A 115343-nucleotide genomic window follows, 5' to 3' on the forward strand; every position below is an offset into this window, starting at 1 on the left:
ATCAAACTCTTCAGTTCAATACTGATCGGGTTTTGTGAAAACCCTAAACTTGGCTCAGCAATCGCAATAAACTCTCGAATTCACGAGTGTTTGCTTGTGTTGCTGATAATCTTGCGACCACCAGTCTTACCCCACAAGCACCCACACGAATTGCTTGATTCACTTGTTAAAGAACAGTCGGGTGAGCCTTTCGCCTCAACCAAGGCCGCGCATTCTACAGCAGCCTTACTTCCCGTCAAGCGTTATTTTCGAAAATTTCTTTTCTACTTCAACCGCTTGCACCACCGAACCCTTACACCCTGCTCGGTAGCGGGAGGCGAATCTTACAGCATCCCAAGACGCTGTCAACCTCCCCGAAACGCCCTTCCAACACCGGTCAATCCGACCTAAAACCCACTCGATCCATTCGATAACCTTTTGATTATCAAGAACTTTTCGAGCAGTTCCGCACTGGAAGTGGTGCGCATTATAGGGGCGTCAGAAACCGCGTCAAGCACTTATTGAAGTTTCTTTGTCATAACCACTATCGAACGGGAAAACAGGCGAGCGGGCAGCCATGGCACTCGCAGCAGCAACAGCCCACCGCCAATAAGCGCATAGATGAGCCACTCGCCGAGATCGGAGCGCACCACCCACAACATATGCAGCAGGACCAGGCACAGGGTGACGTAGACCAGTCGATGCAGCATCTTCCAGCGCCTGCCCAGACGCCGCATGCTGAAACGGTTGGAGGTCAGCGCCAGCGTCAGCAGGCCGAGAAAGGCCAGCGCCCCGACGAAGATGTAAGGCCGTTTCGCGAAGTCGATGAGCAGTTGCTGGATATCCAGCCCCAGCAGGAATACCGCATAGCCGGTGATATGCAGGCAGGCATAGGTGAAGCACCACAGGCCAAGCTGGCGACGAACCGCGACCCAGCCACCCCACCCGGTCAGCCGCTGCAGCGGCGTCATCGCCAGGGTGATGAGCAGGAAGCTGAGTGCCGCCAGGCCGAAGCGATCGACCAGCGTCTTCCCCGGGTCAGCGCCCAGAGCCAGTATCCAGGCCTGGTAGCTCCAAAGCGACAGCGGCACCAGGGCCAGAAGGAAAACGATGACTCGCCACGCCCGGTAACGCATCAGTAGTACTTCCGCAGGTCCAGGTCACTGTACAGCCCCGCCACTTCGTCGTAGCCATTGAACATGCGGGTCGGAATGATGTTCGGCGAGAACAGGCTTCCCGGCAGCCGGCGCTCACGGACCTGGCTCCAACGCGGATGGTCGACCTGTGGATTGACGTTGGCGTAGAAGCCGTACTCATGCGGCGCCGAGGTCTCCCAGGTAGTTCGGGGCCGTTCCTCGACCAGGCTGATGCGCACGATCGACTTGATGCTCTTGAAACCGTACTTCCACGGCACCACCAGGCGCAACGGCGCGCCGTTCTGATTCGGCAGGATGCGCCCGTACATGCCCACGGCGAGGATAGCCAGCGGGTGCATGGCCTCGTCCATGCGCAAACCTTCGACATAGGGCCAATCGAGCAGGGAAAAACCGGAGCGCTGCCCAGGCATCCGCTCGGGGTCGACCAGGGTCTCGAAACGTACGAATTTCGCCTGCCCGGTCGGCTCGGCGCGCTTGAGCACGTCCGCCAACGAAAAGCCCAACCAGGGAATGACCATCGACCAGCCTTCGACGCAGCGCAGCCGGTAGATGCGCTCCTCCAACTGCTGCGGCTTGACCAGGTCCTCCAGCGCATAGCGCCCGGGCCTGGCCACCGCCCCATCGATGGTCACCGTCCAGGGCTCGGTCACCAGCGAGCCAGCCCTGGCGGCCGGGTCGGTCTTGTCGGGGCCGAACTCGTAGAAGTTGTTGTAGCGGGTGGCCGTCTTGAAAGGTGCCACGGCTTCGTCTCCCGGCACCACCGCCCGCCATTGCGTGGCGCTCAGCTTGTCGACGAACCAGTCGGGTGCCCTGGCAGGCTCCACGTCGGCATAGGGAGAGGCTTCCGTCGCAGCCCTCGCAGCCGGCAGCATCGCCAGCGCAGCGAGTCCGCCAGCCGCCGCCAGCAGGCTTCGGCGGGACAGATAGACGGACTCCGGAGTGACCTCCGACTCGCGGGAGGCAGATGGCGGGGGGATCTGGATCAGCATGACGGCTCCGCAGCGTACGCAAGGGCTATTGCTACATGGACTGCGGAGCCGGCAGAAAATTACATCACTCGGCCTGTTTGCGGCGGCGCAGTTGCAACAAATATTGCACCGGTCCGGAGGCCGCGTAGGCCAGGAAGATCAGCAGCAGAATGCGCGGCGGATCGCTGAACACCACGGCGAAGGCCAGTACCACGATGAGGATCGCCACGAAGGGTACGCGCCCTTTCAGGTCGAGGTCCTTGAAGCTGTAGTACTTGATGTTGCTGACCATCAGCGCGCCGGCGGCAGCCACCAGCAGGGCGACGATGAACGACATGTTCGAGCCCTTGATGCCGAAGTCGCTGAAAGCCCAGACGATACCGGCCACGACACCGGCTGCCGCCGGGCTCGCCAGGCCGATGAACCACTTCTTGTCGACCTTGCCGATCTGCGTATTGAAACGCGCCAGGCGCAGCGCCGCGCCGGCCACATAGATGAAGGCGACCGCCAGACCGACGCTGCGCAGATCGCTCAACGCCCACTCGTAGGCCAGCAGGGCCGGGGCCAGGCCGAAGGCGACCATGTCCGACAGCGAGTCGTACTCGGCACCGAAGGCGCTCTGCGTGTTGGTCAGGCGCGCGACGCGGCCGTCCAGGCTGTCGAGCACCATGGCGACGAAGATAGTCGCCGCCGCCACGGAAAAGTGGCCGCTCATGGCACTGATGATGGAGTAGAAGCCGGCGAACAGGTTGGCCGTGGTGAACAGGTTCGGCAGCAGATAGATGCCGCGATGACGGACCTTGCGACCGTCGGCATCGTGGCCCTCCTCGATGTGTTCATCGATGGGCAACAGGCTTTCTGCTTCTGGAGTCGGGTTCGGCTCCTCGGGGCGTTCGCTCATGTACAACACCTTGCAACGGTTTGAATGGTTCGACCGAGATGCTGCCACCCCGGCGCACTGGCTTTATACCAGAAGCCCGGGCACAGAATGAAAAAACGCGGCCGAAGCCGCGTCTTTTCCCATCGCCAGTCCTCAGTTCTTGGACTTGTCGACGATCTTGTTGGCCGAGATCCACGGCATCATCGCGCGCAGCTTCTCGCCGACCTGCTCGATCGGGTGAGCGGCGTTGTTGCGGCGGTAGGCGGTCATCGACGGGTAGTTGGCGGCGCCTTCGGCAATGAACATCTTCGCGTATTCGCCGTCCTGGATGCGCTTCAGGGCGTTGCGCATGGCGGCACGGGATTCGGCGTTGATCACCTCAGGGCCGGTCACGTACTCGCCGTACTCGGCGTTGTTGGAGATCGAGTAGTTCATGTTGGCGATGCCGCCTTCGTACATCAGGTCGACGATCAGCTTCAGCTCGTGCAGGCACTCGAAGTAGGCCATTTCCGGCGCGTAACCGGCTTCAACCAGGGTCTCGAAGCCGGCCTTGACCAGCTCCACGCAACCGCCGCAGAGAACGGCCTGCTCGCCGAACAGGTCGGTTTCGGTCTCGTCCTTGAAGGTGGTCTCGATGATGCCGGTGCGGCCGCCGCCGACGCCGCAGGCGTAGGACAGGGCGACGTTCTTGGCGTTGCCGGAAGCGTCCTGGTAGACGGCGATCAGGTCAGGGATGCCGCCGCCCTTGACGAACTCGGAACGCACGGTGTGGCCCGGGGCCTTCGGCGCGATCATGATCACGTCCAGGTCGGCGCGCGGCACTACCTGGTTGTAGTGGATGGCGAAGCCGTGGGAGAAGGCCAGGGTGGCGCCCTGCTTCAGGTTCGGCTCGACTTCGTCCTTGTACAGACGGCCTTGGAATTCGTCGGGGGTGAGGATCATCACCAGGTCGGCGGAAGCGACGGCGTCCTTCACGCTCTTGACGGTCAGACCGTGGGCCTCGGCCTTGGCCACGGTGGCCGAGCCGCTGCGCAGACCGACGACCACGTCGACGCCGGAATCCTTCAGGTTGCAGGCCTGGGCGTGCCCCTGGGAACCGTAGCCGATGATGGCAACTTTCTTGCCCTGGATGATCGAGAGGTCACAGTCTTTGTCGTAATACACTTTCATGGGAGTTCCCCTATCTATGGCCGCTGTGGCCGCTCACTAATCAGATGCTAAGCACTTTGTCGCCACGGGCGATGCCGGTGACGCCGCTGCGTACGGTTTCCAGGATCGAGGCGGTGCCGATGGCCTGGATGAAGCTGTCCAGTTTCTCGCTGGTGCCGGCCAGTTGGATCGTATAGACGCTGCTGGTCACGTCGACGATCTGCCCGCGGAAGATATCGGTGGTGCGTTTGATCTCGGCGCGCTGGGCGCCGGTGGCCTTGACCTTGACCAGCATCAGTTCGCGCTCGATATGGGCGCTTTCCGACAGGTTCACCAGCTTGACCACTTCGATCAGCTTGTTGAGGTTCTTGGTGATCTGCTCGATCACTTCGTCATGGCCGACGGTGGTCAGGGTCAGACGCGACAGGGTCGGGTCCTCGGTCGGCGCCACGGTCAGGCTTTCGATGTTGTAGTTGCGCTGGGAGAACAGGCCCACCACGCGCGACAGGGCGCCCGGTTCGTTTTCCAGCAGCAGGGAGATGATGTGTCGCATGATCAGGTCCGCTCCGTCTTGCTCAGCCACATATCGCGCATGGAGCCGTCCCGGATCTGCATCGGGTAGACGTGCTCGCTGGTGTCGACCTGGATGTCCAGGAAGACCAGGCGATTCTTCAGGGCGAAGGCTTCTTCCATCTTCGGCTTGAGGTCCTTCAGGTCGGTGATGCGAATGCCCACGTGACCATAGGCCTCGACCAGCTTGACGAAGTCAGGCAGCGATTCCATGTAGGAGTGCGAGTAACGGCTGTTGTACTGCATGTCCTGCCACTGGCGGACCATGCCCAGCGCGCCGTTGTTGAGGTTGACGATCTTCACCGGCAGGTCGTACTGCAGGCAGGTCGACAGCTCCTGGATGTTCATCTGGATGCTGCCCTCGCCGGTGACGCAGGCCACCTCTTCCTCGGGGAAGCTCAGCTTGATGCCCATCGCCGCCGGGAAACCGAAGCCCATGGTGCCCAGGCCACCGGAGTTGATCCAGCGATTGGGCTTGTCGAACTTGTAGTACTGGGCGGCGAACATCTGGTGCTGGCCGACGTCGGAGGTGATGTAGGCATCGCCTCTGGTCACTTCCCACAGCGTCTCGATCACGTGCTGCGGCTTGATGATGCTGCCGTCGCCCTTGTCGTAGGGGAAGGTGCCTCGGGTGCCGCGCCACTCGTCGATCTGCTTCCACCAACTGGCCATGCTGTCCTTGCTCGGGGTCTCGCCGATTTCGGCGAGGATCGCGAGCATCTCGCTCAGCACGCTGTCGACCGGACCGACGATCGGGATGTCGGCCTTGATGGTCTTGGAGATAGAAGCCGGGTCGATGTCGATGTGGATGATCTTGGCGTTCGGGCAGAACTTGCTGGCGCCGTTGATCACCCGGTCATCGAAACGCGCGCCGACGGCGAGGATCACGTCGGCATGGTGCATGGCCAGGTTGGCGGTGTAGCTGCCGTGCATGCCAAGCATGCCGAGGAACTGGCGGTCGGTGCCCGGGTAGCCGCCAAGGCCCATCAGGGTGTTGGTCACCGGCAGGTTGAGCAGGCGCGCCAGCGCGGTGAGCTGCTCGGCCGCGCCGCCCATGATCACGCCGCCGCCGGAATAGAGGATCGGCCGCTTGGCGGCGAGGAGCATCTCGGCGGCCTTGCGGATCTGCCCGGAGTGGCCGCGTACGGCTGGGCTGTAGGAGCGCAGCTTGACCTTCTTCGGGTAGCTGTACTCGTATTTCTGGGTCGGGTCGCCCATGTCCTTCGGGATATCGACGACCACCGGGCCGGGACGGCCGGACTGGGCGATGTAGAAGGCCTTCTTGATCACCTCGGGGATTTCCGAGGGATTCTTGACGATGAAGCTGTGTTTCACGATCGGCCGGGAAATACCGACCATGTCGGTTTCCTGGAAGGCATCGGTGCCAACCATGTTGCTCGGCACCTGGCCGGAGATCACCACCATCGGGATGGAATCCATGTAGGCGGTGGCGATGCCGGTGATGGCGTTGGTCGCGCCGGGACCGGAGGTCACCAGCACCACGCCCGGCTTGCCGGTGGCGCGGGCGTAGCCGTCGGCCATGTGGGTGGCAGCCTGTTCGTGCCGGACCAGGATGTGGGTGACATCATTCTGCCTGAACAGCGCGTCGTAGATATGCAGCAGGGCACCGCCCGGGTACCCGTAGATGTACTTAACGCCTTCGTCACGCAATGAGCGGACGACCATTTCAGCGCCGGATAAAAGCTCCACGTTTTTCACCTCTGGAACGCTAGAAGACCGTCAAAACCAGACGGCAATCGAAGTAGGTTTACTGCCAAGCAGAGAGCATGAGCGACGTGTGGTCGCCGACTACGTCAGCTACTGACTGAGCAAGTATTGGGATCGTCCCGGATGTTGGGGGATTCTCCCACCCAGCGCGAGGTAACGCGGTACGGGTAAAGCAGGTCGGCGCGGGTGTGCACCTCATGGTCTGCCGAGCGAGTTAGCCCACGGCTGGCCCACTACAGCGAACCTCGAATTGTTCGGATTCGACCGGGGCAAGTCAAGCCATGGCGTGGGCTAATTAACATCTACGCTGTGATCTGACGCAGGATGACGATCCACGGCTTTTGGTTATAGTAGCCAGCACGTTACGCCGCCCTCAGAAGGAAACAGCAATGGGACGCATGATTCTCACCGGCAGCTTGCTGCTCGCCCTCAGCGCCTCCGCCATGGCCAGCCAGGTGTACAAGTGGGTCGACGAGAAAGGCGTCACCCATTTCGGCGCCCAGCCGCCGGAGGGACAGGCCGCCACCCAGATCAACACCACCGTCCCGCAGATCAGGTCGGTAGCACCGACGCTGCCGCCGGCCGACGCCAGCGCCGACGACCAGCAGAAGGCCCTCGACGAGAAGATCAAGAAAGAAGTCGCCAGCCAGGAGCTCGAGCGCAAGAAATACTGCGAGAACACCCGCAACAACCTGGCGCAACTGCGCAACAACCCGCGCGTGCGGGTGACCGACGACAACGGCGAAGTGCGCCGCATCGACGAAGAAGAACGCCAGCAACGGATTCGCGAGACGGAAAAGGCGATCCAGGAAAACTGCCAGTAAGGGAGCGGGGCCTGGCGCCCTAGACCTTGCGATTGATCAGACGATCGAACTCGCCCAGCAACTCCAGCAGCCTGCGGGTCTCCACGGGCTGCTCACGGTAGGCGACCTCCGCCATCGGGCGGATGCCGGAAGTCTCCGGCAGGACCTTCTCCTGCTCGATCAGCACCTTCATCCGGGGCAGGAAGATCCACTGGAGCCACTCCTCGAAACTCAGGGTGTCGACGCAGAACGGCTCCAGACTGGCCAACGCCTCGTCGGCCGGCGACTCGGCCGACCAGAACCCCAGCAGGCGCAGCTCCCGCTCGATCAGTAGCAACTGCTCGGCCAGCTTCGGCACGCGAGCGTCCATCAGAGGTTGACCCGCGCTCGCTCACGGGCCTGCGCAGCACCGGCGGCATTGCCCTGCTGCTCGCGCGCCTTGGCGATCAGCTCCCAGAGACTGGCCTGCAAGGCGGGACGCCCGCCGGCATAGGTCAGCGCGCGCTGGGCAACCTGCTCGGCCTGCGCGGCATCGCCCTGAGCCAGGCGCACCTCGGCCAGGCGGTAGAGCACCTGGGGTTCGCGCGGCGCGATGCGCTGGGCGCGTTCGAGACTGGAAGCGGCACCATTCAGGTCGCCGCCGCCCTGCTGTTGCTGCGCGGTGGTCAACAGTGCCAGCACCGGGCCGTCCAACTGCTCATCGGCGGCCAGGCCACCACCACCATTCGACGGAATCCCGCTCGGCGCACTCGGGATCGGCGCGTTGTAGCTCGGCGTCTGGCCAGGCGTGCTGCCGGTGACGGGGCCCGGGGTTATGGGCTCGCCATCGATCGAGCCGGAGATCGGCGCGCTGGAAGCCGGGAATGCCTGGCTGGAAGACTGCGGCGGCACCATCACCACCACCCCGGAATCCTCGGGCAGTGCCTGCGGCGCGCCAGGCGCCTGCTGGGCCTGGTACGCCTGGCCGCCTTCCTGCTCTTCGGAAATCGGTGCGCCGGAGTCCACAACAGGAATCGAGCCGCGCGGGTTCGTCGCACAGCCAGTCAACAGGACGCCGGAGACCAGCGCGGGGATCAACCACTTGTTCACAACACTTCCTCGTCAGTTGGCGGCCAGGGCCGCGAACGGGCTCAATTCATCCAGCCGCGCACCCAGTCCATCACCGAATCCACCGGTGCCTGGAGGCCGCAGCCCGGGCCGGGGGCCGGCTCACTACCGCGAATATAAGGCATCTGGACCGCGTTCGGACAACCGGAGGCCGAGCCCTGCCCGGTGCCGGCGTCGACCCAGGCCATCACCACGTTGTCCGGCAGCGGCATGTTCAGCGGCAAGGGATCGGCGCGGCGCATGAAGCCGGCCCACACCTGCAGCGCGCCGGTGGCGCCGGTCAACGGAGTCGATCCATTGTCGTCGCGGCCCATCCACACCACCGCCAGCAGGTCCTGGCTGAAACCGGCGAACCAACTGTCGCGCGAGTCGTTGCTGGTACCGGTCTTGCCGGCCAGGGTCAGCGAGCCGGGCAACTGGTTGTACACCGAGCGCCCGGTGCCTTCGCGCATCACCTGCTGCATGGCCTTCTGCACCAGGTAGATGGCCCCCGGATCGAAACGCTGCTGGACCTGGAACGGATAACGCTTGAGCGGCTGGCCGTCGGCGGTCAGCACACTGCGAATACCGCGCAACGGGGTGTTGAAGCCGCCGTTGGCGAGGGTCTGGTACATGGTCGCCACTTCGATCGGGGTGAGCGAACCGGCGCCGAGCAGCATCGACGGGTAGGCCGGCCAACTGCGCGACACCCCCAGCCGTTCGAGCGTCCTGAGTACCGTCGGCACGCCCACTTCCAGGCCCAGCTTGGCTGTGGACAGGTTGTAGGAGTTGGCCAGCCCCTGGTACAGGTAGATAGTGCCATGGGCCTTGCGGTCGTAGTTCTGCGGACGCCAGATCTGGCCGTCCTGGCCTTTCACCGAGAACGGTTCGTCGACCAGCCAACTGGTCAGGGTGTACTGGCTGGGCCGCTCCAGGGCTGCCAGGTAGACCGCCGGCTTGACCAGCGAGCCGATCGGCCGCACGGCATCCAGCGCGCGGTTGAAGCCGGCGAAGCGCGGCTGACGGCTGCCGATCATGGCCTGGATCTCACCGGTTTCCGGGTTGGTCACCACCATGGCCGCCTCGACCTGATCGATGCCCTTGCGGCCGGCCAGGCCTTTCAGCGTGGTACCCAGGGCGGTCTCGGCCTTGGACTGGAGGATCGGGTCGAAGCTGGTGAAGATGCGCAGCCCTTCCTCGGTCAAGTCCTCGTCGCGGTAGTCCTGGCGCAGTTGGCGCTTGACCAGGTCGAGGAACGCCGGATAGGTGCTGTCCGCCATGCTGCCGCGCTTGGTCACGCCGAGCGGCTTCTGCTTGGCCGCGGCGGCCTCTTCGGCAGTCACCACGCCCTGCTCGGCCAGCAGGTCGAGCACCAGGTTGCGTCGCGCCAGGGCGCGCTCGGGATTGCGGCGCGGGTTGTAGGAGGTCGGCCCTTTGACCATGCCGACCAGCAACGCCACCTGGTGTAGCTTCAGCTCGGCCAGCGGCTGGCTGAAGAAGTACTGGCTGGCCAGGCCGAAGCCGTGCACCGCGCGCTGGCCGTCCTGGCCGAGGAACACCTCGTTGAGGTAGGCCTCGAGGATTTCCTGCTTGTCGTAGTGCAGCTCCAGCAGCACGGCCATCATCGCCTCGTTGATCTTGCGCACGAGGCTGCGTTCGTTGGTCAGGTAGAAGTTCTTCACCAACTGCTGGGTCAGCGTGCTGCCACCCTGGCGCACCTGGCCACTGGTCGTGTTGACCCATACGGCACGGGCGATGGACTTGGGCGAAACGCCGTGGTGCTCGTAGAAGTCCCGGTCTTCCACCGCCAGCAGCGTTTCGACCAGATAGGGCGGCACCTGGTCCAACTGGATCAGGATGCGGTCTTCGTTGTGCGCCGGGTACAGGCCGCCGATCAGCAGCGGCTCCAGGCGCGCGACCGCCAGTTCGGCACCGTTGGCCTGGGTGAGGCCGGCGACGTAATCGCCGGAGAACCGCACCCGCACACGCTGGGCGGGCTCGGCGCCCTCATAGAACTGGAAGCCACGGGTGTGCAGCTCGACGTTGTTGCCCGCCACGGAGGCCGCGCCAGGGCCGTTGGCCGCCGACTCGCGACGGTAGCCGAGGGCATCCAGCTCGGTGAGGAAATCGTCCTTGGCCAGCTTCTGGCCGACGAACAGCTCCAGCGGCCGGGCGTAGACCTTGGCCGGGATGGTCCAGCGCTTGCCGGAAAACTTCTCCTGCACCACGGCATCGAGGTAGATGGCGAAGCCGGCCAGCAACACCAGGCCGACCAGGCTCAGCTTGAGTGCCCAGCCCAGCCAGGGGCGCATGCCAGAGGAACCGCGGCGCGAGCGCGAACGGGAATTGCGGGGGGATCGAGTACGTGTCATGGCGGCGCATTATACGCACTTTGCCTGGCCCGCAATGTGCACTCCGGCGGTTTGCACACACTGCCCCGACGGCCATAATGCGCGCTCGTCAAACCGTCGCCGCAAGGACCCACCGTGAGCCAGACCCTGATCACCGCCCTGCAGAATCCCGCTCTGTATCCCCATCCGGTGGAGAGCTTCCAGGTCATCGAGACGCACATCTCCTGGGTCCTGCTTACCGGCCCCTATGCCTACAAGATCAAGAAACCGGTGAACTTCGGCTTCCTCGACTTCACCGACCTCGATGCCCGCCGGCACTTCTGCGGCGAGGAGCTGCGCCTCAACCAGCGCCTGACCGAAGGCCTCTACTTGGAAGTTCTGCCGATCACCGGCAGCGCGGAGTCCCCCCAGTTGGGCGACGACGGCCCGGCCATCGAATACGCGCTGAAGATGCGCCAGTTCCCGCAGAGCCAGTTGCTCAGCGAAGTTCAGGCCCGTGGCGAGCTGACCTGTGCGCATATCGATGCGCTGGCCCGGCAGATCGCCGATTTCCACGCCCAGACGCCGGCCGTGCCAACCGATCATCCGCTGTGCTCGCCCGCCGCGAGCGTTGCGCCGATGCGGCAGAACTTCGAACAGATCCGCCCGCTGCTCAGCGACAAGGCCGACCTGCTGCGCCTGGACGCCCTCGAAGCGTGGACCGAAGACAACTTCAAGCGCCTCGAGCCGCTGCTCGCGAAGCGCGCCACTGACGGCTCGATCCGCGAATGTCACGGCGACATCCACCTCGGCAACGCCACCCTGCTGGATGGCAAGGTGGTGCTGTTCGACTGCATCGAGTTCAACGAGCCGTTCCGCCTGATCGACATCGTCTCGGACGCCGCCTTCCTCGCCATGGATCTGGAGGACCGCGGCCTCAAGTCGCTGTCGCGGCGCTTCATCAACGCCTGGCTGGAGCACACCGGCGACTACGCGGCGCTGGAACTGATCAACTTCTACAAGGCGCATCGCGCCCTGGTGCGCGCCAAGGTCAGCCTGTTCCGGCTCACCCAGGAGCAGGACGCAGTGCAGCGTGCGGCGATCCTCCGCCAATACCGCAACTACGCCGCCCTGGCGGAAAGCTACAGCGCCATCCCCTCGCGCCTGCTGGCCATCACCCATGGCGTCTCCGCGGTGGGCAAGAGCCACGTGGCTATGCAACTGGTCGAAGCGCTGGGCGCCATCCGCCTGCGTTCGGATGTCGAGCGCAAACGCTTGTTCGGCGAGCAGCCCAGCGCCGCACGGGGCCAATTGCATGGCGGCATCTATAACCAGGAGGCCAGCGTCGCCACCTACCAGCGCCTGCACGAACTGGCCGAACGCGCGCTGCAGGCCGGCTTCCCGGTGGTGATCGACGCCGCCTACCTACAACGGGAACACCGCCAGGCTGCCTGGCAGATCGCCGAGAACACCGGCGTGCCGTTCCTGATCCTCGACTGCCAGGCGCCACAGGCGGTGATCGCCTCCTGGCTGGAGCAGCGCCAGCAGGCCGGCACCGACCCGTCCGACGCCACCCTCGAAGTCATCGCCGCGCAGCAGGCCAGCCGGGAACCACTGAGCGCCGAGGAGCAGAGCCACAGCAAGCGCATCGATACCCACGAAAGCGCCAGCCTGGACAACCTGATCGCCGCCATTCGTCAGCGCCTGCCGGGACTCTAGGGTCCCGGCATCCTCCTGATGCCGCGCTTTTCCCGATGGCCGCTACACTTTCCTCCAGGCCGCCCGGGGCCAGCGCGCAGCCCTAAGGAAAGGAGGCGTCATGAACGACGAATTGCAAAGCCTGAAGAACCTCGGCAAAACCTCGGCACAATGGCTGCACGCAGTGGGCATCCACAGCGCCACCGACCTGCGCCGCCTGGGCGCGGTCGATGCCTACCGGGCAGTACAGGCCCGAGGTTTCCGCGCCTCGAAGGTGCTGCTCTACGCCATCGAGGGTGCCCTGCTCGACGTGCACTGGAACGAACTGCCGGCATCCCGCAAAGAAGCCTTGAACGGCCAACTCGATGCCCTCACGCTACGTAACAAGAGCTAGCTCACAACCTCTGCCAAGGATGATTTACGCAAAGTGTGACGCAGCATATTGTTTCCGCGGGCGAAGGCCCCTTAAGTCAGTTCAGCCAGGTCAAGGAATTACTGTATGTATCTACTCGGGGAGCAACCGGCCTACGCCGATCAGCTTATCAATCGTCTCCAGAGCATCCCCAGTCAGTTGCTGGAAGGGCTGACACCCGCCGGGGCGCCCATCCGCGTGGAACGCAGCGACGACCTGGCCCAGGTCCTGCCCGGCAACCAGTTGTTCCTGATCGAGAACGGACTGCTCCATGCGCTGGTCGACGAACGCCCGCTGTTCTACCTGCAGGAAGGCGATCTGGTCGGCCTGCGCCAGGGCATCGACCTGCCGAGCTGCCGCTACGCCAGCGAAGAGCCGCTGAGCCTGATCCCCTACCAACGCAGCGACGTGTTCCAGCACATCTATGCCAGCGAGCAGCGCCAGGAGCTGTTCATCCAGTACCTGGTCGGCCACACCGCCCTGCTCTCCGATGCGCTGGCTCGCCTCAAGCAGCCGGAAATCCGCCCGGCCACCGGCTTCCAGCACTTCGCCGCCGGCGAGGAGCTGATCCACCAGGGCGACGAAGCCGACCACGTGTTCATCATCATCGAAGGGCATGCCGAGGCCTATGTCGACGGCCACAAGGTCGGCGACGTGCAGAAGGACGAGATCTTCGGCGCCATGGCCGTGTTCACCCGCGAGAAGCGCAGCGCCACCGTACTGGCCAGCGAGCCGTGCACCGTGATGGTGATTCCCAAGGAACAGTTCCTCAGCCTGATGCAGAGCAACCCGCGCATCGCCCACAGCCTGGTCGAGAGCATGGCGCGGCGCATCGACCTGCTGAACAAGGAAGTCACCCAGTTGCGCCTGCCGCGCGAAGCCTGAACGGCGAACGGAAGTCACGAAAACCCGGCCCGAGCGCCGGGTTTTCTGCTTCTGCGGCAGGGAGAGAAAAAAGATGGGAAAAAGCCGTTGACAATGAAATGAGAATTGTTATTATTATCACAACTGGTCGCGAGATCAGTTCGATAAGCTGAGAGACCATTCAGTCGGACTTTTCAGATTATCTCCTCATCAGGCTAATCACGGTTATTGACCCGGCTCTGCCGGGTCTTTTTTTGCCTGCGATTCATGCCCAACGCAGAACGCCCACTCATGACGCTCTTGTAGGGTGCGCCGCGCGCACCGTTTACCTGGGAGCTGCTTGCGTCGCTCCCAGGAACATCGGGTTGTCGTCCTATCGGTGCGCGCGGCGCACCCTCCAAAAGCGAAGGCCCTCCTCCTTCCTTCGATCAGCGTCTCAGCTTCGCGCAGTGGTCCTGTTCCGGCAGCGCGGCGGTGTACCAGACGAAATCGGCGGTCCCGGCAGCGACCGGCTTGCCGACCTCGGCGAAGATCAGCACGCGCTCGCCACTGCTGCCCAGGTCGGCCAGATGCAACGGCACGCCGAGATCGCGACGGGTATGGAAGGCTCCGGCGAACAGCAGGGCCGGCGTCGGTGCCGCCAGCAGGCGCTCGGCCATGCGCCGGTCACGCTGCTGCTGCACGGCCAGCATGGCCGGTAGCTGGCTCTCCGGCAGCAGGCCGCAATGCGACTCGCGGATCTGCGTGAACAGCGCTTCGCGCACGGCTTCGGTGGTGGAGGCCGTGCCGCTCAGCGGCGGGATCGAACGATAGACCTGCATGATCTCGCTGCGGTCCAGGTTCGCCGCCAGCAGTGGGTACGGCTGGACCAAGGCGTAGGAAACGATCGGCCCGTACAGCGACCAGTCCCAGTTCTTCTGCCAGGCCAGCGCACCCGGCAGGTTCTCTGGCCGATGGCCGGCGGCCAGTTCGTCGCGCACCTGGTCGACCTGGTCCTGCTGGTCGGGGTTGATCATCTCCATCAGCAGGCTGCCCTGCTCGCGGCGCTCGGCCAGGGCACGCAGCAGCCAGAGTTGCAGCGCGTGGTGATCGGGGTTGTCGTGCTGCTCACCGACCAGCACTCGCGGCGCATCGGCCAGGCGCGCGACCAGTTGCTCCGGCGTGATCGACTCGCCGCTGCGCAGATCGCGGATCACGCCCAGATCGGGATCGTCCCGGCCTTCCGGGCTCTGCCAGGCGGGTAGCGGTGGAACGGATTGGCAGGCGGCCAGCAAGGCCAGGCACAGCAACATGACAAGACGCATAGACACCTCGGAAAGAATTGACCTGCAAGAGCGAGGGAACGCCCAGCCCTCCATTCGCGAGAGCCTGAACCGCAACAGCCCTCGCGCCTACAGAAACGTGAAACCGCTTTCAGCGGGCAACGATCAAGGGATGACCACGTTCTGGATGCTGCTGCACCAGCACCTCCAGGCCGAACACCTCCTGCAGCGGTTCGGCGCGCAGTACTTCGACCGGGGTTCCCAGCGCATGCGGGCGTCCCTGGTCGAGCAGCAGGATGCGGTCGCAATAACGCGCCGCCAGGTTGAGGTCGTGGAGGATGACCAGCACGGCCACGCCACGGCCGGCGAAATCGCGCGCCGCCTGCAGAGTGGTGTGCTGGTGCAGCGGGTCGAGCATTGAGGTCGGCTCGTCGAGCAGCAGACTCTGCCCCTCCGCCCCCGGCCATAGTTGCGCCAGCACCCGGGCCAGGTGGACACGCTGGCGCTCGCCGCCGGACAGCTCGAGGTAGCTGCGCCCAGCCAGATGCCCGGCATCCGCGGCAGCCAGCGCCTCACCGATGATCTCCCGATCACGCTGACGGCCGCTGGCATGCGGCAAGCGGCCCATCCCCACCACTTCCTCTACGCGGAAGCCGAAATTCAGCGTCGAGCTCTGCGGCAGCACCGCCAGCCGCTGGGCCCGTTCCGGCCCGTTCCAGTCGGACAGCGGCCGCTCCTCCAGATACACCGCCCCCGCGGACGGGCTCAGCTCTCCGCACAAGGCACTGAGCAGAGTGCTCTTGCCCGCGCCGTTGGGGCCGAGCACGCCAAGCACCTCGCCGGGCAGCAGGTCCAACTGGACATCGCTCAGCACCGGTTTCGCGCCACGACGGACGCACAGATTTTCCGCCCGCACCATCAGGCTCGCCCTCGCACCAGCAGATAAAGGAAGAAAGGCGCGCCCAGCAACGCGGTCACGATACCGATCGGCAGCTCGGCCGGAGCCAGCACGAGGCGCGCGGCGAGATCGGCAAACAGCAGCAGGCTGGCCCCGGCCAGGGCCGAGGCCGGAAGCAGCACGCGATGATCCGGCCCAGCCAGCAGGCGTACCAGATGCGGCACCACCAGGCCGATGAAACCGATCAGCCCGGCCGCCGCCACTGCAGCGCCGACGCCGAGAGCGGTGCAGAGCACCAGTTCGCGCTTCAACCGCTCGACCTCGAAGCCCAGGTGGCGCGCCTCCGACTCGCCCAGCAACAAGGCGTTCAAGGCCTTGGCCCGGCGCGGCAACCACAACGCCACACCGGCGGTGACGATCAGCAACGGCCACAACCGGGTGTAGCTGGCGCCATTGAGGCTGCCCAGGTTCCAGAAGGTCAGGGTGCGCAACGTGGCATCGTCCGCCAGGTAGGTGAACAGGCCGATGGCCGCGCCGGCCAGCGCGGTCAGGGCGATGCCGGCGAGCAACATGGTCGCCACGTTGGTCTGCCCGTCGCGCCGGCCCAGGCGATAGACCATCGCGGTCACCCCCAGGCCGCCGCCGAAGGCGCACAGCGACAACAGATAGGGGCTCAGCGCATCGGGCAAGCCACCCAGCGAGGCGCCGATGACGATGGCGAACGCCGCGCCGAGCGCGGCGCCGCTGGACACCCCGACCAGGCCGGGATCGGCCAGCGGGTTGCGGAACAGCCCCTGCATGGCGACGCCGGACAACGCCAGCACCGCCCCCACCGCCAGGCCGAGCAGGGTACGCGGCATGCGGATCTGGCCGAGGATGAGCTCCGCCTGAGCCTGTCCGTCGCCCGCCAGCGGCAGGCCAAGCAGGCGCAGGGAAGCACGCAGCGTCTCGCCCAGCGGCAGGCTGACCGGCCCCAGGGCCAGGGACAGCCAGAGCGCCAGCAGCAGGGCCAGGGAAAGAATGACGAACAGTGCGCGCGGGGTCAGCACCGGCCTCATGGTTGGATCTTGGCGGTGTGCGCTGTCGGGTAGAAGGTCGCCGACAACTCCGTCAGGCCCTCCGGCAGGCGCGGTCCCAGGCCACCGACCAGCAGGGTCGGATCCAGCGCCACCAGGCGGCCGTCACGCGCGGCGCGGGTCGCCGCCAGCGCCGGATTCTCCTTGAGCAGCGCCTGCTTAGCCGCTTCGCCCTCCAGGCTGCGGTCGGCGAAGATCACCACCTCGGGGTCCAGGGCCATCAGCGCCTCGGTGGAGATCGCCTTGTAGCCGTTGTGCGGGGTCACGTTTTGACCGCCGGCACGCTCGATCAGCCAAGCCGCCGCGGTATCCCGACCGGCAGCCATCGGCCGGCTGCCGGCATGGCCGAGCAGCAACATGACCCGAGGCGCGGCCTGGCTGCGCTGGGCATTGGCCACCCACGCGGCCTGCGTTTCCAGCCGCTGGCGATAGTCCGCCAATACCTGGGCGGCACGCGGCGCATCGCCGAGCAGCTCACCGAGACGGGTCAGGTTGCTCTCCAGGGTCGTCAGGTCGGCCTTGGCCGACAGCGTTTCGATGCGCACGCCGGCCGCCTTCAACTGCTCGAGTACCGGCGGCGGGCCCATTTCCTCGGTGCCGACCAGCAGGTCCGGCTTGAGCGAGAGGATGCCCTCGGCGGCCAGTTGGCGCTGGTAGCCGATGCTCGCCAGTTCCTTGAGCTCGGCGGGGTGCTGGCTGGTGGTATCGACGCCGACCAGCCGGTCCTGGCCGCCGAGCTCGACGATCCATTCGCTGAGCGAACCGCCAGCACTGACCCAGCGTTGCGGCAACGGCTCGGCGGCAACCGCCTGGCCGAGCAGGAAGGCGGCACAAAGGCCGGCAATATGAACTTTGAGACGCATGGTCAATCGACTCCATCAGGAACGCGGCAGGCATCGCGCCGGGCGACCGGGGCCCGCGCACGGTGAAACGCTCAGCGGCTGGTTATAACGCAACGCCGAGCATAAATCTCGGCGCTGGGCGATAGCGGGATGCGCCGCCCCTTCGGGTTCGGCGCGAATCGTCAGGCGGGCAACGCCGGCGCGGTCTCCGCCAACTGGCGCCAATCCTCGCGCTCGGGGATACCCGGCTTGCGGGCGCCGAACAACTGGATCACCAGTTCGCCATCGGCGTCGAAGGCTTCCCAACTGGTGATCACCCCGTCGCTGCTCGGCTTGCGCACGCGCCACAGTTCGGTGACACCCGGGGTCTTCAGGTGCAGGTTGAACTCCGGGTCGAGCACGTTGAACCAGGTGTCCAGCCAACGCAGGTTGCTCACCGGGCCGGAGTGGATCTGGATGCAGTGCTGGTTGCCGACGAAGACCATGATCGGCACCTCGCGACGCCCCGCTTCCTCCATCAGTTTCGGCAGTTCGCTCACGTCCAGCGGCTCGGCCCATTCGCGACCGGCCAGGCGCAGCGCCTGGGTACGGGCGGTGCCGTGCTTCTTCAGCAGGGCGAAGAAGTGGTGGGTGTCCTTCAGATTCGCCCAGCCCTCGCGCAGGGAGGCAACGTCGATCTCGGCGTCGGCCTTCTGTGCCGGACGCTCGGGCAGCGGCTGCAGGTCCAGCTCGGCGCTCTGTTCTTCGGCACGGAAACGCGCCACCAGCGGCGCCCAGGCCGCCTCTTCGCTGCGATCGGTGAGGAATACCTTGTGCACCGCCACGCCCTGGCGGTCGAACACCTGGATGCTGCGCTGCACGCCGCGGTCGGTGCGTTCCTCGATGGCGAACACGCTGGCCCAGCCGCCGAGGAACAGGCGCAGGTCGATATCCGCGGAAACCACCAGCCCCATCTGTCCGTTGCCGCTGACCGTGACGTCGCGATAGAAGCCCTTGCGCTCGTGCACGCAATGCTCGTTGCGGGTCAGCGCCATGATGTAGCCCAGCTCGCCGAGTGCCGGCAGCAGCTCGGACCATTCCGGGCGCAGGCGCACGGCATCGACGCCCAGGCGGCTGGCGGTCAGCTCGGCTTCGCTCACCTCCAGATGGGCGGCGGCATCGCGCGCGCGCAGTTTCGGTTGTTCGCCGCGCAGGGTCTGCCAGGCCTGGTACAGCGGACTGCCCTGGGCTGCCTGTGGTTGGGCTAGGGTGGTCATCTTGAACTCCTTCACGATTATCGGCTCGCCGTCAGGGCGAACTGGATGGGAATGTGCACGCGGCTGGGCACCGCTTTTCCGTTTTGTGTTTCCGGGCGGAAACGCCAGCCGGAGACGGCGTCCAGTGCCGCCCGGTCCAGGCTGTCGACCCCCGATGAGCGCAGCACCTTGATCTCGCGCTGCCCGCCCGAGCTGTCGAGGCGAACCTCTACCAGCACCATGCCCTGCTGATTGCGCCGGCGAGCCTGGCTCGGATAGGCAGGCTGCCTCGGCGGCTCCAGGAAGGACGGCTCGCGGCTGAACACTTCCTGCACCGCAACCGGTTGTGGCGCGCGCGATGCGGCGGACACGACCTTTCGTTCACTCACCTGGCCAGCCGGCCGCGATACGGGCTCGGCAACCGGCCGTGACGGACGGACCAGCTCGGCAGCCTTGGACCGGACCACCGGCTGCACCGCCTTGGCGACCACTTTCGGCTGCTCGACCGGCCTGACCGCCGGCCGATCCGGCTCGGTGCGCGGACGACTGGGGGCGGGCCTGGTAACCACTGCGGGCGCGGGAGGCGCGGCCACCGGCGGTGCTTCCAGAGGCGCCAGCATCACCAGCATGGCTTCGGGCACCGGCTGCCGGACCTGCGAATGCGCATGCGCCATCCACTGCCCCTGCACCAGCCAGATCAGGGCCAGGTGCAAGGTCAGCGATAGCAGCGCATAGAGCGGTATCCGCACCATCATGAAACCAACCAGACAAACGATAATCTATTTGATATTTATTTGCATTTACCAGTCAAGCTGATTTAAGGTTTTTGCCCGCTGCCACAGCAGCGCCGCACGCTCGTACCAAGTACCCATGGATGACCGGGGCCGGAAAGCACTCGAGAGAGAGCCTGCGCCTCGGAAAACCGACTTGAAGCCGCCGTTGAGAGCGAGCAATTCCGGCGTGCAGGAAAAACACTCAAGACCAGGAGTCGTCCATGCTGATCCGCCCGCCTTTCGCCCGCCGTCCGTTGCTGGCCTTGCTACTGCTCTCGCCTTCCCTTGCGCTGGCCGCCGAAGCCGCCAGGACGCCAACCCAGTTCGACACGGTGACAGTCACCGCCACCCGGGCCGAGGCGACCCTGGACAAGGTGCCCAGCACCGTCTCGGTACAGACCGAGCGGGACATCGACCAGAAGAACGTGAACGACATCCAGGACCTGATCCGCTACGAGTCGGGCGTTTCGGTGGGCGGAACCGGTAGCCGCTTCGGCCTGTCCGGCTTCACCATCCGAGGCATCGGCGGCAACCGCGTGCTGACCCAGGTGGATGGCGTCGGAGTGCCAGACGCCTTCGCCTTCGGCCCGTTCATGAATGCCCGCCGCGACTATGTCGACCTGGACACCATCAAGCAGGTGGAAATCATCCGCGGCCCGGCGTCCTCGCTGTACGGCAGCGATGCCATCGGCGGCGCGGTGAGCTTCCTGACCAAGGACGCCGCCGACTATCTGGACGAAGGCGACGACGTCTACGCCCGCCTGAAGGCCGGCTATGACGGCGCCGACGACAGTTGGCTGCGCAGCGCCACCCTCGCCGGCCGCCAGGGGCAGGTCGACGGCCTGCTGCACATCGGCCGCCGCGACGGCCAGGCCATCGACACCTACGGCGGCCGCGGCGGCATCGGCAACACCCGCGAAGAGGCCAACTCGCAAGACTTCGAAGCCCAGAACCTGCTGGTCAAGGGCGGCTGGAACTACAACGGCAGCGACCGTCTGCAACTGACCTACGAGCGCTACCAGGACGACGTCGACACCCGCGTGCTCAGCGAATACAGCACCACCGCGGCCGTCCGTACCTCGGACGCCAAGGACAGCACCGACCGCGAGCGCGTCAGCCTGCAGCACCAGTTCGCCGTGAACAGCGTCATCGCCGACAACATCGACTGGCAACTGAGCTACCAGGACAGCGAAATCCGTCAGCAGACCTTCCAGCAGCGCTTCGCCAGCGGCAGGTTCCGCGATCGCAGCCGCGACTCCAACTACCAGGAAGAGCTGTGGGCGCTCAACGTCAAGCTGGACAAGCAGTTCCAGACCGGCGCGGCCAACCACCACCTGATCTACGGCCTGGACACCAAGCGCCTGGACAGCAGCGACCTGCGCAAAGGCAACGAAGTGTTCTCCGACACCGGCCTGCCGACCCCGCCGGCGTTCGGTGCGGAAGTCTTCCCGCTCAGCGACTTCCCGGACCCGACCACCACCGAATACGCGCTGTTCGTGCAGGACAGCATCGAGATCGGTCGCTGGACCCTGCTGCCCGGCCTGCGCTACGACCACTACAAGCTCGAACCGGACGTCACCCCGGAATACCTCAACGGCCACCCGCTGGACACCAACCCGTCCAACTACAGCGACCATGCCCTGTCGCCCAAGCTCGGCGTGACCTACCGACTGGACGACGCGCACAGCCTCTACGGCCAGTACGCGGCCGGCTTCAAGGCTCCCCAGGCGGTGGACATCTTCGGCGAGTTCGTCAACGCCGCGATGGGCTACCAGACCATCGCCAACACCAACCTGGAAGCGGAAACCAGCGACAGCTACGAAATCGGCCTGCGCGGCAAGTACGACGCAGGCAGCTTCGGGATCGCGCTGTTCTACAACCGCTACAAGGACTTCATCGAGCAGGTCACCACCACCGACCCGACCGGCTCCGGCCTGATGACCTTCCAGTCGCAGAACCTCGACAGGGTCACCATCCGCGGCGCGGAAGCCAAGGGTGAACTGTTCCTCGACCAGTTCGGCCTGCCGGCCGGCGTCCGCGCCCTGGGCTCGATCGCCTATGCACGCGGCAAGAACGAGGAAACCGGCGAGCCGATCAACAGCGTCGACCCGCTCAAGGCCGTGCTCGGCCTGGACTACACCGCACCGAACGGCCAGTTCGGCGGTGGCCTCACCTGGACCCTGGTAGCCGCCAAGGAGCGCATCGACGACACCCAGGCCGCCGCGGTGCGGATCAGCGAGCAGTTCGCCACTCCGGGCTACGGCACCCTCGACGTCAACGGCTGGTGGCAGATCACCGAGCAGTTCTCGGTCAATGCCGGGCTGTTCAACCTGACCGACAAGCAGTACTGGCACTGGGGCGACGTGCAAGGCCTGGACGCCGCCTCGCCGTCCCTCGGCCGCTACACCCAGCCGGGCCGCCACGCGGCGGTCAACCTGATCTGGGAAATCTGAGTTCCACGTCTTCGCGCAAGGATGCGCGCCCTATCCCTCTCGCCACGGCTTGCCGGATAATCCGCCGGTCTGCCGTGGAGAGTCGCGATGATCCGGCTATGCGCCCCGGACGAACTAGCTGAAGGCCAGAGCCGGGGCTTTCTCGTTGATGGTTTGCAACTGCTCGCCGTGCGGCGCCACGGGCAGGTGCACGCCTATCGCAATCGCTGCCCGCATCGAGGCACCCCGCTCGACTGGGCGCCAGACCAGTTCCTCGACCCCAGCGGCAGCCTGATCCAGTGCGCCCAGCATGGTGCGCTGTTCCTGATCGACAGCGGCGAATGCGTGGCCGGGCCTTGCGCCGGCGAATCACTGACGGCCCTGGCGTGCAGAGAGGACGGCGAAGGTATCTGGCTGTTGTAGGGCCGCCGAGGCGGATGCCGCGGAAGCCTCGTCGACACATCCGGTTACATGCAGGGCCGCATGCTGGCAAACTATTAGCCTGCTAAGCACCAGGCGTCCCCATGTCCACCCACCAGAAACTCCTGCTCCGCCACCACCGCCCCTTCCTCGCCTTCTGGTTCGCCCGCGTATTCACCGCCAGCGGTTTCCAGATGCTCACCGTGGCAATCGGCTGGCAGATGTACAGCCTGACCGGCAACGTGCTCGACCTCGGCCTGGTCGGCCTCATCGAGTTCCTGCCCAAGATCCTGTTCATCCTGCTCACCGGCCACGTGGCCGATCGCTTCGACCGGCGCAAGGTGGCCGCCATCTGCCAGACCGGCCAGGGCCTGATCGCCCTGGCCCTGCTGATCCTCGCCGGCGCTGGCGGCCTCAGCCGCGAGCTGATCTTCCTCATCGCCTTCCTGCTCGGTAGCGCGCGGGCCTTCGAGATGCCGACCACCCAGGCGCTGCTGCCGAACATCGTGCCGGCGGGACTGTTTCCCGCAGCGGTGGGGGCGTCCGCCTCGGCCATGCAGATGGCTACCATCGTCGCCCCGGCACTCGGTGGCCTGCTCTACGCGGTGGATGCCGCCTGGGTCTACGGGCCCAGCGCCGCGCTCTACCTGATCGCCCTGAACCTGATGCTGCGCCTGCCGAAGCACCAGCAGCCGAGCAAACAGAAGGTCTCCGTGGAATCGCTGCTGGCCGGCTTCCGCTTCCTGCGCAGCCGGGCGGACGTGTTCGGCGCGGTATCCATGGACATGGTTGCGGTGCTGCTCAGCGGCGCCACCGCCCTGCTGCCGGTATTCGCCAAGGACATCCTGCTTACCGGCCCCTGGGGCCTCGGCCTGCTGCGCTCGGCGCCGGCGGTGGGTGCGCTACTGATGTCGCTGTGGCTGGCGCGCTTCCCCATCGAGCGCAAGGTCGGCCCGGTGATGTTCACCTCGGTGGCGGTGTTCGGCGTGGCGACCATCGGCTTCGGCCTGTCCACTTCGCTGTGGTTCAGCCTGGCGACCCTGGTGCTGCTGGGCGCGGCGGACATGATCAGCATGGTGATCCGTGGCGCCTTCGTGCAGTTGCAGACCCCGGACGAGATGCGTGGACGCGTCGGCGCGGTGAACTCGCTGTTCATCGGCGCCTCCAATCAGCTCGGCGATTTCCGCGCCGGCCTCACCGCGTCCTGGTTCGGCACGGTGCCGGCGGTGCTGATCGGTGGCATAGGTGCGCTGGTGGTCACCGGCCTGTGGATGAAACTGTTCCCAACCCTCGCCCGGCGCGACCGCATGCACGAGCCGGCCCAGGGTGCGTAACGCGCCGCGACGCCGGCTTTTTCAGACAGGGGCCCCTGGGCTCACTGCCCCGGCCAGGGCAGGATCGGAATGGCGGTCACCGCATTCTGCGGGCTACCTTCGATGACCCGGTCGCTGTAGACCAGATAGACCAGCGCGTTGCGCTTGCGGTCGAAGAAGCGCACCACCTGCATGGTCTTGAAGACCAGCGAAGTGCGCTCCTTGAACACTTCCTCGCCATTCTTCAGCTCTTCGCGGAAGCGGATCGGTCCGACCTGCCGGCAGGCGATGGACGCTTCGGCGCGGTCCTCGGCCAGGCCGAGGCCGCCCTTCACCCCACCGGTCCTGGCCCGCGACAGGTAGCAGGTCACGCCCTCGACCTTGGGATCGTCGAATGCCTCGACGACGATCTTGTCATTCGGGCCGACCCACTTGAACACCGTGGACACCTCGCCGATCTGCTCGGCCGCAGCCACCGCCGGCAGCAGCGCCAGCCACGCCAACCACTTGCCCATTTCCCCTCCCTGGCGAATGCCGTCAGATCAGAATCAGGTTGTCGCGATGCACCAGCTCGGGCTCATCGACATAGCCGAGCAGCCGCTCGATCAGGTCGGATGGCTGGCCGAGGATCTTCTGCGCCTCGGCCGCGCTGTAGTTGACCAGGCCGCGCGCCACCTCGCGGCCGTCCGGCGCCACGCAGAGCACCATCTCGCCACGCCGGAAGTTACCCTCGACCGCCTTGACGCCAACCGGCAGCAGGCTCTTGTTGCCGCGCACCAGGGCATCGACCGCGCCAGCATCCAGGGTCAGCACGCCGCGCGTCTGCAGGTGGCCGGCCAGCCACTGCTTGCGCGCCGCCAGCAGGCCGCGCTCGGGCGCCAGCAGGGTACCCAGGCGCTCGCCGGACTTGAGGCGGTCCAGCACTCGTTCGATACGCCCGCCGACGATCACCGTATGCGCGCCGGAACGCGCCGCCAATCGTGCCGCACGCAGTTTGGTCTGCATGCCACCGCGACCGAGCGCACCACCAGTGCTGCCAGCCACCGCGTCCAGGGCCGCATCGTCGGCACGCGCCTCGGAGATCAGTTGGGCATCGGGGTTGTAGCGCGGATCGGCATCGAACATGCCATCACGGTCGGTGAGGATCACCAGCAGGTCGGCCTCCACCAGGTTGGCCACCAGCGCCGCCAGGGTGTCGTTGTCGCCGAAGCGGATCTCGTCGGTGACCACCGTGTCGTTCTCGTTGATCACCGGGATCACGCCGAGATTGACCAGGGTGCGAAGGGTGCTGCGCGCATTCAGGTAGCGCTTGCGGTCGGACAGGTCGTCATGGGTCAGCAGGATCTGCGCGGTATGCCGGCCATGCTGGGCGAAGCTGGACTCCCAGGCTTGCACCAGGCCCATCTGCCCGACAGCAGCCGCCGCCTGCAACTCGTGCATGGCGCTTGGCCGGGCCACCCAGCCCAGGCGACTCATGCCCGCGGCCACCGCACCGGAAGAAACCAGTACCAGCTCAACGCCCGCCTCGCGCAGGGCGACCATCTGCTCGACCCATACCGCCATGGCGGAGCGGTCGAGCCCGCGCCCATCGGCGGTCAGCAGCGCACTGCCGATCTTCACCACCCAGCGCTGCGCGCCGGTCACCTTGTCCCGCATCTTCTTCAACCCCTGCCTGAAGACCCGCAATCAGCACGACGCCGCTATAAAGCGGCGCCGTAAGATACCTCATTCGCGGACATAGATGATCTCGGGACCATCATCGTCATCCTCGAAATCGTCATCCCAATCGTCGTCACCCACGTCATCGACACTCCGCAGGCCGGCGCGTTTCAAGGCACGGCGATCATCCAGCGCCTGCAACCTGGCGCGTGCCTCGTCCTCGATGCGTTGATCCAGTTCGGCCAGCGCCTCGGCGTAGGCCGGCTCCTCGGCGATGCGCAGGTCGCGCTCGTCGAGGTAGCGCATGATCGCCTGTCCCAGCGCTTCGGTGCCCTCGCGCTCCAGCGCGGAGATGACGAATACCGGTCCCTTCCAGTCGAGACGCTCGACGACGGCGCGCACCCGCTCCTCGCGCTCCTCCTCAAGCAACTGGTCGGACTTGTTCAGCACCAGCCAGCGGTCCCGCTCGGCCAGCGCCGGGCTGAACTTCTTCAGTTCCTCGACGATGACCTCGGCCGCGTCGGCCGGATCGCTCTCATCCAGCGGCGCCATGTCCACCAGGTGCAGGAGCAGACGGGTCCGCGCCAGGTGCTTGAGGAAGCGGATGCCCAGGCCGGCGCCTTCCGAAGCGCCCTCGATCAGGCCGGGAATATCGGCGATCACGAAACTCTTGTAGCGGCTGACGCTGACCACACCGAGGTTCGGCACCAGGGTGGTGAACGGGTAGTCCGCCACCTTCGGCTTGGCCGCCGACACGGAACGAATGAAGGTGCTCTTGCCGGCGTTGGGCAGGCCGAGCAGGCCGACGTCCGCCAGGACCTTCAGCTCCAGCTTGAGGTCGCGCGCCTCGCCCGGCTTGCCCGGCGTGGTCTGCCGCGGAGCGCGGTTGGTACTGGACTTGAAGCGGGTGTTGCCCAGGCCGTGCCAGCCGCCCTGGGCCACCAGCAGGCGCTGCCCCGGCTTGGTCAGGTCGCCGATGACTTCCTGGGTGCCGGCGTCGATCACCGTGGTGCCGACCGGCACCGGCAGGATCAGGTCCTCGCCCTTGGCGCCGGTGCAATCGGTGCTGCCGCCCTTCTCGCCGTTCTGTGCATTGAAGCGACGGGTATAGCGGTAGTCGACCAGGGTATTGAGGTTTTCGTCGGCCTCCATATAGACCGAACCACCGTCGCCACCGTCGCCGCCGTTGGGGCCGCCCTTCTCGATGAACTTCTCGCGGCGGAAGCTCATCATGCCGTTGCCGCCGTCACCGGCTTTCACAAATATCGATACTTCATCGACGAATTTCATCGTTTTGCCTCCCGCCGCATAGCGGGCCAGATAACCCAATCAACATAAGGCCTTTGCAAAATCTCGCGAAGTCATTTTGCAAAAGCCTCACGACTTTCAGAAACAAAAAAGCCCCGTCGCGAGACAGGGCTTTTCCAGCAGAGCCGCGATCAGGCCGCGACGATGCTCACGTAGCGACGGTTCTGGGCGCCCTTCACTTCGAACTTGAGCACACCCTCGACTTTCGCGAACAGGGTGTGATCCTTGCCCATGCCGACGCCGTAACCGGCGTGGAACTGGGTGCCGCGCTGACGCACGATGATGTTGCCGGCCTTGACGACCTGGCCACCGTACACTTTCACGCCAAGGCGTTTACTTTCGGAATCGCGGCCGTTACGGGTAGAACCGCCAGCTTTTTTGTGTGCCATGAGTCAATACTCCAAATAAGGGATCGGGCCGAACGGATCAGGCCTGGATACCGGTAATTTTGATCTCAGTGAACCACTGACGGTGGCCCTGACGCTTCATGTGGTGCTTACGACGGCGGAACTTGATGATGCGCACTTTGTCGTGACGGCCTTGGGAGACCACTTCAGCGACCACTTTGGCGCCATCGACCACCGGAGCGCCGATCTTCACGTCGTCGCCATTGCCGACCAGCAGAACGCGGTCGAAGGTCACAGCTTCGCCGGTACCGACTTCGAGCTTTTCGACCTTGAGGAATTCGCCTTCGGTGACTTTGTACTGTTTGCCACCGGTAACAATTACTGCGTACATGGTATATCTCCGTTAATCCTGCTCACCCAGCGCTTTAGAAGAAGAGGTATCGGCTGGCATGGCTGCACGAGGCCGGAAGGACTCCCGTGCATTTGCGTAAGGCAGGTGCTGCCCAGGGAAGTTCAGGGGCCGCGATTGTACGCAAGCCGCGCGACGTCCGCAAGCACCGTCGGCGCTTGCCTTGACAGCCCCTACCCCGGCACCTAGCATGCCGCGCAACCTATGAGGAGCACGAGTCACTGATGCAACCCCAGGCATTCTATCGGGTAGTGGCGGACGATTTCACCGCCGTCGACGGCATTATCAGAAAGCAGCTCACTTCCCGCGTGCCTCTGGTGGAAAAGATCGGCGACTACATCATCTCCGCCGGTGGCAAGCGCCTTCGCCCACTGCTGGTGCTGCTCTGCGGCAAGGCGCTGGGACGCGAGGGCGACGACCTGCGCCTCCTCGCCGCCACCATCGAGTTCCTGCACACCGCCACCCTGCTCCATGACGACGTGGTCGACATGTCCGGCATGCGCCGTGGCCGCTCCACCGCCAATGCGCTGTGGGGCAACGCGCCGAGCGTGCTGGTCGGCGACTTCCTTTATTCCCGCTCCTTCGAAATGATGGTCGAGCTGGGCTCGCTGCCGGTCATGCGCATCCTCTCCCGGGCCACCCGGGTGATCGCCGAGGGCGAAGTGCTGCAGTTGTCCAAGGTGCGCGACGCCAGCACCACGGAAGAAGTCTACATGGAGGTCATCCGCGGCAAGACGGCGATGCTGTTCGAGGCCTCGACCCATAGCGCCGCCGCCCTGGCCGACGCTTCGCCGGAGCAGGCCGAGGCGCTGCGCCGCTTCGGCGACCACCTGGGCGTCGCCTTCCAACTCGTCGACGACCTGCTCGACTATCGCGGCGACAGCGAGACCCTGGGCAAGAACGTCGGTGACGACCTCGCCGAGGGCAAGCCGACCCTGCCGCTGATCTACACCATGCGCGAAGGCAGCGCCGAGCAGGCGGCCCTGGTGCGCAAGGCCATCCAGCAAGGCGGCAGCGAAGACCTGGAAAGCATCCGCGCCGCCGTCGAAGCCTCCGGCTCGCTCGACTACACCGCGAACCTCGCCCGCGACTATGCCGCCCAGGCAATCGCCTGCCTGGACAGCCTGCCCGCCGGCCCCTATCGCGACGCACTGGTCGAGCTCAGCCAGTTCGCGGTGGCCCGCACACACTGAGATCACGCGCTCTGCACCAAGCCCGCCTTTCGGCGGGCTTTTTCATGTCCGTGGAAAAAATTCCAATTGGTACTTGCTATTTCGATAATAAGAATTATTCTCATCAACAGACGCGACACACGGAGATGAGCCATGACCTACTTGATCGATGCCTGGCTGGAGCGTCCGCACCCCTACCTGCGGATACTCCATCGCGAGACCGGCGAAGTCTGTGCCGTGCTTGAAGAAGAAGCCCTCGACGAACTGCGCGACCAAGGGGACCTGGACCTGAACGGGCTGAACTCCAACGAGCCCCTGGTCCTCAAGGAACTGGTCCGCAATCTGTTCCTGTTCTGCTACGCCCGCGCCCTGCGCCCGGGCAACGAGCTGCACTAGGATCTTGTGAACACTGCGGTTGAGGCTGCCGGGACGCAGCACTCGCGCCCGCCTGCCGGGCGCTCATTCAAGGGCAACGGCGCTCTTGAGGATTCTCCGGACGGGACAGGGAAGCTCCGCCCGGGAATCATTTATCCACAATGAAAAAGGCCGGGAGCCTGTTCGGGCTCCCGGCCTTTTCATCGACGCGACCGAAAGATCAGAGAATTTCCAGCAACTCGACGTCGAAGATCAGCACGCTGTGCGGCGGGATGCTGCCGACGGCCTGGCCACCGTAGGCCAGCTCGCTCGGCACGTACAGGCGCCATTTGCTGCCGGTGTTCATCAGTTGCAGCGCCTCGACCCAACCGGCGATCACGCCACCGACCGGAAACTCGGCGGGTTGGCCGCGCTGGTAGGAGCTGTCGAACACGGTGCCGTCGATCAGGGTGCCGTGGTAGTGAGTGCGCACGGTATCCTCGCGGGACGGCTTGGCGCCTTCGCCAGCGGTCAGCACTTCGTACTGCAGGCCCGAAGCCAGTTCGACGATACCTTCGCGCTTGGCGTTCTCGACCAGGAAGGCGACGCCAGCAGCCGAGGCGGCCTCGGCCTTGGCCTGGGCTTCCACCTGCATGCGCTCGCGGATCACCTGGAAGCTGGCCGACAGCTCGTCCCGGCCAACCCGGCTCGGCTGGTTGGCGAAGGCATCGCGCAGGCCGGCGACCACCGCCTCCAGGCTGACGCCCGGCGGCGGGTTGTCGCGCAACTGGTCGCCGAGCTGGCGGCCGATGCCGTAGCTGACACGGGTTTCGTCGGTGGAAAGATCGAGTTCGGACATGGCGGGATCCCGCTTGGGAAAAAAGGGCGGCCAGACTAGCACAAGTGGAGGCTGGAGGCTGGAGGCTGGAGGCTGGAGGCTGGAGGCTGGAGGCTGGACAGGGTTCTGGGCACGCACCTCTACGTCAAACCTTTTTCGCGGCCATGGAACTGGGCGTCCCCGCCGATCCTACAGGTCAACATCGATGCTGACCTGTAGGAGCGCGCCATGCGCGCGATCACCGGCAACGTCCAAGGCATCGCCAGCAAGCTGGCTCCTACAACAGCGGACGAGGGGGACGCCCCTACAAGACCACCACCAACCCCAGGCTGCTTTTTCGTCCAGCCTTCCAGCCTCCAGCCCCCTTATCGACCATCAATGCTTCGTCAGCTTGTCCAGGTAGCCCATGGCAAAGGCCGAGACCACGAAGGTCATGTGGATGATCACGTACCACAGCAGCTTGTCGTTGGTGATCTGCTGGGCGTCCATGAACATGCGCAGCAGGTGGATGGAGGAGATCGCCACGATGGACGCGGCCACCTTCATCTTCAGCGAACCGGAGTCCATCTTGCCCAGCCAGTCGAGCTTTTCCTTGCTCTCGTCGATGTCCAGTTGCGAGACGAAGTTCTCGTAGCCGGAAATCATCACCATCACCAGCAGGCCGCCGACCAGCGCCATGTCGATCATCGACAGCAGGACCAGGATCAGCTCCGCCTCGGTCTTCTCGAACACGTGCGGCAGCAGGTGGTAGACCTCCTGGAAGAACTTCAGGGTCAATGCCAGCAGCGCCAGGGAAAGGCCGAAATAGATCGGCGCCAGTAGCCAGCGCGAGGCATACATCGTGTTTTCGATAAAGCGTTCCATGGACTCTCACCGTGTGCGCGAAAAATGGCGGCGAGTATACCCAGACGCCATTGCCAGACAACACTGGCCACTGCGCAGCAGCACTTGTGGATAACTCTGTGGACGCAATTTCCGCCGCACCGCAGCCACGGGCCCGCCGCCATTCGCGGGCGGAACGCCGGCTTCAGCTCTCGGGGTGGAATTGGCAGTCGCTCAGGCAACGGCCACGGGTGGCATTCACCCGGCGCAGCTCGGCCTGGATATGCAGGCACCAGATGGAGGGCTCGACGGACTCCTCGTAGCCCATCACGACGAGGTTCTCGGCAATCGCGTCGAGTACCGACTCGGCCACGAAAGGCCCATGGAACGGGCCTTGCGCCTTGACGGCGGTGGGTTGGCTGCCGGCGATGCCGGCTGCACAGATCAACGTCCAGAGACCGCTTTCGCCTGACAGCGGCCGGACCGCGCATTCGATACGCGTGACCAGCCCAAGACACCGGCGGGTGAGGCAGAGGCTACGCGACATGATGGCGCTCCTCGCAGGGTCCGGACTCCAGCCTACACCCCCAACGGCGCCCCAGGGAAGCCTCGCGGTTATCCCCACGAACTGTGGATAACTCTGTGGAGGACACGTGGGAAAGGCGGCCGGGCCAGCCAGGCTCGGGGCCGACCAGGCATCGCTCAAGGACTGACCAGTTCTCGCCCGGTGCAATCCGGGAAACCGGTGACCTCGCAACCCGGATCGCATCCGGGCTGCAAGGCAGGGTCTGTCAGGACTCCTTGGCCTTCTCCGCGGCGACCGCCGCGCCCTTGATCTGCACTTCCTTGGCCGAGGTCTTGTCTTCCTCTTCCATGTCCAGTTCGGCGATCTCGCGCAGGCGCTCGACCACCTGGGCGTTGACGCTGCCCTCCGGGAAGTTCCCCTGGTCATCCGCCACGCCGACCTCGCGTCCCACCAGCAGGCTCAGCGCCTCGTCGACGTAACGCACCGCGTAGACATGGAACTGGCCGTTGCGCACCGCCTGCAGCACGCGGTCGTCGAGCATCAGGTTCGTGACGTTGGCATGGGGAATGATCACCCCCTGCTCACCGCTCAGGCCACGCGCCTCGCAGAGGCGGAAGAACCCTTCGATCTTCTCGTTGACCCCACCGACCGCCTGCACCTCGCCGAACTGGTTGATCGAGCCGGTGATGGCGAAGCACTGCTTGAGCGGCGTGCGCGACAATGCCGAGATCAGCGTGCAGACCTCGCCGAGCGAGGCGCTGTCACCGTCGACGTAGCCGTAGGACTGCTCCAGTGCGATGCTCGCCGAGATCGCCAGGGGGAACTCCTGTGCATAACGGCTGCCCAGGTAGCCGGTGAGGATCATCACCCCCTTGGAGTGGATCGGCTGGCCGAGGCTGACCTCGCGCTCGATATCGACGATGCCACTGCCGCCCGGATAGACGGTGGCGGAAATCCGCGCCGGCACGCCGAACGCCGAATCGCCGACCTCCAGCACGGTCAACCCGTTGCACTTGCCCACCGCAGCGCCGGCGGTGTCGATCAGGATGATGCCGGCCAGCATGTCGTCGAGGATGCGCGCCGAGACGCGCCCGGTGCGGGTCGCCTTGGCCTTCAGGGCACGCTCGATATGACCGGCGTCGGTGACCTGGTCGTTGGCCAGTTGGCGAATGAAGTCGGCCTCGCTGACCAGTTGGAACAGGTCGCCGATGCGCGCCGACAGGCGCTGCTGGTGTTCGGCCAGGCGCGAACTGTAGGTGGCCAGGCGCGCCACCGCGTCGGAGGTCAACGGCGCCAGGCCCTCCTCGCTGGTGCGGGTCTTGAGCAGTTGGGCGAACTGTTCGAGGTTGTCCTCGGAGAGGGAGATTTCCTCGTCGAAGTCCACCAGCACGCGGAACATCTCCTGGAAGTCCGGGTCGTGGTCCTGCAGCGCGTAGTAGAGCTGCCGCGAGCCGATGATGATGACCTTGACCTGCAACGGGATGACCTGCGGGGTGAGGGTCACGGTGGCCAGCCGGCCGAACTCGCCGATCGGCGACTCCATCTTCAGCTTGCGGGCGTGCAGGGCGCGCTTCAGGGCGTCCCAGACGAAGGGCTCGCCGAGCAGCTTCTCCGCCTCCAGCACCAGGAAGCCGCCATTGGCGCGATGCAGGGCGCCCGGGCGCAGTTGCCGGTAGCTGGTGTAGAGCGCGCCCTGGTCGGTGCTGTATTCGATGCGGCCGAACAGGTTGTCGTAGGTCGGGTGCGACTCGAACACCACCGGCGCGCCGCCATCGGCATGATGGCCGACCACCAGGCAGGGGCTGTACTGCTCTTCGAGCAGCTTGCGGGTCTGCACGTCGACCTTCTCCACCTCGACCAGTTGATCGACCACGGTCTTCAGCAGATTGACCTGCAAAGCCTGGAGATAGGCGCAGACACCGGCATTTTCCGCGTACTTTTCCGACAACGGGGCAAGCAGCGGCTGCAACGCCAGGGTGATGGTTTCCTCATTGAGGTGGCGCAGTTGGTTGCTCGACTCGCGCTTCCACTGCGGCAGGCTGGCCAGTTCCTCGTTGAGACGATCCTCCAGCTCGGCGATATCGGTATGGAAACGCTCGCGCTCGGCCTCCGGCAACTGGGCGAACTCGGCCTCGTCCAGGGCCTTGCCTTCGCGCATCGGCGTGAAGGCGACGTTGCTGCTGTCGCGGTAGAGCGCCACGTTGCGCTCCAGGGCCAATCGCTCGATCAGTTCCAGGGCGCGGTCGTAGCGCTGGTTGAAGGCGCGGTCGATGGCGCTCTTCTTCTGCTGGTAGGCCGGGTGCTCGAAGGCCGCCGGGAAGGTGGCCATCAGGTTGTCGATCAGCACGCCGATGTCGGCGACGAAATCACTGGCGGTGCCTGGCGGCAGTTCCAGCGCCTTGGGCTCGCGCGGCTCGTCGAAGTTGTTGACGTAGACCCAGTCGGCCGGCGTGTGCAGACGCTTGGCCTCGGCCTTGAGGTAGCGTTTGACGAAGGTGAAGCGGCCGGTGCCCGGCTCGCCCATCACATAGACGTTGTAGCCGGGGCGCGGCATCGCCACGCCGAATTGCAGGGCCTCGACGGCTCGCTCCTGGCCGAGCACGCCGCGGAACGGCTCGAGCTCTTCGGTGATGGCGAAGTCGAACTGGTCGGGGGAGAAGGGTCGGGTCAGCGCTTCGGGCGCCAGGCGCAGGCCAGCGGCGAGGGGATCGGGCATCGGGAGTCCTTAGGAAACCGCAGGAGAGATGACCGCATTCTGGCGCTGGCCAAGCGCCGCTGGCAAGGCGCAACACAGGCACAACCGTAGGGTGGGCTGCAGCCCACCCTACGGGCACGGGTTCAGTGCTCCAGGTCGGCGCAGGCCAGGCAGTACTCGGCCGCCGGCAACACGCGCAGCCTCCCGGCTTCGATCGGTTCTCCGCAGCGCAGGCATTCGCCATAGCTGCCATCGGCGAGGCGCAACTTGGCCTTGCCAACCTGCAGCAATGCCGCCTCGGCTTCGGCCAGAAGCGCCTCCAGGACTTCATCGTTCTGCCGCTGCACGGCCTGCTCGGCGAAGTCCGGCGAATGGCTGCGCGCCAGGTCACGGCGGATGGCGGCGGCCCGCGCGCTGTACTCAGCCGCCAGGGCATCGAGCGCGGCACGGGGATCGAAAGCGGTCATGGCAGGACTCCTGAAGGAAAAAGTACGAGGGGGATTTTCATTAGTGTGGACAGGGAACGGCGTTCCGGTATTGAGCTGCGACAAAAACTTGCACAGTTGCCGCTCGGCGGCTTGCTTGACACCCACCCGCCCATCCCCAAAGCTCCGTGCACGTCTCCGGAATAAGAACGACGCCCCTTGAAACGGATTTTTCCCGCCCTGGCCCTGGCGCTCGCCGGCGCCCTGTCCGCCCAGGCCGCGCCCCAGCGGGACGCGGCGCAACTCGACGCCCTCGCCGGGGATCCCTACTGGATCGCCCTCGGCCACTACGAAACCGGCAAGCTCGGCGGCTGGCGCAGTTATGTCGACGATGACGATTTCTTCCTCGCCGAGGGCGGCGACAGCAACCCGCGCGCCGAGCTGGCCGCCACCCTGGACGCCCTCTACGCCCCGGCCGAACTCGGCGACCGCCATCCGCAATGCGTCTATCCGGCGCGCACCCGCTGGCTGCGCGAGCAACTGCGGCTGGACGACCTGCCGAGCCCGGATTGCGCGGAGTTCGACGCCTGGTTCAAGGACATCGCCCCGCACAGCACCGTGCTGGTGTTCCCCGCCGCCTACCTGAACAGCCCGTCGTCGATGTTCGGCCACACCCTGCTGCGCATCGACCAGGCCGACATCGACGAGAACAACACCGCGCTGCTCAGCTACGCACTGAACTTCGGCGCCTTCATCGAAGGCATGGACAACAGCATCCTGTATGCCTGGAAGGGCCTGATGGGCGGTTATCCCGGCCTGTTCGCCCTGGTGCCCTACCGCGAGAAGCTCGCCGAGTACCGCAGCCTGGAGAACCGCGACCTGTGGGAATACCGGCTGAACCTGACGCCCGAGGAAACCGGACGCATGGTCGAGCATGTCTGGGAACTCAAGCAGATCCGCTTCGACTACTACTTCTTCGACGAGAACTGCTCCTACCGCCTGCTCGAACTGCTGGAGATCGCCCGCCCCGGCGTCGAGCTGACCGACGACTTCCCTATCACCGCCATCCCCACCGACACCGTGCGCGCGGTGGAAAACGCCGGCCTGGTGGAACGCATCGACTACCGCCCGTCGCGCGAACGCGAACTGCTGGCCCGGTCGGAACCGCTCGACCGCGCGGAGAAGGAACAGGTCCTGCGCATCGCCGACGATCCAACCGCGCTCGCCGATGCCGCGTTCACCGCGCTGCCGCGCGACCGCCAGGCGCTGGTCCAGGACTCGGCCTTCCGCCTCGGCCGCTACCGCGCCGTTGGCGAGGCCCGCGACGCGGTCGCCGCCCAGCGCAGCTATGCCCTGCTCCAGGCGATCAACCGCAATCCGCCGCCACCGCTGGAGGTCGGGCGCCCCGGCCAGCCGGAGGATGGCCACCAGTCGCGCACCTGGCAGCTCGGCATCGGCAGCCGCGACGACCGCGCCTTCGCCGAGTACGGCCTGCGCATGGCCTATCACGACCTCAACGACAACGCCTACGGCTTCCCTCTCGGCGCGCAGATCGAAATCCTCCAGCTCAAGCTACGCCAGTACGAAGGCAACCACTGGCAACTGCAACGCCTGGACTTCGCCAATATCCGCTCGCTGACGCCACGCAACACGCTGCTCAAGCCGTGGTCCTGGCAGGTTGGCGGCGGCCTGGAGCGGGTGCTCGGCGAGGACGGCGACGAGCGGCTGGTCAGCCACCTGAGCGGTGGCGCCGGCGGTAGCTGGCAACTGGGCGGCGACCTGCTCGGTTTCGCCCTCGGCACCCTGCGCATCGAGCACAACGAAGACTTCGCCGCCTTCATCGCCCCGGCCGCCGGGTTCAATACCGGCCTGCTGTGGCGCAATGGCCTCGGCAACCTGAGCCTCGAGGCGCGCGGAGACTACTTCCACAATGGCGAGGTACGCCGCGCGCTATCGCTCAACCAGCAGTGGGAGCTGGCCCGCAACCTCGGCCTGCGCCTGTCCGCGCAGCGCGAGTTCAGCCAGATGGCCGCGCCGGTCAACGAAGTCTCCCTGGAGCTGAAGTGGTATCACTACTGAAGGCCATGTAGCCCGGATGAAATCCGGGAAATTGGGCTGCCTGCTTGCCCCGGATTGCATCCGGGCTACGGACGGGGGCATGGGCATAGAATGGTGTTCCACTCTCCCGGAAACCCGTCCATGGCCGGTAAACCGATCAAGTTCTGGACCGACGGCGTGCCAGTCGAGCCGGAGGCCCGCCAGCAACTGCTGAACACCGCGCAACTGCCGTTCATCTTCAAGCACATCGCGGTGATGCCCGACGTGCACCTGGGCAAGGGCTCGACCATCGGTAGCGTGATCCCCACCGTCGGCGCGATCATCCCCGCCGCGGTCGGCGTGGACATCGGCTGCGGGATGATCGCCGCGCGCACCTCGCTGGTCGCCGCCGACCTGCCGGACAACCTGCACGGCCTGCGCCGCGCCATCGAGCAGGCGGTACCCCACGGCAAGACCTTCGGCAGGCACGACCAGGGTGCCTGGAGCGACGTGCCGGCCGCCGCCGACCAGGCCTGGCGCGCCCTGTCCGGTCGCTTCAAGCGCATCACCGACAAGTACCCACGCCTGGCAAAGACCAACAACCGCCAGCACCTCGGCACCCTGGGCACCGGCAACCATTTCATCGAGGTCTGCCTGGACGAGACCGAGCAGGTCTGGTTCATGCTGCACAGCGGCTCGCGTGGGGTCGGCAATGCCATCGGCACGCTGTTCATCGAGCTGGCACAGGCCGACATGCGCCAGCATATCGCCAACCTGCCGGACCGCGACCTGGCCTACTTCGAGGAAGGCAGCCGGCACTTCGCCGACTACATGGAGGCGGTGGAATGGGCCCAGGACTTCGCCCGCCAGAACCGCGCGCTGATGATGCACGCGGTGATCGACGCCGCGCGCCGGGTGATCCGCAAGCCGTTCGAGGCCGAACTGGAGGCGGTCAACTGCCACCATAACTACGTGCAGCGCGAACGGCATTTCAGCCGTGAGGTGCTGGTCACCCGCAAGGGCGCGGTGTCGGCGCAGAAGGGCCAACTGGGCATCATCCCCGGCAGCATGGGTGCGAAGAGCTACATCGTCCGCGGTCTGGGCCACGAGGAGTCATTCTGCTCCTGCAGCCACGGCGCCGGCCGGGTGATGAGCCGCACCCAGGCGAAGAAGCGCTTCTCGGTGGAAGACCAGGTCCGCGCCACCGCCCATGTCGAATGCCGCAAGGACAAGGAAGTGATCGACGAGATCCCCATGGCCTACAAGGACATCGACGCGGTGATGGCGGCGCAGCGTGACCTGGTGGAAGTGGTGCATACGCTGCGACAGGTGGTGTGTGTGAAGGGGTGAGTTTTTGTAGGGTGAGTAAACAGGGAAAGCTCGGGGCAGGAGATACGGCTCAGCCCCTCACCCGGAGGGAGAGGGGACAAGGAATGCGCCGACCTGACCGGGAGTGCACGTAAAGATCCCTCTCCCTCCGGGAGAGGGCTGGGGTGAGGGACAGGACCGTCCCCCGGCACCTACGTCAAACCACCCCCTGCGCCAGCATCGCATCAGCCACCTTCACGAAGCCGGCGATATTGGCGCCCTTCACGTAGTTGATCCGACCGCCCTCCTCGCCGTGATGCACGCAGGCATGGTGGATGTTCTGCATGATGCCGTGCAGGCGCTGGTCCACCTCGCCGGCGGTCCAGTGCAGGCGCATGGCGTTCTGGCTCATCTCCAGGCCGCTGGTGGCCACGCCGCCAGCGTTGGAGGCCTTGCCCGGTGCGTAGAGGATGCCGGCCTCGAGGAACAGGTCCACCGCTTCCAGGGTCGAGGGCATGTTGGCGCCCTCGGCCACGCAGATACAGCCATTCTTCAGCAGGGTGCGGGCATCTTCGCCGTTCAGCTCGTTCTGGGTGGCGCACGGCAGGGCGATGTCGCACGCCAGCCCCCAGGGTCGCTGGCCGCCGAGGAACTGCAGGTCGAAACGCTCGGCCATCTCGCGGATGCGGCCGCGGCGGACGTTCTTCAGGTCCATCAGGTAGTTCCACTGTTCCGCGTCGAGGCCGGCCTCGGCGAACAGGGTGCCTTCGGAGTCGGACAACGAGATCACCTTGCCGCCCAGGTCCATGACCTTCTGCGCGGCATACTGGGCCACGTTGCCGGAGCCGGAAATGGCCACGCGGCGGCCGTCGAAGCCTTGGCCGGTACGCTTGAGCATTTCCTCGGCGAAGTACACGCAGCCGTAGCCGGTGGCTTCCGGGCGGATCAGGCTGCCGCCGTAGGCCAGGCCCTTGCCGGTGAGCACCGAGGTGAATTCGTTGGACAGCCGCTTGTACTGGCCGAACAGGTAGCCGATCTCACGCGCGCCGACGCCGATGTCACCGGCCGGCACGTCGAGATCGGCGCCGATGTGGCGGTACAGCTCGCTCATGAACGACTGGCAGAAGCGCATCACCTCGCCCTCGCTCTTGCCCTTCGGGTCGAAGTCCGAGCCGCCCTTGCCGCCGCCCATGGGCAGCGAGGTCAGGGAGTTCTTGAACACCTGCTCGAAGGCCAGGAACTTGAGCACGCCCAGGTTCACCGAGGGATGGAAGCGCAGGCCGCCCTTGTAGGGGCCGATGGCGCTGCTCATCTGCACGCGGAAACCACGGTTGACCCGCACCCGCCCCTGGTCGTCGACCCAGGGTACGCGGAACAGGACGGCACGTTCGGGCTCGACGATGCGCTCGACGATACCGGCTTCGAGGTAATGCGGATGGGCCTCCAGGAAAGGCCACAGGCTGCGCAGCACCTCTTCCACCGCCTGGTGGAACTCGGGCTGATCGGGATCGCGGCGCTTGAGGCGCTCGAGGAAGGAGTCGACGGATTGGGTCATGTCTGCACCGGCACATCTGAGTGATTCGTTGGCGCGCGAGACTCTAGCAATCCGGACGGGCACCTAGATAGTGCGAAATGACGCTTTTATGAATCTTTTTGGTGCACTTATGTAAATCGCCGACGACCGGCCATGAAAAACGGGGCCATCAGGCCCCGTTTTTCGTGGGATCCGCCCCGTACACCGGAAGGACCGCCAGGCGTCCTGTTGGTGCACGTGGCGCACCCTGCGAGAGCACTACTACGCCAGCTTCTTGTAGCGCACGCGGTGCGGCTGGGAAGCGGCCTCGCCGAGACGTTTCTTGCGATCGGCCTCGAACTCGGTGTAGTTGCCCTCGAAGAAGGTCACCTGGCCGTCGTCCTCGTAGGAGAGGATGTGGGTGGCGATGCGGTCGAGGAACCAGCGATCGTGGGAGATCACGATGGCCGCGCCGGGGAAGTCCAGCAACGCGTCTTCCAGGGCGCGCAGGGTTTCCACGTCGAGGTCGTTGGACGGTTCGTCGAGCAGCAGCACGTTACCGCCCTGCTTCAGGGTCAGCGCCAGGTGCAGGCGGCCGCGCTCACCGCCGGAGAGGTCCTTGACGAACTTCTGCTGGTCGGCGCCCTTGAAGTTGAAGCGGCCGACATAGCCACGGGAAGGCACCTCGTAGCTGCCCACCTTGATCATGTCCAGCCCGTCGGAAACCTGCTCCCAGACGGTCTTGCTGCCGTCCAGGCTGTCGCGGCTCTGGTCGACGCTGGCCAGTTGCACGGTGTCGCCGATCTCGATGGTGCCGGAATCCGGCTGCTCCTTGCCCATGATCATGCGGAACAGGGTCGACTTGCCCGCGCCGTTGCCGCCGATCACGCCGACGATGGCGCCCTTCGGCACGCTGAAGCTGAGGTTCTCGATCAGCACGCGGTCGCCGTAGCCCTTGCTGACGTTGTGGAACTCGATGACCTTGTCGCCCAGGCGAGGACCGGCCGGGATGTAGATCTCGTTGGTCTCGCTGCGCTTCTGGAATTCCTGCGACTGCATTTCCTCGAAGCGCTGCAAACGCGCCTTGGACTTGGCCTGGCGGGCCTTGGCACCCTGGCGCACCCACTCCAGCTCGGCCTTCATGGCCTTGGCGTGGGCGGCTTCCTGCTTGGCCTCCTGGGCCAGACGGGTGGACTTGGCCTCCAGCCAGCCGGAGTAGTTGCCCTCGTAGGGAATGCCGTGGCCACGGTCCAGTTCGAGGATCCAGCCGGCGACATTGTCGAGGAAGTAGCGGTCGTGGGTGATCGCCACCACGGTGCCGGGGAAGTCGTGGAGGAAGTGCTCCAGCCAGGCGACGGAGTCGGCGTCCAGGTGGTTGGTCGGTTCGTCGAGCAGCAGCATGTCGGGAGCCGACAGCAGCAGGCGGCACAGCGCCACGCGGCGTTTCTCGCCACCGGACAGGTGCTCGACCCTGGCGTCCCACGGCGGCAGGCGCAGGGCGTCGGCGGCAACCTCGAGCTGACGCTCCAGGTTGTGGCCGTCGGCGGCCTGCAGGATGGCTTCCAGGCGTGCCTGCTCGGCGGCCAGGGCGTCGAAGTCGGCATCCGGCTCGGCGTAGGCGGCGTACACCTCGTCGAGACGCGCCTGGGCCTGCTTGATCTCGCCCACGGCCTCCTCGACCACCTCGCGCACGGTCTTCTGCGGATCGAGTTGCGGCTCCTGCGGCAGGTAGCCGACCTTGATCCCCGGCATCGGCCGGGCCTCGCCGTCGATCTCGTTGTCGACGCCGGCCATGATGCGCAGCAGGGTGGACTTGCCCGCGCCGTTCAGGCCAAGCACGCCGATCTTGGCGCCGGGGAAGAAGGATAGAGAGATGTCCTTGAGGATTTCACGCTTCGGGGGAACGACCTTGCTCACCCGGTGCATGGTGTAGACGTATTGAGCCAAGACGAAAACCTCGCAGAAAGTAAAAATGGTGCAAACCGCGAACTATACGCCAGAGTGGGGCCTGCCCACCATTCGCCCGGCATGCGTCACGCCGCGCCACGGACCACCACCCGACCGAAGGCATGGCCGCGCCCTCGCACGGAGCGCGAGAACGGGCTTTGCAGCCCTTGTAGGGCGCACCGTTTACCGGAGGAAGGCTCGCGTCACGCCAGGAGAACACCGTGGTCATCCGCCCTATCGGTGCGCACGGCGCATCCTACGAGAGCGGGGCGCGTTGCCGGCTACGCCACCGCCTTGCGGGAGTCCGCGGCGGCAGAAGGCTGCTGGCCGGCGGCATCCTGGAGAATCATTTCCGCGCCCTTCTCCGCCACCATCATCACCGCCGCGTTGGTGTTGCCGGAGGTGACGTTGGGGAAGATGGACGCATCGACGATCCGCAAACCTTCCAGGCCATGCACCCGCAGGCGGCTGTCCACCACCGAGTCCTGCGGGTCGGCGCCCATGGCGCAACTGCCGCACAGGTGGTAGATCGAACCGCAGTTCTCGCGGAAGTACTGGAGCATCCCTTCGTCGTCGTTCACCGACGGCCCGGGCAGGACTTCTTCCACGGTCACCGCTTTCAGCGCCGGCGCGTTCATGATCTTGCGGATCAACCGGCTGCCCTGGATGGCTTCGTCGATGTCCTTCTGCGTACTCAGGTAGTTGGGGTCGATCAGCGCCGCGTCGGCCGGGTTCTTCGAGGCGATGCGCACCTCGCCGCGACTGGTCGGCCGGCACGGGTTGAAGCACAGCAGGAAGCCCGAGTACGGCTCCGGCTTGAGGCTGGCCTTGCTGCTCTTGGGAATCTGGTAGGACAGCGGGTTGAAATACAGTTGCAGGTTCGGGTGTTCCTGGCTGTCGTCGCCCCGGAAGAAGCCGCCGCTCTGGTTCACGCTCATCGACAGCGGTCCCTTGCGGGTCAGCAGGTACTCCAGGCCGAGCTTCACCTGGCCCAGCAGCGAGCCGAACTCGTCGTTCAGGGTCGGGATGTCGGCCTTGTAGTAGTAGCTGACGCAGAGGTGGTCCTGGAGGTTCTTGCCCACCGCCGGCAGGTGGTGCACGGTTGAGATGGCGTGCTCTTCGAGCAGGGCGCGGTCGCCCACGCCGGACAGTTGGAGGATCTTCGGCGTATCGACGGCGCCGGCGGCGAGGATCACTTCCCGAGCGGCATGGAATTCCCGGCGCACGCCGTGCTGGGTGACGCTCACGCCCACCGCACGCTTGTCGGCATCGAACAGCACGCGTTCCACCTGTGCGTGGCGCTCGACGCTCAGGTTCGGCCGGCCCAGCGCCGGGTGCAGGTAGGCGAAGCTGCTGGAGCAGCGCTGGCCGTCGCGGGTGTTGACGTCGTAGATGCCGGCGCCTTCGAAATTCTCGCCGTTGAAGTCCTCGCTGCGCGGGTAGCCCAGCTCTTCGCAGCCCTTGAGAAAGGCGTCGCAGATCGGGTGGGTCTGGCCCTTCATCGGGCTGATGCGGATCGGTCCGCTGGCGCCGTGGTACTCGCTGTCGCCCAGCGGGTGCGATTCCAGCTTGCGGAAGTACGGCAGCACGTCCTTGAACGACCAGCCATCGTTGCCATTGGCCGCCCAGTCGTCGAAGTCGTGGGCCTGGCCGCGCACGTAGATCATCGCGTTGATCGAGCCGGAGCCGCCCTGCACCTTCCCGCGCGGCGCGTACAACTGGCGGCCGGCGAGCTGTGCCTGCGGCTGGCTGTAGTACATCCAGTTGAAGGTCGGGTTGTAGTAGAGCTTGGCGAAGCCCACGGGGATCTTGAACCAGGGCGAGGAATCCTTGCCGCCGGCTTCCAGCAGCAGGACGCTGTGCTCGCCGGATTCGCTCAGGCGGCTGGCCAGGATGCAACCGGCGGAGCCGGCGCCGACGATGATGTAGTCGTATTTCATGAATATCGTTACCGCGAAGATGAATCGGGTCGCCCGCCCCTCACGGGGCGGGCCTGGCGTCAGCCTTTGGCCGGGGCGGTGTCCTTGACGTCCACCGGGTCGGGGCCCATCTGCAGGTGCAGGCGCTCGCCGGTGTAGGGCGAATGGCGGCGCACCACGTTCATGTCCAGCTCGACGCCCAGGCCGGGCTCGCTGGAGGGGATGATGTAGCCGTCTTCCCAGTGCAGCGGCTTCTTGAGGATCTGCGCGTGGAAGCCGTCCCAGGTGCCGATGCTTTCCTGGATCAGGAAGTTCGGCGTGCAGGCCGCCAACTGGAAGCTGGCCGCCGCGCCGATGGGGCCGTTGTAGAGGTGCGGGGCGATCTGCGCGTAGAAGGCTTCGGCCATGGAAGCGATCTTCTTGCCTTCGAGCAGGCCGCCGCAGCGTCCGACGTTCATTTGCAGGATCGACGCGCCGCCGGCCTGCAACAGGCGGAAGAACTCGTACTTGGTGGTCAGCCGCTCGCCGGTGGCGATGGGGATGCTGGTCTTCGCCGCGACCTGGCCCATGGCCTCTTCCTGGCCCGGCGGGATGGGTTCCTCGAACCACAGCGGGTCGTACTTCTCCAGGCGCCTGGCCAGGCGGATGGCCGAGGACGGCACCATCTGCCCGTGGGTGCCGAACAGCAGGTCGCACTGGTTGCCCACCGCCTCGCGGACCTTGCGGCAGAAGGTCTCGCAGCGCTCCAGCACCTCCAGCGACAACTGATGGCCGGAGAACGCGGTGTAGGGGCCGGCCGGGTCGAACTTCAGCGCGGTGAAGCCGAGGTTCATGTTCTGCACCGCGCACTCGGCGGCCAGGTCCGGGTCGGAGTAGTCGTACTCGCCCCGGGCGTTCTTCGGGTACAGGTAGGTGTAGGAACGCAGGCGCTCGTGGACCTTGCCGCCGAGCAGTTCGTACACCGGCTTGTTGGCCGCCTTGCCGATGATGTCCCAGCAGGCCATTTCCAGGCCGCTGACCACGCCCATCATGGTCAGGTCCGAGCGCTGGGTGAAGCCGCTGGAATAGGCGCGGCGGAAGAAGCGCTCGATGTGGTGCGGGTCCTGGTCGAGCAGGTAGCGCTCGAACACGTCCTCGATCGCCGGCACCATGACCTTCGGGTGGAAGGTCGCCGCGTAGATCTCGCCGACGCCCTCGATGCCGCAGTCGGTCTTGAGGGTCACGAACAGCCAGTACATGCCACCGATGTGCGGCGGCGGGACGGCGACCACGTGGGTCTGCAGGGAAACGATTTTCATGCTTGGCCCGCTCTCTTCTGGATGCGTTTCTTCAGGGTGAGGGTGGCGACCACGCCCAGCAGGCCCACCACCACGACATAGGAGAAATAGATCTGGTAACCGACGAAGCCGGGGAAACGGTCGATGATCCAGCCGTTGATCAGCGGCAGGAAAACGTCCGGCGAGTAGCCGACCAGGGAGATGATGCCGATGGCCAGGCCGGTGACCCGCAGCGGTATCCGGCAATCGTCGAGGATCGCCCAGTACAGCCCGCGGATGGCGTAGGTCATCAGGCCGATGAAGATCACCAGGAACACCAGCACGCCGACCATGCGCAGGCTGGGCAGCAGGATCAGGCCGATCATGCCCAGCGCCGAGAGCAGCATGGCCCAGGTCAGCACGCCGATCTTGGAATAGCGGTCGCCCAGCCAGCCGCCGCCGATGCCGCCCACCGGGCGCATCCACAGCTTGATGGTGGTGATCAGCCCGGCCATGGTGGCGGTCAGCCCGAAGCCGCCCTCTTCCAGGTAGGCGGAGAAGCTGTAGGTGGCCCAGAAGAAGTGGTAGCCGCAGAAGACGATGGCGGCGACCAGCCACAGCTCGGGAATCCTCGCCAGGATGCGCAGGTCCTCCCAGAGGTTGCCCTTGCCCGAAGTGGCATTGTCGGCGCTCACGCCCTGGGGATCGCGCAGCAGCATCAGCACGGCGCCGAGTACGATGCAGCAGGCGGCGTAGAAGTGGATCACCAGTTGCAGGCCCTCGGCATTGCGCTCGCCACGGGTCTCGGCGACGTAGGCGAACAGCGCGATGGCCACGGTGGCCAGCAGCGCCTCCACCAGCCCGCGGCCGCCGTCGAGCACGCCGAAGAAGCGGCCCTGCTCGGCCTCGCCGGCGAGCATGTTCACTCGCTTGATCAGCGAGGCCCAGAAGGTCAGCCCGGTGGTGATGCCGAAGCCGCAGAAGATCACCAGCAAGGTGCTGAACCCCGGCAGTTGCGCGTACCACAGCCCCAGTGCGCCGGTGCCCAGCAGCGAGAAGCTGATCAGGAAGCGCGGCGGCAGGCGGTCGGCCAGCCAGCCGCTGGGCAGGTAGCTGAGCAGGAAGGCGGTGCCGAGGATCGAGTACAGGTAGCCCAGCTCGCTGTTGCTGATTGCCAGGGCCTCGAGCATGGTGCTCTGGTACACCTGGCGCAGGTAGAGCATGGGGTAGATGGCGCCGGCGGCGAGCACCAGCAGCGCCAGTTGCAGGTAGCGGGACAGGTTGGCGTTGGACGGAACGGCCATGGGCATGGCCTCTGCACTTATTGTTTTTTTCATCATGCGTCTCGTGGCCGGCATCGTCGCCGGCGGGTTGTCGGAAAGCCAGGCCGGACGCGGGGCGCAGGCAACGCCCCGCGACGGCGGATCAGTACTTCAGGACCACCAGGCGGGTCTGGGTGAACTCCAGCATCCCGTGCTTGCCGTCGTCGCCGCCCAGGCCCGAGCGCTTCCAGCCGGCATGGAAGCCCTGGTAGGGATCGGCGGGGGTGCGATTGACGTACAGCTCGCCGGCCTCGATGGCGTTGGCCACCTTCATCGCCGTGCGGTAGCTCTCGCTGTAGAGCACCGAGGACAGGCCGAACTGGTGGTCGTTGGCCATGGCCAGGGCTTCGTCCAGGGTCTCGTAGCGCAGCACCGGCAGCACCGGGCCGAAGATTTCCTCCTGGACGATCTCCATGTCCTGGCGGCAATTGCTCAGCAGGGTCGCCGGGTAGAAGTGGCCAGGGCCTTCCGGCAGCACGCCGCCACACTCCAGTTGCGCGCCCTCGGCCAGGGCGCGCTGTACCTTGGCGTGGATCTCCTGGCGCGAACGGGCGTTGACCAGCGGGCCCATGCGCGCCGGGTCCTCGGCGCGGTCGCCGATGCGCACGGCGGCAAGCTTCTCGCGCAGCAGGGCGAGGAAGCGGTCGTGCACGCTAGCCTGCACGTAGACCCGCTCGATGGCGGTGCACAACTGGCCGCAGTGGGTGGTCTTGGACGCGGCGATGGCGCTGGCGGCCTGCTCCAGGTCGGCGTCGGCCTCGATGATCGCCGGGGTCTTGCCGCCCAGTTCCAGGGACGGCTTGGCGATGTTCGCCTTGCAGTAGTCGAGCACCGTGCGCCCGGCGCCGACGCTGCCGGTCAGAGTGATCATGCCCACCGCCGGGTGCTGGCAGAGCGTGGCGGCCACCTCGTGGTGCATGGTCAGCACGTTGAACACACCGGCCGGCAGTTCGGCCTCGGCGGCGGCGCGGGCGATCTCGAAGGCCGAGGTCGGGGTGTTGTTGCTCGGCCGCACCACCACGGCGTTGCCGGTGATCAGCGCCGGGGCGACCTTGCGCAGCAGGGTATAGACCGGATAGTTGAACGGGATCAGGCAGGCCACCACGCCGATCGGCTCGCGCTGTAGCAGGATGGTCTCGTCGCGGGAGTCGCTGGGGATCACCTCGCCCTCGATGCGCCGCGCCCACTCAGCGTGGTAGCGGGTGATCTGCGCGGCGTAGAACGCTTCGCTGGTGGCGTCCTGCACGCTCTTGCCCGACTCGCGGGCCAGCGCCTCGCCGATGCGCGCGGCATTGCGTTCGATGGCCTCGGCGAAGCGCCGCAGGTGCTCGCCGCGCTCGATGGCCGGCAGCCTGGCCCACTCGCGCTGGGCACGCTGCGCAGCCTCGACCGCGACCAGCACGTCAGCCTCGCTGGCGGAGGGCACTTCGGCGATACGGGCTTCGCTGGCCGGATCGAAGACGTCGATATGGGCTGCGGAAGGTTCGACGAAGCGGCCGTCGATGAAGTTTCGATCAGTACGCATGGGCATTCCTGTGGTTCAAGCGCAAACGTGGACGACGCGGGAACGGGAACACGACAGGAGGGCGATGGGGCAGGCGCGAAGCCGCGCCGGATGACCGGGGCAGGCAGGCATGAGGCTCACTCTTGTCGTTGTTTGATGAGCCCCAGTTTCGGCATGGGGCGCAGCGGGGACAAACGATTAATAGAGCGAAGTAACATGCGAAAAACGCAGGTTACCAGGCGCGACTATCCAGGGGCCGCCGTCGCTTCGGGCGAGGCGCCGGCGGCCGACCTTCATTGCAGGCTGACGATGTGCGGCGAGCTGCCGAGGCTGCGTTCGGCCTGGCGCACTTCTTCCATCAGCCAGTCGCGGAAGCGCTCGACGTGCTCGGGCAGCTCCTGCCCCGGACGGTTGACCCACCAGTAGGACTGGTGCCCTTCGACCTCCACGTCGAGCAGTTGCACCAACTGCCCGGCGATCAGTTCGCGGGCCACCATCTGACGGTCGGCCATGGTCACGCCGAGGCCGTCGATGGCGGCGCGGATAGCCATGTCCAGCAGGTCGAACTCGTAGCCGCCCTGCAAGTCGACGCCCTGGATCTTCGCCGCGTCCAGCCAGTGGCGCCAGGTCAGGTAGCGCTGGTCGTCGCGGGCCAGCACATGCAGCAGGGTCATGTTGCGCAGCTCCACGCCCTGCTCCTCATGTTGCGCCAGCAGGCCGGGCGCGCACACGGCGATGTGCCGCTCGTGCATCAGCAGCGAGCTGTCCAGGCCCTCCCACTCGCCGTTGCCGAAACGGATGGCGCAGTCCAGGGTGCCGGTTTCGGCCAGGCTGTCCTGCAAGTGCGTGGTGAGGGTCACTTCCAGTCCCGGATGGGCTTCGCGCAGGCGCCCGAGGCGCGGCAGCAGCCAGCGGCTGGCGAAGGTCGGCGGCGCGTTCAGGCGCAGGCGATTGAGGTGCTGGCGCTGCTGGATGCCGCGCACCGTCAGCTCGATACGGTCGAACGACTGCTGCAAGGCGCGCAGCAGCATGCGCCCGGCATCGGTGAGTTGCAGGTGATGGTGGCGGCGTTGCAGCAAGGGCTCGCCAAGCTGCTCCTCGAGCTGGCGCACCTGCCGGCTGACCGCGCTCTGGGTCACGTTGAGCAGTTCCGCCGCGCGGGTGAAGCTGCCGGTGCTTCCCGCCACTTCGAACGCCTTCAGTGCATTGAGGGCAGGAATCTTGCGCTTCACGACTCACCTCTCCTTTCCGTCCGCCTCGACGACACGATTCCACTGCCTTGAGTATTGCAGCAGCTCCAGGCGACGGAGTTGACTCTGCGCCAGTCTAGTGGCGCAAGCCTCCCCCGCCCTGGACGGGAGTCTTAGAAGTAGTAGCCGACGTTCGCGTACAACTGGTTTTCCCAGTGGTCCGTGCCGCCCTGGGCCAAGCTGTCGGTATAGCTGCTGCCGCCGATGTAGGGATCGTTGCGGCCGTTCAGCCATTCCACGGCGATGTAGAAGGACCTCACCGAGAAGGAGGTGCCGAGGATGAAGCGCTCGGAGGTATCGAAACCGCTGGCCGACTTGTCGAAGCGGCTGTAGTTGCCGTAGACCTTCACACCGCTGATCCAGCCGTCGGCGAAGGTGCCGGGAAAACTGTAGCTGAGGTCGCCGACGTAGAGATTGCCTCGGCTGGCGACGTTGAAGGTGCCGTCGTAGCCGCCGAAGGTCACCACCTCGTCGCTACCCGGATTGCGCGGCGACATCTGCTGGCGGCCACCCTGCAACTGCACGCCCCAGGGGCCGTTCTGCCCCAGGTAGTGCAGCGCGTAGGCGTTGCGCCGGCCGTCGTTGCCAGTGTCCTTGTTCTCCAGGCGCGAGGTCAGCGCCGACACGCCCACCTCGGATTTCCAGTCGCCCAGTTGCAGCGAGCGCGCTAGGCGCCCGACGACGATCTGCCGCTCCCGGTTGCGGGTGCCCTCGGGCACGTAGTCGTCGGCGGAGGTCACTACCGTGGAATAGGTGCTGCCGTTGCTGGTGCCGCGTCCCGGCCAGGCGGGGCGGCCGTAGACGCCCAGTTGCAGGTTCCAGTCGTCCTGCTGGTGGATGTACTTGGCGCCCACCGCGGAGACGTCCTCCAGGCCGACCACGTTGCCCAGGGTCTCGAAGAAGGTGCTGCCGAAGAACGGTTGCAGGCCGAAGGGAATCTGGTTGAGGCCGACCTGCACCTGGCGGTCCGCGTCGAAGCGATAGCCGACCCAGGCGTATTCCGCGAAGGCGACGTCGCCGATGCGGTCGGTGTACTGGTAGGGATAGTGCTTGCCGTAGAAGCGGTAGCGCGCCGCGCCGATCCAGGTGTCGGAGGTGTAGGTGGCGCGCAGCATCAGGGTGTCGAAGCCGGCCTTGTCGATATCTCGGTCCGGGTCGTGGTCGAAGCGCGCGCGGATGGCGCCACCGACGTCCAGGTTGTCCGTGACCGGCACGGCCAGGGCGGTGGAACTGAGGGCGAGCAGAGCGGGAAACAGGATGTGCTCGGGACGGATCAGCAGGTGAAGTCTGGCCACGTTGGGAAGCCTCGGTATCTGTTTTTGTCGTTATGGGTGCCGCACGCCCAGGCCATCCGGGCCTGCGTGTGTGCGGCGGAAACTAACCGTTGGTCCAGCCCGCGCACAAACGACTAAATCGCAGGCAGAACCCGAGAAAAACGCATGCTCGGAGGGCACATCGGACGGTCGCGACGGCGCTAGAATCGGCGCACAACGACAAGATCCGCGTGCCCCGCACGCCCCATCCGGAGACCGTCCCCCATGCGCTCTCTTCCCCCGCTGAACATGCTCAGGGTCTTCGAGGAAGTCGCCCGGCACCGCAGCTTCAGCCGCGCCGCGAAGGCCCTGAGCGTCACCCAGGGCGCGGTCAGCCGGCAGATCAAGCAACTGGAGGACTACCTGGGCGTCAGCCTGTTCGTGCGTACCTCGCGCGGCCTGACCCTGACCGAGTCCGGCAGCAGCCTGTCGCCGCACATGAGCGAGGCCTTCGACCAGATCGAACGCGCCCTGCAGTCGGTACGCATCCCCAACCTGCGCCAGCGCCTGCGCATCCTCGCGCCGCCGACCTGGGCCACCCGCTGGCTGTCGCCGCGCCTGCGCAGCTTCCTGCAGCGCTACCCGGACATCAGCCTGAGCGTCACCAACCAGCTCGACAACGACAGCCCCGCCGAGCTGGACTGCCGAATCCGCTTCGGCCTGGAGGCGGCGCCCCATTGCCACAGCCAGTTGCTGGTGATGGAACGGCACATCGCCGTGGCCAGCCCGGAGCTGTTCGACGACGAGCGACCGCCCGAACTGGACGCCCATCCGTTGTTGCACATCCTTCATGAGAGCAAGCGCCTGAAGGTCTGGGAAAACTGGCTGGAGGCCATGGGCCGCGCGGACGTGGACGCCAGCCAGGGCATCGAGTTCAGCACCCTCGACCAGGTGATCCACACCGCCTTGGCCGGCGGCGGCATCGCGGTGATCGACCGGCAGATGATCGAGCGCGAACTGGCCGATGGCAGCCTGTTGCCGATCACTCCGGCGGAGGTGGTCGGCCCCTATGGCTACTGGCTGGACATCCCCACGGACAAGCGCGGCCTGTCCAAGGTGCAGCGCTTCCAGGATTGGCTGGAGCTGGTGAGCAATCCCTAGGAGCCCCGCCTCGACGGGGCTCCCGGGCATGCCTCCGGCTAGAGCGCGGTGGCGACCTTGCGCGAGGCCTGCGGCAAGTCCTCCTCGCCCTCGGCCCGACCGGCGTCGGCCAGCGTCAGGTACTTGGTCTCCGGTGCCCAGGCCATGGAGATCAGCGCGCCGAACAGCAGGATGCCGGCGAGGATGGCCATGGTCGGGTTGAGGCCGATGCCGGCCACGCTGACCGGCAGCAGGAAGGTGCTCAGCGCCGAGCCCAGGCGGCTGGCGGCGGTGGCCAGGCCGATGCCGCCGGCGCGCACTTCGGTGGGGAAGCTTTCCGCCGGGTAGACGCCGACCAGGTTGCTCACCGCCGAGAGCACCAGAGTGAACAGGCCGAACAGCGCGACCATCAGCCAAACCAGGTTGCCGGGCAGCAGCGCCAGCAGGAACAGCGCGGCGGCGAGGATCAGGAAGGCGCTGATGAGGAAGCCGCGACGGCTGAACTTCAGCGTGCACCAGATGCCCAGCAGGGCACCCACCACCAGCAAGGCATTGAGCAACATCTCGGTGCCGAAGCCTTCGGACAGTCCCATCGTCTGCAGGATCGACGGCAGGAAGGTGTAGATGGCGAAGTACGGCATGACGATGCAGATGAAGAACAGGCAGTTGAAGGCGGTGCGCTTGCGGTACTGCGCGCTGAACAACTGCCGGAAGCCGCCGCTGTGCGGCTGGGCGATCTCGTCATCCAGTTCGACATGCGCGCCCAGGTGCTTGTGGACGATGGCCCGCGCCTCTGCGATGCGGCCCTTGTGCACCAGCCAGCGCGGCGATTCCGGGGTGCCGATGCGGGCGATCAGGATCATGGCGGCGGGGATCGCCGAGGATGCCAGCATCCAGCGCCAGGCGTCGTCGCCCAGGCCGAGCATGGCGGTGCCGACGAAGGTGGCGGCGACGTAGCCGAAGGTCCAGACCACGCTGAAGGAGCCGAGCAGCACGCCACGGTGCTTCCTCGGCGCGAACTCGGCGAGCATGGCGTGGCCGACGCTGAAGTCGCCGCCCAGGCCGATGCCGATCAGCACCCGGCAGAGGAACAACTGGAACGCGGTTTCGGCATGGAACTGCAGCACCGACGCCAGGGTGATCAGCACGAAGCTGATGAGGAATATCTTCTGCCGCCCCAGGTGGTCGGAAATCCAGCCGAAGAACAGGCTGCCGAAGAACAGGCCGAGCAGCGCCGAGCTGCCGATCAGGCCCTGCCAGAAGGGGTCGAGGTTCATCTGCGGGCTGATCAGGGTGAAGGCGATGCCGATCAGCCCGAGGATGTAGCCGTCGGTGAAGTGGGCGCCGAAGGTGAGGCCGGCGATCTTGATGTGGAACCTGCCGATGGGCAGGTCATCGATTCTGACTGTGTTACCCGACATGATCGTCTCCGAGTCTTTTTCTTGTTGTCTGAACGGAAGGGTGGCCGCCGCACCGGTCGGGGCGGCGGCGGTTGGCGGAACTCCTTAGCGGCGTGGCCGCGGCTGCATGCGGGGCGGCGTCAGTCGGACAGGCCGCCGAGCAGCAGGTACTTGATCTCCAGGTAGTCGTCGAGGCCGTACTTGGAGCCCTCGCGGCCCAGGCCGGATTCCTTGATGCCGCCGAAGGGCGCCACCTCGGTGGAGATGATCCCTTCGTTGATGCCGACCATGCCCGCCTCCAGGCCCTCGGCCATGCGCCAGACGCGGCCGATGTCGCGGCTGTAGAAGTAGGCGGACAGGCCGTAGGGCGTGTCGTTGGCCAGGCGCAGCGCCTCGGCCTCGTCGCGGAAGCGGAAGCAGGCGGCCACCGGGCCGAAGGTTTCCTCGCCGGCGATCAGCATCCCGGCGTTCGCCTCGGCCAGCACCGTGGGCTCGTAGAAGGTGCCGCCCAGGGCATGGCGCTGGCCGCCGCAGAGCAGCCGGGCGCCCTTCTCCAGAGCATCGCCGACGTGCTGCTCGACCTTGGCCAGGGCCGCTTCGTTGATCAGCGGGCCCTGCTCGGTGTCGCCTTCCAGGGCGTTGCCCACGCGCAGCGCGCGCACCGCTTCGGCGAGCTTGGCGGTGAAGGCTTCGTACACCTCGTCCTGCACGTAGAAGCGGTTGACGCACACGCAGGTCTGCCCGGTGTTGCGGAACTTCGAGGCCATGGCGCCGCGCACCGCGGCGTCCAGGTCGGCATCGGCGAAGACGATGAAGGGCGCGTTGCCGCCCAGTTCCAGGGAGACCTTCTTCAGGGTGTCCGCGGCCTGGCGCATCAGCAGCTTGCCGGTGCGGGTGGAGCCGGTGAACGACAGCTTGCGCACCACGCCGGAGGCCTGCAGCGCGCCGCCGATGGCCGGGGCGTCGCCGGAGACGATGTTGAACACGCCGGCCGGGATGCCCGCCTGCTCGGCCAGCACGGCCAGGGCGAAGGCCGACAGCGGCGTTTCTTCCGAGGGCTTGAGGATCAGCGTGCAGCCCGCCGCCAGGGCCGGGCCGACCTTGCGGGTGACCATGGCCAGGGGGAAGTTCCACGGGGTGATGGCGGCCACCACGCCGATCGGCTGCTTGGTGACGACGATGCGCGCGTCGGCCTTGTGCGAGGGGATCACGTCGCCGTACACGCGCTTGGCTTCCTCGGCGAACCATTCGAGGAAGCTGGCGGCGTAGGCCACCTCGCCTTTCGCCTCGGCCAGCGGCTTGCCCTGTTCGCGGCTGAGCAGGCGCGCCAGTTCGTCCTGGCTGGCCAGCATCAGTTCGGCCCAGCGGCGCAGGCGCGCCGCACGTTCCTTGGCCAGCAGCCCGCGCCAGGCCGGCAGGGCGCGCTCGGCGGCGGCGATGGCGGCGTTGGTTTCCTCGGCGCCGCCGCGCGGCACTTCGACGACCACCTCGCCGGTGGCCGGGTTGCGGACCGCGTAGGTCGGGCCGCCGCTGTGCCACTGTCCGTCGATGTAGTGGCCGGCTTTCAGCAGTGCGCTCATGCCACGGCCTCCGTCAGCGAAAAGGTCTCGCGCATCGGCCGGGCCACGCGGAGGATGCGCTTGCCGGCGGTGTAGTCGTTGATGACGTCGCAGGGCGTGTAGTTGCGCTCCAGCTCGTACAGTTCTTCCTCGTCCAGGCGCGTCTCCAGGGCGGCCAGGGCGCTGTCAAACTGCGCGGTGGTGTCGGCGCCCACCAGCATGCAGTCCACGCCTGGGTGGCCCAGCACCCAGGCCTGGGCGATCTGCGCGTTGCTCACGCCGCGGCGCTGGGCCACGCGCTGCACCGAGCGGGCGATCTCGAAGGAGGCCTCGTCGGCGTACATCTGCTGGGTGAAGAAATCGGTCTGGTTGCGCGTGGATTGCGCATCGCCGGTCAGCAGGCCGCGGGCCAGCGGGCTGAACACTGAGACGCCGAGGCCCTGGTCGCGGCAGAACGGGATCATCTCGCGCTCTTCCTCGCGGTAGGCGCAGTTCAATTGCAGTTGCATGTTGATCGGCCTGGCCCAGCCGTTGCGCTCGCAGGCCATGAGGATCTTCGCCAACTGACCGGTGAGCATGGTGGACACGCCGATGTAGCGGGCCTTGCCGGCGCGGACGATGTCGTTCAGCGCGCCCATCGCCTCTTCCACCGGGGTGTTCACGTCATAGAAATGCAGCATGTAGATGTCGACGTAGTCCATGCCCAGGCGGGCCAGGGAGGCGTCGATGCTGTCCATGATGTGCTTGCGCGAATGGCCGCTGGCGTTGATGCCCTGGCGGGTGCCGTAGCCGACCTTGGTGGTGACCACGATGTCCTCGCGGCGCACCAGGCGCTTGAGGATGCGCCCCACCACTTCCTCGCCGACGCCGGCGGAGTAGAAGTCGGCCAGGTCGATGAAATTCACCCCGGCGTCCAGCGCGTGCTTCACGATCGGTTCGCTGCGCTGCTCGTCGAAGATCCATGGCTTCCAGTCCGGGGTGCCCATGTTCATGGTGCCCAGGCACAGCTTGGAGACCTGCAGGCCGGAGTTGCCGAGACGGATGTATTGCATGGCGGCGACCTCAGGCTTTGGGGGTGTAGAAGGGGTTGGCGATCTGCCCGACCACGTCGGCCAACTGCGCGCGCTCGGGCTTGCAGGCCAGCGCCGCGCGGATGGCGGTGCGGCAGGCGTTGTAGTTGTTCAGGTAGACGGCATCCAGGTCGTCGCAGGCCGGGTTGACCCAGTTGGCGGTGACGACGGCCCACTCGTCCTCGGCTTCAGCCGGCAGGGTGCCGTCCAGCAGGGCCTCGGTGACGGCCTTGGCGATGCCGGCCTGGGATGCGCCCCAGGTGGCGTTGGCGTGCAGGTCGCCGCCGATCGGGGCCTTGTTCACGTAGAGGGTCATCGGCTTGACCGGGATGTTCGGCTGGGCGATCACCATGAACGGGCAGTGGCCCTGGCTGGGCGAGGCCAGGCTGCTGGCGAAGGCCTGGCCGGCGGGGCCGTTGCGCGGGCCGAGCAGGATGTTGATGTGCGCGGCGTTGACGCCGGGACCTTCGAAGCCTTCACCGATGTAGAGAGCGAGCTGTTTCATGGATACCTCGTACCAAGTGGCTGGACATGCGTATGCCTGAGCGGCCAGAAACCGCCCACGGCATGGCCCGGCGCGGATACGCCAGGCGAAGTCAGGAGTTCAGTGGAAGTCGAGCGCTACGGGCTGGCTCGGCGATGCTCCTGCGGCGCAGGAACGGGAACGAAAGGAGCGAAGGGCAGGATAGGAAATGTGGGCATGTCGCGTTCGCTCTTTAGTTGTCGTTGGATGAGCCAGTCGCGAGGATTTTTATCACCCGCTTCCCAGCGGCCGGTAACCATAAAAACTCAAGGCGCCATGAGCTGAAGTCATAGCCTTCGGCAATGAATATCCGGGCTGCCGTATACAGGAAGCACCAGGCCGGACACTGCGGAAGTACATACGTCGGCTGGGCTGGCACCTGGCCACATTTAAGGGCATGCTAGCCCGCTGCACCCGACCGGTAGCACGTCGGCGGCCTTCATATTCTCGAGAGGATGCCGATACCCACCGTATCGCGTGCACTTGATCGAGGGCGGGCCTCGCGCCGCCGCAGTCCCGGTCATGCCGACCAGCAGGAAATCCAGCCGTGCCCACAGCCCCTCGCCCAGCGCAGTCGCGCACCTCCGCTGCCAGCCCCCTGGCGGGCCGCCTGCGCGGTCCGGCACAGGTCGTGCTGCTGGTCCTCGCGCTGGTGCTGCCTGGGCTGCTCGGCTGGCACCTGCATGCGCAATACGCGCCACAACTGGCCGACGACAGCCCGTGGCTATCGTCGGGTGCCACGCCGTGGCTGGTCGTCCTCGGCGCGCTCTTCAGCCTGTCCATCCTCTACCATCTGCTGCGCGACATCACCGACAAGCGCCGCTCGCTACAGGCGATGCAGGAGGCCCAGCGACGCTACCAGGACATCTTCGAGGGCAGCGGCAGCGGCCTGTGCGTCCTCGACCTGAGCGGGCTGCACGACCAGCTCTCCCGGCTGGGGCTGAGCGATGGCCAATCCCTGAAGCGCTGGCTCGACGCCCACCCCGGGCGGCACCTCGAACTGCTGGACCAGTTGCGTCTCAGCGAAGCCAACCAGATGGCCCTGCGCCTGCTCGGCCTGGATTCGCCCGACATGGTCCGGCAACACCTGATCGTCCGGGTACCGCTGCGCCCGGACGGCTTCCGTTTCCACCTGCTGACCGCCCTGCTCGGTGGCCAGCGGCTGATCGAGATGGAGCGCCGCATCGTCACGCCGCAGGGCCACGAGCGGCATCTGTGGATACAGGTACACCTGCCGGAGCAGGCCAGCGGCTACCGGTCCGTGCCGCTCAGCATCCACGACGTCACCGCCCGCAAGCGCATCGAACTGTCGCTGATCGAGCGCGAGCGCTTCTGGTCGCAGGTGATCGACAGCCTGCCCGACACCCTGTACGTGCATGACGTCCAGAACCGCCGCGTGCTGTTCCACAACCACCGCCTCGGCCCCGAGCTCGGCTACAGCAAGGACGAACTGCGCGCCCTCGGCGAGCGGATGTGGGAAAAGATCCTCCACCCCGACGATGACGAGCTGTACCGGCGCATGCGCAACCTGCAGCAGGTGGTCGGCGACGGCCAACTGCTCACCTGCCAGTTGCGCTGGCGGCATCGCGACGGCACCTGGCACTGGTTCGACATCCGCGAGCAGGCGCTGAGCCGCTCCCCGCAGGGCCGCGTCAGCCGGCTGATCGGCGTGGCCAAGGACGTCACCGAGCAGATCGAGGCCAGCCATTCGCTACAGGCCAGCGAGCAGCGCTACCGGCTGCTGGCGAACAGCATCAGCGACATCATCTATTCCACCGACAGCAACCTCGAACTCAACTACATCAGCCCGTCGGCGCAGACCGTCCTCGGCTACGACAACGACTGGCTGATCCGCAACGGCTTGCACGGCGTGCTGGCCAACCCGCGCCAGCTCGACGGCGCCTATGCCATGCGCGACCGCCTGCTCGCCGCGCTGTGCGACCCGCAGCACCTGGCCGAATTACGCGAGCAGTTGCGTCCGCAGATGTTCGTCTTCGACGCGCTGCATGCCGACGGCCGCAAGATTCCCATGGAGCTGCGCCTGAGCCCGATGTGGGACGACATCGGCGCCTTCGAGGGCCTGCTCGGCGTGGCCCGCGACATCAGCCAGCAGCGCCGCGCGGAGAAGGAACTGCGCATGGCCGCCACGGTGTTCGCCCACTCCACCTCGGCGATCCTGGTCACCGACCCGGCCGGCTACATCGTGCAGGTCAACGAAGCCTTCACCCGGGTCAGCGGCTACCGCCCGGCGGAAGTCCTCGACCAGATGCCGGGCATGCTCACCGCCGACCACCAGCAGGCCCAGCAACTGCAATACGTGCTCGCCCAGCTCAACATGCGCGGCAGTTGGGAAGGCGAGCTGTGGCTCAAGCGCCGCGACGGCGAGCCGTTCCCGGCCTGGGTGGGGATCACCGCGGTGCAGGACGAGGAAGGCGACCTGGTCAGCTACGTGTGCTTCTTCAGCGACATCAGCGAGCGCAAGGCCAGCGAGCAGCGCATCCACCGCCTGGCCTACTACGACGCCCTCACCCACCTGCCCAACCGCACGCTGTTCCAGGATCGCCTGCACACCGCCCTGCTGCACGCCGAGCGGCACCAGGAATGGGTGGTGCTGATGTTCCTCGACCTCGACCGCTTCAAGCCGATCAACGACTCGCTCGGCCACGCCGCCGGCGACCGCATGCTCAAGGACGTGGCGATCCGCCTGGCCGCCTGCGTCGCCGAGGACGACACCGTGGCGCGCATGGGCGGCGACGAGTTCACCCTGCTGCTGCAATCGCGCTCCACCCGCGAGAACGCGCTGAACCGCGCCATCCACGTCGCCGAACAGATCCTCGCCAGCCTGGCCCGGCCGTTCATCCTCGAAGGCCGCGAGTTCTTCGTCACCGCCAGCATCGGCATCGCCCTCAGCCCGCAGGACGGCCGCGAGCTGAGCCAGTTGATGAAGAACGCCGACACCGCCATGTACCACGCCAAGGAGCGCGGCAAGAACAACTTCCAGTTCTACCAGGCGGAGATGAACGCCACCGCGCTGGAACGCCTGGAACTGGAGAGCGACCTGCGCCACGCCCTGGAGCAGAACGAGTTCGTCGTCCACTACCAGCCGCAGTTCAGCGGTAACGGCCAGCGCCTGACCGGGGCCGAGGCGCTGCTGCGCTGGCACCATCCGAGGCGCGGGCAGGTATCGCCCGACCAGTTCATCCCGGTGCTGGAAGAACTCGGCCTGGTGGTACAGGTCGGTGACTGGGTGCTCAGGGAAGTCTGCCGGCAACTCAAGCTCTGGCAGGCCAAGGGCATCCAGTTGCCGAAGATCGCCGTCAACCTGTCCGCCCGCCAGTTCGCCGAAGGCGGGCTCACCGAGCGTATCGCCACGATTCTCGCAGACAGCGGCGTGGCGCCGGGCTGCCTGGAACTGGAAATCACCGAAAGCATCCTGATGCGCGATGTCGACGCCGCCATGCAGACCCTCGCCGACCTCAAGCGCCTGGGCCTGTCCGTGGCGGTGGACGACTTCGGCACCGGCTACTCCTCGCTCAACTACCTCAAGCGCTTCCCCATCGACGTGCTGAAGATCGACCGCAGCTTCGTCGACGGCCTGCCCTGCGGCGAGCAGGACGCCCAGATCGCCCGCGCCATCATCGCCATGGCCCACAGCCTCAACCTGACGGTGATCGCCGAAGGCGTGGAAAGCCACGCGCAACTGGAGTTCCTGCGCGAACACCACTGCGACGAGGTACAGGGCTTCCTGTTCGGCAAACCGATGCCCTCCCAGCAGCTCGCCGCACAGTTCGGCGGCGCGGCGCTGTTCATGCTCGACTAAACGGCACCCAGGAGCCGATCGCGGCCATGGAACTGGGCGTCCCCGCCGCTCCTACAAACACGGCCTCGATGCCGACCTGTAGGAGCGCGCCATGCGCGCGATCACCAGCAACACCAAAGCATCGCCAGCAAGCTGGCTCCTACAACAGCGGCCTCAATAAACACGCAGGAGCAAGCCCTCAACCCCCGGACCGCTTTTTCGTCCAGCCTTCCAGCCTCCAGCGCTCTCCCGCCTCCTCCATGAACCCCGCTTGTCCGTGACGTGACCGGCTTTCATACCCCTGCACTCCACGGATGGGTTAAAATGCGCGCCTTTTCCCCGCACCGATCCTTAGAGGACCGCCATGTTCAGCCGTGATTTGACCCTCGCCCGCTACGATGCCGAACTCTTTGCCGCGATGGAGCAGGAAGCCCAGCGCCAGGAAGAGCACATCGAGCTGATCGCCTCCGAGAACTACACCAGCCCGGCGGTGATGGAAGCCCAGGGCAGCGTGCTGACCAACAAGTACGCCGAAGGTTATCCGGGCAAGCGCTACTACGGTGGCTGCGAATACGTCGACATCGTCGAGCAACTGGCCATCGACCGCGCCAAGGAGCTGTTCGGCGCCGACTACGCCAACGTCCAGCCGCACGCCGGCTCGCAGGCCAACAGCGCGGTCTACCTGGCCCTGCTCAACGCCGGTGACACCATCCTCGGCATGAGCCTGGCCCACGGCGGCCACCTGACCCACGGCGCCAGCGTGTCCTCCTCCGGCAAGCTGTACCACGCCGTGCAGTACGGCATCGACGGCAATGGCCTGATCGACTACGACGAAGTCGAGCGCCTGGCCGTCGAGCACAAGCCGAAGATGATCGTCGCCGGCTTCTCCGCCTATTCGCAGGTGCTGGACTTCGCCCGCTTCCGCGCCATCGCCGACAAGGTCGGTGCCTACCTGTTCGTCGACATGGCCCACGTGGCCGGCCTGGTCGCCGCCGGCGTCTACCCGAACCCGGTGCCGTTCGCCGACGTGGTCACCACCACCACCCACAAGACCCTGCGCGGCCCGCGCGGCGGCCTGATCCTGGCCCGCAAGAACGAGGAGATCGAGAAGAAGCTCAACTCCGCCGTCTTCCCGGGCGCCCAGGGCGGCCCGCTGGAGCACGTGATCGCCGCCAAGGCCGTGTGCTTCAAGGAAGCCCTGCAGCCCGAGTTCAAGGCCTACCAACAGCAGGTGGTGAAGAACGCCCAGACCATGGCCCAGGTGTTCATCGAGCGGGGCTTCGACGTGGTGTCCGGTGGCACCCAGAACCACCTGTTCCTGCTCAGCCTGATCAAGCAGGACATCACCGGCAAGGATGCGGACGCCGCCCTGGGCCGCGCCTACATCACCGTCAACAAGAACAGCGTGCCCAACGACCCGCGCTCGCCGTTCGTCACCTCCGGCCTGCGCATCGGTACCCCGGCGGTCACCACCCGTGGCTTCAAGGAAGCCGAGTGCCGCGAACTGGCCGGCTGGATCTGCGACATCCTCGAGAACATGGGCGACGAGTCGGTCGTCGACCGCGTCCGCGAGCAGGTCAAGGCGGTGTGCGCCAAGTTCCCGGTGTACGGCAACTAAGCCCGCGCCCGTAACGAAAAAAGCCCGGCCATCGCGCCGGGCTTTTTTGTCCCTTCCGTAGGCTGGGCTTCAGCCCACCCTACGGCGGAAAGAAAAAGGGCCCCGAAGGGCCCTTTTTCAATCGGCGAAGCCGACTCAGACGCCGGAGGCTTCGGCAGCCGCCACGTCCTTGATGGACAGCTTGATGCGGCCGCGGTTGTCCACGTCCAGCACCACCACCTTCACTTCCTGGCCTTCCTTCAGAACGTCGGTGACCTTCTCGACGCGCTGATCGCTCAGCATCGAGATGTGCACCAGGCCATCCTTGCCGGGCAGGATGTTGACGAAGGCGCCGAAGTCGACGATGCGCTCAACGCGGCCGATGTAGATCTTGCCGATCTCGGCCTCGGCGGTGATCGCCAGGATGCGCTGCTTGGCCGCTTCGGCCGCTTCCTTGGTCTCGCCGAAGATCTTCACCGAACCGTCGTCCTCGATGTCGATCGAGGCCTTGGTCTCTTCGCAGATGGAGCGGATGGTCGCGCCACCCTTGCCGATCACGTCGCGGATCTTGTCCGAGTCGATCTTCATCGCCAGCATCGCCGGGGCATTCTCCGACAGCTCGCTGCGCGACTCGGCGATCACCTGGTTCATCTGGCCGAGGATGTTCAGGCGTGCTTCCAGGGCCTGCTGCAGGGCGATCTCCATGATCTCTTCGGTGATGCCCTGGATCTTGATGTCCATCTGCAGCGCGGTGACGCCCTTGGCGGTACCGGCTACCTTGAAGTCCATGTCGCCCAGATGGTCTTCGTCACCGAGGATGTCGGTCAGGACGGCGAACTTCTCGCCTTCCAGCACCAGGCCCATGGCGATACCGGCCACCGGCGCCTTCATCGGCACGCCGGCGTCCATCAGCGCCAGGGAGGCGCCGCACACGGAGGCCATCGAGCTGGAACCGTTGGATTCGGTGATCTCGGAAACCACGCGGATGGTGTAGGGGAACTCGTCGCCTTTCGGCAGCATGGCCTGCACGCCACGGCGGGCGAGACGGCCGTGGCCGATTTCGCGGCGACCGGCGCTGCCCATGCGGCCGCACTCGCCGACCGAGTAGGGCGGGAAGTTGTAGTGCAGCATGAAGCTGTCGCGGCGCTCGCCTTCCAGGGTGTCGAGCAGTTGCGCGTCGCGGGCGGTGCCGAGGGTAGCGACGACCAGGGCCTGGGTCTCGCCGCGGGTGAACAGCGCCGAGCCGTGGGTCTTGTCGAGCACGCCGACTTCGATCTTCAGCGGACGCACGGTGCGGGTGTCGCGACCGTCGATGCGCGGCTTGCCGTTGACGATGTTCTCGCGCACGGTGCGGTATTCGATCAGGCCGAAGGCATCCTTCACCTCACCGACGGAAGGCTTGCCTTCCTCGTCACCGGCGAAGGTCGCCACCACCTGGTCGCGCAGCTCGTCGAGACGGTTGTAGCGGTCCTGCTTGATGGTGATGGTGTAGGCCTCGGAGATGGCTGCGCCGAACTCGTACTTGATGGCGTTCAGCAGCTCGGTGTTCTCGGCCGGGGCGGTCCAGTTCCAGGTCGGCTTGCCGGCTTCGGCGGCGAACTCCTTGACGGCCTGGATAACGGCCTGGAATTCCTGGTGGGCGAACAGCACGGCGCCGAGCATCTGGTCTTCGGTCAGCTCCTCAGCCTCGGACTCCACCATCAGTACGGCGGTTTCGGTGCCGGCCACGACCATGTCCAGGCTGGAGGCCTTGAGCTGCTCGTAGTTCGGGTTCAGCAGGTAGCCGGTGTCGGCGTGATAGGCCACGCGGGCGGCGCCGATCGGGCCGCTGAACGGAATGCCGGAGATGGCCAGGGCGGCGGAGGTGCCGATCATCGCGGCGATGTCCGGATCGGTCTTCTTGCTGGTGGAGACCACGGTGCAGACGACCTGCACTTCGTTCATGAAGCCTTCCGGGAACAGCGGGCGGATCGGACGGTCGATCAGGCGCGAGGTCAGGGTTTCCTTCTCGGAAGGACGGCCCTCACGCTTGAAGAAACCGCCGGGGATCTTGCCGGCGGCGTAGGTTTTTTCCTGGTAGTGCACAGACAGCGGGAAGAAGCCCTTGCCCGGGTCGGCTTGCTTGGCGCCAACCACGGTGACCAGCACGGAGACGTCGTTGTCGACGGTCACCAGCACGGCGCCAGAAGCCTGGCGGGCGATGCGGCCGGTCTCGAGGGTTACGGTCGACTGACCGAACTGGAATTTCTTGGTTACCGGATTCACGGTGTTTTCCTTCTCTTTGTTGCCTTGGGGAAATCGGTGGAAATGCCGGGAGTCGGACCCGATGCAGTCCCTAGAAAAGCTTGAAGCTGAAAGCCAAAAGCTGGAAGCAAGAACGATGTCTCACTTCCAGCTTCCGACTTCCAGCTTCCAGCTCGCTTGCGTCTTAGCGACGCAGGCCCAGACGACCGATCAGGGCGCTGTAACGAGAGGTGTCCTTACCCTTCAGGTAGTCCAGCAGCTTGCGGCGCTGGTTAACCATGCGGATCAGACCACGACGGGAGTGGTGGTCCTTGCCGTTGGCCTTGAAGTGATCCTGCAGCTTGTTGATGTTGGCGGTCAGCAGGGCAACCTGCACTTCCGGAGAACCGGTATCGCCTTCAGCTTGCTTGTACTCGTTAACGATCTGGGCTTTTTCTTCGACGCTCAGTGCCATGTTGGGCTCCTCGAGTGAACAGGCCGGGAACGATTCCCGTGTTTAGAAAAGAGGTATGACCGTGCCTGTTGACAGCCACCCTCGCATCGGTCACGCGGACCGAATCAGTCGACGCGGCGCAACGCGCCCGTCTTCGCCAACCTCACCGATACCGATGAAGCGGCCAGTGTGATCCTGCACCCGGACCATGCCGAACTTCGGCGCTTCCGGGGCTCGTACCGGCTGACCGTGCAGCCAGTAGTACGCGCTGTGTTCCGAGAATTGCAGCAACGGCCAATGGGTCAACCCGCTGTCGGACGGCAGCAGGTAACGGTCCAGCGCGGCGCTACCCTCCGCCTCGTGCACCTGGATCAGTTCGTCCAGGGTGACGGTCTGGTCCAGGCTGAACGGCCCGGCCAGGGTACGACGCAGTTCCGCGACATGGGCGCCGCAACCGAGCAACTGGCCGATGTCCTCGACCAGGGTACGGATATAGGTACCCTTGCTGCACGCCACGGCCAGTCGTACCTGCGACTGTTCGAAGGCCAGCAATTCCAGGCGCGCAATAGTAACAGAACGCGCCTCGCGCTCCACTACTTCACCAGCTCGCGCCAGTTTGTAGAGCGGCTGGCCATCGCGCTTGAGAGCCGAGTACATCGGAGGTATCTGCTTGATTTCCCCACGGAAACGCGGCAGCAGCGCCTCCAGCTCGGCGCGACCAACGGTCACCTCGCGACGCTCGAGGACTTCGCCCTCGGCGTCACCGGTGCTGGTGATCACGCCCAGTTGGGCCACGGTTTCGTAGCCCTTGTCGGCATCCAGCAGGTATTGGGAGAACTTGGTCGCCTCGCCGAAGCACAGCGGCAGCACGCCGGTGGCCAGGGGATCGAGGCTGCCGGTGTGCCCGGCCTTCTCGGCGTTGAGCAGCCAGCGGACCTTCTGCAACGCGGCGTTGGAAGTCAGCCCGCGCGGCTTGTCGAGCAGGATGATGCCGCTGACATCGCGGCGGATACGTTTGACCTGGGCCACGCTCACTCGTCCCGATGCTTGTTGTCTTCGGCCACCGCGCGCTCGATCAGCGCCGACAGGTGGACGCCACGGGCGATGCTCTCGTCGAAGTGGAAATGCAACTGCGGCACGCTGCGCAGCTTCATCACCCTGCCCAGTTGCATGCGCAGGAAGCCGGCGGCGTCATTGAGGATTTCCAGGTTCTGGGCGACCGCCTCACCTTCGTCGACTCCCATCACGGTGGTGTAGACCTTGGCGTGGCCGAGATCGCGGCTCACCTCGACGGCGGTGATGGTGACCATGCCCAGGCGCGGGTCCTTGATCTCGCGGCGGATGAGCTGCGACAGCTCGCGCTGCATCTGGTCACCGATGCGCTGGGTACGACTGTATTCTTTAGCCATCAATCATTACTCACTAAAAGCCAAAAGCTGGAAGCTCGAAACGGAAAGCGGCATCAGCCGATTCCCCGCCCCTGGCTTCCAGCTTCTGGCAGGCGTTCGCTTACAGCGAACGAGCCACCTGGACCTTCTCGAATACTTCGATCTTGTCGCCGACCTTGACGTCGTTGTAGCTCTTCACGCCGATACCGCATTCCATGCCGGCACGCACTTCGGACATGTCGTCCTTGAAGCGACGCAGCGATTCCAGCTCGCCCTCGAAGATCACCACATCCTCGCGCAGGACGCGGATCGGGCGGTTGCGGTAGACGATACCCTCGACCACCATGCAGCCGGCGATCGCGCCGAACTTCGGCGAACGGAACACGTCACGCACTTCGGCGATGCCGAGGATGTTCTCGCGCACGTCGCTGCCGAGCATGCCGGTCAACGCTTTCTTGACATCCTCGATGATGTCGTAGATCACGTTGTAGTAGCGCATGTCCAGGCCTTCCTGCTCGACGATCTTGCGCGCGCCGGCATCGGCCCGCACGTTGAAGCCGAACAGCACGGCATTGGAGGCCAGCGCCAGGTTGGCGTCGCTCTCGGTGATGCCGCCGACGCCACCGCCGACCACGCGGACCTGCACTTCCTCGTTGCCGAGGGTGGCCAGGGAGCCCTGCAGGGCCTCGAGGGAACCGCGCACATCGGCCTTGAGGACGATGTTGAGGGTTTTCTTCTCGTCCTGCCCCATGCTCTCGAAGATGTTCTCCAGCTTGGCGGACTGCTGGCGGGCCAGCTTGACCTCGCGGAACTTGCCCTGACGGAACAGAGCCACTTCGCGCGCCTTCTTCTCGTCGGCGACCACGGTCAGTTCGTCACCGGCGTCCGGCGTACCATCCAGGCCGAGGATCTCGACCGGAATCGACGGACCGGCTTCCTTGATCGGCTTGCCGTTCTCGTCGAGCATGGCGCGCACGCGGCCATAATTGGAGCCGACCAGGGCCATGTCGCCCTGGCGCAGGGTACCGTCCTGGACCAGCACGGTGGCCACCGGGCCACGGCCCTTGTCCAGGCGCGACTCGACCACCACGCCACGACCGGGTGCGGTCGGGGTGGCCTTGAGTTCCAGTACCTCGGCCTGCAGCAGCACGGCTTCGAGCAGTTCGTCGATACCGGTACCGACCTTGGCCGAGACGGGCACGAACTGGGTGTCGCCGCCCCACTCTTCCGGGATCACATCCAGCGCGGCCAGGCCGTTCTTGATGTTGTCCGGGTTGGCGTCCGGCTTGTCCATCTTGTTCACCGCGACCACGATCGGAACGCCAGCCGCCTTGGCGTGCTGCACGGCTTCCTCGGTCTGCGGCATCACGCCGTCGTCGGCCGCCACCACTAGGATGACGATGTCGGTGGCCTGGGCACCACGGGCACGCATCGCGGTGAACGCGGCGTGGCCGGGGGTGTCGAGGAAGGTGACCATGCCGCGGTCGGTTTCCACGTGGTAGGCACCGATGTGCTGGGTAATGCCACCGGCCTCGCCCGCGGCGACCTTGGCGCGACGGATGTAGTCGAGCAGCGAGGTCTTGCCGTGGTCGACGTGGCCCATCACGGTCACCACCGGAGCACGCGGCACTGCCTCGCCCTCGAACTTGAGGGACTCGGCCAGTTGCTCTTCCAGGGCGTTGTCGCTGACCAGCTTGACCTTGTGGCCCAGCTCTTCAGCCACCAGTTGAGCGGTTTCCCGGTCGAGCACCTGGTTGATGGTCACCGGAGTGCCCAGCTTGAACATGAACTTGACCACCTCGGCGCCTTTCACCGACATCTGCTGAGCCAGCTCGCTGACGGTGATGGTCTCGCCGATACTCACTTCGCGCACTACCGGGCCGGTCGGGCTCTGGAAGCCATGCTGGTTACGCTTCTTCAGCTTGGACTTGCCACGACCGCCGCGACGGAAGCCGTCGGAATCGTCATCCACGCTACGGGTGGAAACTCGCGGTGCGGGCGCCTTTTCCTTGAGGCTGGTGCGGTGCGCGGAATTCTTGCGCTCGCCACGGCGATCGTCGTCGGCGGTACGGGCACGCTCGGGACGACGCGGCTCTTCCTTCTTGCGGGCATCCGCGGCGGCATCCGCAGCCGGAGCAACAGGCTCGACGACCGGGACTGCGACCTCTTCGACCTTGGCAGCCGGAGCACTTTCCTCCGCCACGGACGGAGCCACAGCCGCCGCTTCGGCGGCAGCTTTCTGCCGGGCCTGCTCTTCAGCGGCCTGGCGCTTGGCTTCTTCCTCGGCGGCCTTCTGGCGCGCAGCTTCTTCGGCAGCACGCTGCTCCTCCAGCTCGCGCTTCTTCTCCGCCTCGATCTCTTCGGCGCTGCGCTTGACGAAGGTCTTCTTCTTGCGCACTTCAACGCTGATGGTCTTGCTCCCCGCGACACGCAGGGTGCTGGTGGTCTTGCGCTGCAGGGTAATCTTGCGCGGCTCTTCGACCTTGTCGCCGTGACTACGCTTGAGATAAGCCAACAGGGCCTGCTTCTCGGTATCGGTCACAACCTGTTCGGCGCCGGTGTGCGGCAGACCCGCCTCGCGCATCTGCAGCAGCAGGCGTTCCACTGGTGTATCGACCACTTGGGCCAGTTCTTTCACCGTGACTTGCGTCATGCACTTCTCTCCTCGGACCGCTACTTACTCGAACCAATGGGCTCGGGCGGCCATGATCAACTTGCCGGCTCGCTCCGCGTCGATGCCGTCGATGTCCAGCAGATCGTCGATCGACTGCTCGGCCAGGTCTTCGCGGTTCAGCACGCCACGCACAGCCAGTTCATGCGCGAGTGCCTTGTCCATGCCCTCGAGAGAGAGCAGGTCTTCGGCCGGTTGGGCGTCAGCCAATTTTTCTTCGGTGGCGATCGCCTTGGTCAGCAGGCGGTCCTTGGCCCGCATGCGCAGCTCGCTGACGATATCCTCGTCGAAGCCGTCGATGCTGAGCATTTCTTCCATCGGTACGTAGGCGATCTCTTCCAGGCTGGTGAAGCCTTCCTCGACCAGCACCTGGGCCAGTTCCTCGTCGACACCCAGCTCGTCGATGAACGACTGCATGATGTCGCCGGTTTCGGCCTGTTGCTTGGCCTGGATGTCGGCCTCGGTCATCACGTTCAGCACCCAGCCGGTCAGTTGACTGGCCAGACGCACGTTCTGGCCACCACGGCCGATGGCCTGGGCCAGGTTGTCCTCGGCGACAGCGATGTCCATGGCATGGGCGTCCTCATCGACGATGATCGCCGCGACTTCCGCCGGCGACATCGCGTTGATCACGAACTGCGCCGGGTTGTCGTCCCACAGCACGATATCCACCCGCTCGCCGCCCAGCTCGCCGGAAACGGCCTGGACACGCGAACCACGCATGCCGATGCAGGCGCCCTGCGGGTCGATGCGCTTGTCCTTGGAACGCACGGCGATCTTGGCGCGCGAACCCGGGTCGCGGGAGGCGCCCATCACTTCGATGAGCTCCTCGGCGATTTCCGGCACCTCGATGCGGAACAGCTCGATCAGCATCTCCGGCGCGGTACGCGACAGGATCAGTTGCGGACCGCGGTTCTCGGTGCGGATTTCCTTGAGCAGCGCACGCACGCGGGCACCGACGCGGAAAGTCTCGCGGGGGATGATGTCTTCGCGGGCCAGCAGCGCTTCGGCGTTGTTGCCGAGGTCGACGATGACATTGTCGCGGGTGACCTTCTTCACGGTGCCGGAGATGATGTCGCCCAGGCGCTCGCGGTAAGCCTCGACCACCTGGGCACGCTCGGCTTCGCGAACCTTCTGCACGATGACCTGCTTGGCGGTTTGTGCGGCGATGCGGCCGAACTCGATCGACTCGACCGCCTCTTCGAGCACGTCGCCCACCTTGGCGCCCGGCTGGCGCTCCTGCGCCTGCTCGACGGTCAGCTCGGCAGCCGGGTTCTCCAGCAGTTCTTCCTCGACCACGGTCCAGCGACGGAAGGTGTCGTAGTTACCGGACTGGCGATTGATCGCCACCCGCAGATCGACCTCGTCGTCAAAACGCTTCTTGGTCGCCGTGGCCAGAGCCAGCTCCAGCGCCTCGAAAATTACGCCGGCCGGTACACCCTTCTCGTTGGATACCGACTCAACAACCAGCAGTACTTCTTTGCTCATCGTACGCCTCGCCTTTCGCAATCCATTGGATCCGCGCAATCCGCGTACCCATGCGGGATCCGCGTCTCAGTCAAACCTGGGGACAATGTTGGCCTTGTCGATCGAGTCGATCGGCAGCAGGTACTCGTGGTCGTCCACCTGAACCACCACGTCCTGCTCCTCCACGCCACGGAGGAGGCCCTGGAAGTTGCGCCGCCCTTCGAAAGGCGTGCGCAACTTGATCTTCACCTGCTCGCCGACATGGCTGGCGAACTGTTCGAGCGTGAACAGCGGCCTATCCATGCCGGGTGAGGAAACCTCGAGGGTGTATTCGCTGCTGATCGGGTCCTCGACATCAAGGACACCGCTGATCTGACGGCTGACGATTTCGCAATCATCGACCAGGATACCGTCAGGCTTGTCGATATAGACGCGCAGCAGCGAATGCCGCCCCTGGGAGAGGAACTCGATGCCCCAGCATTGATAGCCAAGCGCCTCGACCACCGGGGCCAACAAGCCCTGCAAATCTTCTAGCTTGCTCGACACCTGAGCCTCACTTGCGTGCAATACAAATAAAAAATGGGCGAAACGCCCATCCCTTCAAACCGCCGCGGAACGCGCGGCTACTGAGTGTCCAGCTAGCAAAAAGCCCCTGAAAAGGGGCTCTGCTACTACTGGTTGCGGGGGCTGGATTTGAACCAACGACCTTCGGGTTATGAGCCCGACGAGCTACCAGACTGCTCCACCCCGCGTCAAAGCTGGGGGCGAAGTATACGACCGCCCCGCCCGGGGGTCAATCGAAGCTCCGCCAACAAGAAAGCCCGCTATTGCGGGCCTGCTTGTAATTGGTACCGAGGAGGGGACTCGAACCCCTACAGCCTATGGCCACTACCACCTCAAGGTAGCGTGTCTACCAATTCCACCACCTCGGCAAAACTGTTTACTTCTGTTCCGGAGCCGCGGGTACGTCACTCGCACTATCGGCTGCCGGCTTTTCCTCCAGCACCGGGACATCATCTGTCGCCGGACGCTGCTGAGGAATCTCGAGCACTGCCGGGTCAGGCAGTCCAACTCGGGTCAGCGCATCAGCCTTTTCCTTAGCAAAGTAGGCTAAGCCCAAGCTGCTAATGAAAAAAGCGGCGGCAAGTATAGCAGTAACTCGACTCAAAAAGGTAGCGGAACCTTGGCTACCGAAAACAGTAGCGGAAGCACCCGCACCAAAAGAGGCGCCCGCATCCGCACCCTTGCCCTGCTGCAGCAGAACCAGAACGACGACGCACAGCGCCGCCAGCAGATGCAATACAACAACGACAGTTTCCAGCATTTCTCAGCTTCCCGCGGCACGACAGATCGCACCGAACTCGTCCGCATTCAGGGAGGCCCCACCAATGAGCCCTCCATCGATATCCGGCATGCGGAACAGTTCGACCGCATTGGCCGCTTTCACGCTGCCGCCGTACAGAATCCTTACCCCTCGCGCGACTTCGCCATTCTCGGCCGCCAGTTGCGCGCGGATCGCCGCATGCACTTCCTGGGCCTGCTCCGGCGAGGCTGTCAGCCCCGTACCGATGGCCCAGACCGGCTCGTATGCCACTACCGCCTGGACAAACGCGCCGACACCCAACTCCTCGATGATGCTGCCGAGCTGTCGCCCGACCACCTCGATCGTCTTGCCCGCCTCGCGCTGCTCGAGCGTCTCGCCGACGCAAAGCACCGGGACCAGACCGCAGGACTGCGCGGCGGCGAACTTGCGGCTGACCATCTCGTCACGCTCACCCAGAATCAGGCGACGCTCCGAATGCCCGACCAGCACCAGGCTGCATCCCGCATCGGCCAACTGGCTGGAGGCAATCTCTCCAGTCAAGGCGCCCTGTACCGGCTCGACCGCGCAATTCTGCGCTCCGACGGCAATCGACTTGCCTTCAAGCCCGGTCATGACCTGGGTGATATGCAGGCAGGGCGGGAAAACCGCAACCTCGACACCACTCGGCAAAGCCAGGTGGCGAAGACCTTTGATCAGCTCAGCGACGCTGGCTCGGGTACCGTGCATTTTCCAATTTCCGGCAACCAGGGGGCGACGCATGCTTTACCTCGTCGATCAAAGTGGGCGCAGATCTTACCCAAGAGCCTGCAGAGTCGCAAGCGAATCAAATACATAAGTGGGCTTCAAGCTTCAAGCTTCAAGCTTCAAGCTTCAACAGGATCACGATTGCCGATCTCCCCGCCAAGGTTCGCTTGCGGCTTGTGGCTTGTGGCTTACCGCCGCTTCATGCGCAAACCTCAGCTACTACTTTAGCCAATTCATCGGCATAACCGCGGACTTGCGTCTCATCGTCGCCTTCGACCATCACCCGCACCAGCGGCTCGGTCCCGGATTTGCGCAGCAGCACCCGCCCACGCCCCTGCATTTTCTCGGTGACCCGGGCGCAGGCATCCTGCACGGCCGGATGCGACACCGGGTCGACATCCCCGGAGAAACGCACGTTGACCAGCACCTGCGGGCACTTGCGCACGCCTTGCCGTGCTTCCGCGAGGGTCTGGCCACGGTGCTTCATCGCCAGCAGCACCTGTAGCGCGGCGATGATCGCATCGCCCGTGGTGGTGTGCTGGAGGCAGACGATGTGCCCGGAGTTTTCCCCACCCAGTTGCCAGCCACGCTCCAGCAGTTCGGCAATCACATAGCGGTCGCCCACCTTGGCGCGCACGAAGGGAATACCGAGGTCGGACAGGGCCAGTTCCAGCCCCAGGTTGCTCATCAGGGTGCCGACCACTCCGCCGACCAGCTTGCCGCGTTCCTGCAGATCGCGGGCGATGATGAACATCAGCTCGTCGCCATCCACCAGCGCGCCGGTATGATCGACCATCAGCACACGGTCGGCGTCGCCATCGAAGGCGATGCCGAGATCCGCATGCTGCTCGACCACCGCGGCCTGCAAAGCAGCGATATGCGTGGAACCGCAGTTGTGGTTGATGTTCAGCCCATTGGGCTCGGCCGCCAGCACCGACACCTGGGCGCCCAGCTCGCGGAACACGCTCGGCGCCACCTTGTAGGCCGCGCCATGCGCGCAGTCGACCACCAGCTTCAGCCCGGCAAAACTCGTGTTGCTCGGCACGCTGCCCTTGCAGAACTCGATGTAACGTCCCGCCGCGTCGTTGATGCGTGAGACCTTGCCCAGCCGCGCCGACTCCACCACGGTCATCGGCGCATCGAGCAGTTCCTCGATCATCAGCTCGATCTCGTCGGGCAGCTTGGTGCCCTTGCCGGAGAAGAACTTGATGCCGTTGTCGTCGTGCGGATTGTGCGAAGCGCTGATGACGATGCCCGCCTGCGCCTGGAAGGTACGGGTCAGGTAGGCGATGGCCGGCGTCGGCATCGGCCCGAGCAACTGCACGTCAGCCCCTGCAGCGGACAGGCCCGCCTCCAGGGCGGACTCGAACATGTAGCCGGAGATCCGCGTATCCTTGCCGATCAGTATCCGGCAGGCACCCTGGCGGCGAAACGCCATGCCGGCCGCCCAGCCCAGCTTGAGCACGAAATCGGGGGTGATCGGGTATTCGCCGACCCGGCCACGGATACCGTCGGTGCCGAAATATTTTCTGCTCATATGATTCTTATCCTTTCTCAGTCCGCCGCCTGCACGGCAGCGATCATCCTCACCACATCCACGGTCTCGGCCACATCGTGAACCCGCAGGATACGCGCGCCCTTGGCCACCGCCAGGGCGGCCAGGGCCAGGCTGCCATACAGCCGCTCGCCCACTTCGCGCCCCAGGGTCTGGCCGATCATGCTCTTGCGCGACACGCCGACCAGCAAGGGACAGCCCAACCCATGCAGGACATCCATATGTTTGAACAGGCTCAGGTTGTGCGCCAGCGTCTTGGCGAAACCGAACCCCGGGTCGAGCACCAGGCGATCACGGGAAATGCCGGCCTCGACGCAGGCCTGCACACGCTCCTCCAGGAAGCCCTGCACCTCGCCGAGCAGGTCGTCGTACCGGGGGCTCTGCTGCATGGTGGCAGGCTCGCCACGCATGTGCATCAGGCATACCGGCAAACCGGTGGCCGCCGCCGCGTCCAGTGCGCCATCACGCTGCAGCGAACGCACGTCGTTGATCAGCCCGGCGCCCAGGCGCGCCACTTCGCGCATCACTGCGGGCGTCGAGGTGTCCACCGAAATGATCACGTCCAGCTCGGCGGCGATCGCCTCGACCACCGGCGCCACCCGCTCCAGCTCCTCGAGCGGAGGAACGGCCCGCGCACCGGGGCGGGTCGACTCGCCACCGACATCGATCAGCGTGGCGCCGGCCGCGACCATCGCCTCGGCATGACGCAGCGCCTGGTCGAGCCGGTTGAAGCGACCACCATCGGAAAAGGAATCGGGCGTGACGTTGAGGATGCCCATCACCTGCGGATGGCTCAAATCAAGAAACCGGCTGCCACAGGACAGCCGGTTCGAGTGTTGCATTGAAGTCATGTACAGCCTTAGTGCTCGGCGGCCGGGCCACCAATGGGCTTTTCGGGAAGATCTCCGCCCTCGCTGCTGGCGACCGGCTTGCCGGCGTCGTCACCGCCCCAGTCACGCGGTTCGCGCGGCGGCCGACCGGCCATGATGTCGTCGATCTGGTCGGAGTCGATGGTCTCGTACTTCATCAGCGCATCGGCCATCGCGTCGAGCTTGTCGCGATTCTCCTCCAGCAGCCGCTTGGCCGTGGCGTAGCAGTGGTCGATGATGCTGCGTACCTCCTGGTCGATCATCTTGGCGGTTTCGCCGGAGACGTTGGTGTGCTGGCTGCCCATGCTGCGGCCGAGGAACACTTCGCCCTCTTCTTCCGCATACATCAGCGGACCGAGCTTCTCCGACAGACCCCACTTGGTCACCATGTTCCGCGCGATCTGCGTGGCACGCATGATGTCGTTGGAGGCGCCGGTGGTCACACCGTCGAAGCCCAGGGTCATTTCCTCGGCGATACGACCGCCGAACAGCGAGCAGATCTGGCTGGTCAGCGCCCGCTTGGACAGGCTGTAGCGATCCTCCTCGGGGAGGAACATGGTCACGCCCAGCGCACGTCCGCGCGGGATGATCGACACCTTGTAGACCGGGTCGTGCTCGGGCACCAGGCGGCCGACGATGGCGTGGCCCGCCTCGTGGAACGCGGTATTGAGCTTCTCCTTCTCGGACATGACCATGGATTTGCGCTCGGCGCCCATCATGATCTTGTCCTTGGCCAGCTCGAATTCCTTCATTTCGACGATGCGCTTGCCGGCACGGGCGGCGAACAGCGACGCCTCGTTGACCAGGTTGGCCAGGTCGGCGCCGGAAAAGCCCGGCGTACCGCGGGCGATCACCGCCGGCTTGACGTCGTCGCTGACCGGCACCTTGCGCATGTGCACCTTGAGGATCTGCTCGCGACCACGGATGTCCGGCAGGCCGACCACCACCTGGCGGTCGAAACGGCCGGGACGCAGCAGCGCCGGGTCGAGCACGTCGGGACGGTTGGTCGCGGCGATGACGATGATGCCGTCGTTCATCTCGAAGCCGTCCATCTCCACCAGCAACTGGTTGAGGGTCTGCTCGCGCTCGTCGTGACCGCCGCCCATGCCGGCGCCACGATGGCGACCGACGGCGTCGATCTCGTCGATGAAGATGATGCACGGCGCGTGCTTCTTGGCCTGGTCGAACATGTCGCGCACACGGGAGGCGCCGACACCGACGAACATTTCCACGAAGTCCGAACCGGAGATGGTGAAGAACGGCACCTTGGCTTCGCCGGCGATGGCCTTGGCCAGCAGGGTCTTACCGGTACCGGGCGGGCCGACCATCAGCACGCCGCGCGGGATACGCCCGCCCAGGCGCTGGAACTTGCCCGGATCGCGCAGGAACTCGACCAGTTCGCCGACTTCTTCCTTGGCCTCGTCGCAACCGGCGACGTCGGCCAGGGTGGTTTTCACCTGGTCTTCGGAGAGCAGGCGCGCCTTGGACTTGCCGAAGCTCATCGGGCCGCCCTTGCCGCCCGCGCCGCCCTGCATCTGGCGCATGAAGAACATGAATACGGCGATGATCACCAGGATCGGGAAGCTGGCGACCAGCAACTGGGTCCAGATGCTCTGCTGCTCGGGCTTCTTGCCTTCGACCACCACGTTGTTGTTGATCAGGTCGCCGATCAGGCCCGGGTCCTCGATCATCGGGCGCACCGTGGTGAACGGCTTGCCGTCGGTGCCGACGCCGCTGATGGTGTAGCCCTCGATGCTCACCCGCTGCACGCCGCCATCCTTGACCTGCTCGATGAACTGCGAATAGTTCAGCGTCTGCGGCTCGTTGGGGCTGGAGAAGTTGTTCATCACCGTCACCAGCACGGCTGCGATGATCAGCCACAGGATCAGGTTCTTTGCCATGTCGTTCAATTAGCTACCCTCTGAAGCAAGCCGTCCGGGAACGCGCCTCGCATGATGGCTGGTGGATCACCCGCCTAACTTACTACACAACGCCCAGCCCAGGCAGGCGCCGTCTGTAACCCTTTATGAGGTTTGGACCTTCGTCCAGCCCCATGCGTTTCACTCTAGTCCAGGCCGCGGAAGCCTCGCGCGAGCAGATACTGCTCGCGGGAGCGGTCGCGCGACGACAGGGGCTTGCGCATCTGCACCTTGTCGAACATCTCGCGGACCTGCTTGTGGTACTGGTCGAAGCCTTCGCCCTGGAAGATCTTGATCAGGAAGTCACCGCCGGGCCGCAATACGCGCGAAGCGAGGTCCAGCGCCAGTTCGCACAGGTACATCGCGCGCGGCTGGTCGGCCGCTCTCACTCCACTCATATTGGGGGCCATGTCGGAAATCACAAGGTCCACCGGGCGATCGCCGACCGCGTCGAGGATCCGCGCGAACACCGCATCCTCGGTGAAGTCGCCCTGGATGAAGGTGACGTCGGGGATGCTGTCCATCTCCAGGATATCGGACGCGATCAGCGTGCCCTTGTCACCGATCAAGCGACTGGTCACCTGCGACCAGCCGCCCGGCGCCGCACCGAGGTCGATCACCGTCATGCCGGGCCGCAGGATGCGGTCCTTTTCCTGGAGCTCCAGCAGCTTATAACTGGCACGCGAACGGTAGCCGTCCTTTTGCGCCATTTTGACGTAAGGGTCGTCGAAGTGCTCTTTCAGCCAGCGCGAGCTGGTTTTCGAACGGGCCAAGGGGTTACCTCGTCATTAATTGGGCGGCGCCCGGGTCACTCGGGTAAAATGGCCGCCGTTTTTTACAAGACCAGACGCAGGGGTCGGATTATGCCGCTCACTCAAGAGCAGAAGAAGCAATACAAATCTATCGGCCACCACCTGAAACCGGTATTGATCGTCGCCGAGAACGGCCTGACCGAAGGTGTGCTGGCCGAACTGGAGCGGGCCCTCAACGACCACGAGTTGATCAAGGTGCAACTGCGCCTGGCCGAGCGCGAGGATCGCCAGAACGCGATCGCCGAGCTGTGCCGGGCCAGCAAGGCGGAACTGGTACAAACCATCGGCAAGATGGCCCTGCTCTACCGCAAGAACCCCAAGCCGAACCGCAACCTGTCCAACGTCAGCCGCTACCAGGGCTGAATGGCGCCGGCTTTCCACAGGAGCGGGCCCTGCTCACGAAGCGGATGTTCGCAAGCAAGCTCGCCCCTACGGAAGCTTACCTGCCTTGCCCCGGCGGCGGCTGCAGCACCAGCAGGATGCCGCACAACGCCAGCACCAGGTAGTTGAACAGCAGCCAGCGCAAGGCTTCCGGCGCCACCGCACGCACCGCGAAATAGACCGCCGCCATCGCCAGTACGGCCAGCAGTAGCTGGCCGCGCGTATCCCGCCATATCCCCACTGGCCGTTCGGCCTGCCAGAGCACCAGCAACTGAAGCAGCGCGCAGAATGCCGTGAAGCCGACCAGCAGCGGGCGCAACAGGTTGGCGATCTCTTCGATCAGCAACGGCGCCAGACCGATCTTGTCCAGCGCCGGCAGCATCACGAAATGCAGCAACCAGAGGCCGCCGACCCAGAAAGTCTGGGCCAGTTGCCAACTGATGGCGCCCGCCTTGAGCGGCTGATGCTTAAAGGTGGCGGACTTCGACAATCTCGTACTCGATCAGGCCACTGGGCGTCTTCACCGCCACCACGTCGCCCTCTTCCTTGCCAACCAGGGCGCGGGCGATGGGCGAACTGACCGACAGCTTGCCTTTCTTGATGTCGGCTTCGTCGTCGCCAACGATCTGGTAGGTCACGGTCTCGTCGGTTTCCACGTTGGCGATGTCCACCGTGGTGCCGAAGATCACCTTGCCGCTGTGCGGGATGTTGGCGATGTCGATGATCTGCGCGTTCTGCAGGCGCCCTTCGATATCGCGGATGCGCGCCTCGACCATGCCCTGCTGCTCGCGGGCGGCATGGTACTCGGCGTTTTCCTTGAGGTCGCCCAGCTCCCGCGCCTCGGCGATGGCCTGGGTGATCTGCGGACGCAGTACGGTCTTCAGGTGTTTCAGTTCCTCTTCCAGGGCACGGGCGCCCTGGACGGTCATGGGGAATTTACTCATGCCTTGATTCCTGCATGGAGATCCTGCAGCCGGCGCACGGTCTTCTCGGGACCGAACTTGAGCGCCTCACAGATCGCCTGCCCACCAGCCAGGGTGGTGGTACAGCAGATCTTGTGCTGCAGGGCGTTACGACGAATGGAATAGGAGTCAGCGATGGACTGACGCCCTTCCGTGGTGTTGATGATCAGGGAAACCTCATCATTCTTGATCATGTCGACCACGTGCGGACGACCTTCGGTCACCTTGTTCACCCGGCGCACCGGCAGCCCGGCGGCCTCGATCATTTTCGCCGTGCCGGCGGTGGCGACGACCTCGAAGCCCAGCTCGACCAGGTCGCGAGCAACCTGGGCGACCATCGGCTTGTCGTCCTCGCGCACGCTGATGAACGCGCAGCCGGAGGTCGGCAGGATCTCGCTGGCGCCGAACTGGGCCTTGGCGAAGGCTTCGGCGAAGCTGTCGCCGACACCCATCACCTCGCCGGTGGACTTCATTTCCGGGCCGAGGATGGGGTCGACGCCGGGGAACTTGGCGAACGGGAACACCGCTTCCTTGACGCTGAAGTACGGCGGGATGATTTCCTCGGTGTAGCCGGCTTCAGCCAGGGTCTTGCCGGCCATCACGCGGGCGGCCACCTTGGCCAGCGACTCGCCGACGCACTTGGAGACGAACGGCACGGTACGCGAGGCGCGCGGGTTCACTTCGATGACGTAGATGTCTTCGCCCTGCACCGCCATCTGCACGTTCATCAGGCCGACGACGCCCAGCTCCAGGGCCATCTTCTTGACCTGCTCGCGGATCTCGTCCTGGATGTGCTGCGGCAGCGAGTACGGCGGCAGCGAGCAGGCGGAGTCACCAGAGTGCACGCCGGCCTGTTCGATGTGCTGCATGATCGCGCCGATCACCACGGTCTCGCCGTCGCACACCGCGTCGATGTCGACTTCGATGGCGCAGTTCAGGAAGCGGTCGAGCAGCACCGGGCTGTCGTTGGAGACCTTCACCGCCTCGCGCATGTAGCGCTTGAGCTCTTCTTCCTGGTAGACGATTTCCATCGCGCGGCCGCCCAGCACGTAGGACGGGCGCACCACCATCGGGTAGCCAATGCTCTTCGACAGGGCCAGGGCCTCGTCTTCGCTGCGCGCGGTGGCGTTGGCCGGCTGGCGCAGGTTGAGGCGCTGGACCATCTGCTGGAAGCGCTCGCGGTCTTCGGCGCGGTCGATGGCGTCCGGCGAGGTGCCGATGATCGGCACTCCGGCTTCCTCCAGGGCGCGGCAGAGTTTCAGCGGGGTCTGGCCGCCGTACTGGACGATCACGCCCTTCGGCTGCTCGACGCGGACGATCTCCAGCACGTCCTCCAGGGTCACCGGCTCGAAGTACAGGCGGTCGGAGGTGTCGTAGTCGGTGGAGACGGTTTCCGGGTTGCAGTTGACCATGATGGTCTCGTAGCCGTCTTCACGCATCGCCAGCGCGGCGTGCACGCAGCAGTAGTCGAACTCGATGCCCTGGCCGATGCGGTTGGGGCCGCCGCCGAGGATCATGATCTTCTCGCGGCCGGACGGGTTGGCCTCGCACTCCTCCTCGTAGGTGGAGTACATGTAGGCGGTGTCGGTGGCGAACTCGGCGGCGCAGGTGTCGACGCGCTTGTAGACCGGCAGCACCTTCAGCTTGTGGCGGTGGCTGCGCAGGTTCTTCTCGGTGACACCGAGCAGCTTGGCCAGGCGCGCATCGGAGAAGCCCTTGCGCTTGAGCTTGCGCATCAGCTCGGCGTCGATCTTCGACAGGGCCAGGGTCTTGACCTGCTCCTCGTCCTTGACCAGGTCCTCGATCTGCACCAGGAACCAGGGGTCGATCTTGGTCAGGGCGAATACGTCCTCGATGCTCTTGCCAGCGCGGAAGGCGTCAGCCACGTACCAGATGCGCTCGGCGCCCGGCACGGTCAGCTCGCGCTTGAGGGTGCTCTCGGACTCCGAATCGTTGAGGTCGAGCTTGGGATCGAAGCCGGTGGCGCCCACTTCCAGGCCGCGCAGGGCCTTCTGCACCGACTCCTGGAAGGTACGGCCGATGGCCATCACCTCGCCCACGGACTTCATCTGGGTGGTCAGGCGGGCATCGGCTTTCGGGAACTTCTCGAAGGCGAAACGCGGCACCTTGGTGACCACGTAGTCAATGGACGGCTCGAAGGACGCCGGGGTGCGGCCGCCGGTGATGTCGTTCTGCAGTTCGTCGAGGGTGTAGCCGACCGCCAGCTTGGCGGCGATCTTGGCGATCGGGAAGCCGGTGGCCTTGGAGGCCAGCGCCGAGGAACGCGACACGCGCGGGTTCATCTCGATCACCACCATGCGGCCGGTATCCGGGCAGATACCGAACTGCACGTTGGAGCCGCCGGTCTCCACGCCGATCTCGCGCAGCACCGCCAGGGAGGCGTTGCGCATGATCTGGTATTCCTTGTCGGTCAGGGTCTGCGCCGGGGCCACGGTGATCGAGTCGCCGGTGTGCACGCCCATCGGGTCGAAGTTCTCGATGGAGCAGACGATGATGCAGTTGTCCTTCTTATCGCGGACCACTTCCATCTCGTACTCTTTCCAGCCGATCAGCGATTCGTCGATCAGCAGTTCCTTGGTCGGCGACAGGTCCAGGCCACGGGCGCAGATTTCCTCGAACTCTTCGCGGTTGTAGGCAATGCCGCCGCCGGTGCCGCCCATGGTGAAGGACGGCCGGATGATGCACGGGAAGCCGACCTGGTCGAGCACGCCGTAGGCTTCTTCCATACTGTGGGCGATACCGGAGCGCGGGCACTCCAGGCCGATGGCCTTCATCGCCTTGTCGAAGCGCGAGCGGTCCTCGGCCTTGTCGATGGTGTCCGCGTTGGCGCCGATCATTTCCACACCGAACTTCTCCAGCACGCCGTGGTGCTCGAGGTCCAGGGCGCAGTTCAGCGCGGTCTGCCCGCCCATGGTCGGCAGCAGGGCGTCCGGGCGCTCCTTCTCGATGATCTTGGCGACGGTCTGCCACTTGATCGGCTCGATGTAGGTGGCGTCGGCCATGGCCGGGTCGGTCATGATGGTGGCCGGGTTGGAGTTCACCAGGATGACGCGGAAGCCTTCTTCCTTCAGGGCCTTGCAGGCCTGGGCGCCGGAGTAGTCGAACTCGCAGGCCTGGCCGATGACGATCGGGCCGGCGCCGAGGATCAGGATGCTTTTGATGTCTGTACGTTTAGGCATTTTTACTCACTCGAATCCGTAGGTCAGTCGACAGGCGTGCTTAGCGGCGCTTGGCCATGGCTTCGATGAAGCGGTCGAACAAGGGGGCGACATCGTGCGGGCCGGGGCTGGCCTCGGGGTGACCCTGGAAGCTGAAGGCGACCTTGTCGGTGCGCTCGATGCCTTGCAGGGTGCCGTCGAACAGCGACTTGTGGGTGGCGCGCAGGTTGCCCGGCAGGCTCGTCTCGTCCACGGCGAAACCGTGGTTCTGGCTGGTGATCATCACCACGCCACTGTCGAGGTCCTGCACCGGGTGGTTGGCACCGTGGTGGCCGTGGCCCATCTTCACGGTCCGGGCGCCGGAGGCCAGGGCCAGCAACTGGTGGCCGAGGCAGATGCCGAACACCGGGATGTCGGTTTCGAGGATGTCCTGGATGGCCTTGATCGCGTAGTCGCACGGCTCGGGGTCGCCAGGGCCGTTGGACAGGAACACGCCATCGGGGTTGAGCGCCAGCACTTCGCTGGCCGGGGTCTGCGCCGGCACCACGGTCAGGCGGCAGCCGCGCGCCACCAGCATGCGCAGGATGTTCAGCTTGACGCCGTAGTCGTAGGCGACCACGTGGTACTTCAGTTCCTCGGCGGGAATCTCCGGATGACTGTCGCTTTCCAGGTTCCACACGCTGGAGCGCCACTCGTAGCGCTCGGTGGCACTGACCACCCTGGCCAGGTCCATGCCTTTCAGGCCGGGGAAGCTGCGCGCCAGTTCCAGGGCTTTCTCGGGAGTGGCGTCATCGCCGGCGAGGATGCAGCCGTTCTGCGAGCCCTTCTCACGCAGGATGCGGGTCAGCCGGCGGGTATCGATGCCGGCGATGGCCACGGTACCGTTTTCCTTCAGGTAGTCCGGCAGCGACTGCTTGTTGCGCCAGTTGCTGGCCAGCAGCGGCAGGTCGCGGATGATCAGGCCGGCGGCCCAGACCTGGTTGGCTTCGGCATCCTCGGGCGTGGTGCCGGTGTTGCCGATATGCGGGTAAGTCAGGGTGACGATTTGCTGGGCATAGGAAGGGTCGGTGAGGATTTCCTGATAGCCGGTCATGGCGGTGTTGAACACCACCTCGCCGATTGTCTGGCCATCGGCACCGATGGCCTCGCCGCGAAAGATGCTGCCGTCAGCAAGGGCGAGAATGGCTGGCTTAGTCAAGAAGACCTCCCGTAATCAAGGCTTGAGGCAAACGCAGGTTGTAAAAAAGCGGGATGACGTAAGAAACCGTCACCCCGCTTTTTATCTGAATCATTCTGCGTAACTTTTAGTGGACACACTAAAGCGGGAATCATACAGGAAATGCGCTTTTTGGTCCAGTGGAAAGGGAGGCTGGACAGCATCACCCAACTGGACATCCCACTTCGTCATTCCCGCGCATGCGGGAATCCAGAGAAATGGCCATGCGTTCAACCGGGCCGCCTTTTCGTCCAGCCCTCCAGCCTCCAGCGCTCTTATCGGCTTTCCGTCAATTCAACCCAAGCACATCCTGCATGTCGTACAGCCCTGCCTCACGGCCATCCAGCCACAGCGCGGCGCGCACCGCGCCCTTGGCGAAGGTCATGCGGCTGGACGCCTTGTGGGTGATCTCCACGCGCTCGCCATCGGCGGCGAACAGCACAGTATGGTCGCCGACCACGTCGCCGGCGCGTACGGTGGCGAAGCCGATGGTCTCGCGAGCACGGGCGCCGGTCTGGCCTTCACGCCCATACACCGCGACCTTCTGCAAGTCGCGGCCCAGCGCGCTGGCCACCACCTCGCCCATGCGCAGCGCGGTGCCGGACGGTGCATCGACCTTGTGGCGGTGATGGGCCTCGATGATCTCGATATCGACGTCGTCCCCCAGCACCCGCGCCGCGGTATCCAGCAACTTGAGGCAGAGGTTGACGCCAACGCTGAAGTTGGCGGCGAAGACGATCGGGATTTCCCGGGCCGCCTCGGCGAGCCTCTGCTTTTCCTCGGCCGAAAAGCCGGTGGTGCCGATCACCATGGCCTTGCCGGTCTGGCGGCAGATTTCCAGGTTCTTCAGGGTCACCGACGGATGGGTGAAGTCGATCAGCACGTCGAACTCGTCAGCCACCTTGGCCAGGTCCGCCGACAGCGGCACGCCAATCCGTCCGATGGCCGCCAACTCGCCGGCGTCGGCGCCGACAAGAGTACTGTCCGGGCGATCCACCGCCGCGGTCAGCCCCGCGCCATCGGCATGCTGGATCGCCTCGATCAGGGTCTTGCCCATGCGCCCGGCGGCGCCCATCACTGCAATACGTCGCATAAAGTCAGCTCCAAGCTGCGAGCCTCAAGCTGCAAGTCAAACGCAACACCCTCTTGCGGCTTGAAGCTTGCAGCTTGAGGCCTCGTTCAAACATCACCGAAAAAGCGCTTCACGCCCTCGAACCAGCCACTGGCCTTGGGCGAGTGGGAAGTGTCGCCCTGCAGCGAGCCACGGAATTCCTCGAGCAGCTCGCGCTGACGCTTGGTCAGGTGCACCGGGGTCTCCACCGCGACCCGGCACATCAGGTCGCCGGGCGCGCCGCCGCGAACCGGGGCGACGCCCTTGCCGCGCAGGCGGAACAGCTTGCCGGTCTGGGTGCCCTCGGGGATTTTCAGCTTGACCCGCCCGTCCAGGGTCGGCACTTCCAGCTCGCCGCCCAGCGCTGCGTCGGCGAAGCTGATCGGCACTTCGCAATAAAGGTGCTTGCCATCGCGCTGGAAGATCGGGTGCTCACGCACGTTGACCACCACGTAGAGATCGCCGGGCGGCCCACCGTGGGTGCCGGCCTCGCCCTCGCCGGACAGGCGGATGCGGTCGCCGGTATCGACGCCCGCCGGCACCTTGACCGACAGGGTCTTGTGTTCTTCCACCCGGCCATGGCCGTGGCAGCTTCCGCAGGGGTCGGTGATCATCTTGCCGCTGCCGTGGCAGCGCGGGCAGGTCTGTTGCACCGAGAAGAAGCCCTGCTGCATGCGCACCTGGCCGATACCGCCGCAGGTGGTACAGGTGACCGGGCTGGTGCCCTTCTTGGCACCGGAACCATCGCAGGTCTTGCAGGAAACCAGGGTCGGCACGCGAATGGTCACCGAAGTGCCGCGCACCGCCTCTTCCAGATCCAGTTCCAGGGTGTAGCGCAGGTCGCTGCCGCGTTGCGCGCCACCGCGCGAGCCACCACGGCCGCCGCCGAAGAAGTCGCTGAACACATCGCCGAAGATATCGGAGAAATTCGCGCCGCCGAAACCGCCGGCGCCGCCCCCCATGTTCGGATCGACACCAGCATGGCCGTACTGATCATAGGCCGCGCGCTTGCTGGCATCGGACAGCACTTCGTAGGCTTCGTTGGCCTCCTTGAAATGGTCTTCCGAGGCCTTGTCGCCGGGATTTCGGTCAGGATGGTACTTCATCGCCAGGCGCCGGTAAGCCTTCTTCAGCTCCGCCTCGCTGGCGCCGCGCTCGACCCCGAGCACCTCGTAATAGTCACGTTTAGCCATAGCTCTGCTGCACTCTCGAATTTCGCATCATCCAGATACGCCGACGCGGGAGAAGACTCCCGCGCGGCGAATCATGCCCGCCGCGTGGCGACGGGTTGGGCGGAAGCGTGACCCTTACTTGTTGTCCTTGACCTCTTCGAACTCGGCATCGACCACGTCGTCGGCAGCACCCTTCGGCTCTTCCGCGCCCTGGGCGGCAGCGCCCGGTTGCGGCTGCTCGGCGTACATCTTCTGGGCCAGCGGAGTGGTGGCTTCGGACAGCGCGGCCATCTTGGCTTCGATGGCGGCCTTGTCGTCGCCCTTCACCGCGACTTCCAGTTCGCCCAGCACCTTCTCGATGGCGGCCTTCTCGTCGGCGGTCGCCTTGTCGCCGGCCTCGGTGAGCATCTTGCGGGTCGCGTGGACCAGCGCATCACCCTGGTTGCGGGCAGCCGCCAGCTCCTCGAACTTGCGGTCTTCCTCGGCGTTGGCCTCGGCATCGCGCACCATCTGGGCAATCTCCTCCTCGGACAGGCCGGAGTTGGCCTTGATCACGATGGACTGCTGCTTGCCGGTGGCCTTGTCCTTCGCGGACACGTGCAGGATGCCGTTGGCGTCGATGTCGAAGGTGACTTCGATCTGCGGCACACCGCGCGGCGCCGGCGGAATCTCGGCCAGGTCGAACTTGCCCAGCGACTTGTTCTGCGCGGCCTGCTTGCGCTCGCCCTGCAGCACGTGGATGGTCACGGCCGACTGGTTGTCGTCGGCGGTGGAGAACACCTGCGACTTCTTGGTCGGGATGGTGGTGTTCTTCTCGATCAGCGCGGTCATCACGCCACCCATGGTTTCGATACCCAGGGTCAGCGGGGTCACGTCGAGCAGCAGCACGTCCTTGACGTCGCCAGCCAGCACGGCGCCCTGGATGGCGGCGCCCATGGCCACGGCTTCGTCCGGGTTGACGTCCTTGCGCGGCTCCTTGCCGAAGAACTCGGCGACCTTCTGCTGCACCAGCGGCATGCGGGTCTGGCCACCGACCAGGATCACGTCATGAATGCTGCCCACGTCCAGGCCGGCGTCCTTCAGGGCGATGCGGCACGGCTCGATGGTGCGGGCGACCAGGTCCTCGACCAGGGCTTCCAGCTTGGCGCGGGAAATCTTCACGTTGAGGTGCTTCGGACCGGACGCATCGGCAGTGATGTACGGCAGGTTGACGTCGGTCTGCTGGCTGGAGGACAGCTCGATCTTGGCCTTCTCGGCGGCTTCCTTCAGGCGCTGCATGGCCAGCGGATCGCCTTTCAGGTCGATGCCGGACTCTTTCTTGAATTCGTCGACGAGGTAGTCGATCAGGCGCAGGTCGAAGTCCTCGCCACCCAGGAAGGTGTCGCCGTTGGTGGCCAGCACTTCGAACTGGTGCTCGCCGTCGACCTCGGCGATCTCGATCACCGACACGTCGAAGGTACCGCCGCCCAGGTCATAGACGATCACGGTGTGGTCGCCCTTGGCCTTGTCCATGCCATAGGCGAGCGCCGCCGCGGTCGGCTCGTTGATGATGCGCTTGACGTCCAGACCGGCGATGCGGCCGGCGTCCTTGGTGGCCTGGCGTTGGCTGTCGTTGAAGTAGGCCGGCACGGTGATGACCGCTTCGGTGACCGGCTCGCCGAGGTAGTCTTCGGCGGTCTTCTTCATCTTCTTCAGCACTTCCGCGGAAATCTGCGGAGGCGCCATCTTCTGGCCCTTCACTTCCACCCAGGCGTCACCGTTATCGGCCTTGGCGATCTTGTAGGGAACCATCTTGATGTCTTTCTGCACGACGTCTTCGTCGAAGCGGCGGCCGATCAGGCGCTTCACCGCGTACAGGGTGTTGTGCGGGTTGGTCACGGCCTGGCGCTTGGCCGACTGGCCGACCAGGATCTCGCCGTCATTGGTGTAGGCGATGATCGACGGCGTGGTGCGAGCGCCTTCGGCGTTCTCGATCACCTTGACGTTGCCGTTTTCCAGAATGGCGACACAGGAGTTGGTGGTCCCCAGGTCGATACCGATGATTTTGCCCATATTCTCTCTCCCGAAACTTGGATTTGACCGTGGCCCTGTCATCGGCCACGGCAGCAGTAATTCGCTTGGTTAAACAGATGGGGTTGACCGCGCCGTTTTCAAGCCTGCTCGTCGATCGACGGCGGCACCTGAGCCGGCGCCTTGCTGACCACGACCATGGCCGGGCGCATCAGCCTGCCGCTGAGCAGGTAGCCCTTCTGGAACACCTTGAGCACGGTATTCGGCTCGACATGGGTGCTTTCCTCCATGGCCATCGCCTGGTGGAGTTCAGGATCGAACGGCACGCCGTGCGGGTCGATGGGTTCGATCTGGTGGCGCTTGAGGGTATCGAGGAGCAGCTTGAGGGTCAGCTCCATGCCCTCGCGCACCGCCTTGACCGAGTCGTCGCTGCTGCTGGACAGCTCCAGGCCGCGCTCTAGGCTATCGACCACCGGCAGCAGGTCGCTGGCGAACTTCTCCAGGGCGAACTTGTGCGCCTTCTCGACGTCCTGCTCGGCGCGGCGGCGCACGTTCTGCATCTCGGCGGCGACGCGCAGCGATTGATCCTGGGCGGCTGCCAATTGCTCCTCAAGGGCTTGCACGCGCGCGGCCAGATCGACATCGGCGGCCGCTTCGGGCGCTTGGTTCTCTTCGATTTCCGGCGTATCCAGGTTCTGTTCGTCAGCCATCGGGTCCTCCTGTGGAATGCGGTGGCGGGCCGTGCCCGCGCTTCTGCCGGCCTATATGGGGACGATAAATCCGGGTTCAAGGGGCTGGAGGCTGGAGGCTGGAGGCTGGAGGCTGGAGGCTGGAGGCTGGACAGGGTTCTGGCCACTTCCCTGTCCGTCAAACCTTTTTCGCGGCCATGGAACTGGGCGTCCCCGCCGATCCTACGAACGCAGCCTCGATGCCGACCTGTAGGAGCGCGCCATGCGCGCGATCACCGGCAACGCCAAAGCATCGCCAGCAAGCTGGCTCCTACAACAGCGGACGAGTAGCCCGGATGAAATCCGGGAGGCTGTTTACTGGGTCCCCGCGTGCGCGAGGATGACGGTCGAGGACGAGGCTTCCACGTAGGGTGCGCCGCGCGCACCGATCCGAGTCCAACACCTACGTTTCCGGTGAACCACCCTGCCCGCGCCAGGGTAAACGGTGCACACGGCACACCCTACAAGAGCCGGGCCGCCTTTTCGTCCAGCTCTCCAGCCTCCAGCGCTCTTCCCGGCTTTTTCAAAGCTTGTGCTCCAGCGCGTAGCGGACCAGGTCGGCCACCGAGTTGGCGCCGAGCTTCTGCATCAGGCGCGCCTTGTGGGTGCTGATGGTCTTGCTGCTGAGCGCCAGCTCCTGGGCGATGTCGTTGACGCTGTCGCCTTTCACCAGGCGCTCGAACACCGAGAACTCGCGCTCGGACAACAGCGCATGGGGAGGACGCTCGTCGGTCAGGCCGACCTCGAAGACCATCCGGTCGGCCAGTTCCGGGTCAATGTAGCGGCCACCGCCAGCGACCTTGCGGATCGCCGTGAGCAGCAGCGCCGGATCGCTGTCCTTGGTGGCGTAGCCGGCCGCACCAATCTTCAGCGCGCGCGCCGCCATCTGCGTCTCGTCGTGCATCGACAGCACCAGGACCGCCGGCGGATCGTTCAGCGCGCGAATCCGTGGAATCACCTCCAGGCCGTTGACCCCGGGCATCGAGATGTCCAGCAGCACCACCTCGCAGGGTGTCTGCCGCAGGGTCTCCATCAATTGCTCGCCATTGCCGGCCTCGCCGGCCACCACCAGATCCTTGGCTAGGCCGATCAACTGCTTGATGCCCTCGCGGACGATTGTGTGGTCTTCGGCGACCAGTACACGAATCACTGGCGTGTCTCCCCTTGTCGATGCTGCGTTTCTTTTATTGGGTCCCCGCGTTCGCGGCGGCCCGCGTAGGGGGGATGACGGTGGAGCCCCGTGCAAGCGGGGCCCCAGAGAACCATTGGCGGCCCACCCTACTCCAACGGCACCCGTACCGTCAGGGTGGTGCCCTCTTCCGGCCGGCTGACGATATCCAGATGGCCGCCGAGCATCAGCACCCGCTCGCGCATGCCGACCAGGCCGAACGAGCCGCCGCCCACCGTCGCCGGATCGAAACCACGACCATCGTCGGCGATCTCCAGGACCAGGGTATCGCCATCCGGCCAGAGGCGCAGTGCGACGGTGTGTGCCTCGGCATGCCGCAACACGTTGGTCAGCGCTTCCTGAAGGATACGGAACAGGCCGATGGCCTTGGCGTCGGCCAGCACCGGCAATTGCTCGGGCACCTCCACCAGGCAGGGAATCTGCGTGCGCGCCTCGAAGCGCCGCGCCTGCCACTCGATGGCCGAAGCGATGCCGGCATCGAGGATCGGCGGGCGCAGTGCGGTAGCCACGTCGCGGACCAGTTGGAACAACTGGGCGATCAACCGCTTCATGCTGTCCAGGCGCTCCTGCAGGCCGGAGTCGAGGCTGGCATAGGCCAGCTCGCACATCGAGGTTTCCAGCTTGAGCACGGTGAGCACCTGGCCCAGTTCGTCGTGTACTTCGCGGGCGATGCGCGCCTTCTCCTCCTCGCGCACGCTCTCCAGGTGCGCCGACAACTCTCTCAGGCGCTCGCGGGAGTCGGCCAGTTCCAGTTCGATGCGCTTGTTGTCGCTGATGTCCCAGACCACGCCGTCCCACACCGTGCGCCCTTCGCCGAGGCTGCGCGCGCTGGCCTTGATGTCGGCCCAACGCTGCTCGCCGTCGCGGGTGAGGATGCGACCCTGCCAGTGCCAGTCGCGGTCGGCATCCAGCGCCGCCTGCTGGCTTGACCAGTAGCCGTCCTGGTCGTCCGGATGCACCAGGCCGCGAATGCCGCGACCGCTGTCGAGCAGTTCGGCGGCGCTGTAGCCGACCAGCGCGCCGCTGCCTTCACCGATGAAGGCGAAATCCACCGGCGCATCGGCGTACGGGCGCTCCAGGCGGAACACCAGCCCCGGCACGTTGGCGGCGATGCCCTTGAGCCGCGCCTCGCTCTCCTCCAGCGCCGCGCGGGCCCGGCGCCGCTCGGTGACGTCGGTGAGATAGACCACCAGATACTCGGCCTGGCGGAAGCGCAGGAAGCTCAAGGTCACATCCACCGGCAGACGGCTGCCGTCGGCGCGCCGGCATTCGCTCTCGAAATGCAGCGCCTCACCCTCGTTGCCACGCGCACGGCGCCACAGATTGAGCCAGCGGTCCATGTTCAGGCCGGGCTCGAATTCGCTCAGCGGCCGCTCGACCACGCCGCCGGTCTCGTAGCCCAGCATCTGTTCGGCGGTGCGGTTGGCGTAGCGCACGTGACTGTCCCAATTGACCCAGAGGATGCCGACGGTGCTCTGGTCGCTGGAGAACTGGGTCAAGCGCAACGCCTCCTCGGCCAGTTCGCGCTGCTCCAGGGTGCTGCGCACGTCCCGCAGGCGACGCTCGAGCCCCTGCAACTGGCGCCGCTGCCAGGCGATCAACAGCATGCAGACCAGCAGCAGCGTGACGAGCACCAGACTGAGGTTCTGCCACACCCCCGGCGCCTCGCTCAGGCGCGGTTGCGGCGTCGCCAGCCAGCGGTTGCGCAACTGCTCCAGCTCCTTGGCCGGCAGGGCGCGCAGGGCGCTGTCGAGGATCGGGGCCAGTTGTGGCCAGTCGCGCCGCGACGCCACCCGCAGCAGTTGCGGCAGACCGACGTCGGCGACCACCGCTAGGTCGGCGAACTCCGCCTCGCGCGATAAACGGCTGAACTGCGCCTCGTCGACCACCGCGTAGCGCGCCTGGCGGTCGAGCACCTGGCGCAGGGCCTCGCGCTCGCTCCGCACCGGTCGCAGGCGCAGGTTGCTGTAGGTGCCGCGCAGGAAATCCGCCACGCCGCTGGGGATGCGCACGGCGACCGGCTCATCGCCGCCGAGCCGCTCCAGATCGACCGCCGCGCCGACGCTGCGCTCGCCCACCAGCAGATGCGGCACACGCAAATAGGGATCGGAGAACAGCCACAGGCGCAGACCCGCCGGCGTCTGGCTGAGCCCCGGCGCGACATCCACCTGGCCTGCACGCCGCGCCGCCTCCAGCTCGGCCGTGTCGGCATAGCCATGCCATTGCAACTCCACCTGCAGTGCCCCGGCCAGCCACTCCATCAGCTCGACGTTGGCCCCGGAGAGCTTGCGCAGGCGGCGGTCTTGCTGTGCATAGGGGGCCTGCAACACCACACCGACCCGCCATTGCCGGTGCTCGGCGAGCCAGGTGCGCTGCTCGGCGCTCAGGCCGATCTCGACCGGCTCCGGCGACGCGACGGCAGCGAGCGACAGGCAGCAGCAGACGAGCAGGCACAGCCAACGGATCATGCAAGGAACCCCGGAAGACAAGGACGCTACCTTACCCCAGGGGACGCGCTCCACGCGAAGCCCCGCCTGACAAACGCCCGGCGACGCAGTAGGCTGCCCGCACCTCCACCGCTCCGGAATGCCACGATGCGCCACTGCTTCCGCTCGCGACTCCCCGCCCTGTGCCTGCTGCTCCTGCTGCCCGGCATCCAGCCCGTACTGGCCGAGGAGCCTCCGACGGACGAAGCCCCGCCGGCCGCGCCCGAACGTCCGGCCAGCGAGCGCAGCGCGGATGTCGCCGCCGTGCTGGAGCAGCGTCTGCCCGCGGATGAACAGCAGCGTCTGCAAGCCGGTGAGGAAGACTTCCTGGCGTTGTGGCGCCCGGCGAATGTCGGCGAGCCCAGCGGCGTGGTGATCCTGCTGCCCGGCGACGACGAAAGCGCCGACTGGCCGCAGGCGATCGGCCCGCTACGGCGCAAACTGCCGGACAGCGGCTGGCACACCCTGAGCCTGACCCTGCCCGATCCCCAAGACACGCTGCCGCCGCGTCCGGCCGGCAACCCGGCAACGGCGGAGGAAGCGCCCGCCGAGGCGGCGGACAGCGAAGAGCCAGCGCAAGACGGCGACACGCCAGCCGCCGACGACAACCAGCGCGAGGCCCACGCCGCCCGTGTGCTGGCGCGCATCCAGGCCGGGATCGAATTCGCCGAGAAACGACAGCCGACCAGCATCGTCCTGCTCGGCCACGGTAGCGGCACCTACTGGGCCGCCCGCTACCTGACGGACCAGCCCTCGCCGCGCATCCACAACCTGCTGCTGGTCGCCGCCCGGATGCCGGACGGCTTCGGCCCGCCGCTGGAACAGTTGATCCCCGAGCTGAAACTGGCCACCGGCGATTTCTACTACAAGGACAACCCGGCCGCCCGCGACACCGCGATCAAGCGCATGCAGGAGGCCAGGCGGCAGCGCTTGCCGGCCTACATCCAGGTGGCGATGAAAGCCCTGCCGGGCAACCCGGCGGTCGAGCAGGAACAGTTGTACCGGCGCATCAAGGGTTGGCTCACCCTGCACCTGCGGGCCAAGGCGCAGACGGCCGGAGAACCTTAGTCTTAGATCGTGGCCCCTGGAGCCACCATCAATTCCACCCCTTACCCCAGTCGGTGCCGGGATTACGCACGATGCCTGCCAGCCGCTCGGACTAACTCCCTCTCCCTCCGGGAGGGCTGGGGTGAGAGGCGAAGTGTCGCCTCGACACATACCCTGGCCGTACCCCGGACTACTCGCGCCCTAGCGGAAGCCGTGCCGCTCGCGGATCAAGCGATAGGCGTTGTGCAGTTCGCGGGTCTTTTCCGTGGCCTCGCGCACCCGCGCCGGGCTGGCACCGCTCCCGGCCAGCTTGTCCGGGTGATGCAGGCTGAGCTGACGGCGGTACGCGCGCTTGATCACCGCCGGCTCGCTGTCGGCCTGCACGCCGAGCAGGCGCAGCGCCTCCTGGTAGGCGCCTCCGCGCGCCAGCGGTTGGCCGGCTGGCTGGTAGTCGCGCCCCAGCCGCATCACCGCCTCGGCCTTCCAGCCCAGCCATTGGCCCCATTGCAGCAGCAGCTCCTGCTCACGCGGGCCGAGCCGGTTGTCCGCCCAGGCCATCCGCCAGCAGGCGCGCAGCAGTGCCTCGCCGCGCTCGCGACGGTGGCGCAGGTGGGTAAGCGGCCTGCGCAGATCGTCCTGCCCGGTCTTGCCGCGACTGAACGCCTCGATGGCCTCGCGCTGTGCCACGGCATCCAGTTGCAAGCGCTGCATCTCGCCACGCGCCAACTGGATGTGGGCCTCCTGCACCGCGCCATCGCTCTTGGCCAGGCGGCCGAGGAGGATGAACAGCAACTCGCGCTCATCGATTTCCGCCGCCGGAGCCTCCAGGGCCGAGCCACGAAGATGGGCGAGCAGGTCGCGCCAGCCACGCAGGCGCAGGCGGCGGTCCACCACCTGGCCGAGCAACGCGCCGAGCAAAGCACCGGGAATGCTCGCCAGCGCCAGCCCCGCGACGCCGCCGATCAAGGTGGCCGGCCAGAGCATCTCAGGCGCCCTCCGCCAGCAGGCGCTCGACGTCCGCCAGGCGCTCGTGGGTGCCGACGTCCACCCAGCGCCCGGAGAAGCGTTCGCCGCTCACCTGCCCGGCCGCCATGGCCCGGCGCAGCAGCGGCGCCAGCTTGAAGGCGCCGGGCTGGCAGCCGTCGAACAACGCCGGTTCGAGCACGGCGATGCCGCTGTAGGTCAGGCTCGGCTGGCCGTCGACGGCATCCGTGACGCGGCCTGCGTCCAGGCGGAAATCCCCGCGCGGGTGATGCGCCGGGTTGTCCACCAGCACCAGATGCGCCTGCTCCTCCAGCGGACGACGCAGGGCGGCGAAGTCGTAGTCGGTCCAGATATCGCCGTTGACCACCAGGAACGGCGCCTCGCCGAGCAGCGGCAGGGCGCGGAAGATGCCGCCGCCGGTCTCCAGCGGCTCGCCCTCGGGCGAATAGTCGATGCGCACACCGAAACGCGCGCCGTCGCCCAGGTAGTCCTCGATCTGCTGGCCGAGCCAGGCATGGTTGATCACCAGTTCGTCGAACCCGGCCGCGGCCAGGGCTCGCACGTGGTATTCGATCAGCGGCTGGCCGCCGGCCTGCACCAGCGGCTTGGGCGTGTGCAGGGTCAACGGGCGCAGGCGCTCGCCCTTGCCCGCGGCGAGGATCATCGCCTTCATGCCGACACCACCTCGGGACGCGGCAGGCCGGCGAGCAGAGCTCCCAGCTCGGCCAGCTCGGGACGTCGCGCCAGCACCGTCTCGATGTAGCGAAAGAAACGCGGCACGTCCTGCAGGTAGCGGGGCTTGCCGTCACGATGGCAGATGCGCGCGAAGATGCCGATCACCTTGAGATGACGCTGTACCCCCATCAGGTCGCTGGCACGCAGGAAGTCCTCGAATCCATCCTGCACCGGGATGCCGGCATCGCGAGCCATCGTCCAGTAGCGCTTCAGCCAGGCACCTACGCGCTCTTCCGGCCAACTGAGGAAGGCGTCCTTGAACAGGCAGGTGACGTCGTAGGTGACCGGCCCGTAGACCGCGTCCTGGAAATCCAGCACGCCGGGATTGGGCGAACTCTCCATCAGGTTGCGCGGCATATAGTCGCGGTGCACCAGCACCTTGGGCTGCGCCAGGGCGCTGTCGATCAGCAGCGTGCAGCAGCGCTCCCAGGCAGCCAGTTGCTCCGCCTGCCATTCGATGCCGAGGTGACGCTGCACGTACCAATCGGGGAACAGTTGCAGCTCGCGGCGCAGCAACGCCTCGTCGTAATGCGGCAGGCCGGCGTCCAGGGGCAGGCGCTGGAACGCCAGCAGGGCTTGCAGGGCATCTTCGAACAGGGCGTCGGCGTTGTCCGTGTCGATCACTTCCAGATAAGTCTGCCGGCCGAGATCGTCGAGCAGCAGGAAGCCGCGCTCCAGGTCGGCTGCAAGGACACGCGGCACGTGGACAGCGGCCGATGCCAGCAGTCCGGCCACCTTGACGAAGGGCCGGCAATCCTCCTGCGGGGGCGGCGCATCCATCACGATCAGGCTGCGCTCGCCGGCCTGCCAGCGGAAATAACGACGGAAACTGGCATCGCTGCTGGCCGGCGTCAGGCTCGCGACCGGAACCGCTCCCCAACCCTCTGCGCTGAACAATTGCGGCAAACACTGATCCAACCAGGCATTCAATTGGCCCAGGCGTACATCTTCATGAGGCATTCTCAGGGGTCTCCGGCGGCGCTAGCCGTTGTGCGGGTCATGCTTTATTATCCAGCATCTTTTTCAGCCCATCGAGTGGCGTGCGGCCCCCAGCGGCCGAAGGCGCGCAGGAAGCCCGGACTTATAAGATGGCAGTAAACAGCCCCTCGTTTCGTAGAAAGTTCCCCCTCATGCTCACCGGCGGTCTGCTGGCCATGCACGGCGTCGCCGCCCAGCAGGTAACCGCCGCCGAGCAGTTCGACTGCCAGGTCTCCCCCAGCGGAGGCTGGGCCTGCGCGCCGAAGACGCCCGCCGCGGCCCTGCCCCCGCGCCCGGAACACAGCGCCACGACCGTCAGCAGCAGCGCCGAGAAAGGCGCTGCCGGCCGCGACGTGGAGAAAGCGGTGCCCGCCACCGCCCTGGTCACTGAGAGCAAGGGCAAGGGCCTGAAGTCGCGCAGCGCCGACTACAGCCATCTCGACTGGGTACCGCGCGACCAGCTCACTCCGGCCCAGTTGGCGGAAACCGGCCCCTACTGCGCCGGCTCCTACATCGAGCCGATCCGCCCGGGCATGGACGACACGACGCCCCTGAACGAGGCGCCCATGTTCATCTCCGCCAAGGCCTCGCGCTACGAGCAGGAGAAGCAGATCGCCACCCTGGCCGGCGACGTGGTGCTGCGCCAGGGCAGCATGCAGGCCGAGGCCGACGAGGCCAACCTCCACCAGGCGGAAAACCGTGGCGAACTGGTCGGCAACGTCCGGCTGCGCGACAACGGCTCCCTGGTGGTCGGTGACCGCGCAGAGCTGCAACTGGACAACGGCGAAGCGAAGATCGACAACGCCGAGTACGTCCTCCACAGCGCCCATGCCCGTGGCAACGCGCTGTACGCCAAGCGCGAGGAAACCGCGATCATCCGTCTCAAGGACGGTACCTATACCCGTTGCGAACCGGGCGAGAATACCTGGCACCTGAAGGGCAACAACGTCACCCTCAACCCGGCCACCGGTTTCGGTACCGCCACCAACGTGACCCTGCGGGTGAAGGACATTCCGGTGTTCTACACCCCGTACATCTACTTCCCGATCGACGACCGCCGCCAGTCCGGCTTCCTGCCGCCGAGCCTCGGCAGCTCCAGCGATACCGGCTTCTTCGTCAAGACGCCCTACTATTTCAACCTGGCGCCCAACTACGACGCCACCCTGTACCCGACCTACATGACCGAGCGCGGTCTGCTGCTGGAAGGCGAAGGGCGCTACCTGACCAGAAGCAGCGAGGGCCAGATCGGCGCCGCCTACCTGGACGACCAGGAAGACGAGCGCAAGCTGCAGTCCGACTACGAAGACAAGCGCTGGATGTATAGCTGGCAGCATACCGGCGGCCTGAATTCGCGACTGCTCGCCGAGGTCGACTACACCGACATCAGCGATCCCTACTACTTCCAGGACCTGAGCACCGACCTGGGCATTGACCAGCCGAACTTCCTCGACCAGCGCGGCACCCTGACCTGGCGCGGCGACAGCTACACCGCCAGGCTCAACCTGCACTCCTACGAGGCGACCAACGTCATTGACGTCACGCCTTACGAGCGCCTGCCGCAAGTCACGTTCGACGGCCGCCTGCCGTTCAACCCGGGCGGTCTGCAGTTCACCTACGGCACCGAGTTCGTCAGCTTCCAGCGCGATCTGCGCAGCGGCAACTTCATCAACGAAGATGGCGTGGAACAGTCCTGGTACGACAACAACCTGCGCGGCCTGAACCGCGCGGAAGGCGAGCGTATCCACCTGGAACCGGGCATCAGCCTGCCGATGAACTGGACCTGGGGCTTCCTCACGCCGTCGGTCAAGTACGCCCATACCCAGTACGATCTGACGCTCGACTCCCGCGGCGAGGCCACCCTGCCGGCCGGCAGCCAGTTCGAGGACTCCCCCAACCGGGACGTGGCCATTGCCAGCCTCGACGGCGGACTCTACTTCGACCGCGACACCCAGTGGTTCGGCAAGCAGTATCGCCAGACCCTGGAGCCGCGCATGCGCTACCTCTATGTCCCGTACGAAGAGCAGGACGACATCCCGATCTTCGACAGCGGCGAGAGCACCTTCAGCTATGCCTCGCTGTGGCGTGACAACCGCTTCTCCGGCCGCGACCGCATCGGCGACGCCAACCAGCTTTCGCTCGGCGCGACCACCCGCTGGATCCAGCCCGACGGCTTCGAGCGCCAGCGCCTGAGCTTCGGCCAGATCCTCTACTTCCGGGACCGCAAGGTGCAGTTGCCGGGCATAAACTACCGAGACCGCGACGACTCGCTGGCCGACGTTTCGCCCTACGCCCTGGAATACCTGTACCGCTTCAACCGCGACTGGAACTTCCGCTCGGACTTCAACTGGGACCCGGACAGCCACAGCACCCGCTCGGGCAGTGCGATGTTCCACTACCAGCCCGAAGACAACCCCAACAAGGTGCTCAACCTCGGCTACCGCTACCGCAACGATGTGGTGCGCTTCGACCAGGCCAGCGGCACCTGGGGCTTCAACAACGACTTCGGCACCCCGGGCAGTCCCAACTACATCAAGGACTACTACAAGATCGACCAGCACGACTTCTCCATCATCTGGCCCATCGTGCCGCAATGGAGCGTCCTGTCGCGCTGGCAGTATGACTACGGCCGCAACCGCACCCTGGAAGCCTTCGGTGGCTTCGAGTACGACAGTTGCTGCTGGAAACTGCGCCTGGTCAGCCGCTACTGGATCGACTATGACGAGACCGACCTCAACCCGGCTCTGAACGACCAGGCAGATCGTGGCATTTTCCTGCAGATCGTCCTCAAGGGCCTCGGCGGAGTCGTTGGCAACCAGGTCGAGAGTTTCCTCGACCAAGGCATTCAAGGTTATCGTAAACGTGAAGACCAAGCTTTCTGATTGCATGCGCCCGCTGCTGGGCGCGCTGTTGCTGGGCACCACCCTGCTGGGCACCGCGCACGCCGAAGTCCGACCGCTGGACCGCGTGGTGGCGATCGTCGACAACGACGTGGTCATGCAGAGCCAGCTCAACCACCGCCTGCAAGAGGTGCAGCAGACCATCGCCAAGCGCGGTGCCGCGTTGCCGCCCGAACACGTGCTGAGCCAGCAGGTCCTCGAGCGCCTGATCATCGAGAACATCCAGTTGCAGATCGGCGACCGCTCGGGCATCCGCATCACCGACGAGGAACTGAACCAGGCGCTCGCCACCATCGCCCAGCGCAATGGCATGAGCCTCGAACAGTTCCGCGCCGCGCTGGCCCGCGACGGCCTGTCCTTCGCCGATGCCCGCGAGCAGGTGCGCCGCGAGATGGTCATCAGCCGCGTACGCCAGCGCCGGGTCGCCGAGCGCATCCAGGTCACCGAGCAGGAAGTGCAGAACTTCCTCGCCTCCGACCTCGGCCGGATGCAGTTGTCCGAGGAATTCCGCCTCGCCAACATCCTCATCCCGGTCCCGGAAAGCGCTTCCCCGGAAAACCTGCAGGCCGCCGCCCGCCAGGCCGACGAACTGTACCAGCAACTGCGCCAGGGCGCCGATTTCGCCCAGTTGGCGATCGCCCGCTCGGCCAGCGAGACCGCCCTGGAAGGCGGCGACATGGGCTGGCGCAAGGCCGCCCAGTTGCCTCCGCCATTCGACGCGATGGTCGGCGCGCTGCAACCCGGCGAAGTCACCGAGCCGATGCGCACCCCGGGCGGCTTCATCATCCTCAAGCTGCTGGACAAGCGCGGCGGCGGCACCCAGGTGCGTGACGAAGTGCATGTCCGCCACATCCTCATCAAGCCCAGCGAGATCCGCAGCGAAGCCGAGGCCCAGCGCCTGGCCGAGCGCCTGTACGAGCGCATCCAGTCCGGCGAGGACTTCGGCGAACTGGCGAAAAGCTTCTCGGAGGACCCGGGTTCCGCGCTGAACGGCGGCGATCTCAACTGGATCGACCCCAACGCGCTGGTGCCGGAGTTCCGCGAGGTGATGTCCCGTACCGCCAGCGGCGAACTGTCCCGGCCGTTCAAGAGCCCCTATGGCTGGCACGTGCTGCAGGTCCTCGGCCGCCGCGCCACCGATAGCAGCGCGCAGTTCCGCGAGCAGCAGGCGCTGAACATCCTGCGCAACCGCAAGTACGACGAAGAGCTGCAAGCCTGGCTGCGCCAGATCCGCGACGAGGCCTACGTCGAGATCAAGCTCTGACGGGCTTGTCGCGCAACACCCGAGCCCGGCACCTGCCGGGCTTTTTCATGGCATATCCTGTGAGGACGGCCTTGACCGCGAAGCTCCGGCTCAGTCCGTTCCCACTTCTCGCACACCATCGCGCCGAGCACACGAGAGCCCATCGATGACCGCTTCCCCCGTCTTCGCCCTGACCCCCGGCGAGCCCGCCGGCATCGGTCCCGACCTGTGCCTGCTGCTCGCCCGCCAGGCGCAGCCTCACGCCCTGGTCGCCATCGCCAGTCGCGAACTGCTCGCCGACCGGGCCGCGCAACTGGCACTGGAGATCGCGCTGATCGACGTCGGTCCCGGCCACTGGCCCCGGCAGCCGGCGCCGGCCGGCAGCCTGTACGTCTGGGATACCCCGCTGCGCGCGCCGGCCGTGCCTGGCCAGCTCGATCCGGCCAATGCCGTCTATGTGCTGGAAACCCTGACTCGCGCTGGCCAGGGCTGCCTCGACGGCGATTTCGCCGGGATGATCACCGCGCCGGTCCACAAGGGAGTGATCAACGAGGCTGGCATCCCGTTCTCCGGGCATACCGAATTCCTCGCCGAACTGACCCACACCGCGCAGGTGGTGATGATGCTCGCCACCCGTGGCCTGCGCGTGGCCCTGGTCACCACCCACCTGCCGCTCAAGGACGTCGCCACGGCGATCACCGCCGAGCGCCTGCAACGGGTCACCCGCATCCTGTACGCCGACCTGCACGACAAGTTCGGCATCGCCCGCCCGCGCATCCTGGTCTGCGGCCTCAACCCGCACGCCGGCGAAGGCGGCCACCTGGGTCGCGAAGAGATCGAAGTGATCGAACCAGCCCTGGGAGCGCTGCGCGCCGAAGGCATCGAACTGATCGGCCCGCTGCCGGCCGACACTCTGTTCACCCCCAAGCACCTCGACCACTGCGACGCGGTGCTCGCCATGTACCACGACCAGGGCCTGCCGGTGCTCAAGTACAAGGGCTTCGGCGCTGCGGTGAACATCACCCTCGGCCTGCCGATCATCCGCACCTCGGTCGACCACGGCACCGCCCTGGACCTGGCCGGCACCGGCAAGGTGGATACCGGCAGCCTGCAAGTCGCCCTGGAGACGGCCTATCAGATGGCGGCCAGCCGGCGATAGCTGGAGGCTGGAGGCTGGAGGCTGGAGGCTGGAGGCTGGAGGCTGGAGGCTGGAGGCTGGAGGCTGGAGGCTGGAGGCTGGAGGCTGGAGGCTGGAGGCTGGACAGCGTTCTGGCCATGCACCGTCTACGTCAACCTTTTTTTCGCGGCCATGGGACTGGGCGTCCCCGCCGATCCTACAGACACGGCCTCGATGCCGACCTGTAGGAGCGCGCCATGCGCGCGATCACCGGCAACGTCCAAGGCATCGCCAGCAAGCTGGCTCCTACAACAGCGGACGAGTAGCCCGCTCCCGGATTGCATCCGGGCTACGTGGCTGTTCATTGGATCCCCGCGAACGCGGGGATCCAATGAACACGGCCTCAATAAACACGCAGGAGTGAGGGAGACGCCCAGTTCTCTGCTCGCGAAGCTTTTTGCGTTGCCGGTGATCGCGAGCAAGCTCGCTCCTACAAGAAGGTCACCACCGACCCCGGACCGCCTTCTCGTCCAGCCCTCCAGCCTCCAGCGCTTTTATCGCCCTCCCAAGCCTTCGTCCGCCTTCACCTGTTAAACTGCGCCCCTTTTCCGTTTCCAGCTTCGAGCTGCTCCCCTGGGGCCGTCCATGTCCGAGCTTTACCAACACCGCGCCCGCAAGCGCTTCGGCCAGAATTTCCTGCACGACGCCGGCGTCATCCATCGCATCCTGCGCGCCATCCATCCACGCGAAGGCGAACGCCTGGTGGAGATCGGCCCGGGTCAGGGCGCGCTCACCGCGGGCCTGCTGGGCAGCGGCGCGCAGCTCGACGTGATCGAACTGGACCAGGACCTGATCCCGCTGCTCAAGCTCAAGTTCGGCCTCGAGCCGCGCTTCAGCCTGCACCAGGGCGACGCGCTGAAATTCGATTTCGCCCAACTGAGCAGCGAGCCCCACAGCCTGCGGGTGGTCGGCAACCTGCCGTACAACATCTCCACCCCGCTGATCTTCCACCTGCTCGATCACGCCCACCTGATCCGCGACATGCATTTCATGCTGCAGAAGGAAGTGGTCGAACGCCTGGCCGCCGGGCCGGGCAGCGGCGATTGGGGGCGGCTGTCGATCATGGTCCAGTACCATTGCCGGGTCGAACACCTGTTCAACGTCGGCCCCGGCGCCTTCAACCCGCCGCCCAAGGTCGATTCGGCGATCGTCCGCCTGGTGCCGCACGACGTGCTGCCGCACCCGGCCAAGGACCACCGCCTGCTCGAACGGGTGGTGCGCGAAGCCTTCAACCAGCGCCGCAAGACCTTGCGCAACACCCTCAAGCAACTGCTGGACGCCGGCGCCATCGAGGCCGCTGGCGTGGACGGCAGCCTGCGCCCCGAGCAACTCGACCTGGCCGCCTTCGTCCGCCTGGCCGATCAGCTCGCCGGGCAGACAAGCGCGGACTGAGGTCCTAGACTCGCAAACCTGTACACCGAGCTTCTCCCCATGAGCGATCCCCGCTACCAGATCGACGTCAGCGTCGTCACCCGCTTCCTGCCGGACCAGTCGCAGCCGGACCAGCAGCGCTTCGCCTTCGCCTACACGGTGACCATCCACAACAACGGCACGCTGCCGGCCCGCCTGCTCAGCCGCCACTGGATCATCACCGATGGCGACGGCAAGGTGCAGGAAGTCCGTGGCGCCGGCGTGATCGGCCAGCAGCCGCTGATCGAGCCGGGTGCCAGCCATACCTACAGCAGCGGCACGGTGCTCTCCACGCGGGTCGGCAGCATGCAGGGCAGCTACCAGATGCTCGCCGCCGACGGCACGCACTTCGACGCCCCCATCGCGCCGTTCCGCCTGGCCGTGCCGGGGGCACTGCACTGATGGCCACCTATGCCGTCGGCGACCTGCAGGGTTGCCTGCAACCGCTGCAATGCCTGCTGCGGCAAGTGAACTTCGACCCGACCAGGGACCGCCTGTGGCTGGTCGGCGACCTGGTCAACCGCGGCCCGCAATCGCTGGAAACCCTGCGCTTCCTGTTCGGCATGCGCGATTCGGTGATCAGCGTGCTGGGCAACCACGACCTGCACCTGCTGGCCGTGGCGCACAACATCGAACGCCTGAAGAAGTCCGATACCCTGAGCGAGATCCTCGAAGCGCCGGACCGCGACGACCTGCTCGACTGGCTGCGTCGGCAGAAGCTGCTGCACTACGACGCCGAGCGCGATACGGTGCTGGTACACGCCGGCATCCCGCCGCAGTGGTCGCTGAAGAAGGCGCAGAAATGCGCCGCCGAGGTGGAAGAAGCCCTGCTCGACGACGCCCGCCTGCCCCTGTACCTGGACGGCATGTACGGCAACGAGCCGGCCAAGTGGGACAAGGACCTCAAGGGCGTCACCCGCCTGCGGGTGATCACCAACTACTTCACCCGCATGCGCTTCTGCAAGGCAGACGGCACCCTGGACCTGAAGAGCAAGGAAGGCCTGGGCACCGCACCGGCCGGCTACGCCCCCTGGTTCAGCCACCCGGAACGCAAGACCCGTGGGCAGAAGATCATCTTCGGCCACTGGGCCGCGCTGGAGGGCCGCTGCAACGAGCCCGGCCTGTTCGCCCTGGACACCGGCTGCGTATGGGGCGGCGCCATGACCCTGCTGAACGTGGATACCGGCGAGCGTATCCGCTGCGAGTGCAAGGGGACGTAGCAGCTGCAAGCTGCAAGCTGCAAGCTGCAAGCTGCAAGCTGCAAGCTGCAAGCCAGGCAGGATGCCGCCCCCGGCTACAACTGGTAAGCTGACGGCCCTTCGCAGTCAGCGCCTTTGGCTCTTGCTTGCCGCTTGCAGCTTATGGCTTGGAGCTTCCTCGATGACCGACTTCAAACGCATCTCCCCGGACCAGGCCCAGGCCCTGCGCCAGAACGGCGCGGTGGTAGTGGACATCCGCGATCCGCAGAGCTTCGCCATGGGCCACATCGCCGGCTCGCGGCACCTGGACAACTATTCGCTGGCCGACTTCATCGCCCACGCCGACTTCGACAAACCGCTGATCGTCGCCTGCTACCACGGCAACTCCAGCCAGGGCGCCGCCGCCTATCTGGTCGGCCAGGGCTTCGCCGAGGTCTACAGCCTCGATGGCGGTTTCGAGTTGTGGCGCAGCGTCTATCCCGACGAAATCGGCCAGAACAGCCCCGAGTAGGGCTCCGCTTCAGCCACCCTACGATCCGGCACGTCGAAACGGGGCGCCATTCGACCTTCGGACAAAAAATTTTTACAGAGCCCCACAACCCCCGCCGCCCGTGCTCCCTGACGAACGGTAACCTCTTGTTATCGTTCCGTGACGCTTGACCTTGCCGATTCCGAACTACTCTTAAGCCAGGCCATCCTAAAGGAGAGCCGGCACACCGGTTCCGGGCCATCGGCAGTGACCATTCAGGTGTACTGGGGGATTTTTCCAGCGGCCGACTCCTCGGCCGACGCCAGCACCCGCACGACCGATCCGACGCCGACTTTCCGCATCGAGCGAGGTGACGACATGAGCATTTTCAGCCACTTCCAACAACGCTTCGAGGCGACGCGCCAGGAGGAGTATTCCCTCCAGGAATACCTCGACCTGTGCAAACAGGACCCAAGCGCCTACGCCACGGCCGCCGAACGCATGCTGATGGCCATCGGCGAACCGGAGCTGCTGGACACCTCCGTCGATCCCCGTCTGTCGCGGATCTTCTCCAACAAGGTGATCCGCCGCTACCCGGCCTTTGCCGATTTCCACGGCATGGAAGACTGCATCGACCAGATCGTCTCCTTCTTCCGCCACGCCGCCCAGGGCCTGGAAGAGAAGAAACAGATCCTCTACCTGCTCGGCCCGGTCGGCGGCGGCAAGTCTTCGCTGGCGGAGAAGCTCAAGCAACTGATGGAACGAGTGCCCTTCTACGCCATCAAGGGCTCGCCGGTGTTCGAGTCGCCGCTGGGGCTGTTCAACCCCGATGAGGACGGCGCCATCCTCGAAGAGGAATACGGCATCCCGCAGCGCTACCTGCGCACCGTGGTATCGCCCTGGGCGAGCAAGCGGCTCAACGAATTCGGCGGCGACATCAGCAAGTTCCGCGTGGTCAAGCTGTACCCGTCGATCCTCAACCAGATCGCCATCGCCAAGACCGAGCCGGGCGACGAGAACAACCAGGACATCTCCTCGCTGGTCGGCAAGGTGGATATCCGCAAGCTCGAGGAATTCCCGCAGAACGACGCCGACGCCTACAGCTACTCCGGTGCCCTGTGCCGCGCCAACCAGGGCCTGATGGAGTTCGTCGAGATGTTCAAGGCGCCGATCAAGGTGCTGCACCCGCTGCTGACCGCCACCCAGGAAGGCAACTACAACAGTACCGAGGGCCTCGGCGGCCTGCCGTTCAGCGGCATCATCCTCGCCCACTCCAACGAGTCGGAATGGCACAGCTTCCGCAACAACAAGAACAACGAGGCGTTCATCGACCGTATCTACATCGTCAAGGTACCCTACTGCCTGCGCGTCACCGACGAGATCAAGATCTACGACAAGCTGCTGCTCAACAGCTCGCTGGCCCACGCCCACTGCGCGCCGGACACCCTGAAGATGCTCGCCCAGTTCTCCGTGCTCTCGCGCCTGAAGGAGCCGGAAAACTCCAACGTCTACTCGAAGATGCGCGTCTACGACGGCGAGAACCTCAAGGACACCGATCCCAAGGCCAAGTCGATCCAGGAATACCGCGACTCAGCGGGCGTCGACGAGGGGATGAACGGTCTGTCGACCCGCTTCGCCTTCAAGATCCTCTCCAAGGTGTTCAACTTCGACCCCCACGAGATCGCCGCCAACCCGGTGCACCTGCTCTACGTGCTGGAACAGCAGATCGAGCAGGAACAGTTCCCGGCCGAGGTGCGCGAGCGCTACCTGCGCTACATCAAGGAATACCTGGCGCCGCGCTACATCGAGTTCATCGGCAAGGAAATCCAGACCGCCTACCTGGAGTCCTACAGCGAGTACGGCCAGAACATCTTCGACCGCTACGTGCTGTACGCCGACTTCTGGATCCAGGACCAGGAATACCGCGACCCGGAAACCGGCGAAATCCTCAACCGCGTGGCCCTCAACGAGGAACTGGAGAAGATCGAGAAACCGGCCGGGATCAGCAATCCGAAGGACTTCCGCAACGAGATCGTCAACTTCGTGCTCCGCGCCCGCGCCAACAACAACGGCAAGAACCCGACCTGGCTCAGCTACGAGAAGCTGCGCGTGGTCATCGAGAAGAAAATGTTCTCCAACACCGAGGACCTGCTGCCCGTCATCAGCTTCAACGCCAAGGCGAGCAAGGAGGATCAACAGAAGCACAACGACTTCGTCAAACGCATGGTCGAGCGCGGCTACACGGAGAAACAGGTACGCCTGCTTTCCGAGTGGTACTTGCGGGTACGTAAATCGCAGTAACAGCAGCCACAAGCGGCAAGCTTCAAGCTGCAAGAAGAGCACGACTCAGGCGCCGTCTACTTGCAGCTTGTGGCTTGCGGCTTGAAGCTGGCCCGGAGGGCCTATGAGCTACGTGATCGACCGCCGTCTGAACGGCAAGAACAAGAGCACGGTGAACCGCCAGCGTTTCCTGCGCCGTTACCGTGACCACATCAAGAAGGCCGTGGAGGAGGCCGTCAGCCGGCGTTCCATCACCGATATGGAGCACGGCGAACAGATCAGCATCCCCGGCCGCGACATCGACGAACCCGTGCTGCACCACGGGCGCGGCGGCCGGCAGACCATCGTCCACCCCGGCAACAAGGAGTTCACCGCCGGCGACCGCGTTCCCCGGCCTTCCGGCGGCGGAGGCGGCGGCGCGGGGGGCAAGGCGAGCAATACCGGCGAGGGCATGGACGACTTCGTCTTCCAGATCACCCAGGAAGAGTTCCTCGACTTCATGTTCGAGGACCTCGAACTGCCCAACCTGATCAAGCGCCACCTGACCGGCGCCGACAGCTTCAAGACGGTACGCGCCGGGATCAGCAACGAAGGCAACCCGTCGCGCATCAACATCATCCGCACCCTGCGCTCGGCCCATGCGCGGCGTATCGCGCTGTCCGGCAGCAGCCGTGCCCGGCTCAAGCAGGCGCTCGCCGAGCTGGAACGACTCAAGCGCGAAGAGCCGGACAACTTCGGCGATATTCAGGAAATAGAGGCGGAAATCTCCAAACTCCGCGCACGCATCAACCGCGTGCCGTTCCTCGACACCTTCGACCTCAAGTACAACCTGCTGGTCAAGCAACCCAACCCGACCTCGAAGGCGGTGATGTTCTGCCTGATGGACGTCTCCGGCTCGATGACCCAGGCCACCAAGGACATCGCCAAGCGCTTCTTCATCCTTCTCTACCTGTTCCTGAAGCGGAACTACGAGAAGATCGACGTGGTGTTCATCCGCCATCACACCAGCGCCAAGGAAGTGGACGAGGAAGAGTTCTTCTACTCGCGGGAAACCGGCGGCACCATCGTCTCCAGCGCGCTCAAGCTGATGCAGGAGATCATGGCCGAGCGCTACCCGATCAACGAATGGAACATCTACGCCGCCCAGGCCTCGGACGGCGACAACTGGAACGACGATTCGCCGATCTGCCGGGATATCCTGATGAAGCAGATCATGCCGTTCGTGCAGTACTTCACCTACGTCGAGATCACTCCGCGCGAACACCAGGCGCTGTGGTACGAATACGAACAGGTGCGCGAGAGCTTCGAGCACACCTTCGCCCAGCAGCAACTGGTGTCGTCCGCGGACATCTACCCGGTGTTCCGCGAGCTGTTCCAGCGCCGGCTCACCGTATGAGGGCCCAGAGATGAAGCGTCAGCCCATTTCCACCGGTTCGGAATGGACCTTCGAGCTGATCCGCACCTACGACAAGGAAATCAGCCGACTGGCCGAGCGCTACGCGCTGGACACCTACCCGAACCAGATCGAGGTGATCACCGCCGAGCAGATGATGGACGCCTACGCCTCGGTGGGCATGCCGCTCGGCTACCACCACTGGTCCTACGGCAAGCACTTCCTCAGCACCCAGAAGGGCTATTCGCGCGGGCAGATGGGCCTGGCCTACGAGATCGTCATCAACTCCGACCCCTGCATCGCCTACCTGATGGAGGAGAACACCATATGCATGCAGGCGCTGGTCATCGCCCACGCCTGCTACGGCCACAACAGCTTCTTCAAGGGCAACTACCTGTTCCGCACCTGGACCGACGCCAGTTCGATCATCGACTACCTGGTGTTCGCCAAGCAGTACATCATGCAGTGCGAGGAACGCTACGGCATCGACGCGGTGGAAGACCTGCTGGACTCCTGCCACGCGCTGATGAACTACGGCGTCGACCGCTACAAGCGCCCCTACCCGATCTCCGCCGAGGAAGAGCGGCGCCGCCAGAAGGACCGCGAGGAACACCTGCAGCGGCAGATCAACGACCTCTGGCGAACCATCCCGAAAGGCGCCAGCAAGGGCAGCGAGCAGGACAGCAAGCGCTGGCCGGCCGAGCCGCAGGAGAACATCCTCTACTTCCTCGAGAAGCACGCGCCGCTGCTCGAGCCCTGGCAGCGCGAAGTGGTGCGCATCGTGCGCAAGATCGCCCAGTACTTCTACCCGCAGCGCCAGACCCAGGTGATGAACGAAGGCTGGGCGACCTTCTGGCACTACACGCTGATGAACGACCTGTACGACGAAGGCCTGGTCACCGACGGCTTCATGATGGAGTTCCTCCAGTCGCACACCGGGGTGATCTACCAGCCGGGCTTCGACAGCCCCTACTACAGCGGCATCAACCCCTACACCCTGGGCTTCGCCATCTACAGCGACATCCGCCGCATCTGCGAGAACCCCACCGAGGAAGACAAGCGCTGGTTCCCCGACATCGCCGGCAGCGACTGGCTGGCGACCCTCAAGTTCGCCATGCGCAGCTTCAAGGACGAGAGCTTCATCCTGCAGTTCCTGTCGCCCAAGGTGATCCGCGACCTCAAGCTGTTCAGCGTGCTCGACGACGACCAGAAGGACGAACTGCTGATCCCGGCGATCCACGACGAACAGGGCTACCGGGTGATCCGCGAAACCCTGGCCGCGCAGTACAACCTCGGCAACCGCGAACCCAACGTGCAGATCTGGAGCGTCGACCGGCGCGGCGACCGCTCGCTGACCCTGCGCCACCAGCAGCACGACCGCAAGCCGCTGGGCGACTCCACCGCCGAGGTGCTCAAGCACCTGCACCGCCTGTGGGGCTTCGACATCCACCTGGAAAGCGTGCGTGGCGACCAGATCGTGCATACCCAGCACGTGCCGCCACGGGCGGAGCAGGACAGCGACGAATATCCGCGCCTTGAACTGGCCCTGCCGCCCATTTGATCGGTTGACCGGCTCCAGCGCGCGGTCGAGCATGCGCCTATCGTCCGTGGAGCCCCACGTCATGCGCGCATTCGCCATTCTCCTGCTGTGCCTCGGCCTGGCCACCTGTGCCAGCCATGTGCCGCAGATCCAGGTCACCCAGGGACCGGACGCGGACCTGTCCGGCCGGCAGAGCTTCCAGTTGATCCCGCCGGAGCAGGCCCTGGCAGGCCCCGCGCCCTATCCCGAACGCTACGCCCAGCTCGGTCCGCTGCTGCGCCAGGGCCTGAACGAACGCGGTTATCACGAGAGCCAGACCCCGCAACTGCTGGTCTACTACTGGCTGGCCCTGCGCGACAGTCCGCTGGAATTCCGCGTCGATACCCCGCCACCCAGTCCGCTGGGACCCTACCAGGCCATCCACCGCCTGCGCGACGAGACCGGCACCCTGCGCCTGCGCCTCACCAGCCCGGACGGGCAGGTGCTCTGGGAAGGCACCGCCAGCACCGGCCTGAGCCCATCCAGAAATAGCGGCGAATACCTGCAAAGCGCCGTCACCGCGCTGCTGCTGCAAGTCCCGGAAGCCCGCTGAGCCGTTTTTCCAGCCCGGCCTGCGCGCCCGCTCGCAGAGCGGCGCGGAGGGAGAGCACGGAGCCCGATGGTACGCACGGATACTCCCCTCGGAGCGCGTAGCCAGGGGCTGTGGATGAGGGGCCGAAGTGTCTGACCTGGCTGGAGCCAGGGCTGTTCACAAGTGATGGCACAGCCTAGCGCAACTGACTGTCCTTGCTGCCGCGCCGGTTGTAGCCGCTGATCGCCTTCTGCTCCTTATCGTGCTCGCTCTGGCAATTCACGCACAGGCGCACGCCGGGCACCGCCTGGCGGCGCGCCTCGGGAATCGGCGCATCGCATTCTTCGCAACGGTGCAGGCTCTCGCCGCGTGGCAACTGGCTGCGCGCACGGGCGATGGCGTCCTCGATACTGCTGTCGATCTGCTCCTGCACGTTGTCGTCGCTGGTCCAGCCACCGGCCATACCGTGCTCCTCCACTGTTCACTCGTTGAACAGATATGCGCGCCGGGAACGATTTTTACAAGGCCGAACCGGCGCTACTCGCGCACGTCCATGAACTCCCGCGCCCAGGCCTGGTAATCCTCCGGCTGGGTGTACTTGTGCGACAGCTCCGAAGCATTCAACTCGGTGGCGCCGGCGACCTGGCGCTGCTCGCGCAGGCAGTCGTAGGTCGCCTTGATCGCCGCGAAATAGGCGGCATGACCGTTGACCACGATACGCACGCCGAGATCGGCGAGACGCTGGTTGTCGCGCAGCTTGGGATTGCCGTAGGTGACCAGCATCAGCGGCACCTCCAGGGGCGCGGAAATCTGCTCCAGATGCTCGAAGTCGCGCACACCGACCAGGCAGATGCCGTCCGCGCCGGCCTCCTGGTAGGCCACCGCCCGGGCGATCACCTCCTCGGTGGACTGCACCCCGGCATGGCTGCGGGCGATGATCACCAGCTCCGGATCGACCCGCGCCTCCAGCGCCGCGCGGATCTTGCCGACGCCTTCCTCCAGCGGAATCAGGTCGGTGGACTTGCGGCCGAACTGCGCCGGCAGCAGGGTATCCTCGATGGTCAGTGCGGCGACACCGGCGCGCTCCAGCTCGACCACCGTGCGCATCACATTGAGCGCGTTACCGTAGCCATGGTCGGCGTCGGCGATCACCGGCAGGCGGGAAACGCGGCCGATGCGGGTAGCCTGTTCGGCGAACTCGCTCAGGGTGATCAACGCGAAGTCCGGCGCGGCCAGCACCTGCAGCGAGGCCACCGAACCACCGAGGATACCGACCTCGAAACCGAGATCGGCGGCGATGCGCGCGGACATGGGATCGAACACCGAAGCTGTGTGATAGCAGGCGGGGAACTTCAACAACGTGCGGAACGCACGACGCAATTCCTGCGGAGAGACTCTGTACATGGCGGGTTCCAGAAACGACGGCGAAGGGGCTGAAACGGCCCGGACCTGGGTAAGATGCTGGCAGCGCGGCCAGGGACACTAACACAGCGGCGGTTTCAACTGGCTTTCAGGGGACATTGTCCACAAAAACCAATCCCTACGTATACACTCAACCCTTTACCTTGCCGGGTCCGAGCCAAGCACCGAGAATCGCCGCTCGCTAAATCGAGCAAGCTCCATGCCGGCATTCCTCGCCCTGTTCCTCTCCGCCTTCGGCGCCGCCACCCTGCTGCCCCTGCAATCCGAAGCGCTGCTGGTCGCCCTGCTGCTCGCCGGCCAACAGACGCCCTGGACGCTGGTCGCCGTGGCCACGGCGGGCAACGTGCTCGGCTCGCTGGTGAACTGGCTGCTCGGCCGCTTCCTCGAACACTTCCACGGACGCCGCTGGTTCCCGGTGAGCGAAACGCACCTGCAACGTGCACAGCGGCACTACCGACGCTTCGGCTGCTGGACGCTATTGCTCAGTTGGCTGCCGATCATCGGCGACCCACTGACCCTGGTCGCCGGAATGATGCGCGAACCGCTATGGCGCTTCCTGCTACTGGTCACCCTGGCCAAGGGCGGCCGCTACGTGGTGCTGGCGGGCCTGACGCTGGGCTGGTCGGCACTGGGTTCGCAATGAGAAAAGCCGAGCCAGAACCCGCTAGGCTTTTCATCCCCACCCAACACATAATTTTCACATTCACAGGGATACTCTATCCCCGTGACTGCTCCCCTCGCCCCGCCTTAGTGCGGGGCTTTTGTTTTTTGGATTATCTGCCAATCTCGGGACAAGCCAGCCCGATTCCTTCCCAGCACAGCACATCCTTTAATCGCCATGCATGGCGCACCCGAATTACTTTCTATCCTATAGTCCAGGCTCCTCATCTGATGGCAGAATGCCGCAGACCACCCAACAAGGAAGTCGCCATGGCCCATGACGTAACCGTAGAACTGCACCAAAAGATCGTTCTCAGCAAGGATGTGGAGGTAGAGATAAAGGCAGATGGTTCCAAGCTTGGGACTATCCTGATCAGCAAGGGAAATATCGAATGGCTTCCTGCCAGCAATAGCGTGAACAAGCACCGACTAACCTGGAAGAAGTTCGCCGCTTTGATGGAATCGCAAGGAACCCCGAAGAAGACCAAATAGCCAGGAGGCTATCATGGAGTTCGAAGAGAAGCTGGCTAGCCTAGCTGCCAAGATCCGCCAACAGAAATCTGCCATCCAAACAGAGGAAGCAACCAAGACTGCATTCGTCATGCCCTTCATCCAGTCGGTTCTGGGGTACGACGTGTTCAACCCGCTTGAGGTTGTTCCGGAGTTCACTGCAGATGTTGGTACCAAGAAGGGCGAAAAGGTTGACTACGCCATCCTGAAAGATGGTGAAATCCAGATCCTCATCGAGAGCAAGAAGATCGGAGAACCGCTGAACATCAACCACGCCAGCCAATTGTTCCGATACTTCCACGTCACGAATGCCAGGATATCTATCCTGACCAATGGCCAAGTCTACAAGTTCTTCACAGACCTGGACGCCCCGAACAAGATGGACGAGAAGCCATTTCTCGAGCTGGACCTCTTGGACATCGACGATCACGCCATCCCTGAACTCCAGAAGCTCACCAAATCAGCATTCGATGTCGACTCGATCATCAGCGCTGCGGGCGAACTTAAGTACGTTGGTCAGATCAAGCGCGTCCTCGCTTCGCAGTTCAGCCAGCCGGATGAAGACTTCGTTCGACTCTTCGCTTCCCGTGTGTACGAAGGGATCATCACCCAGAAGGTGCGCGATCAGTTCACCTTGCTCACCAGAAAAGCGGCTGCCCAGTTCCTGAGCGACCAGATCAACGAGCGCCTTAAGTCAGCGATCACTGGAAACTCTCAGCCAATCCTCGTGGCTCAGACCCAGTCTGAACAGCCAACGACCAAGCCCCAGGAAGAGACGGAAGAGAAAGACCGGATACTGACAACTGCCGAGGAGATTGAAGGCTACACCATCGTTAAAGCCATCGTGCGAACCGAGGTCGACGTGAAGCGCATTGCGGCCCGAGACACACAGAGCTACTTTGGCGTCCTTCTCGACGACAACAATCGCAAGCCTATCGCCCGCCTCCATTTCAACCGTACACAGAAATATCTCGGAACGTTCGACGCGGAAAAGAACGAGACACGCCATCCCATTGAGTCGCTGGACGATATTTTCGCCCATGCTGATGCACTCAGGGCTACGGCACGGTCATATGGAGACGTTTAACCCGTCAAAACGACCAGCGCATGGAAGCGCCTAGACGAACGGCCCGGCCCACTACACCTACTTCGCGCCAGCGACACCTCGGGTCTTAATCCAAAGTAGACGCTCGTCCTCCCGCTCTACCCTCACGATGTACTCAGCTTTCGAGGACAACTTAGGCGGCAAGAGGCAACCAACGCTTAATCTAGGACCACCTCAATCTTGCATACAAAAACAAGAAAACCCGCACAAGGCGGGCTTCTTAGGGTGTTTCCGGCGCATGCGGGAACATGGGGAAACGCGATTCTGGTGCCGGATATAGGAATCGAACCTACGACCTTCGCGTTACGAGTGCGCTGCTCTACCTGCTGAGCTAATCCGGCGTGGGCTGCAAATCTACACAAACCTGAGCCGAAATGGCACTCCCCCGATGCAGATCGTCATCCCTGCGCTAGCGCTTGGCGATGATGTACACCGCGTGGACGATGCCGGGGATGTAGCCGAGCAGGGTCAGCAGGATGTTCAGCCAGAAGGCTCCGGCGAAGCCGACCTGGAGGAATACGCCGAGCGGCGGCAGGAGGATGGCGATGAGGATGCGGATCAGGTCCATGTGCGGGCTCCATATCGGGTTCGCTCCTGTAATCGACCGCATCCCACCGCACAAGGTTCAGTCCTGTTCGAAGCGTCCCAGGCGCCGGCGCAGGTGGCTATTCTCGCTGCGTAGTCGTTCCAGTTCGTCGAGCAGGTCGATTGCCAGGGCGACACCGGTCCAATCCAGTTCCAGTTCGCGGCTCAGGCGGGCGGCACGGCGCAGCAGGTGCAGGGAGCGCTGGTCGAAGCGCCAGTTTTCGGGGCGTTCGCCATGCGGTTCGACGATGCCGTGGGCGACGATCTCGATCAGGTAGGTGCGTTGCAGGCCGGCCAGTTGGCAGACTTCCTCGACGTCGAATTCGACGATCATCGTGTTTTTCATGCTTGTCGACTCCAGGTGCTGCGCGGGTCGAAACCGGCGCGGTCGGCCAGTTGCCGCCACAGTTCGCGGGCGTCTTCGTCGCTGCGCGGCGGCATCACCACCTTGAGCAGCGCGTAGAGGTCGCCGTGGCCGTCCTGCTTGTCGGCCAGCCCTTTGCCCTTGATGCGCAGGCGCTGGCCGGTCTGGCTGTTGGCCGGGATGCTCAGGTGGATGCGTCCGCCGAGGGTCGGCACTTCGACCTTGGCACCCAGCGCCGCCTCCCAGGGGGCCACCGGCACGGTGACGATCAGGTCGCGGCCATCGACGTCGAACAGGGGATGCGGCACCAGGCGGATCACCAGGTAGAGGTCGCCGGCCGCGCCTCCGTTGATGCCCGGCCCACCCTGGCCCTTGAGGCGGATACGCTCGCCGTCGACTACGCCGCGTGGAATCTTCACGTTGAGGGTTTTCTGCGCATCGCCGATACGCCGGCCGGCCGCATCGAACTGCGGCAAGGAGAAGGACACCTGCTTGGCTTCGCCGCTCTGGCTTTCCTCGAGGAAGATCGGCAACTCCACTTCCAGGTCACGACCGCGATGGCTGCGCGGCTGGCCGCGGCTGCGGGCGGCGCCGAACAGCGACTCGAAGAAGTCGGAGAAGTCTTCGTGCCGGCCGTGCGGGTCGTCGAAGCCGCCGGCGGCGCTGTGCCAGCCCGGCGGTGGCTCGAACGACTGCCCCTGGCGCCCGCCGTAGCGGCGCAGTTCATCGTATTCGGCGCGCTTCTGCGCATCGCCGAGCACTTCATAGGCTTCGGCGACTTCCTTGAACTTATCTTCGGCGTCGGCTTCCTTGCTGACGTCCGGATGGTATTTGCGCGCAAGCCGGCGGTAGGCGGTCTTGATCGCCTTTTCATCGGCATCCGGTGCCACGCCGAGCGCGGCGTAGTAGTCCTTGAACTCCATATGCGCCCCCTCGATGGAATCCCCAAAGCATAGGAAACCTCGGGAGCGGCTGCCGGTGCTTGACGCGGATCAAGTGAGATCGGGACGACGACTGGCGTGACGCGGCGGCGTCTTCGCGAGCAGAGCTCGCTCCTGCGGCACGGCTAGCAACCGTCCGCACGCAACCGCGCGGCATGTTCGAGGTACGCCACGACCGGGTCGGCACCGCACCCGACCAGGCCATGGCTCTGGTTGACGATGTCGAGGTGGTCGAGCGGGTAGTCGTCGCGAATCACCCGTCCCAGGTGCGAGCTGAAGCGGCCGACCATGCCGTCGTTCTGCCCCCGCTCGCGCACGAAACTGCGGGCGAACAGACGGCAGAAGCGGTTGGACAGGTCGAAGAGATTGCCGCCACGGTCGGTATGCCCCGGCTGCAAGGTGCCGGACCAGGAGTAGTAGCGGACGCCGTTCACTTCCGCGTCGCCCTCGCCGCCCCAGGTTTCGGGCAGGCCCTGCGGGTAGCGGCGGTTGAAATCGGCTACCCCGTCGGCGGTCAGCGAGGCATGTGCGGCACGTGGATCGAGCGGCAGGCGCGGGCCGCGATAATCACGCTCCAGCCAGGCCAGCAGGCGCGCCGTGCCGAGCAGCAGGGCGACGATCAGGCGCTCGCGCCAACTGCCTGGAGGCGCCTGTCGCGCCAGGTAGTCGGCCAGCTCGGAGCCATGGTTGGGGCCGGCCACCGAGGTCACCGAAGCCACCCATTCCGGGCGCACGGCGGCGGCGTAGCGGGCGGTCAGCGCGCCCTGGCTGTGACCGATCAGGTTGACCTTGTCGGCACCGCTTTCCCCCCGGATGCGCTCGATCTCGCGCAACAGTTGCTCGCCGCGCGCCTCCGAGCTGTGCAGCGACGACACCAGCACCGGCCGGACGTCGGCGCCAGCGCGCCACAACGCCTTGTCGATGCCGTACCAGTAGGGGTAGCCCGGCAGACGCACGAAGCCCAGCAGGCCGGGCACCAGCACCAACGGGTAACGGGTCTGTGCATGTCCGCCCATGACCTAGCCTCCTTGCTCCGTGAATTGCGTCTAGGATAGGGCCTGGAGAGGTTTCGGCGCGAGCGTGACGACACTCGACGGCCCAGGCAGGGCCAGGGCAACGTATCGAACTCCCGGCAGATTTTGCGGT

General features: G+C 65.4%; 99 protein-coding genes and 3 tRNA genes. 30 read left to right on the forward strand and 72 right to left on the reverse strand.

The annotated features are described in order from the left end of the window. Positions 1-497: 497 nt before the first annotated feature. The 6 genes from msrQ to PSEWESI4_RS06030 all read right to left on the reverse strand — a co-directional run bounded on the left by msrQ (position 498) and on the right by PSEWESI4_RS06030 (position 6413). On the reverse strand, positions 498-1115 hold the full coding sequence (gene msrQ, locus PSEWESI4_RS06005; RefSeq protein WP_187670283.1) for a protein-methionine-sulfoxide reductase heme-binding subunit MsrQ: 618 nt from the start codon (positions 1113-1115) through the stop codon (positions 498-500). Then, positions 1115-2125, reverse strand: a complete 1011-nt coding sequence (gene msrP / locus PSEWESI4_RS06010) for a protein-methionine-sulfoxide reductase catalytic subunit MsrP (protein WP_187670284.1) — start codon at positions 2123-2125, stop codon at positions 1115-1117. Before msrP ends, msrQ begins: the two co-directional genes overlap by 1 nt. 64 nt (positions 2126-2189) lie before the next feature. Then, positions 2190-3005, reverse strand: a complete 816-nt coding sequence (gene pssA, locus PSEWESI4_RS06015) for a CDP-diacylglycerol--serine O-phosphatidyltransferase (protein ID WP_187670285.1) — start codon at positions 3003-3005, stop codon at positions 2190-2192. A gap of 132 nt (positions 3006-3137) precedes the next feature. Next, positions 3138-4154, reverse strand: a complete 1017-nt coding sequence (ilvC, locus tag PSEWESI4_RS06020) for a ketol-acid reductoisomerase (RefSeq protein WP_187670286.1) — start codon at positions 4152-4154, stop codon at positions 3138-3140. Positions 4155-4194: 40 nt separating this feature from the next. Further along, complete coding sequence (gene ilvN, locus PSEWESI4_RS06025) at positions 4195-4686, reverse strand: acetolactate synthase small subunit (RefSeq protein ID WP_187670287.1); 492 nt, start codon at positions 4684-4686, stop codon at positions 4195-4197. 2 nt (positions 4687-4688) lie between these two features. Then, positions 4689-6413, reverse strand: a complete 1725-nt coding sequence (locus PSEWESI4_RS06030; protein WP_187670288.1) for an acetolactate synthase 3 large subunit — start codon at positions 6411-6413, stop codon at positions 4689-4691. 407 nt (positions 6414-6820) lie between these two features. Here PSEWESI4_RS06030 and PSEWESI4_RS06035 point away from each other — a divergent pair, with 407 nt between their 5' ends. Beyond that, a complete protein-coding gene (locus PSEWESI4_RS06035) occupies positions 6821-7255 on the forward strand; it encodes a DUF4124 domain-containing protein (RefSeq protein ID WP_187670289.1) in 435 nt (144 codons plus the stop codon). Positions 7256-7274: 19 nt separating this feature from the next. Here PSEWESI4_RS06035 and PSEWESI4_RS06040 read toward each other — a convergent pair whose 3' ends face one another. From PSEWESI4_RS06040 to mrcB, 3 genes are read right to left on the reverse strand one after another with little or no spacing between them, the layout of a single operon-like run. Beyond that, on the reverse strand, positions 7275-7604 hold the full coding sequence (locus PSEWESI4_RS06040) for a YqcC family protein (RefSeq protein WP_187670290.1): 330 nt from the start codon (positions 7602-7604) through the stop codon (positions 7275-7277). Then, entirely contained in the window at positions 7604-8323 is a 720-nt protein-coding gene (locus PSEWESI4_RS06045) for a tetratricopeptide repeat protein (RefSeq protein ID WP_187670291.1), read from the reverse strand. The genes PSEWESI4_RS06040 and PSEWESI4_RS06045 overlap by 1 nt, the downstream gene beginning before the upstream one ends. Before the next feature lie 41 nt (positions 8324-8364). After that, positions 8365-10692: a penicillin-binding protein 1B gene (gene mrcB, locus PSEWESI4_RS06050; RefSeq protein WP_187670292.1), complete on the reverse strand. Its 2328-nt coding sequence runs from the start codon at positions 10690-10692 to the stop codon at positions 8365-8367. A gap of 114 nt (positions 10693-10806) precedes the next feature. Here mrcB and PSEWESI4_RS06055 point away from each other — a divergent pair, with 114 nt between their 5' ends. The 3 genes from PSEWESI4_RS06055 to PSEWESI4_RS06065 all read left to right on the forward strand — a co-directional run bounded on the left by PSEWESI4_RS06055 (position 10807) and on the right by PSEWESI4_RS06065 (position 13645). Further along, positions 10807-12369 (forward strand): bifunctional aminoglycoside phosphotransferase/ATP-binding protein, encoded by a 1563-nt coding sequence (locus PSEWESI4_RS06055; RefSeq protein WP_187670293.1) that lies wholly within the window; start codon positions 10807-10809, stop codon positions 12367-12369. A gap of 100 nt (positions 12370-12469) precedes the next feature. Next, positions 12470-12742, forward strand: coding sequence for a TfoX/Sxy family protein (locus PSEWESI4_RS06060; RefSeq protein ID WP_187670294.1), 273 nt, complete (start codon positions 12470-12472; stop codon positions 12740-12742). Between the two features lie 105 nt (positions 12743-12847). Continuing rightward, on the forward strand, positions 12848-13645 hold the full coding sequence (locus PSEWESI4_RS06065; RefSeq protein WP_187670295.1) for a Crp/Fnr family transcriptional regulator: 798 nt from the start codon (positions 12848-12850) through the stop codon (positions 13643-13645). Positions 13646-14052: 407 nt separating this feature from the next. On the opposite strand, the gene PSEWESI4_RS06070 is transcribed toward PSEWESI4_RS06065, so the two are convergent. The 6 genes from PSEWESI4_RS06070 to PSEWESI4_RS06095 all read right to left on the reverse strand — a co-directional run bounded on the left by PSEWESI4_RS06070 (position 14053) and on the right by PSEWESI4_RS06095 (position 19692). Then, positions 14053-14928, reverse strand: coding sequence for a ChaN family lipoprotein (locus PSEWESI4_RS06070; RefSeq protein WP_187670296.1), 876 nt, complete (start codon positions 14926-14928; stop codon positions 14053-14055). 109 nt (positions 14929-15037) lie between these two features. After that, positions 15038-15805, reverse strand: coding sequence for a heme ABC transporter ATP-binding protein (locus PSEWESI4_RS06075; protein WP_187670297.1), 768 nt, complete (start codon positions 15803-15805; stop codon positions 15038-15040). Next, positions 15805-16842 (reverse strand): FecCD family ABC transporter permease, encoded by a 1038-nt coding sequence (locus PSEWESI4_RS06080; protein ID WP_456243205.1) that lies wholly within the window; start codon positions 16840-16842, stop codon positions 15805-15807. The genes PSEWESI4_RS06075 and PSEWESI4_RS06080 overlap by 1 nt, the downstream gene beginning before the upstream one ends. Then, positions 16839-17723, reverse strand: a complete 885-nt coding sequence (locus PSEWESI4_RS06085) for a heme/hemin ABC transporter substrate-binding protein (RefSeq protein ID WP_187670298.1) — start codon at positions 17721-17723, stop codon at positions 16839-16841. The genes PSEWESI4_RS06080 and PSEWESI4_RS06085 overlap by 4 nt, the downstream gene beginning before the upstream one ends. 161 nt (positions 17724-17884) lie before the next feature. Beyond that, entirely contained in the window at positions 17885-18958 is a 1074-nt protein-coding gene (locus tag PSEWESI4_RS06090) for a hemin-degrading factor (RefSeq protein WP_187670299.1), read from the reverse strand. A gap of 17 nt (positions 18959-18975) precedes the next feature. Beyond that, complete coding sequence (locus PSEWESI4_RS06095; protein ID WP_187670300.1) at positions 18976-19692, reverse strand: energy transducer TonB; 717 nt, start codon at positions 19690-19692, stop codon at positions 18976-18978. 239 nt (positions 19693-19931) lie between these two features. On the opposite strand from PSEWESI4_RS06095, the gene PSEWESI4_RS06100 reads away from it, so the two are divergent. The 3 genes from PSEWESI4_RS06100 to PSEWESI4_RS06110 all read left to right on the forward strand — a co-directional run bounded on the left by PSEWESI4_RS06100 (position 19932) and on the right by PSEWESI4_RS06110 (position 23896). Next, a complete protein-coding gene (locus PSEWESI4_RS06100) occupies positions 19932-22163 on the forward strand; it encodes a TonB-dependent hemoglobin/transferrin/lactoferrin family receptor (RefSeq protein ID WP_187670301.1) in 2232 nt (743 codons plus the stop codon). An 87-nt stretch (positions 22164-22250) separates the two neighbouring features. Next, positions 22251-22565: a Rieske (2Fe-2S) protein gene (locus PSEWESI4_RS06105; protein ID WP_187670302.1), complete on the forward strand. Its 315-nt coding sequence runs from the start codon at positions 22251-22253 to the stop codon at positions 22563-22565. 101 nt (positions 22566-22666) lie between these two features. Further along, on the forward strand, positions 22667-23896 hold the full coding sequence (locus PSEWESI4_RS06110) for an MFS transporter (protein WP_187670303.1): 1230 nt from the start codon (positions 22667-22669) through the stop codon (positions 23894-23896). A 41-nt stretch (positions 23897-23937) separates the two neighbouring features. Here PSEWESI4_RS06110 and PSEWESI4_RS06115 read toward each other — a convergent pair whose 3' ends face one another. From PSEWESI4_RS06115 to rplU, 5 genes are all read right to left on the reverse strand, one after another. Next, a complete protein-coding gene (locus PSEWESI4_RS06115) occupies positions 23938-24390 on the reverse strand; it encodes a CreA family protein (RefSeq protein ID WP_187670304.1) in 453 nt (150 codons plus the stop codon). 22 nt (positions 24391-24412) lie between these two features. Then, positions 24413-25531: a glutamate 5-kinase gene (gene proB / locus PSEWESI4_RS06120; protein ID WP_187670305.1), complete on the reverse strand. Its 1119-nt coding sequence runs from the start codon at positions 25529-25531 to the stop codon at positions 24413-24415. 69 nt (positions 25532-25600) lie between these two features. Then, positions 25601-26824, reverse strand: a complete 1224-nt coding sequence (gene cgtA, locus PSEWESI4_RS06125) for an Obg family GTPase CgtA (protein ID WP_187670306.1) — start codon at positions 26822-26824, stop codon at positions 25601-25603. Between the two features lie 149 nt (positions 26825-26973). Further along, on the reverse strand, positions 26974-27231 hold the full coding sequence (gene rpmA / locus PSEWESI4_RS06130) for a 50S ribosomal protein L27 (RefSeq protein WP_187670307.1): 258 nt from the start codon (positions 27229-27231) through the stop codon (positions 26974-26976). Positions 27232-27268: 37 nt separating this feature from the next. After that, positions 27269-27580: a 50S ribosomal protein L21 gene (rplU, locus tag PSEWESI4_RS06135; protein ID WP_187670308.1), complete on the reverse strand. Its 312-nt coding sequence runs from the start codon at positions 27578-27580 to the stop codon at positions 27269-27271. Between the two features lie 242 nt (positions 27581-27822). Here rplU and PSEWESI4_RS06140 point away from each other — a divergent pair, with 242 nt between their 5' ends. Together PSEWESI4_RS06140 and PSEWESI4_RS06145 are read left to right on the forward strand one after the other, a co-directional pair. Beyond that, positions 27823-28791, forward strand: coding sequence for a polyprenyl synthetase family protein (locus tag PSEWESI4_RS06140; RefSeq protein ID WP_187670309.1), 969 nt, complete (start codon positions 27823-27825; stop codon positions 28789-28791). 132 nt (positions 28792-28923) lie between these two features. Continuing rightward, on the forward strand, positions 28924-29166 hold the full coding sequence (locus PSEWESI4_RS06145) for a PA4570 family protein (protein ID WP_187670310.1): 243 nt from the start codon (positions 28924-28926) through the stop codon (positions 29164-29166). Positions 29167-29365: 199 nt separating this feature from the next. Here PSEWESI4_RS06145 and PSEWESI4_RS06150 read toward each other — a convergent pair whose 3' ends face one another. From PSEWESI4_RS06150 to PSEWESI4_RS06170, 5 genes are all read right to left on the reverse strand, one after another. Then, on the reverse strand, positions 29366-29983 hold the full coding sequence (locus tag PSEWESI4_RS06150; protein WP_187670311.1) for an FKBP-type peptidyl-prolyl cis-trans isomerase: 618 nt from the start codon (positions 29981-29983) through the stop codon (positions 29366-29368). A gap of 354 nt (positions 29984-30337) precedes the next feature. Further along, positions 30338-30826 (reverse strand): TIGR00645 family protein, encoded by a 489-nt coding sequence (locus tag PSEWESI4_RS06155; RefSeq protein ID WP_187670312.1) that lies wholly within the window; start codon positions 30824-30826, stop codon positions 30338-30340. Between the two features lie 163 nt (positions 30827-30989). Beyond that, entirely contained in the window at positions 30990-31331 is a 342-nt protein-coding gene (locus PSEWESI4_RS06160; protein WP_187670313.1) for a PA4575 family protein, read from the reverse strand. Positions 31332-31575: 244 nt separating this feature from the next. Next, complete coding sequence (locus PSEWESI4_RS06165) at positions 31576-34026, reverse strand: Lon protease family protein (protein WP_187670314.1); 2451 nt, start codon at positions 34024-34026, stop codon at positions 31576-31578. Between the two features lie 122 nt (positions 34027-34148). Continuing rightward, positions 34149-34472, reverse strand: coding sequence for a TraR/DksA family transcriptional regulator (locus PSEWESI4_RS06170; protein ID WP_187670315.1), 324 nt, complete (start codon positions 34470-34472; stop codon positions 34149-34151). 177 nt (positions 34473-34649) lie between these two features. Between PSEWESI4_RS06170 and PSEWESI4_RS06175 the strand changes: the two genes are divergently transcribed. Further along, complete coding sequence (locus PSEWESI4_RS06175; protein WP_408004279.1) at positions 34650-36509, forward strand: Lnb N-terminal periplasmic domain-containing protein; 1860 nt, start codon at positions 34650-34652, stop codon at positions 36507-36509. A 120-nt stretch (positions 36510-36629) separates the two neighbouring features. After that, entirely contained in the window at positions 36630-37817 is a 1188-nt protein-coding gene (locus PSEWESI4_RS06180) for an RtcB family protein (RefSeq protein WP_187670316.1), read from the forward strand. A 175-nt stretch (positions 37818-37992) separates the two neighbouring features. On the opposite strand, the gene gdhA is transcribed toward PSEWESI4_RS06180, so the two are convergent. The 8 genes from gdhA to PSEWESI4_RS06220 all read right to left on the reverse strand — a co-directional run bounded on the left by gdhA (position 37993) and on the right by PSEWESI4_RS06220 (position 49766). Then, positions 37993-39330 carry an NADP-specific glutamate dehydrogenase gene (gdhA, locus tag PSEWESI4_RS06185; protein WP_187670317.1) on the reverse strand — a complete coding sequence of 446 codons (1338 nt, stop codon included), beginning with the start codon at positions 39328-39330 and terminating at the stop codon, positions 37993-37995. Positions 39331-39570: 240 nt separating this feature from the next. After that, positions 39571-41235: an energy-dependent translational throttle protein EttA gene (gene ettA, locus PSEWESI4_RS06190; RefSeq protein ID WP_187670318.1), complete on the reverse strand. Its 1665-nt coding sequence runs from the start codon at positions 41233-41235 to the stop codon at positions 39571-39573. Positions 41236-41516: 281 nt separating this feature from the next. Then, on the reverse strand, positions 41517-43175 hold the full coding sequence (locus PSEWESI4_RS06195; protein ID WP_187670319.1) for a GMC family oxidoreductase: 1659 nt from the start codon (positions 43173-43175) through the stop codon (positions 41517-41519). Positions 43176-43234: 59 nt separating this feature from the next. Beyond that, positions 43235-44452 (reverse strand): mandelate racemase/muconate lactonizing enzyme family protein, encoded by a 1218-nt coding sequence (locus tag PSEWESI4_RS06200; protein WP_187670320.1) that lies wholly within the window; start codon positions 44450-44452, stop codon positions 43235-43237. Continuing rightward, positions 44449-45747, reverse strand: a complete 1299-nt coding sequence (locus tag PSEWESI4_RS06205; protein ID WP_408004280.1) for an MFS transporter — start codon at positions 45745-45747, stop codon at positions 44449-44451. The genes PSEWESI4_RS06200 and PSEWESI4_RS06205 overlap by 4 nt, the downstream gene beginning before the upstream one ends. 88 nt (positions 45748-45835) lie before the next feature. After that, complete coding sequence (gene aldA, locus PSEWESI4_RS06210) at positions 45836-47257, reverse strand: aldehyde dehydrogenase (protein WP_187670322.1); 1422 nt, start codon at positions 47255-47257, stop codon at positions 45836-45838. A 272-nt stretch (positions 47258-47529) separates the two neighbouring features. Then, positions 47530-48468 (reverse strand): LysR substrate-binding domain-containing protein, encoded by a 939-nt coding sequence (locus tag PSEWESI4_RS06215; RefSeq protein ID WP_187670323.1) that lies wholly within the window; start codon positions 48466-48468, stop codon positions 47530-47532. A gap of 131 nt (positions 48469-48599) precedes the next feature. Then, a complete protein-coding gene (locus tag PSEWESI4_RS06220) occupies positions 48600-49766 on the reverse strand; it encodes a hypothetical protein (RefSeq protein WP_187670423.1) in 1167 nt (388 codons plus the stop codon). A 258-nt stretch (positions 49767-50024) separates the two neighbouring features. Here PSEWESI4_RS06220 and PSEWESI4_RS06225 point away from each other — a divergent pair, with 258 nt between their 5' ends. Then, on the forward strand, positions 50025-50900 hold the full coding sequence (locus PSEWESI4_RS06225; protein WP_187670324.1) for a LysR substrate-binding domain-containing protein: 876 nt from the start codon (positions 50025-50027) through the stop codon (positions 50898-50900). A gap of 38 nt (positions 50901-50938) precedes the next feature. On the opposite strand, the gene PSEWESI4_RS06230 is transcribed toward PSEWESI4_RS06225, so the two are convergent. The 4 genes from PSEWESI4_RS06230 to fae all read right to left on the reverse strand — a co-directional run bounded on the left by PSEWESI4_RS06230 (position 50939) and on the right by fae (position 55413). After that, a complete protein-coding gene (locus tag PSEWESI4_RS06230; protein ID WP_187670325.1) occupies positions 50939-52300 on the reverse strand; it encodes an MFS transporter in 1362 nt (453 codons plus the stop codon). Positions 52301-52419: 119 nt separating this feature from the next. After that, positions 52420-53859, reverse strand: a complete 1440-nt coding sequence (locus PSEWESI4_RS06235; RefSeq protein ID WP_187670326.1) for an NAD-dependent succinate-semialdehyde dehydrogenase — start codon at positions 53857-53859, stop codon at positions 52420-52422. Next, positions 53856-54890 (reverse strand): aldo/keto reductase, encoded by a 1035-nt coding sequence (locus PSEWESI4_RS06240; protein ID WP_187670327.1) that lies wholly within the window; start codon positions 54888-54890, stop codon positions 53856-53858. The genes PSEWESI4_RS06235 and PSEWESI4_RS06240 overlap by 4 nt, the downstream gene beginning before the upstream one ends. Positions 54891-54900: 10 nt before the next feature. Further along, positions 54901-55413 carry a formaldehyde-activating enzyme gene (gene fae, locus PSEWESI4_RS06245; RefSeq protein ID WP_187670328.1) on the reverse strand — a complete coding sequence of 171 codons (513 nt, stop codon included), beginning with the start codon at positions 55411-55413 and terminating at the stop codon, positions 54901-54903. A 565-nt stretch (positions 55414-55978) separates the two neighbouring features. On the opposite strand from fae, the gene PSEWESI4_RS06250 reads away from it, so the two are divergent. After that, a complete protein-coding gene (locus PSEWESI4_RS06250) occupies positions 55979-59251 on the forward strand; it encodes a sensor domain-containing protein (protein WP_187670329.1) in 3273 nt (1090 codons plus the stop codon). Positions 59252-59594: 343 nt separating this feature from the next. Next, positions 59595-60848 (forward strand): serine hydroxymethyltransferase, encoded by a 1254-nt coding sequence (glyA, locus tag PSEWESI4_RS06255; RefSeq protein WP_187670330.1) that lies wholly within the window; start codon positions 59595-59597, stop codon positions 60846-60848. A gap of 135 nt (positions 60849-60983) precedes the next feature. Here glyA and pnp read toward each other — a convergent pair whose 3' ends face one another. The 15 genes from pnp to rlmE form a co-directional block, all read right to left on the reverse strand. After that, positions 60984-63092, reverse strand: a complete 2109-nt coding sequence (pnp, locus tag PSEWESI4_RS06260) for a polyribonucleotide nucleotidyltransferase (protein WP_187670331.1) — start codon at positions 63090-63092, stop codon at positions 60984-60986. A 163-nt stretch (positions 63093-63255) separates the two neighbouring features. Continuing rightward, positions 63256-63525, reverse strand: a complete 270-nt coding sequence (gene rpsO, locus PSEWESI4_RS06265) for a 30S ribosomal protein S15 (protein ID WP_187670332.1) — start codon at positions 63523-63525, stop codon at positions 63256-63258. 90 nt (positions 63526-63615) lie between these two features. Further along, on the reverse strand, positions 63616-64533 hold the full coding sequence (gene truB, locus PSEWESI4_RS06270) for a tRNA pseudouridine(55) synthase TruB (protein WP_187670333.1): 918 nt from the start codon (positions 64531-64533) through the stop codon (positions 63616-63618). A gap of 2 nt (positions 64534-64535) precedes the next feature. Next, on the reverse strand, positions 64536-64913 hold the full coding sequence (gene rbfA / locus PSEWESI4_RS06275) for a 30S ribosome-binding factor RbfA (RefSeq protein ID WP_187670334.1): 378 nt from the start codon (positions 64911-64913) through the stop codon (positions 64536-64538). A gap of 100 nt (positions 64914-65013) precedes the next feature. After that, positions 65014-67545, reverse strand: coding sequence for a translation initiation factor IF-2 (gene infB / locus PSEWESI4_RS06280; protein ID WP_187670335.1), 2532 nt, complete (start codon positions 67543-67545; stop codon positions 65014-65016). Positions 67546-67569: 24 nt separating this feature from the next. Beyond that, a complete protein-coding gene (nusA, locus tag PSEWESI4_RS06285) occupies positions 67570-69051 on the reverse strand; it encodes a transcription termination factor NusA (protein WP_187670336.1) in 1482 nt (493 codons plus the stop codon). Between the two features lie 66 nt (positions 69052-69117). Continuing rightward, the gene (rimP, locus tag PSEWESI4_RS06290) at positions 69118-69576 is read right to left on the reverse strand and encodes a ribosome maturation factor RimP (RefSeq protein WP_187670337.1); all 459 of its coding nucleotides are present in this window, start codon (positions 69574-69576) and stop codon (positions 69118-69120) included. 129 nt (positions 69577-69705) lie between these two features. Continuing rightward, positions 69706-69782 (reverse strand) — tRNA-Met (locus tag PSEWESI4_RS06295). A gap of 94 nt (positions 69783-69876) precedes the next feature. Next, positions 69877-69962, reverse strand: a tRNA-Leu gene (locus tag PSEWESI4_RS06300). 8 nt (positions 69963-69970) lie between these two features. Next, positions 69971-70354 (reverse strand): preprotein translocase subunit SecG, encoded by a 384-nt coding sequence (gene secG / locus PSEWESI4_RS06305; protein ID WP_187670338.1) that lies wholly within the window; start codon positions 70352-70354, stop codon positions 69971-69973. A gap of 3 nt (positions 70355-70357) precedes the next feature. Next, the gene (tpiA, locus tag PSEWESI4_RS06310) at positions 70358-71113 is read right to left on the reverse strand and encodes a triose-phosphate isomerase (RefSeq protein WP_187670339.1); all 756 of its coding nucleotides are present in this window, start codon (positions 71111-71113) and stop codon (positions 70358-70360) included. Positions 71114-71297: 184 nt separating this feature from the next. Continuing rightward, complete coding sequence (glmM, locus tag PSEWESI4_RS06315) at positions 71298-72635, reverse strand: phosphoglucosamine mutase (protein WP_187670340.1); 1338 nt, start codon at positions 72633-72635, stop codon at positions 71298-71300. Between the two features lie 17 nt (positions 72636-72652). Next, positions 72653-73504, reverse strand: coding sequence for a dihydropteroate synthase (gene folP / locus PSEWESI4_RS06320; RefSeq protein ID WP_187670341.1), 852 nt, complete (start codon positions 73502-73504; stop codon positions 72653-72655). Positions 73505-73512: 8 nt separating this feature from the next. Next, positions 73513-75432 carry an ATP-dependent zinc metalloprotease FtsH gene (ftsH, locus tag PSEWESI4_RS06325; RefSeq protein WP_456243206.1) on the reverse strand — a complete coding sequence of 640 codons (1920 nt, stop codon included), beginning with the start codon at positions 75430-75432 and terminating at the stop codon, positions 73513-73515. Between the two features lie 155 nt (positions 75433-75587). Next, a complete protein-coding gene (rlmE, locus tag PSEWESI4_RS06330; protein WP_187670343.1) occupies positions 75588-76214 on the reverse strand; it encodes a 23S rRNA (uridine(2552)-2'-O)-methyltransferase RlmE in 627 nt (208 codons plus the stop codon). Between the two features lie 90 nt (positions 76215-76304). Between rlmE and yhbY the strand changes: the two genes are divergently transcribed. Further along, positions 76305-76616 (forward strand): ribosome assembly RNA-binding protein YhbY, encoded by a 312-nt coding sequence (gene yhbY / locus PSEWESI4_RS06335; protein ID WP_187670344.1) that lies wholly within the window; start codon positions 76305-76307, stop codon positions 76614-76616. 76 nt (positions 76617-76692) lie between these two features. On the opposite strand, the gene PSEWESI4_RS06340 is transcribed toward yhbY, so the two are convergent. The 10 genes from PSEWESI4_RS06340 to PSEWESI4_RS06385 all read right to left on the reverse strand — a co-directional run bounded on the left by PSEWESI4_RS06340 (position 76693) and on the right by PSEWESI4_RS06385 (position 90669). Continuing rightward, positions 76693-77124 (reverse strand): DUF4149 domain-containing protein, encoded by a 432-nt coding sequence (locus PSEWESI4_RS06340; protein WP_187670345.1) that lies wholly within the window; start codon positions 77122-77124, stop codon positions 76693-76695. Further along, positions 77102-77578: a transcription elongation factor GreA gene (gene greA, locus PSEWESI4_RS06345; protein WP_187670346.1), complete on the reverse strand. Its 477-nt coding sequence runs from the start codon at positions 77576-77578 to the stop codon at positions 77102-77104. Before greA ends, PSEWESI4_RS06340 begins: the two co-directional genes overlap by 23 nt. Further along, positions 77575-80796: a carbamoyl-phosphate synthase large subunit gene (gene carB, locus PSEWESI4_RS06350; RefSeq protein ID WP_187670347.1), complete on the reverse strand. Its 3222-nt coding sequence runs from the start codon at positions 80794-80796 to the stop codon at positions 77575-77577. Before carB ends, greA begins: the two co-directional genes overlap by 4 nt. A gap of 40 nt (positions 80797-80836) precedes the next feature. Then, on the reverse strand, positions 80837-81973 hold the full coding sequence (gene carA, locus PSEWESI4_RS06355; RefSeq protein WP_187670348.1) for a glutamine-hydrolyzing carbamoyl-phosphate synthase small subunit: 1137 nt from the start codon (positions 81971-81973) through the stop codon (positions 80837-80839). A gap of 307 nt (positions 81974-82280) precedes the next feature. After that, entirely contained in the window at positions 82281-83084 is an 804-nt protein-coding gene (gene dapB, locus PSEWESI4_RS06360; protein WP_187670349.1) for a 4-hydroxy-tetrahydrodipicolinate reductase, read from the reverse strand. An 86-nt stretch (positions 83085-83170) separates the two neighbouring features. Next, a complete protein-coding gene (gene dnaJ / locus PSEWESI4_RS06365) occupies positions 83171-84295 on the reverse strand; it encodes a molecular chaperone DnaJ (RefSeq protein ID WP_187670350.1) in 1125 nt (374 codons plus the stop codon). Between the two features lie 114 nt (positions 84296-84409). Then, positions 84410-86326, reverse strand: coding sequence for a molecular chaperone DnaK (gene dnaK / locus PSEWESI4_RS06370; RefSeq protein ID WP_187670351.1), 1917 nt, complete (start codon positions 86324-86326; stop codon positions 84410-84412). Between the two features lie 98 nt (positions 86327-86424). Next, the gene (gene grpE / locus PSEWESI4_RS06375) at positions 86425-86994 is read right to left on the reverse strand and encodes a nucleotide exchange factor GrpE (protein ID WP_187670352.1); all 570 of its coding nucleotides are present in this window, start codon (positions 86992-86994) and stop codon (positions 86425-86427) included. Positions 86995-87535: 541 nt separating this feature from the next. Next, the gene (locus tag PSEWESI4_RS06380) at positions 87536-88162 is read right to left on the reverse strand and encodes a response regulator (protein WP_187670353.1); all 627 of its coding nucleotides are present in this window, start codon (positions 88160-88162) and stop codon (positions 87536-87538) included. 128 nt (positions 88163-88290) lie between these two features. Continuing rightward, positions 88291-90669: a PAS domain-containing sensor histidine kinase gene (locus PSEWESI4_RS06385; protein WP_187670354.1), complete on the reverse strand. Its 2379-nt coding sequence runs from the start codon at positions 90667-90669 to the stop codon at positions 88291-88293. A gap of 126 nt (positions 90670-90795) precedes the next feature. On the opposite strand from PSEWESI4_RS06385, the gene PSEWESI4_RS06390 reads away from it, so the two are divergent. Further along, the gene (locus PSEWESI4_RS06390) at positions 90796-91755 is read left to right on the forward strand and encodes an alpha/beta hydrolase family protein (RefSeq protein WP_187670355.1); all 960 of its coding nucleotides are present in this window, start codon (positions 90796-90798) and stop codon (positions 91753-91755) included. A gap of 180 nt (positions 91756-91935) precedes the next feature. Here the strand turns inward: PSEWESI4_RS06390 and PSEWESI4_RS06395 are convergent, their stop codons facing one another. From PSEWESI4_RS06395 to PSEWESI4_RS06405, 3 genes are read right to left on the reverse strand one after another with little or no spacing between them, the layout of a single operon-like run. Then, a complete protein-coding gene (locus tag PSEWESI4_RS06395; RefSeq protein WP_187670356.1) occupies positions 91936-92718 on the reverse strand; it encodes a TerB family tellurite resistance protein in 783 nt (260 codons plus the stop codon). A 1-nt stretch (position 92719) separates the two neighbouring features. Further along, the gene (murU, locus tag PSEWESI4_RS06400; RefSeq protein WP_187670357.1) at positions 92720-93391 is read right to left on the reverse strand and encodes an N-acetylmuramate alpha-1-phosphate uridylyltransferase MurU; all 672 of its coding nucleotides are present in this window, start codon (positions 93389-93391) and stop codon (positions 92720-92722) included. Next, positions 93388-94413, reverse strand: a complete 1026-nt coding sequence (locus PSEWESI4_RS06405) for an aminoglycoside phosphotransferase family protein (protein ID WP_187670358.1) — start codon at positions 94411-94413, stop codon at positions 93388-93390. The genes murU and PSEWESI4_RS06405 overlap by 4 nt, the downstream gene beginning before the upstream one ends. 128 nt (positions 94414-94541) lie before the next feature. Here PSEWESI4_RS06405 and PSEWESI4_RS06410 point away from each other — a divergent pair, with 128 nt between their 5' ends. From PSEWESI4_RS06410 to PSEWESI4_RS06460, 11 genes are all read left to right on the forward strand, one after another. Continuing rightward, positions 94542-97310 carry an LPS-assembly protein LptD gene (locus PSEWESI4_RS06410; protein ID WP_187670359.1) on the forward strand — a complete coding sequence of 923 codons (2769 nt, stop codon included), beginning with the start codon at positions 94542-94544 and terminating at the stop codon, positions 97308-97310. Between the two features lie 4 nt (positions 97311-97314). Next, entirely contained in the window at positions 97315-98592 is a 1278-nt protein-coding gene (locus tag PSEWESI4_RS06415) for a peptidylprolyl isomerase (protein ID WP_408004281.1), read from the forward strand. Between the two features lie 145 nt (positions 98593-98737). After that, positions 98738-99730: a 4-hydroxythreonine-4-phosphate dehydrogenase PdxA gene (gene pdxA, locus PSEWESI4_RS06420; RefSeq protein WP_187670361.1), complete on the forward strand. Its 993-nt coding sequence runs from the start codon at positions 98738-98740 to the stop codon at positions 99728-99730. 603 nt (positions 99731-100333) lie between these two features. Then, positions 100334-101140, forward strand: a complete 807-nt coding sequence (gene rsmA, locus PSEWESI4_RS06425) for a 16S rRNA (adenine(1518)-N(6)/adenine(1519)-N(6))-dimethyltransferase RsmA (protein WP_187670362.1) — start codon at positions 100334-100336, stop codon at positions 101138-101140. Between the two features lie 39 nt (positions 101141-101179). Beyond that, positions 101180-101560: a Co2+/Mg2+ efflux protein ApaG gene (gene apaG, locus PSEWESI4_RS06430; protein ID WP_187670363.1), complete on the forward strand. Its 381-nt coding sequence runs from the start codon at positions 101180-101182 to the stop codon at positions 101558-101560. After that, the gene (locus PSEWESI4_RS06435) at positions 101560-102378 is read left to right on the forward strand and encodes a symmetrical bis(5'-nucleosyl)-tetraphosphatase (protein ID WP_187670364.1); all 819 of its coding nucleotides are present in this window, start codon (positions 101560-101562) and stop codon (positions 102376-102378) included. Before apaG ends, PSEWESI4_RS06435 begins: the two co-directional genes overlap by 1 nt. A 160-nt stretch (positions 102379-102538) precedes the next feature. Further along, on the forward strand, positions 102539-102868 hold the full coding sequence (glpE, locus tag PSEWESI4_RS06440; RefSeq protein WP_187670365.1) for a thiosulfate sulfurtransferase GlpE: 330 nt from the start codon (positions 102539-102541) through the stop codon (positions 102866-102868). 336 nt (positions 102869-103204) lie between these two features. Further along, entirely contained in the window at positions 103205-105127 is a 1923-nt protein-coding gene (locus tag PSEWESI4_RS06445; RefSeq protein ID WP_187670366.1) for a PrkA family serine protein kinase, read from the forward strand. Between the two features lie 103 nt (positions 105128-105230). Then, positions 105231-106502, forward strand: a complete 1272-nt coding sequence (locus PSEWESI4_RS06450) for a YeaH/YhbH family protein (protein ID WP_187670367.1) — start codon at positions 105231-105233, stop codon at positions 106500-106502. Positions 106503-106512: 10 nt separating this feature from the next. Beyond that, positions 106513-108060: a SpoVR family protein gene (locus PSEWESI4_RS06455; protein ID WP_187670368.1), complete on the forward strand. Its 1548-nt coding sequence runs from the start codon at positions 106513-106515 to the stop codon at positions 108058-108060. Between the two features lie 61 nt (positions 108061-108121). Then, on the forward strand, positions 108122-108631 hold the full coding sequence (locus PSEWESI4_RS06460; protein ID WP_187670369.1) for a DUF4136 domain-containing protein: 510 nt from the start codon (positions 108122-108124) through the stop codon (positions 108629-108631). 175 nt (positions 108632-108806) lie between these two features. Here the strand turns inward: PSEWESI4_RS06460 and PSEWESI4_RS06465 are convergent, their stop codons facing one another. Together PSEWESI4_RS06465 and PSEWESI4_RS06470 are read right to left on the reverse strand one after the other, a co-directional pair. Next, positions 108807-109073 (reverse strand): DksA/TraR family C4-type zinc finger protein, encoded by a 267-nt coding sequence (locus tag PSEWESI4_RS06465; RefSeq protein WP_187670370.1) that lies wholly within the window; start codon positions 109071-109073, stop codon positions 108807-108809. Positions 109074-109147: 74 nt separating this feature from the next. Continuing rightward, positions 109148-110014, reverse strand: coding sequence for an isocitrate lyase/PEP mutase family protein (locus tag PSEWESI4_RS06470; RefSeq protein ID WP_187670371.1), 867 nt, complete (start codon positions 110012-110014; stop codon positions 109148-109150). A 217-nt stretch (positions 110015-110231) separates the two neighbouring features. On the opposite strand from PSEWESI4_RS06470, the gene PSEWESI4_RS06475 reads away from it, so the two are divergent. From PSEWESI4_RS06475 to PSEWESI4_RS06485, 3 genes are all read left to right on the forward strand, one after another. Continuing rightward, complete coding sequence (locus tag PSEWESI4_RS06475; protein WP_187670372.1) at positions 110232-110675, forward strand: YqaA family protein; 444 nt, start codon at positions 110232-110234, stop codon at positions 110673-110675. Between the two features lie 287 nt (positions 110676-110962). Next, positions 110963-111184 carry a hypothetical protein gene (locus PSEWESI4_RS06480; RefSeq protein WP_187670373.1) on the forward strand — a complete coding sequence of 74 codons (222 nt, stop codon included), beginning with the start codon at positions 110963-110965 and terminating at the stop codon, positions 111182-111184. A gap of 13 nt (positions 111185-111197) precedes the next feature. Next, positions 111198-112289 carry a type I restriction endonuclease gene (locus PSEWESI4_RS06485; protein ID WP_187670374.1) on the forward strand — a complete coding sequence of 364 codons (1092 nt, stop codon included), beginning with the start codon at positions 111198-111200 and terminating at the stop codon, positions 112287-112289. A 283-nt stretch (positions 112290-112572) separates the two neighbouring features. On the opposite strand, the gene PSEWESI4_RS06490 is transcribed toward PSEWESI4_RS06485, so the two are convergent. From PSEWESI4_RS06490 to PSEWESI4_RS06510, 5 genes are all read right to left on the reverse strand, one after another. Then, positions 112573-112648, reverse strand: a tRNA-Thr gene (locus tag PSEWESI4_RS06490). Positions 112649-112716: 68 nt separating this feature from the next. Continuing rightward, entirely contained in the window at positions 112717-112875 is a 159-nt protein-coding gene (locus PSEWESI4_RS06495; RefSeq protein ID WP_003450258.1) for a YqaE/Pmp3 family membrane protein, read from the reverse strand. Between the two features lie 57 nt (positions 112876-112932). Then, entirely contained in the window at positions 112933-113238 is a 306-nt protein-coding gene (locus tag PSEWESI4_RS06500; protein WP_187670375.1) for a chaperone modulator CbpM, read from the reverse strand. Further along, complete coding sequence (cbpA, locus tag PSEWESI4_RS06505; RefSeq protein WP_187670376.1) at positions 113235-114179, reverse strand: curved DNA-binding protein; 945 nt, start codon at positions 114177-114179, stop codon at positions 113235-113237. The genes PSEWESI4_RS06500 and cbpA overlap by 4 nt, the downstream gene beginning before the upstream one ends. Before the next feature lie 143 nt (positions 114180-114322). Continuing rightward, entirely contained in the window at positions 114323-115213 is an 891-nt protein-coding gene (locus PSEWESI4_RS06510) for an esterase/lipase family protein (RefSeq protein WP_187670377.1), read from the reverse strand. Positions 115214-115343 lie beyond the last annotated feature (130 nt).

The sequence above is a fragment of the Zestomonas carbonaria genome (genome assembly GCF_904061905.1).
GTDB lineage: Bacteria > Pseudomonadota > Gammaproteobacteria > Pseudomonadales > Pseudomonadaceae > Aquipseudomonas > Aquipseudomonas carbonaria.

Excerpts from the sequence above, each read along its gene's own strand:
- PSEWESI4_RS06495 (WP_003450258.1), bottom strand. The coding sequence starts at position 112,875 with ATGGACCTGATCCGCATCCTCATCGCCATCCTCCTGCCGCCGCTCGGC.
- PSEWESI4_RS06155 (WP_187670312.1), bottom strand. The coding sequence starts at position 30,826 with ATGGAACGCTTTATCGAAAACACGATGTATGCCTCGCGCTGGCTACTG.
- PSEWESI4_RS06455 (WP_187670368.1), top strand. The coding sequence starts at position 106,513 with ATGAAGCGTCAGCCCATTTCCACCGGTTCGGAATGGACCTTCGAGCTG.
- greA (WP_187670346.1), bottom strand. The coding sequence starts at position 77,578 with ATGAGTAAATTCCCCATGACCGTCCAGGGCGCCCGTGCCCTGGAAGAG.
- PSEWESI4_RS06480 (WP_187670373.1), top strand. The coding sequence starts at position 110,963 with ATGGCCCATGACGTAACCGTAGAACTGCACCAAAAGATCGTTCTCAGC.
- infB (WP_187670335.1), bottom strand. The coding sequence starts at position 67,545 with ATGACGCAAGTCACGGTGAAAGAACTGGCCCAAGTGGTCGATACACCA.
- PSEWESI4_RS06240 (WP_187670327.1), bottom strand. The coding sequence starts at position 54,890 with ATGCAATACATCCGTCTCGGCAACTCCGGCCTGCAGGTCTCCAAGCTG.
- msrQ (WP_187670283.1), bottom strand. The coding sequence starts at position 1,115 with ATGCGTTACCGGGCGTGGCGAGTCATCGTTTTCCTTCTGGCCCTGGTG.
- PSEWESI4_RS06415 (WP_408004281.1), top strand. The coding sequence starts at position 97,315 with ATGCGCCCGCTGCTGGGCGCGCTGTTGCTGGGCACCACCCTGCTGGGC.
- PSEWESI4_RS06115 (WP_187670304.1), bottom strand. The coding sequence starts at position 24,390 with ATGGGCAAGTGGTTGGCGTGGCTGGCGCTGCTGCCGGCGGTGGCTGCG.
- gdhA (WP_187670317.1), bottom strand. The coding sequence starts at position 39,330 with ATGACCCAATCCGTCGACTCCTTCCTCGAGCGCCTCAAGCGCCGCGAT.
- PSEWESI4_RS06100 (WP_187670301.1), top strand. The coding sequence starts at position 19,932 with ATGCTGATCCGCCCGCCTTTCGCCCGCCGTCCGTTGCTGGCCTTGCTA.
- dapB (WP_187670349.1), bottom strand. The coding sequence starts at position 83,084 with ATGCGACGTATTGCAGTGATGGGCGCCGCCGGGCGCATGGGCAAGACC.
- PSEWESI4_RS06165 (WP_187670314.1), bottom strand. The coding sequence starts at position 34,026 with ATGCCCGATCCCCTCGCCGCTGGCCTGCGCCTGGCGCCCGAAGCGCTG.
- glpE (WP_187670365.1), top strand. The coding sequence starts at position 102,539 with ATGACCGACTTCAAACGCATCTCCCCGGACCAGGCCCAGGCCCTGCGC.
- rpsO (WP_187670332.1), bottom strand. The coding sequence starts at position 63,525 with ATGGCACTGAGCGTCGAAGAAAAAGCCCAGATCGTTAACGAGTACAAG.
- tpiA (WP_187670339.1), bottom strand. The coding sequence starts at position 71,113 with ATGCGTCGCCCCCTGGTTGCCGGAAATTGGAAAATGCACGGTACCCGA.
- PSEWESI4_RS06195 (WP_187670319.1), bottom strand. The coding sequence starts at position 43,175 with ATGAAATACGACTACATCATCGTCGGCGCCGGCTCCGCCGGTTGCATC.
- PSEWESI4_RS06510 (WP_187670377.1), bottom strand. The coding sequence starts at position 115,213 with ATGGGCGGACATGCACAGACCCGTTACCCGTTGGTGCTGGTGCCCGGC.
- PSEWESI4_RS06385 (WP_187670354.1), bottom strand. The coding sequence starts at position 90,669 with ATGATCCGTTGGCTGTGCCTGCTCGTCTGCTGCTGCCTGTCGCTCGCT.
- PSEWESI4_RS06060 (WP_187670294.1), top strand. The coding sequence starts at position 12,470 with ATGAACGACGAATTGCAAAGCCTGAAGAACCTCGGCAAAACCTCGGCA.
- grpE (WP_187670352.1), bottom strand. The coding sequence starts at position 86,994 with ATGGCTGACGAACAGAACCTGGATACGCCGGAAATCGAAGAGAACCAA.
- PSEWESI4_RS06095 (WP_187670300.1), bottom strand. The coding sequence starts at position 19,692 with ATGATGGTGCGGATACCGCTCTATGCGCTGCTATCGCTGACCTTGCAC.
- PSEWESI4_RS06065 (WP_187670295.1), top strand. The coding sequence starts at position 12,848 with ATGTATCTACTCGGGGAGCAACCGGCCTACGCCGATCAGCTTATCAAT.
- glyA (WP_187670330.1), top strand. The coding sequence starts at position 59,595 with ATGTTCAGCCGTGATTTGACCCTCGCCCGCTACGATGCCGAACTCTTT.
- PSEWESI4_RS06410 (WP_187670359.1), top strand. The coding sequence starts at position 94,542 with ATGGCAGTAAACAGCCCCTCGTTTCGTAGAAAGTTCCCCCTCATGCTC.
- ilvN (WP_187670287.1), bottom strand. The coding sequence starts at position 4,686 with ATGCGACACATCATCTCCCTGCTGCTGGAAAACGAACCGGGCGCCCTG.
- PSEWESI4_RS06405 (WP_187670358.1), bottom strand. The coding sequence starts at position 94,413 with ATGCCTCATGAAGATGTACGCCTGGGCCAATTGAATGCCTGGTTGGAT.
- PSEWESI4_RS06040 (WP_187670290.1), bottom strand. The coding sequence starts at position 7,604 with ATGGACGCTCGCGTGCCGAAGCTGGCCGAGCAGTTGCTACTGATCGAG.
- carB (WP_187670347.1), bottom strand. The coding sequence starts at position 80,796 with ATGCCTAAACGTACAGACATCAAAAGCATCCTGATCCTCGGCGCCGGC.
- rbfA (WP_187670334.1), bottom strand. The coding sequence starts at position 64,913 with ATGGCTAAAGAATACAGTCGTACCCAGCGCATCGGTGACCAGATGCAG.
- pdxA (WP_187670361.1), top strand. The coding sequence starts at position 98,738 with ATGACCGCTTCCCCCGTCTTCGCCCTGACCCCCGGCGAGCCCGCCGGC.
- PSEWESI4_RS06140 (WP_187670309.1), top strand. The coding sequence starts at position 27,823 with ATGCAACCCCAGGCATTCTATCGGGTAGTGGCGGACGATTTCACCGCC.
- PSEWESI4_RS06485 (WP_187670374.1), top strand. The coding sequence starts at position 111,198 with ATGGAGTTCGAAGAGAAGCTGGCTAGCCTAGCTGCCAAGATCCGCCAA.
- cbpA (WP_187670376.1), bottom strand. The coding sequence starts at position 114,179 with ATGGAGTTCAAGGACTACTACGCCGCGCTCGGCGTGGCACCGGATGCC.
- ilvC (WP_187670286.1), bottom strand. The coding sequence starts at position 4,154 with ATGAAAGTGTATTACGACAAAGACTGTGACCTCTCGATCATCCAGGGC.
- PSEWESI4_RS06090 (WP_187670299.1), bottom strand. The coding sequence starts at position 18,958 with ATGACCACCCTAGCCCAACCACAGGCAGCCCAGGGCAGTCCGCTGTAC.
- murU (WP_187670357.1), bottom strand. The coding sequence starts at position 93,391 with ATGAAGGCGATGATCCTCGCCGCGGGCAAGGGCGAGCGCCTGCGCCCG.
- yhbY (WP_187670344.1), top strand. The coding sequence starts at position 76,305 with ATGCCGCTCACTCAAGAGCAGAAGAAGCAATACAAATCTATCGGCCAC.
- PSEWESI4_RS06470 (WP_187670371.1), bottom strand. The coding sequence starts at position 110,014 with ATGTACAGAGTCTCTCCGCAGGAATTGCGTCGTGCGTTCCGCACGTTG.
- PSEWESI4_RS06205 (WP_408004280.1), bottom strand. The coding sequence starts at position 45,747 with ATGAAAAAAACAATAAGTGCAGAGGCCATGCCCATGGCCGTTCCGTCC.
- PSEWESI4_RS06200 (WP_187670320.1), bottom strand. The coding sequence starts at position 44,452 with ATGAAAATCGTTTCCCTGCAGACCCACGTGGTCGCCGTCCCGCCGCCG.
- PSEWESI4_RS06445 (WP_187670366.1), top strand. The coding sequence starts at position 103,205 with ATGAGCATTTTCAGCCACTTCCAACAACGCTTCGAGGCGACGCGCCAG.
- PSEWESI4_RS06475 (WP_187670372.1), top strand. The coding sequence starts at position 110,232 with ATGCCGGCATTCCTCGCCCTGTTCCTCTCCGCCTTCGGCGCCGCCACC.
- PSEWESI4_RS06435 (WP_187670364.1), top strand. The coding sequence starts at position 101,560 with ATGGCCACCTATGCCGTCGGCGACCTGCAGGGTTGCCTGCAACCGCTG.
- fae (WP_187670328.1), bottom strand. The coding sequence starts at position 55,413 with ATGAAACAGCTCGCTCTCTACATCGGTGAAGGCTTCGAAGGTCCCGGC.
- mrcB (WP_187670292.1), bottom strand. The coding sequence starts at position 10,692 with ATGACACGTACTCGATCCCCCCGCAATTCCCGTTCGCGCTCGCGCCGC.
- proB (WP_187670305.1), bottom strand. The coding sequence starts at position 25,531 with ATGCGGGACAAGGTGACCGGCGCGCAGCGCTGGGTGGTGAAGATCGGC.
- aldA (WP_187670322.1), bottom strand. The coding sequence starts at position 47,257 with ATGCGTACTGATCGAAACTTCATCGACGGCCGCTTCGTCGAACCTTCC.
- folP (WP_187670341.1), bottom strand. The coding sequence starts at position 73,504 with ATGACTTCAATGCAACACTCGAACCGGCTGTCCTGTGGCAGCCGGTTT.
- PSEWESI4_RS06085 (WP_187670298.1), bottom strand. The coding sequence starts at position 17,723 with ATGCGTCTCAAAGTTCATATTGCCGGCCTTTGTGCCGCCTTCCTGCTC.
- PSEWESI4_RS06395 (WP_187670356.1), bottom strand. The coding sequence starts at position 92,718 with ATGCTCTGGCCGGCCACCTTGATCGGCGGCGTCGCGGGGCTGGCGCTG.
- PSEWESI4_RS06070 (WP_187670296.1), bottom strand. The coding sequence starts at position 14,928 with ATGCGTCTTGTCATGTTGCTGTGCCTGGCCTTGCTGGCCGCCTGCCAA.
- apaG (WP_187670363.1), top strand. The coding sequence starts at position 101,180 with ATGAGCGATCCCCGCTACCAGATCGACGTCAGCGTCGTCACCCGCTTC.
- rsmA (WP_187670362.1), top strand. The coding sequence starts at position 100,334 with ATGTCCGAGCTTTACCAACACCGCGCCCGCAAGCGCTTCGGCCAGAAT.
- PSEWESI4_RS06145 (WP_187670310.1), top strand. The coding sequence starts at position 28,924 with ATGACCTACTTGATCGATGCCTGGCTGGAGCGTCCGCACCCCTACCTG.
- rpmA (WP_187670307.1), bottom strand. The coding sequence starts at position 27,231 with ATGGCACACAAAAAAGCTGGCGGTTCTACCCGTAACGGCCGCGATTCC.
- pssA (WP_187670285.1), bottom strand. The coding sequence starts at position 3,005 with ATGAGCGAACGCCCCGAGGAGCCGAACCCGACTCCAGAAGCAGAAAGC.
- secG (WP_187670338.1), bottom strand. The coding sequence starts at position 70,354 with ATGCTGGAAACTGTCGTTGTTGTATTGCATCTGCTGGCGGCGCTGTGC.
- PSEWESI4_RS06460 (WP_187670369.1), top strand. The coding sequence starts at position 108,122 with ATGCGCGCATTCGCCATTCTCCTGCTGTGCCTCGGCCTGGCCACCTGT.
- PSEWESI4_RS06390 (WP_187670355.1), top strand. The coding sequence starts at position 90,796 with ATGCGCCACTGCTTCCGCTCGCGACTCCCCGCCCTGTGCCTGCTGCTC.
- PSEWESI4_RS06500 (WP_187670375.1), bottom strand. The coding sequence starts at position 113,238 with ATGAAAAACACGATGATCGTCGAATTCGACGTCGAGGAAGTCTGCCAA.
- PSEWESI4_RS06075 (WP_187670297.1), bottom strand. The coding sequence starts at position 15,805 with ATGGTGCGGGCGGAAAATCTGTGCGTCCGTCGTGGCGCGAAACCGGTG.
- rplU (WP_187670308.1), bottom strand. The coding sequence starts at position 27,580 with ATGTACGCAGTAATTGTTACCGGTGGCAAACAGTACAAAGTCACCGAA.
- PSEWESI4_RS06225 (WP_187670324.1), top strand. The coding sequence starts at position 50,025 with ATGCGCTCTCTTCCCCCGCTGAACATGCTCAGGGTCTTCGAGGAAGTC.
- cgtA (WP_187670306.1), bottom strand. The coding sequence starts at position 26,824 with ATGAAATTCGTCGATGAAGTATCGATATTTGTGAAAGCCGGTGACGGC.
- PSEWESI4_RS06170 (WP_187670315.1), bottom strand. The coding sequence starts at position 34,472 with ATGACCGCTTTCGATCCCCGTGCCGCGCTCGATGCCCTGGCGGCTGAG.
- PSEWESI4_RS06160 (WP_187670313.1), bottom strand. The coding sequence starts at position 31,331 with ATGTCGCGTAGCCTCTGCCTCACCCGCCGGTGTCTTGGGCTGGTCACG.
- msrP (WP_187670284.1), bottom strand. The coding sequence starts at position 2,125 with ATGCTGATCCAGATCCCCCCGCCATCTGCCTCCCGCGAGTCGGAGGTC.
- PSEWESI4_RS06035 (WP_187670289.1), top strand. The coding sequence starts at position 6,821 with ATGGGACGCATGATTCTCACCGGCAGCTTGCTGCTCGCCCTCAGCGCC.
- PSEWESI4_RS06080 (WP_456243205.1), bottom strand. The coding sequence starts at position 16,842 with ATGAGGCCGGTGCTGACCCCGCGCGCACTGTTCGTCATTCTTTCCCTG.
- PSEWESI4_RS06150 (WP_187670311.1), bottom strand. The coding sequence starts at position 29,983 with ATGTCCGAACTCGATCTTTCCACCGACGAAACCCGTGTCAGCTACGGC.
- PSEWESI4_RS06235 (WP_187670326.1), bottom strand. The coding sequence starts at position 53,859 with ATGAGCGCACTGCTGAAAGCCGGCCACTACATCGACGGACAGTGGCAC.
- PSEWESI4_RS06230 (WP_187670325.1), bottom strand. The coding sequence starts at position 52,300 with ATGTCGGGTAACACAGTCAGAATCGATGACCTGCCCATCGGCAGGTTC.
- PSEWESI4_RS06450 (WP_187670367.1), top strand. The coding sequence starts at position 105,231 with ATGAGCTACGTGATCGACCGCCGTCTGAACGGCAAGAACAAGAGCACG.
- dnaK (WP_187670351.1), bottom strand. The coding sequence starts at position 86,326 with ATGGGCAAAATCATCGGTATCGACCTGGGGACCACCAACTCCTGTGTC.
- PSEWESI4_RS06465 (WP_187670370.1), bottom strand. The coding sequence starts at position 109,073 with ATGGCCGGTGGCTGGACCAGCGACGACAACGTGCAGGAGCAGATCGAC.
- nusA (WP_187670336.1), bottom strand. The coding sequence starts at position 69,051 with ATGAGCAAAGAAGTACTGCTGGTTGTTGAGTCGGTATCCAACGAGAAG.
- dnaJ (WP_187670350.1), bottom strand. The coding sequence starts at position 84,295 with ATGGCTAAACGTGACTATTACGAGGTGCTCGGGGTCGAGCGCGGCGCC.
- glmM (WP_187670340.1), bottom strand. The coding sequence starts at position 72,635 with ATGAGCAGAAAATATTTCGGCACCGACGGTATCCGTGGCCGGGTCGGC.
- PSEWESI4_RS06110 (WP_187670303.1), top strand. The coding sequence starts at position 22,667 with ATGTCCACCCACCAGAAACTCCTGCTCCGCCACCACCGCCCCTTCCTC.
- PSEWESI4_RS06180 (WP_187670316.1), top strand. The coding sequence starts at position 36,630 with ATGGCCGGTAAACCGATCAAGTTCTGGACCGACGGCGTGCCAGTCGAG.
- PSEWESI4_RS06105 (WP_187670302.1), top strand. The coding sequence starts at position 22,251 with ATGATCCGGCTATGCGCCCCGGACGAACTAGCTGAAGGCCAGAGCCGG.